The organism is Paraburkholderia sp. IMGN_8, assembly GCF_038050405.1.
Taxonomy (GTDB): Bacteria; Pseudomonadota; Gammaproteobacteria; order Burkholderiales; family Burkholderiaceae; genus Paraburkholderia.
In genome coordinates, this window is the sequence record NZ_CP150900.1 from 4,192,664 (window position 1) to 4,308,006 (window position 115,343).

Consider the following 115,343-nt stretch of genomic DNA (forward strand, 5'->3'; position numbering starts at 1 on the left):
TGACGGTTTTGCCGGCCACCTTGGGCATGAACGGATGACTCACGTACAGGCCGACGTTGGGCGAGTCGCGCTGAACTTTGAAGTAATCGCGGTCCGCCAGGTTTATCCGGCGCGGCGGACTCGCTTGCGAGTCGAACACGATGTCGCCCGCTTCGTTGGTGACGAGAAGCGAGCCCATGTCTTTCGCGCTGGCCGAGCCGTCGAACAGAACCATCTGGCGGATCTCCGGCGGCAGATCCAGGACGCCGGGATATTTCAGGCCCGCGAGCACCGCGCGCAACGACAGATCGTAAATTTCCAGATTGCGCGACACATCGCGCTCGACCAGCAGCGAGACGTTGAAGACCGAATCCTGGGCGCGCCGCAACGCGTCATCGCGCATCTGCGCCAGCACCCATACCGCGATCGCGAGTATCGCGCTGGCCAGCACGATACTGATAGCAATCAAGATGTTCGGTCGACGCGTCACCATTGTTTCTTCGTTCGGGCATGCGCTGACCCACGCGCGTGAGGAAGTTGGCCGCGTCTGGAGGCGCGTCCCGTGCAAACGGTAGCCTACCAGACGCTACAACACATCGAATGATCGAAAAGACGGGGGTTTTCGCGGATGATGCGGGCGTTGGATGACGGCCGGGCCAAAACCAGATGGCGCGTGACCGCGGCGGTGCCTTGTTATGGAGGCGGAATGCGGCGCGAGGGCGCCGCTTTCTCGCCCTCGCTGCGCGCATCGTCAGCCGATATGCGGATTGAGCGTGGGTTCGGACGCCCTGCGACTCAGCGAGCGGATATCGGCCACTTCGAGCACCGCTTTGCCGGCGCCGTGGCGCGCGACCGCCAGCATCGCCTGGCCGACATCTTCCGTGCTCAGGATCTGGTTGGGGAACAGCGCGCGCAGCGTCGACAGAAGAGGCTTGGCGGCGGCATAGAACAGCCGGTACGAACGGGTCTTCGAACGCGCGCCGTTAAGCGGCTGGATCACGCCGGGACGGAACAGATAGACGGCCTTGAACGGCAAGCGCTGCAACGCATTCTCGGTCTTGCCCTTGACGCGCGCCCACATGCTGCGGCCGTGCTCGGTGCTGTCGGTGCCCGCGCCGGACACGTAGACGAAGGTCATCTGCGGATTGAGACGGGCGAGCGTTTGCGCGGCCGCCAGCGTCAGGTCGTAGGTGAGGCGCGCATAGTCCGCCTCCCGCATGCCCGCCGACGACACGCCCAAGCAAAAGAAGCATGCATCAAAGCCCTTCAGCGACGCTTCGACCGCGCGATAGTCCATCAGGTCCGGTTGAATCAGTTCGTGCAGGCGCGGATCGAGCTGATCCGTGCGGGTGCGGCCAACCGTCTGGATCGCTTCGACGTCGGGCGCGCGCAGGCATTCGCGCAGCACGCCCTGGCCCACCATGCCCGTCGCGCCAAATATCAGAACCTTCATGATGCGTGCTCCATGGACGCGCCCGGCCAGCGCGCGCTGGTCAGTGCTTCGGATACCTCCCACAACCGCGCGGCAACCGCCTTGTCTTGCGCATGCCTCGCGATCCGTGCTTCGCCCGGCGGTCCCTTCATCTCGAACAGACCGCTCGGTCCGTAATAGCCACCGGGTTTGGCCTCGGGCGCGGTGGCAGCGAACAGTGTCGGCAACGCGCCGTCGGCAGCCGAATGGCTCGCCAGCGGCTCGATCGTCATGCGGTTGAGCATTTGCAGCAGACCGCTATCGCCAGGGCCGTTGGCGATCAGATCGGTGCGGGCGTAGCCGGGATGCGCCGCGTTGCTCAGCACTCCCCAGCCGTTCGCGTCGCTGCGGCGTTGCAATTCCAGCGCGAACATCAGCATGGCCAGCTTCGATTGCGCATACGCGGGCCAGGGTTTGTAGCTGCGTTGCCATTGCAGATCGTCGAAATGAATCGCTGCGCCGACCTTGTGCGCGCCGCTGCTCACGTTGACAACACGTGGCTGCCGGCCCGCGCGCAGCAGCGGCAGCAGCCGCTCGGTCAACGCAAAGTGACCCAGATAGTTGGTGCCGAATTGCAGCTCGAAACCGTCCGAAGTGGTTTGCCGCTTCGGCGGCATCATCACGCCGGCGTTGTTGATCAGCAGATCGAGCGCGCCATGCTCGTCTGCAAACTGCTCGGCGAACTGGCGCACCGAAGCAAGGCTCGCGAGATCGAGATGCGCGTAGCGGATCGACGCGCCCGGATGCTGCGCGCGGATCTTGTCGAGCGCCGTCTGGCCCTTTTCCGCGTTGCGTCCGGTCAGCACGACGTCCGCACCCGCTCCGGCAAGACCGAGCGCCGTCTCGAAACCCAGCCCGCCGGTCGCGCCGGTGATGACCGCGAGGCGGCCGGTCTGACGCGGGATGTCGTCGATGGTCCAATTCGCCATGTCGTTCGTCCTCAGGTTTGCGCCGCTGCCACGGGAAACCCGGGCAGTGGCGTCGGCGCGGTGAAATCCGTCGCGACGCTGACTGCTCGCCACGCTTCGGCGTTCGCCGCACGCGCTTTGTCGCCTTCACCGCAATAATGCAACGCATCGCTGCCCAACAGCAGGTGCGCCGGCAATTGATCGTGATAGGCGAGCTTCAGCACCACTTGCGCGACTTTCGCCGGATCACTGGTTTCGCGCCCGAGGTATTGGGACAGCATATCCGCTACCGCGCCGACCGATGCCACATAATCCGGCAGCAACGCGGGCGTCGCGCTGCCCGCCTCGGTGCCCCAGTCCGTTTTCATGCCGCCCGGCTCAAGCGCCGTCACGTGGACGCCGAACGGCGCGAGTTCCTGGCTGATCACCTCGGTAAAGCCGCCGACTGCCCACTTCGCCGCCTGATAAGCACTCAGGCCAGCAATCCCGACCCGCCCACCCACCGACGAAATCTGAATGATGTGCCCCGATCGCTGCTGCCGCAGCACAGGCAACGCCGCGCGCGTCACATTGACGACACCGTAGAAGTTGGTGTCGATCTGCGCACGGAAGTCGTCTTCGGGGGTTTGCTCGAACGGCGCCAGATGACCGAAGCCCGCGTTGTTGACGACCACATCGAGCCGGCCGAAAGCATCGATGGCGGCCTGCACAGCGTTGCGCGCCGCCGCCGGATCAGTGACGTCCAGCGCCACCGCACGAACCTGCCCGCCATAGCGCGCCAGCACATCCGCCAACTGTCGCGGATCACGCGCCGTTGCAACGACGCTCTCGCCGGCGCGCAACGCCGCTTCCACAATCTCGCGCCCGAGTCCTCGGGCACTGCCAGTAACCAGCCAGACCTTAGCCATATTGCGCTCCTTCGACAGTAAATGAGCAAGCAATCACTCATTAAATGGACAAAAAAATTAGCTTTGGGCGATGGCGTGCCAGAACGCCTCAAAGCCGGCCTTGCGATAGCGCTCGGCGTCGGCCGGTTCGCGAGCGATGAAATCCATGGTGGTCTCCGCCAGCGCCGCCATGATCGCCGACAGGAAGGCCGGCGGATGATCGCGCAACACGCCGCTCGCCACGCTCGCCTGAATCATTGCGTTGATGTCGGCGAACGACTGCATGCCGGTTGCGCGCGCACAATCGGTCAAACGTTCGGACACGGCCAATTGGGCCATTGCCCGGCGTTTCTGCGGCTGCGCCACGCCCCAATCGACAAACCTGTTCCAGACATGCTGCACGCGGTCGCGCACGCTGGCGTGCTTCGGGTACGTCGTCATCATGACTTCGCGCAGTTCCGCCTTGATGTCCAGGTAGAGCTGGTTCAGCAAATCGTCCTTATTGTCGAAGTAGGTGAACAGCGTTCCTTCGGCCACGCCCGCGACCTTTGCGATGCGCGCGGTCGGCGCGCCCAGGCCCTGCTCGGCAATCACCTCGGTGGCGGCGGCAAGGATAGCGTTGCGTTTGTCTTCGCTTTTGGGTCGGGCCATGCGGGTTCGCTTCGACTGCGCTGAATAAATGAGTGATTGCTCAATCATATCTTGCGAGGTGGCTCTGTTCAAGCCGTTTCTGCTGCAGGCACCTTGTCTTGTTGCCTATGGCGTTGGACTTTTATTTAGTTTTTTGCCTTCGCGGCGCTATGGGTTGTACGCGTGCGGCGGTGGATTTTTCTCTTCTTTTTGGTTTATTTAGCGTTCCCGCTGTGCTGTTTGCCTACTCGGCGCTTTGGGCTGTACGCCTGCGGTGGTGGCCTTTCCTTGATTTCTTAGTGGTCTATTAGCGTCGCCCCTGTGCGGGGCAGGCACTTACTTTCTTTGCCCACCAAGTGGACTTCCTTCGGGGCGCCGCCGCAAAGAAAGTAAGCAAAGAAAGCGGCTTCACACTGCTAATGCTTAAGCGGGTCTCCTGGCTTGGAGGAGGCAGTGGAGCATCTGGAATCGGTGTTCTCGCGCACTTTGCGCTGGTGACAAGGCGAAGGGGTCAGTGGAAGAAGAGTTCCCGCATGCCGAAGGTGTGATGCGCTTCGGCAGCCATCAGCACCAGCAGCACCAGCAGGCACAGGGGCGGTATCAGAATGGCGTACACCAGCGCCAGCCGCTCCCACATCATGTGCATGAAAATCGACACGATCAGCCCGGCCTTGGCGATCATGAGCACGACGATCAGCGCCCAGCGCAGCAGGCCCTGCACGTGGAAGTAATCCACCATGTACGACATCGTGCTCAGTACGAACAGCAGGCCCCAGATCTTCAGGTAGATGCCGATCGGATGCTGCTGGCCGTGCGCGGCGTCGGGTCGATGGGCGGGATCGGTGTGGTCCATGGTCTGCCTCACCACAAATAGAACAGCGCAAAGATGAACACCCACACCAGGTCGACGAAGTGCCAGTACAAGCCGGCAATCTCCACGATCTGGAAGTTGCCGTGCTCGGTGAACCCCGGCTGCAGGATTTTGCGTGCGATCAGCAGCAGGTAGATCACACCGCAGCTCACGTGAAAGCCGTGGAACCCGGTGATCATGAAGAAGCACGCGCCAAACTGCGCCGCGCCCATCGGGTTGCCCCAGGGGCGGATACCTTCATGGACGATCAGCTTGGTCCATTCGAAGGCCTGCATCGACACGAAGGTCGCGCCCAGCAGCGCGGTCGCCAGCAACAGTGCGGCGGCGCGCTTTGCGTTGCGCCGGTAGCCAAAGTTGACAGCCATCGCCATGGTGCCGCTGCTGCTGATCAAGATGAACGTCATGATGGCGATCAGCAGCAAGGGCACATCCACGCCGCCCACAGTGAGCGCGAACACCTTGGAAGGGTCAGGCCACGGCACCGTGGTCGACATGCGCACCGTCATGTAGCCGATCAGGAAGCTGCTGAAGATGAAGGTGTCCGACAGCAGGAAGATCCACATCATCGCCTTGCCCCACGGCACCTTGAAGGCTTGGCGGTCGGCCGACCAGTCCGTGACGATGCCGCGCCAGCCGTCAGGCCCGGCATCGGTGGGCGTGGTGGCAGCGGATTCGGTCGGGAGCGTGGGCGTGGTCATGGCGCGGCTCCATACAGCGGCCCGCAGATGGCGGCGACGAACCCAGGGGTGATCCACCACATCGCCGCCAGCAGCACGAGCCAGACAGCCAGCAGGAAATGCCAGTAGATGGCGCACAGCGCGATGGCGCGCTGGGCTCGGAAGGGATCCCCGCGCTGGAGACGCGCGATCGTCACCGCCCAGGCCACCAGCCCGCCCAGCACATGCAACCCGTGCAGGCCGGTGAGCAGGTAGAGGAAGCTATTGGAAGGATTGACGGTGACGGTCTGCCCGGCCGCCGACAGCATGCGCCAGACGGTCAGTTGTCCGATCACGAACACGGCCGCCAGCACACCGCCGGACACCAGCCACGCCGCGCGGTGTAAGGTTATCTGCCGGGCACGCTGCATGGCAATGCTTGCCAGCACCAGCGCGCCGGTGTTCCACCACAGCAGCGCCGGATGCGGGATCGGCTGCCAGTCGGGCTCGCGCATGCGCATTGCATAGGCGAGCAGCAGCAGTGAAAACAATGTCGTTGCCACCGCCATGAAGACGATCAGGCCGATGCGGCTCGCATTCGGCAAGACAGGTGGCGCGTCAGGAACGAAGGGGCGGGGCAGTGTGGTCATTCGCGTGCCTCGCCGGGTTGAAGCGTCGGGTGGGCCGGTTCAGGCGCCGTCGCAGGCGGCTGGTTTTGCGGGACGAAGTCTTCTTCGAGCCCCGGCGGCGGGCTGTATTCGTACGCCCAGCGGTAGACGACGGGCGGCGCGGCGCCCCAGTTGCCGTGCACCGGCGGCGTTTGCGGCGTCTGCCATTCCAGCGTGGTGGCCCGCCACGGGTTGCTGTCGGCACGCTTGCCGCGCACCAGGCTCCACGCCAGGTTGTACAGGAACAGCAACTGCGCCGCCCCAACGATCAGCGCAATGACGGTGATGAACGTGTTGAGCGTCTGCGCCGAAGGTGGAATGAAGCTGTAGCCCTCATACGCGTAATACCGCCGCGGCATGCCCAGGATGCCGAGATAGTGCATCGGGAAGTAGATCGCATAGGTGCCGAGGAAGGTGATCCAGAAGTGCAAGCGCCCGAGCGTGTCGTTGAGCATGCGGCCCGTCACCTTCGGATACCAGTGGTAGATGCCGCCAAACACCACCAGGATCGGCGACACGGCCATCACCATATGGAAGTGCGCCACCACGAAGTACGTGTTCGACAGCGGAATGTCCACGCTCACGTTGCCGAGGTAGAGCCCGGTCAGCCCACCCAGGACGAAGGTGCTGATAAAGCCGATGGCAAACAGCATCGGCACGGTCAGGTGGATATCGCCGCGCCACAGCGTCAGCACCCAGTTGTAGACCTTGAGGGCGGTCGGGATGGCAATGATGAGCGTGGTGGTGGCAAAGAAGAAGCCGAAGTACGGATTCATGCCGGCGATGAACATGTGGTGCGCCCAGACCACGAAGCTCAGCACACCGATGATGATGATGGCCCACACCATCATCTTGTAGCCGAAGATGCTCTTGCGCGCGTGCGTGCTGATGAGGTCCGACACGATGCCAAAGGCCGGCAGCGCGACGATGTAGACCTCCGGATGCCCGAAGAACCAGAACAGGTGCTGGAACAGCAGCGGGCTGCCGCCGGCATGCTTGAGCGTCTGCCCCATCGACACCACGGCCGGTATGAAGAAGCTGGTGCCGAGTGTCCTGTCGAGCAGCATCATCACCGCCGACACGAACAGCGCCGGAAACGCCAGCAGCGCCATGATGGTCGCCGCGAAGATGCCCCACACCGTGAGCGGCATGCGCATGAGCGTCATGCCGCGCGTGCGCGCCTGCAGCGTGGTGGTGACGTAATTCAAGCCGCCCATCGTTGTCGCGACGATGAAGATCGCCAGCGACACCAGCATCAACACGATGCCCCATTCCACGCCCGGCGTGCCCGGCAGGATGGCCTGGGGTGGATACAGCGTCCAGCCCGCGCCGGTCGGCCCGCCTGGCACGAAGAAGCTCGCCACCAGCACCAGCACGGCCAGCAGGTAGACCCAGTAGCTCAGCATGTTGAGAAACGGGAACACCATGTCGCGGGCGCCCAGCATCAGCGGGATCAGGTAGTTGCCGAAGCCGCCCAGAAACAGCGCCGTCAGCAGGTAGATCACCATGATCATCCCGTGCATGGTGACGAACTGGTAGTAGTGGTTGGCGTCGATGAAACTGAACTTGCCCGGAAAGCCGAGCTGCAACCGCATCAGGTCCGACAACACAAGGCCGACCAGGCCGATGGCGATGGCCGTCAACGAATACTGCACGGCGATGACCTTGTGGTCCTGGCTCCAGACATAGCGGGTCCAGAAGCTTTGCGGGACGTGGTCGGTGTGCGCGTAGGGCATTGCGTCTGCTCCGCTAGGGTTGGGCTGCGCTGCTGGCGGCCGGGCCGCCTTGCGATTCGATGTAGGTCACCAGCGCGGTCAGCTCCTGCTCGCTCAGGTCGAAGTTCGGCATGATGGGTGCGAAGCCCTTCACGACGCGGGCCTTCGGGTCGCGGATGAAGGCGCGCAGATAGGCTTCGTCCACCTTCGCGGTGCTGCCGTCGGCCATCGTTTCGGTCTTGCCGTACAGGCCCTTCCAGGTGGGGCCCACGCGCGGACTGCCGTCCACGGTATGGCAGGCGATGCAGCCCTTGGCCTCTGCGAGCGTCTTGCCCTGGTCAGCGAGCGCCTGGGCGCTGCCGCCTGCAGCGGCGGGTGCGGCCTGCACCTTGGCCTGCTGCCGCTGCGCGAACGTGCTCTGCTGCGCCAGCCAGCGCGAGAACGATGCTTCGTCTTCCACCACCACCACGCCGCGCATGTTGGCGTGCCCGATACCGCAAAGCTGCGCGCACAGGATGTCGTAACGCCCTGCCTTGGTCGGCGTGAACCAGAAGGTGGTCACCATGCCGGGCACTATGTTCATGCGCGCACGGAACGGCGGTACGTAGAAGTCGTGCAGCACGTCGCGCGACCGTGTCAGGACCTGGATCGGCCGGTTGAGCGGCAGGTGCACCTCGGGCGTCTCGATCAGGTAGTTGTCGCGGCCGTTGGGGTCGCCGGGGTTCAAGCCGAAGGGGTTGTCGTTGCTGATGTAGCGCACGTCCGTCGTGCCCAGCTTGCCACCGGGGCCGGCAAAGCGGAAGCGCCATTGCCATTGCTGGGCGAGCACTTCCATCTGCAGCACGTTGCGCGGCGGCCGTATGTAGTCCGCGTAGACGAAGAGCCCCGGTGCCAGCAATGCTGCCACGCCGACAGCGGTCAGGCCGATCAGCCACCATTCCAGCCGCTTGTTGTGCGGCTCGTAAGCAGCGCGATGCCCCCTGCGGTGGCGGTAGCGCACCAGTGCGACCACGATGAACAGGTTGATCGCGATGAAGAGCGCGCCGGTAATGACGATCGTGATCGTCAGCATGTCGTCCATGCGCACCCAGTTCGAGGCGATCGGCGTGATCCACCAGGGACTGGCAAAGTGAAACCCCACCGCCAATACGATGATCAGGATCAGGGCAATCGCAAGCGCCATAGCCCACCTCGCTGCGCGTCACTCGCTGGAGCCGCTAACAAAACGCTCCTGGCGTTGTTGTGCCGCCTTGCCGTACTTCGGTACTGTCTGCGCCGGCACGTCTCTAGAGCAAAGGTAGTCCTCTCCTCTGCATCGTGCAAGGCAGCGCAAGGGTGAAGCGCGCCCCATGAATACGGATCGCGCGAATGGAGGAGTCACTTGCTGCGATGCAATGCAAAACGGCCGCCTCCAGCATTGGTTGCCGAGGCGGCCGGCTCCCGAGGGCGCCGGGTGTTTAGGGTCTGTTCACGTGTGCAAGGTGCGTATGTCGCACACGTGAACAGACCCCATCGGCGCGGCGGGAAAAAACGGCGCGTCAGTGCATCGCGCCCTGCGTGCGCCGTTCCAGCATGCCGTAGACGATGGCGGTGACCACACCGAACAGCAGGTTTGCCAACAAGGGTCCGGAACCCCGCTCCGAGACGAACCATGGGAACACGGCCGTCATGACATAGAAGTTCCACACATACGCGACGATCCCGAAGGCCACCCCGATGACAGCCTCCATGCCCACGCTCGAATCGAAGCGGAAAGGCGCAATCACCGCTCCGAGAATCATCCCCATGATGGCGCCAAGCACGTAGTGCAGGACCAGCGCCGTCGCCACGATGCCAAAGCTGAAGAGCGACATCTGTTCGAGCGCACGCGGGCCCATCACCATCGCCGCGATCTTGTGGGTCGGTCGCCACGGGCTTTCATTGAGCACCATGGTCGACCAGAAGAATTCCAGCACGATCACCAAGGCACCACCCACAAGACCGGCCGCGGCAGCGGCGAGCCAGTCGGGCATGCGCCGTTCCCAATGGTGTGATTGAATGTCCAGTTCCATACGACCTCCTTGCTGACAGTTCAACTTCAGCACTCAGGTACCGAAAGCGCCACTCGCTTAGCTCCAGAATGGCAGATATGGGCGCCAACGCAAGGTACAAAAACCCTGCGCGTTGCATAGCACCACGGCGTTCTGCTCGAAGTTCAGCGTCAGCGTGTCGGCGATGGCGGGGTCGGCGATACGCGTCGATCAGTTCTGGCGAGCGCGCCGGCGGGTGTCGGTGCGACATGGAACGGAGATTGTTGCGCCGCGCGGTTGTGGGCGTCTGATTTGGCGCAACGCAAAAAGGCACAGGATGTCACGGCATAGCTCTTGTACCGGCGTGCCCGGGCAGCGGAGGTACCCCAACAACTCTCCTGCGAGGACTTATGCCAATATCACACTGGCCTAAAGCCAACGCGCTCAATGTAGAGACAGCCTCAGGTGTTGTGTATGCGGGTTTTCGAGAATGGCAGAACACTGTGATGCCTCGCTCTGCACGAGATGTGGCGATAACTCGAGCCGCGCCCGAAAATAACAGACGCATCGCTCCGCGCGCCTTTCTTTGCTTAATTTAGGTCACCTACGCCCTCTGATTGCCTGCGGCAGGCGTACGATAAACAGTATGGACCCGTTGGGGGAATGCTTGATTGATGGAGAGCCGACATGAGACGTCTTTATTTCCTCGTACCTGACACGGCGACGGCGAAGGCAATCGTAGACGACTTGCTGCGGGCGCGGATCACATGGCGACATCTCCATGTCCTCGCGAATCACAGTGTCGCACTCGAACAATTACCCGAGGCATCCTTGCTGCAAAGCAGCGACGTCGTGCACTCGCTCGAACGCGGCGTGGCGCTCGGCGGTGCGACCGGCGCGCTTCTCGGCCTCGTGGCACTGGTGTATCCTCCCGCGGAACTCGCAATTGCGGGCGGAGCCGTCGTCGCATTGACGTTGGCAGGTGCCGGCTTCGGGGCCTGGACGGCCGCGATGATCGGCGTCGACGAACCGAATGCACGACTCGAGCGCTTTCGTGACGCCATACGTGACGGCCAGCTCCTGATCATGGCCGACGTGCCTGGGTCGCGCGAACAAGAGATCGAGCAGATGGTCGCGCAGCATTTTCCGAAGGTCGATCTCGAAGGCGGGGAGCCCACGACACCGATCTTCCCCTGAGAAGCAGTCGAGACGAGGCCATCGGCGCCCCCTTCTGGTCGACTGCAGCCGATTGCAGAAACGCAGAGGCCGGCCAATCCATGCCGAACGCATGAGGCAGTGATCGGCCATGACGGGTCGTTCATCGCTGCCGGCAATCGGACATTTGAATGACCGTTGCGCCCCGAGACCAGCCGTTGTGCCAGCGACAGCGTGTAGAGCCGATTCAGGTGCATGAACCATAGTGCCAGGGACCGGAGATGCTGTTTTGGGACTGGCCCTGTTTAATCAGGTTGCTGAATGAGCTTGACGTCGACGCGACCAGGAAGCGCGTGTGGCCGCTCAATGGTCGCCGTTTTGATGCGCCGAAGGCGACGTTCGCCCTCTTGTCAGGCACGTCGTTGCTGGACCAGGTAGAAGGATGCATCGGTGCGTGCGCGGCGCCACTGACGGTATCGCGACGTCAATCGGCTCGTGCCTATCTGGTCGATGACGATTGTGCGCAGGCGGCGCTTGACGAGCGCCATCGTGGCAAGTCCGGCGGCTGCCTTGTCGTGGCTTATTATTTTTTCCGAGAGCCGATTTTTGAGGTCGACTCATGGGCGTTCAGACGCGTTTCGACATCGGCGGAAATGTCCGCCAACGTGACACCTTCAAATCGCTTGAGGATCAACTCACGCGCTTCGTTGAGCGTGTCGTTCAGGGTGTTGTTGACAGCGCCCACAACGAGGCATTGCTGATGTTCCTCGGCAAGTCCCATGGCAAACATCGCTGGCTCGCCTATAGCCTCATAGATATCAAGAAGCGTAAGTTGTTCGAGCGGCCGTGCCAGCGTCCAGCCACCCCCGTGCCCCTTTTCTGAACTGACGTAACCTCTGTCGCGCAGTCCCGCCATGGTTCGGCGCACGACGACGGGATTAGTGCCAAGCATTGTGCCGATTTCATCGGAAGTCATGCCGCGATCGCACTGATCGAAATGTATGAGGACATGCAGAATTCGTGACAGTCGATTGTCGCGCGCCATTCAATCAAACCCCTTTCTTGTCCGTTCTGGCGTCGTTGCTTGACGCTCGCCAGATTGTTCGACACGGCAATCATCAGATTATCTTGTAACAATCAGAGTTTCATGATGAGTGCTTCCGTGCCATCATGTAACTATCAATGATACAAGATAGTCGAAAGGTACACATCTGCCACAGCCTAGGGCAAACGGTCGCTCTCGTCGGTGTGGCCGTTACGCCTGTGCATTCAAAGGGTGTATTCCGGGCGGCCAGTCGGCCCCTCAACCTTCACTTGGAGCTTGTGCATGAAACTCTACAATTTTGGCTGGGGACCCTATCCTCGTCGAATAGCAACCTATCTCGCCGAGAAGGAAATTACCGACATTGAGCTGGTCGAAGTCGAATTCCCGCATCGACCCGAGCTGTGGCCGGATGGTTTCCTTCTGAAGCTCAACCCGGCACACTCCTTACCGGTGCTCGACAACGGGCGCGGATTGCTGATCGGACAATCGATAGCAATCCTTGAGTATCTCGAAGAACAATATCCGGCGCGCAACATGCTCGGAGCAACGCCAGAAGATCGCGCCGTCACGCGTGAGCTGGTTTCAATCTTTGACGAGGCGACCTCATTCTTCGGCCTATGGGCGCGCCAGGGCAGTCCCGTCAATGCTGATCGACACCGCCCGAACGCGGCGGCGGCGGCGTTCGGCGCGGAACGCTATGTGAACAAGCTCCGTGTCGCCGAAGCGAAACAGAACGGATCATTTCTATTTGGTTCGACTCCGACGATTGCAGATTGCGTCGCCGCTGCATTGATCGAATTCACAAGTCAGTTCTACGGCGTGCCGCTTCCGGCCGACTGTCCGAAGCTTTTGGCCTGGTTCGCTCGTATGGGCGAAAGACCATCAATGCATCCACCAAAATACCCAGCAGAAATGCTGGAGGTGTCTCGGCATCTACAAGAGCAGACGAATATCTTTGCCTAGGTGGCTTGCTCCGCGAATACGGACAACCCGTCGCTTACCAGCATCGCGCTGTACCGGCGCGTGGGCTGCTGTGCCATGCCGTTTCGGACGATCGAGTTTAGCTTCGATGGCAGAAGCAGCAGCCATGAGTTGCCGGGGCGACATAGGCGGAAGTGCGGGTCGCTCTATGGAGCGTCCCAGCGCTACGCGTGTCCAATGCCCCGTCGCAGGCACAGGTACCCGCGTCGCAGCATGGATCGAGATGGATCAAGGTTGACCGAATCCGGTTACACAGCGGTTACACGGACCACGAAAACAAAAAGGGTTACAGGCAAATCTGAGACAAGAACGATATTTTTGCAGTGACCCGGAACCATATTTTTGCACTGCGATAACGACGCGATAAGGCTCTCAGCCTCGCGACAAAACGCACCACGAAGCATATTTTTGCACTTTGTCGAAACGAGCCGTATTTCTTTGCAGTTTGTTCCGTCGGGGCCCGACAGGCATGTGCGGCCCTTGTTTATTGGGCAATTGAATGGGGCTATGATCAGCTGGTAACCGTTGACATTCGAGGCATTGGGCAATCCGGACGGATTCGACGCCAGTTCATGGTTGAATCGCTGGTTGCACACCCCAGCCCCTGCGCTCGGGTCGCGACCACCAATCGAACTGCTTGGCACACCGGAGGGCGTCGCGCTGGTTTCTTCGACAATTGCGCGAATGCAAAGCGGCGCATATATGTGAGGAATGCGTCCGTCCAACAAAACGGACGCGTACGTGACAATCCCGATGGTACGGCGCTCACTGGATCAGCGGGCTGAAGTCGGAGAGCGCGAAAGCGAAAGGAGGCGGCACATGGGCAAGGCGCTGAAATCACGTCCACGAGCAACGCCGAAGAAAGTTGACGGAGCAGATGATTGTCCGACACACCGGGGAGAGAGTCGGTCTGCTGCTCATCCCCGCGGAAACGTCATCGGCGCGTTCCTGGCGATGCCCCCCATCGAGCAGGCACAACAAATCAGACAGGGAATGGACGCCAACGTCGCCCGCAGCGTTTCCAAGGATCTGCTGAAAGTATCGCTGCCCGTTCTGTTGCGTAGCCTCCGTCTTTCGCCCAGCGTCGTGCGACGCAAAATTTCATCCTGCAAACCACTCAGCGCCAGCGAATCAGATCTAATAGCTCGAACCGTCCTGATTCATGAACTGGCAACAGATGTTCTCGAAAATCCAAAGCTAGCCAGCGAATGGATGCTCAAACGTAACATCCATTTGCGCGACGAAGCACCGCTCGACTTGCTCGATACGCAAACTGGCTACGACTGCGTTCGCAGCATCCTGCTGCGGCTCGCATACGGAGTTTGCGCCTGAACGAAAGCGGAAACGGGACACCCCGGCAGCCTGGCCTGGCGCAAATGGATCGTCGACGCACGATTCATCTGCACCGCGACTGAAAGCCCATCTGCAGAGCTGGCAACACACCAATTGCGAAGTACGTTCTCGATGACATCCGACTCCGACGAGGTGGAAAAGCTGCGCGCCGAAAACGCGCGACTTCTGGCGTTGCTCGACGCGCACGGGATCGATGCGCGACCGCCTTTGCCCAAGCCAGCTGCCTCGCCGCAACCTGAGCCTTCGCGCCTGAACACGGATGAGAAGGTCGTCCTGTTCCGTCGCCTGTTTCAGGGCCGCATCGACACGTACCCGATCAGATGGGAGAGTAAAGCAGGCAAGTCGGGCTACTCTCCGGCGTGCGCCAACGAATGGCGCCCGGGTGTCTGCGAGAAACCCCGGATCAAATGCTCTGATTGCGGAAACCGGCTCCTCATACCGCTGTCCGACCAGATCATCTATGACCATCTTGCCGGCAGACATACGATTGGCGTCTATCCCCTGCTGGCAAATGACACCTGTCGCTTTCTCGCAGTCGATTTCGACGACACCGACTGGCGGGAAGACGCACAAGCCTTCAGGTCCTCATGCCGTGAATTGGGTGTGCCGGCGGCGCTCGAGGTCTCGCGTTCCGGCAACGGAGCTCACGTATGGATTTTCTTCCAGTCCGCCGTACCCGCGCGCGATGCGAGACGCCTAGGTACCGCGATCATCAGTCACACGTGCGCAAGAACGCGGCAACTGAAACTGGCGTCCTACGACCGGCTGTTCCCAAACCAGGATACGGCACCCAAGGGCGGCTTCGGCAATCTGATTGCACTACCGTTACAAAAGACACCGCGCGAGAGCGGTTGCAGCGTTTTCGTGGACGAACAACTGCGACCTTATGCAGACCAATGGGCGTATCTGGCCTCACTCCAGCTTCTTGCCCCTGAGGCAATCGAATCGGCAATTTCAGGTGCTACAGGTGGGACGCACCCACTCGACGTCACGTTCATCACGAACGAGGACGAACAGGAACCGTGGAAGTCCAGCCCGATGTTGGGGAGCAAGCTACCCGGCCCAATGCCTGAATCGCTCGCTATCACCTTGGCAAACCTGGCCTACTTCGAGAAAACGACGCTTCCCCAGCCTCTGCTTAACCGGCTGATTCGTCTCGCGGCGTTTCCAAATCCCGAGTTCTTCAAAGCTCAGGCAATGCGCTTTCCAGTATGGGACAAACCGCGGGTAATCGGTTGCGCTGAAAACTACCCGAAGCACATTGCATTGCCGCGCGGGTGTCTTGAGGCAGCGCAGGATCTGCTTCGTGACAACAAGATCCGCTGCGACATCCATGATGAACGGTTCGCAGGGGAGCCGCTCGATGTCACATTCGCGGGCACACTGCGCCCGGACCAGGAAACCGCAGTAACCGCAATGTTGCGACATGACACCGGCGTGCTATGCGCGCCCACGGCGTTTGGGAAGACAGTAAGCGCCGCTGCTCTGATCGCCCGACGAAGTGTGAACACGCTGGTGCTTGTCCATCGGACCGAACTACTCAAGCAATGGCAAGAGCGGCTGCAGTCGTTTCTCGGTGTCGGCAAGGGCATCGTCGGCACGATCGGTGGCGGCAAGGCGAAGCGTAGTGGGAAAATTGATATTGCTGTCATGCAGTCACTGTCGCGACAGGGCGAGACGAGTGAGTTGGTCGAACACTACGGGCAAGTGATTGTGGACGAGTGTCACCACATATCGGCGGTTTCGTTCGAAGCACTGTTAAAGCGGGTCAAGGCGAGGTACGTTTTGGGATTAACGGCGACGCCGATCCGCCGGGACGGCCAGCATCCAATCATATTCATGCAGTGCGGCCCTATCCGGCATACCGCCTCCCGCGCGGAGTCGGCCCCTCACGATCTTGAGGTCATACCGAGGATCTGGCCGGGCAAAATCGATCTGCCGGCCGAGGCAGGCATTCAGGACGTGTTCCGACAGGTCGCCGCCGATGTTCAGCGGACAATCGCCATTGCAAACGAGGTCACAGATGCATTTTCCCGCGGGCGGAAGATTCTCGTTCTGACTGAGCGCACCGATCATATTGCGGCCATCCAGGAGGCTTTGGTGGGAAGAGTCGAAAAGATTTTCACATTGCATGGACGGATGTCGAAGAAGCAGCGCAATCTGGTAACTGAAGAGCTCGATGCGTTTGCCGCTGATGCGCCTCGCGTGCTCCTCGCGACGGGCAAGCTCGTCGGCGAGGGGTTTGATCATCCGCCACTCGACACGCTCGTTCTTGCGATGCCAATCTCGTGGAAAGGGACCCTGCAACAGTATGCCGGCCGCCTTCACAGAGAACATGCGACCAAGGTCGATGTGCGTGTCATCGACTTCGTAGACGCTGGACACCCAGGACTGCTGCGGATGTGGGACAAGCGCCAGACGGGTTATCGGGCCATGGGGTATAGGGTAGAAAGCGTGCGCTAGGCTGAGCAACTATTATGATCCGGGGTCTGGTCGTGCTAACGACAACGAGCATTTCTTGAGTTGTCGCCGTCCTCTTGACTGAATCGCGTAGCCATCAGCATAACTACTACGCAAAGTGCAGCACGGAATGTGACAAGGTTGTTCTAATGTGTTTTTTGCTAACCTGGTATCTTCGGCTAGGGGCTACATCATGACATTGTTCAAGTTATCTGACGAACTGATCGAACTAGCAAGGTCGCACGCCGCGGAAAAACATTGGTCTGTCACGAGATAGATCGAGTATTGGGCGCGCCTCGGAAAGGCCGTTGAAGATAATCCGGAATTGCCAGTGCAGTTCATTCAGGACACGCTCGTGGCCGTTGAAGAGGCCAACGCAAGTCAACTTTCTGACTATCGGTTCACTTCATAAACAGGGTATCCCGCGCACATCCATTGGCCGAAATGCAAGGCCCGGATGGTCCGGGTCAAGGAGTCGGATGCGCGCTCAGTGAGGCGGTTCAGCCCGTTTCTGCCCTGCGATGTCTACTCGGCCTAAGTGACCAGTCGAAGCAGAGGATGTGCGCCACTCTGCAGTCACAGCCAGCGCATCACTCGCTTCCCGTAGCTTGTTGCTCCGCGATCAACACCGCGCCACAGCTGAGCTTGTCGCCTTCGCGCGCGGCGGCCGCTCCGTCAAAGGTGACATTGGCGTCTCCCGAGACAATGACGACAGAACCGTGAACATTGCATACGGCCCGATCGCCAACACGAGCGATCGCTTTACCGTTAATGTCAGATTGGGACGCGCCAGTGACGACCCTGCCTCCGTGGCTATGCTTGTCTCCCAGACAAATGAACGGGCGGTTCATGACCTCATCCTTCTTTCGGAAAAGCACCGGGACGCCGTTCGTCCCGATACGTTACTCAAATGCGTATAGCGAAGTGAACATAACAAAAGCGCAATGACGTCAAACGCGGCAGAGCAGTGCCGGTTTTGCTGTACCACCATGCGTCGCGCCAAAGACCACGACAACATCTGAGTCATACGAGACATTCGTCTCCCTGTTCCGCTGAAACCAGCCTGGCGGCATCAACAAAAACACCGCAGTGCCCGGTACGATCAGAGTCTTCAGAGGCACGTCTTTTGACGGTCTGACGCCGTCAGGAACCGCCTTTGACTCTCGCGAAAGATAAGGGGTGCCCGCTATCTCCTTAAATTGCGAAGCCGGCGCCGCTTCATACGGGCCACCAGAAAACGGAAGCCACGGACCATTCGTCTCATTCTGGAGGGCAACTGCATACTTCCCCGCCTGTTCGTCGATCCGGATTCGCATGTCTCGCTTTTCTGCGTTCAAACTCTGCTCTATTTGCTGAGTGACACTGTTTAACCTCCTGGAACCAGATGAACGAAAGGATCGGCCGGTAGATTCCGGACCTGTGTATTGGCAGTTTTTTCCGCAGCATCCGGCGGTGTAACGAGCATGAAATGCAGGTCACCATCCGGCGTCACGTTGGCGGTAACACTGCCATGCCCCGCATCGTAGCTTGCCATCGTCGACAGCCCTATCCCAACCATTGGCCCCATGATGCCGAGGTTGCCAAGACGATGACCGACGTCGAAACCCTCCGCGAGATTTGTTGGATCAAGACGGTCGTCGGCGTCCAGGGTATGCAGCAGGGGGAGGACCGACGGCGTCGCGACACTGTCGAAGAACAGCCGTGCGACCTTATCGCCCTTCGGGAGTTGGGTCTGCACCTTCTGCCAACCTGCGCGCAATGCATCGGCCTGAGCCCCACCGCGAAGTGGATGGCCGTCAGCGTCTTTTAGACTCACTGCAACGGGGCGATGCAGGTACCCGAGCAGTGGTGCATCATCAAACTCCTTCAGTTGCCACCGGGCCCAACGCGCCGGAAACCAGTCATCCGGCTTGAACGAACCTGGCCCCTTGTTGCTTAGCGATTGCCACAACAGCGGCAACTTTGACTGCCAGTGCTCCACCGACGGCGGCGAGACGTCGAAGCCATCCTTGGGCTCGGAACTGACATTCCAGAAAAAATTCGCCAGCTTTATCGTGTCGTACTGCCTGTCGTCGGCGCCCGCACCTTCAGGATCGTCATTGACATAGGGACGCATGTAATGGTTCACCCGGTCCGATCGGGAAACCAACAGTCCTACCATCGCATCAAATTGCGAGGGTACATACTGTCCCGCAGGCACGTCGTTCTGTGTGAACCAGCTACGAACAGCCAGGCCGTCCATACCGTAGATCAGCACTTCGGGAACGGTCGGATTCCGGTCGAAGAAATCGAACAAATAGTCGATCTGGGCCTGCGGGTTGTCGACGTTGACCGCCTGTGCGGACAGGAGCATGTGCTGAGCCAGGCTTGCCTCCTGACGATTCGTCGTAATGAAACTGCCTATATTGGTTTTCCGGCCCGCACTCCTGGGCGGCCCGAAAATGATCACCGGGGTCGGCCAGCGCTCAACACCCTCGCCTGCGCTGTACTTGAAGGACGACCCAAGTGCTCCCGAGGCTTTGTCCTGGACAAAATCGCGATCGCTTGGGTAATCCTTGGGCTTATTCGAAAGCACGCTCCGATACGCGTCTTTCTGCCCTTTCAGGAATTGCCATAGATCGGTCTGCGCCCACACATCCACACGCACGCCAACGCCACGTAACTCCAACCGATCCGGGCGCGGCTCTGCGGCTCCAGCTGACGAAAGGGCACTCGCAGATGCAGGCACAGCACCCAGGGATGCACCGGCTGCGGTACCGGTTGCCGCCGTCGGAGATCCAGCACGAAGCCGCCATGCACCAAAGAACAAAATCGCCAAAAAAACCGCTCCTGCCAATATTCCCCACATGACATTTCTCGCCATCCCTGTTGCCTCGATTTGCGTATTCGACCAGACATCGTAATACCTGATCATGTTGTATCCCGTCCAGCCCGCCGACCAGGCGACAAACAACGCCAGATAAGCGCGCGACTGCGGACGCGTCACGGCTTTCATGCGGCAACCCCTGGGTCGTTCTTTCCGCTCGCGCGCTCATCATGGGTTTGGCTTTTGACGAGAGGCGGCCACGTCCGTGGCACATACTTTTCTTCGGGAAATTTCCCCGCGTAGTAGTACTGCTGGGTTGCGTGCGCGAGATCCTTGGCGTCATCGCTAAATTTTTCGAAGCAGGCACTGACTTTGGGCGAAACCTTTTCCCAATTCGTGCGCCAATCGGCAAACGCGATCAGGGTCGCCCGCCAATCCGGATCGTCTAGTGTCTTCGCCTGACCGATCGCCACGTCCATTGCCGCGATCTCGCGCACGTTCGCCGCATCGTTCAAGATGCTAGAGTGATAGTTGTTGTCTGTAGCGTCCTTCCCGGTCAGACGCGCCCGCACTTCGTAGGGCGTTTCGCGGCGCATGAAATTTACGCCGTCAAGCGACGACACATCGCTCGTCTGGTCGTTTTCGTCTTGCTGCTGGCTGTTGTACCACTGCTTCACCACTGCAGCCGAAGTCACCTGAGTCTTCTGTTGACCAGCCTGTGCCAAAACAGAAGACGGAATGTCCTTGATCAACTTCCAGTCGTACTCCGCATTCGGATTCCCGAGCGCTACATTCACACCCACAGCATCCACCGGAAGTTGGCCCGACGGGTTACCCCATTTGTCGCGCGTCTCGCTACCGAACAGATTGGGCGCATAGGGTGGATCAATCTGCTCACCATTGATCCAACGATCAAGACTTCCGTCCACGGGAGCACCCGACCAAGCTGTGCGGTAGGGGTGCTGTGTCACTGCTGCCGCCGACGTACTGGAGCCTCCCGGGAAGCGCGGCTCGTTCGACATGCGTGCAGTCATCGTTTGTGGTGCGAGGCCGACCGGAACCGGCTTTCCATCGCGCTTCAATTTGGTCCACAGGCGTTGATAGAACGCGAAGCGGCTTGGAGCCTTCTTGAACGCGTCCATCGCAGCCAACTGGACGTACTTTGCCCAGGCGCTGGCGGTCGACCCCAACGCCACGGCAGTCACACTGTTCGGAAGGCCATAGGTTCCAATGCCGCGGATATTGTTCAGGGCGACCACCGTATCGTCTGTACAGAAATACAAATAGGCCTTGCCGCGGTTATCGCGCTCGTTGAATTGAACGTCTGCGCCGCCGGCCCCGAGTGGACGCACGCCCTGCGCCGGTGACCACTTGGAACCCGTACGTCCCCTATGGCTCGGGTTCTGGTCAGTACACGCGAGTTCGGACAAGGCGGGTTGCTGATGCCGGGCGCCGGTAACAGCCTCAACGATATTCGCAAACGTCTTGAGCTTCGCCTGCGACGTCTGGTTCTCGTCGTCGTTCTCCCATAGCGCATACGGGCTGTCTACCATGATGATATTGTCAGCGAGACGCGCGCTCTCCTTGGCCAGGATCGCCTGAGCAAGCAGGGTGATGATGGTTCCCTGGCTATGGCCGATCACCGTTATCGTTTCGTCACTGGTCCCTTGCCCCGTGCTCGCTTCGCGAATTTGCCGGATCAGCATGGCAAGTCGATGCGCGGCCAGTACGAAATAGAGTCTCACCGGGCTTTCCCCAATGTACGTATATCGATCGGCAGCCTGTCTAGCAGCGTACTCTTTCGCGCCGAGCTCAAATCCCTTGCCGTACATATCTGGAATGTTGTTGGTCGCGTTGTCAAAGTAGCCCCCCTCCTTGGCGAAATGGGCATCCAGCCGATTGCCTTTGGCATCCTGATGCTGGCTGCGCAGCTTGATAGGATTTCCCTGGCGATCCTTGGAAATTTCACCGTTCGCAGCTCTGTACCCCCAATAAAACGGAATGAAGACGCTGTTGGTCTTTTCGGTATCTGTGCGTCTGTAAAGGTGCGTATCCGGGTCGTAAACGACGGCCTTATCTGCGTCCGTGAGCTTCGTATGGTTCTTGCTGGCCTCCGCCTGTTTTTGTTTGGCGTCACGCCATGCAGCACCGTACTCCCCGGCTGCAAGATCCGTACGATTCAATCGCCAGTTCAGTCCCTCGCAAATGCCGCGCTCGACGTTCTGATAGGTCGCCCCCGGGTCGTTCACGCCGTGAAGGAAAATTACGATCCCGGGACGATCTGGAGGGACCTCGACAAGTCGCGGCTGATTGTTGAAATTCGGATCAGTGACCGCTGTAGCGCTGGCGGTGACGTGTTGTTTGGTGTCCGTCATACCGGTACATCCTGTCAGAGACTCAGAGTTGAGGTTTCAAAACATCGATCTTGGCGATTCGCATCACGTCATCCTGCAAAAGATCGGTCAACCCTTTCGCGTCTGACGTGCCCTGAATTACACGCCCGTCACTCATGGTGATCTTGTAGGCCTGATTCGCGGCCAGCATCGGCGTATCCTCAGTGTGGCCTGGGTAATGCAGTTGGTAACGCTGCTTCGTGCCGTCCTTGCCGAAGTTCAGTGGCGTCGATTGTTGCGTCGAAGGGCCATTAAAGGAATGCCCTGCCGTCTTCACATTAAGGCGACCATCGGAGCCGATTTCGTGACCGCCGCCGATCGTGTAGTAACTGCCGTCCGATGCGACTATGTGAATCTTTTCTCCGCGGATATATACGTCCTTGGCGGCAGCCAGATGCAAATCCTTCTGCGCCTGAATTACTACGTCGCCCGCCTGGGCCTGGAGTTGAACATCGCCCTGATTCGCAATAGCGCTAATGCCATTAGCCATTGCAAACAACTGCATGCCCTGACCCGCATGGCCAACCCAACGCTGCCCGCTAACCAACTGAAGATGCTGCTGCGCAACCTGATCGATGTTTTCACCTGCATAGGTCACATGCGTCTTCGGCGTCACGTTTACCGACCCCGCCTGAGCGCCGAATGCCATCAGCGCTTGCGAGCCGGCTCCCGACGCCCCCGCACCCGACGCACTGCGCGGCGTCCACTCCTTGAACGCAGACGCCACCGCACTCTGCCCCGCCGTATCGGCAGCCTGCCCGCCATGCTGTCCGGCATAGTCGCCCAGCGACTTGAACAGTTCCGTGCACTCCGCAAGCAACTGCACCAGTTCATCACGATCCAACTGGTTTCCGCTTGCCTGCGTGCGGGCATAGGTCGTCAACAGAATGCCCTGCGCGGCACGCAATGCCGCGGCCGCATCCGTGCGCAGTTCCGCTCCCTCGCCACGATCCTGCCCTTGCCCGTTTTCACGAGGTTGCGTCAGATACCCCAGGTTCAATTGACTATAAGCATGCTCGCTCGCCAGTTGTCCGCTGACCTGCCCGGGAGTGTCATCGAATCTGAGCTGGTTATAGCGCGCCGCCTTGATTTCCTTCGTCTTGATCCCCGAGACATATCGGTTGCCCGGCAGTGAACCCGTGTGACTGAACGTTGCAGGCTTGTTGGGCCCGTTATGCAGTACCCCCGTCACGAACATCTTGTCGGGGTCGCCGTTCAGAAAGTCCAGTGAAACCTCCATCCCAACCCGCGGTAATGAGGTATGGCCAAAGCTTTGGCCGGCCAGGCTCGTGCTGACTCGCACATAGGCGCTATCCCGATCAGTACCGCTGGCCCCAACACCTTGGGCATGTGCATGGTCATCCGGATTAAGGCCCTGAATCTGCACCTTGATCCGTCCCAATTCGTCGCAATACACCTCCTCCCCCTCCGGGCCGACCACCAGAGCGGTGATCGGATAGACGCGCGGAAGATCAACACGCGGGTCGTACGCTGGGGTAAGTGCTATGCCGCGTCGCACGCAGGTGAACGTGTTGTCGTAGCGAGTCCCAACGGCATCGGATGAGCGCGCCTGCATCGACTGCGCGACAGTCGGCAACGAATCAAAGTGCCAGCGGTTGGCGTCGAACAGCGCCTGCGCCCGCTCATTCAGATCCTTCGGGAGATTGTTCTCGGCCCGATGATGCAAGCCAGTAACGACGAACTGCCGCTCACTTTCCGGACGCGTATCGACTTCCGGATGTCCGGTCAGCTCAAACCAGCGACCAACCGCCAGATCCCGCACACCGCTTGCCGCATCTACGCTCACGGCCCGCAATTCATGCGCGAGCATTCGCGCCTTGCTTAGGCGATCGTAGTCGTTCCACGAGTCGCCTGCGTGCGGCACGTCGATAACGCTATCCGACAGGAGCTGCGACAGATCGTTGCCCGCCGGGCCCTGATCGACGATATTGGACTCGGACGCCTGCGCCATGATGCCGGCCTTGTAGTCCCAGCTCGCGCGCTGCACGCTGCCTGGTACCAGTTGCTGCGAGGCGGACCATAACGTGACCGAATCGCGCTCCTCGGTCGCGGCATCGCGATGGTAGCGAATCGTACCCGCAGCCGATTCCGGCAGCTTCATGGGATCGTCGAACAGCACCAGCGTGTGCACCGGTATATCGCTGCCGCCGCTGTCGGACGGCGCCTGCCCGCGTTTGCCCGCCGCAGTAAACCACGCTATGCCGTCACGACGGCAGAGTCGCCGGATAAAATCGGCGTCAGATTCGTGAAACTGGAAAATCAGTTCGCGCACCGGGTACTGGCTGCGATTTATGCCAGCCAGATCGAAGTCAAATGCGCTCGCCAGTGCCGGGCTTTTCTTCTGCCATTCCCGAAGCAATATCTCAATGACATCGGGCACGTTCTTTGTGCGGAATATGCGGGTATTGACCCGCCGCTCCAGAACGGACAGGGCGTCGCGAATAATGAGCTGATACGTCGCCAGCGATCCATCGGATTGTCCTGCGCGTGCGTCTGTCACCAGTCCGCAAATCTGGTGTATCGCTCCGCGATCGGTTACAAGCTGGACGGAAACAGGTAATCCGATAAAGGCCTTAAGCGGCAGGTCGGCACGTGTTGACACGCATGTCAGGTGCCCTTCGATACCAGCGCACAAGCCTTCCCTGATGTCGATGCGCTGGATTACCAGCACCTGTTCGAGCGCTTTCTGAGCATGTCCCCACTGCAGGCGAATCGGACGATTGTTCTGGTCGAGGACACCGGAAGCGAATGCCCGCAGCAGATCGGCAGAATTCACAGTTGATCTCTTGGAGTTTTTGCTGACCGACCTTAACCGCCGTCCAGCCTTTGATTGATCGTCTACGTCACCGGGGTTCGTCAGTTGACCGACCAGAGAAACGCAATTCGTCTGATTTTAGCAAAATCGTTATTGCGCAACCTCTTCAATACAAAATTTATCAGCACACCCTCCAAACGATCGCTTGATTTTCAGCATTTAAACAAATTTGAAGAAACCATTTCCTCCACCGATCGTCACGAAAGCCCGACTGCAGTCAAAGGCTGATCAATTTATGCTGATTGGCTAAATTCAAAACTCCCCGTTAAAAATGACTGCTCTCGCTGAAGTGATAACACGCGGACTGCGCCTATACGCCGTCCGGTTGGGCCTGAAAACCTACGCGGCGGCAGGTGGGATCAAGATCGTCCGCAACCATCGTCGCCCGCTTGTGCCTGCTTATACGAGGAGGACTACAAAAACGTTGTAAAAACGCAAATCAGAGACGCTGACTTTTCTGCGACGGCTTTTCAGGGTGCCCCATTCGCTGCCCCCAACACCTCAATGCTGCAAATACCGCCGTCCTGTTGGACCAACGAAAAACGAACAAGCCTCAATCCTGACATTGCAAGAACGGCTCAATAACCACACGTTAGCTGGCCCCTGTCGGACGCGGGCTTGCCAAGATGGCGCGTGCATCACACAACGCGTGATGCTAATGCCCGTGCTCGGCGAAAAATTCATCTAGCCGCACCGAGTTTAGCTTAGTCCGGATGTTCTCGTGCCGCCATCCAGCAGGAAGCTCACCGCCCATCAAGCTTTCTAGCAACTGGAGGTCGCCATCGAAGTTGTAGCAGACAACGGGACGGCGGCAAGGCGAAGTACGTCCAAGCCGCTCTTGCACTTTCGCGCCGGAGTTCCAAGTTTGGCATGGACCGCCCTATCGGCGTCCGGATTCGTCCGTCAGAAAGCGGTCAGCCGCGTTGACGATGCTCCGGTTTCAGTCAGGTTGGGATGCTACGCAGCCCTTCTGTGCTGGTCGTCCTTTCCTTCGACGCTGACTTCGTCCGCAGCGGCAGTCGCCCTTATCTTCTCTGCATCCTCTACCAGGTCTACGGCGGGATTGCTCATCGCTAGCGCGAACCTGTATCCGATTGCGACCTCGTCTGGCGTCATGCCCACCCGGAAGGCCGTGATTTGGTTGGCGAGTTCCGGGTTCAGGTCGGTACGCAGTACTTCGTGGCCGCTCAGGTTACGATTCAGTCGTGCGCGACCTCCGTAAGTTTTTCTCTCGGACATCACTTTCCTCCTATGAAGGTTGGCCGGGCATAATGCTTCAACGCCCTACAGTACCTTGCGTCGCGGCGGTCCAAGGTTGCTTATCGCACGTAGGGAACGATAAGTAAGCGGCAGCAACGTGATAGTCCGGCAGCGGGCCGCCCTTTCTTTGGGCGACTCTGCTGCCCGGACGCGCACCACGGTTCCCCTGCTCGCGGAATTCGCCCTCTTTGATGAAGCCCAGATAGTGCGATACCGCGTATTTCTTCAGCGGATTTCGTGCTACTTTCGATTCGCCCGTAAGCGGGGATACGGCGACGAGAATGAAAAGAACGACTGCGGTCATCCTGCTGCTGGCTTGTGTCAGTACCTTAGCCAGCCCCCCGTCGATATATGAACACCAGCAGATTTCCAATCAGAGAAATTGCAAGGCACGGACTGCGCTCCTGCATTCAGTCTGGAGGCCTCATGCTACGGTTCGCGATGCCGATGCTTCGGTGCCGGGTCGTACCGTCAAGTTTGTGAAGATGACTTTCGCCGGGGTTTGCTAGCGCGCTGTCTCGCAAGTGCGTACCTAGTCATCATCTCAGGGTTGATGGTTGGAACAGGGGCAATCAGCTTGAGCCACGACTCCCGGCCCAAAGTTCGCACGACTTCGATAAGCGTATGCAAGGACGAGCCGTTCCCGCTCTCCAGATTCCGCAGCGAACGTACGCTAATGCCTGCTCGGGCCGCCAGCGTCGACTGGTCAAGATTTCGATGGAGGCGCAGCGTTCTCAAGCTGTCGCCTAGTTCTGCTTCCCACTCTTCGGCGGTTCTACTACGCCCCATTGCCTCTTCCCATCGTGACGTGCCTGCCGTATCGACAATGCCCTGCGATTATCGGCACTAGTATGCCGATTAAGTAGATAATCTTCAGACAAGAGGTAAAAATTTGCCTCTTGTTGCGAGCCAACTGACCGAGGCGCGGCTGGGGCGCTGGTCAGCACTGATTGCCCGTATCTTGGTCGCCGCCGATGGTCGAGTCTCAGTTTCTCGGCTCCGCATCCCTGCCCACGTCAAGCCAAACGCGAACGCGCAGCATGGGCCCGGTCGAAGATATCTTCCAGAACCGGATGAACGCCGCGCAACCCCTCGACCACTGCGCTAGCCCACTCAAAGTATTCCCGCTTACGCTCGACCGCCCAGTCTGCCGGCGGGTTGGCAGCAATGTCCCGCAGGTTGCAAATCTTGTCCGCTAGCTTGACTAATTTGGCCCTAGCGCTAACGTGCGGTGCGTGCTCGACCTGAAGGCGCTTTCGCTCCTCCTTCGGCAGCGACTTGTCGTCCGTTACTTCGGCGACGATGTCCGCGACATCTTCCCCGAACAACTCCGCCAGCTCGCGTAGCGATGTCTCCGTGTCTTCGATAGTGTCGTGAAGCACGGCGGCAACCAAAACGCTTTCGTCGTCGACGTTCCCTTCGTTTGCAAGCACATTTGCCACTGCGATTGGGTGGTTGATGTAGGGAGATGCCTCACCATCTTTACGCCGCTGATTACGGTGCTTGTCAGCAGCGAAAGCGATAGCTTTAATGAGATTGTTCAAGAAGTGACCTCTTGGTGCAGAAGGACACAGTGAGCCGCGCGTCCACAACGGCCCCTGTGCCCCCTTATATGTGGCATTGCTCTCGCGACATCCGAGCCCTAGTCCGCTTTGCCATAGGCCCAAAGCGGCCATCGGGTAACGCAAAGACGTGCAAGGTCAGCGGAGCGCGCGTCGATATCCGCACGAGTGAAAGCCGGCGCCTTGGCAGCTCCCGCGGCAGCCAGCGATTTAGTCATCTCATAGCCTGAAGAACGATAGAGCTTTACGTCCTTCATCTTGGTTTCTACCGCCTGATTGTTGCATGACGAATTCAGTGCGCTTTCGAGGAGCGTTAAGTTACCAAGTCGATGGATGTGGCCGAGATATGCCTCGGTTGTTGCAAATCCATGTGCACGCACCCCGAAGGAGGGCTCCTGCGGAAGGACGTGCTCTACAGTCTGCCCCGAGCGAACAAGACCCGCCAACTCCTGCAAATCGAACTCTCCACTGCCAATCGCGACGCGCTGCTCCTCTTCCGCGGCGTTAAGAATGCGTAGCACCCCGGGATTTCGATACATTTCTTCCATCGCTAAACGAGACTCGAACATCCCGTCATCCATGAATTTGGCCACAAACCAGCTCATGTAGTCTGCGATTTCCGTCAATGGCTTATCACCCGAATCACGGGTAAGGTAGAGGATATCCGCTTGCGGATTTGTGCCTCGCAACTTGAAAACACGGAGGTCCGCGACTTCAATCATTTGAAGCAACGACAGGTTAATATGCGCGTATGCGGACTCTCTCAAAACGCCTCGCATTGCGAGACGTGTCGTCAGCGGGTAGAGCGTTGCGGCGAGGTCACCTACGACAAACAGCATATAAAGCTCTTTGTCAACACGGGTCTGCTCAATTAGCCCACGCAACGCGGCAAAGAAGTCCGCCAAGTCTGCAACGTAATGCTTGATAAACGCACTGAGCTTCGCAGTGTCGCTCCGCAGAAGCTTCAGTGTCGGCTTCAGGAATGACTCAAGTACGGTTTCCGAAGACGCGTTGTAGTCGAATCCGACCGAGCTCGTGTGACCGTCGACGTTGAAAGCAAAGTAGTGGTATCGAAAAACATCGTCTTCCCGAAACGTATTCCGATTCACAACGCGAATTTGGTAGCCATCTTGCGCAGCCAGGCCCTTGATAAGGCTGTAGTCACGAAATGCGGCCCCGAAACGTTCGGCCACAAACTCGTCAAGCTCTCCGGCAAGAAATCGATTCGAATAGTAGATAAGGAGGCTTTTCGCAATGTCCATCTTCGACAGTGGCACTCCACGGTCATTCACTGACTGGAACATGCGGATTGCTTTACCCTCTTCGGCCTCGATGAACTCAAGCACCTCAAGCTGCCCGATATTCACTAACCACTTTTGTATGGTGCTCTCACCTCCGGCATCTTTGATAGCCTTGACGCGTTGCCGAATCCAGCCATGAGCCTCTTTCAGCCGGACCTGGCCCTCGGTGGCAGGAGCCGGATTTTCGTCTTCGAGCAGTCCGGAAAAGTAAGCCTGGTTGTTGCCGAGAACTGTAAATTTCGGCCCATGCACTGGATGGCGAAGAAACGTCGACCGATAGTAAGTCTTGACCTCTCCCTCGGGAAGAGCGCCAACCATGGCATCGAGCAACATCGTTAACGTAGTTAGCCGCTGCTGCCCATCCACCACCTTGAAACGGTCTTTGGCCGCGCCTGCCGACAAGATGAACGTCCCGAGGTAATGGCTCCCACCCATCTCCATCGCTTCCAGGATGTCGTCGAAGAGGTCGTCGACATTTGTGGTACTCCACGCGTAGTCTCGCTGATACGGAGGGATTTCCAAGCTCTTACCGGTAAAAAAATGCTCAATTGTTCTCGTACTCACAATAGCCTCAGGATTTTTGTTTGACGTTCACATTTACTCAGAGAAGCGAATTTTGGCAACGCCAGCCGTACGCTGCGTGCCGACTTATGCGGCGAAGTAGTGGTGCGCTATCGTTGATAAGGCCGTCGAGGCTGTAGTGGGGTTCTTTGAATAGCGCGTCGGTCACAGTTGTCGGAGCATTGATATTCTGGACATCAGACTACGTGTAACTGCGTGTGCAGGTGGATACCGCTAATGCGCTTTGACCACATTTCTGGAAACGCGACCTCACTGGTCCCATCGCCGTCGCAACGTTGCAATCCTGGCATCGGACCGGAGTGATTTACCATCGGGTCCACACAATGCCACTGAGCCCTCCGGGAGACCAAAAACGGACTCGATTTGCCGTTTGATGCTGCCAATACTGGCATCGGCACGTGCCGCACGGTAGCGCGCCGGAGATTCGATTCTGAACCCCTTGAGGTCCACGTCGTCGTCCCCTAGCAATTCCCGTTCGGCCGCTTCAACGACTGCATCTCCCACATCGGTATTGTCTTCATCGAAGGACTTGGGCGAGCGACCATCGTCTTCCGGTTGAGACTGCACAATCGACCAGGTAAGCGCGTCCTCCGGAACCCACAGGCTTCCGTGCTCAAGGTGATATGCCATCACCGACTCGCGGGTCGAAATATAGTCGCTCAATCGCGACCGCCCCCCAGGCAGGCGAGACAGTTCCGACTGAAGCTCCTGCAGAATGGACATCGGACCGACTACGCCGATGAAGTCCGAGTTAGTCATCTCATGGAAGTTGAAACTCACCGTCGCGTGAACGTAAATCGTGGCGCGCATGCCGGGGTCCTTGCTTGCTAGCGAGGATAGGGTGCGCCGTATGGTTCGCAGTCGTTCAAGGTCGGAAACGCTATCCGTGTCAATCTCGACAGTCGGAATAGCTTCCGAACTCTTTTTGAAATTTAGTTCACTGGCCGGTTTCGTCGTCATGGTCTCTCTCGCGATTTATGCCAACGGCGGACAAGCAAAAGGAAGGCGCATCCGTTGGCACTCTTTGATTTCTTTATTGCCTTTGGTATTACGGCACAACAGTCAATTCCTTTAGACTCATGGCATCATTGCCGCCGTCATCAAGAAAGGACCAATGCGAAATGTTCATCCCGCGACACCGACGGCTTGTCGCCCTCCTAACCGGGTCAACAAGGACTCTTCCCTCCGCTCTCTGGACATCGGCGACTTGTTCGACGAGTTCTGACGCTTCCTCATCACAATCCAATTCTCAATGCGCCAAGCGCACGTTGTGAAGTTCAAGCGCCCCTTAGCCGCTCCTGCTCTCTCCATCAACGCGAGCTAATCAGCCGAAGTCTCTGCAACAAGCCTCAACGCGCGACCAGCCACGGGCAGATACAGCCACTGCTCCCGGACCGACTTGCCCGTGCACTTTTCGATAGCTTCCGCGTACGCGGACAGCTGCGGTCCATACTCCCGGACAGTCGCGTCATCCCGGCTGGTACCCCCCGGATTGGCTTTGTGGTCGACGAGGACCCACCCGTTAGGTGTATCGACCAGCAGGTCTATGCGGCCTCTCATTCGCGTCCCATCTGACCGGTCAGCCTCGACAGGGACCTCTACACGGACCGCTCCGCCGGGCCAGCGCTGTTGTACCCAGCGGAAAAAGGCCTGTAGCTGGGCAACGACGGCCGCCTTGTCAACCGCATGTGCCGCTCCCCACGCGACAAGGATGCGTTCCACATCGGCGTCTTCAACTCTTCCCGCCACGCCGGCGCGGGCGATACACAGGTGCAATGCGTTTCCGAGTACGTCCATTTCAATACCGGCGGTAATTGCGACGCGCACGCCAATGGATTCGGACTCGGCGACAGCGAACATACCGCCTCCCGCGTCGCTCGGCCGATACCAGAGGGGCTGCGCATCTTTTGCTGGTGCGGCCACGTACCAGCTACATGCGCACTCTTTCTGTGCGGGCGGCGCAAGAGCACTATCTGTGGCCGTCCAGGTTCGGGCCTCGCGGAGAATGGTTCCTTCATCCGGAAGTACAACTTGACCGGTGTCCCCGAAAAGCAGGTCACCCGCTCCGACCTCATCAACCCAGTCACGGTTGACGCTTTTACTCCGCTGACACGTGACAAGCACATTTGCGTCGCGCGCACGTGTCATGCTGACATAAAGGAGGCGCTTATTCTCAGCGAGCGCATCCGCGGCCATCATCTGACCGATAGCACTTACCTCGGCATTGACGGCTGACTGCGGCTGAGTCCGCCTGCCCCAGGTCTTAGGCCAGAAGTGCACGAAGCGATTCTCCAGTGGGCGCTCGGGATTGAACTCGCCGTCGGTACGCGCGCGAACACCCCACAGGGCACTTCTTGTTGCTGTTCCCAAGGACGTAAGAATGACGACGGGCCACTCAAGCCCTTTCGCTCCATGGTGGGTCATCACGCTAACGGCATCGTCAGCGGTTGCTGACCGGTCGTCGGCTTGACTGTCGGCGAGCGTGTCGAGCCAGCGCAGAAGTCCACCGACGGTGGCTGGACGCCTGGCAGCGATACATTCGTCTTCGTAAGCCGCACCAAGGTCCATCAGGGCTTCAACGTTGGCGATTCGGGTCCTCGCCTCATGGGGCGAACTCGACCATTGGCTTGCAACACGGGCAACGTGTGATTCGGCCTTCGCGAGTCGCATTGCCTCCCGCGGTGTCAAAGCAGCGAGGTTCGGCCGCAACGTCTCCAGGCGGACAAGAAGCGGATGCGCTTCGTCACCCTCGGCTTTCCACTGCGAAGGGCTAGCGCCTTCCCTGGCGAGATACTCAAGCCGGTCGCCAAGCCACTCCTGCGCCGGAACGCCATCAGCGAGGGTCAATATCAGCGCAGTTGCGACGCTGTCCCCCGCATCAAGCAGGCGTCGAAGGCACGCAAGGACGAAGATGGCTTCTGGCGTGCCAAGAAGACCAGCTCTCGGGCTCGCGGACGGCACCCCCCATTGCGTCAGTGACGTAACTGCAAGTTCAACCTGGTCGTTCTTGCGACACAGGACCGCTATATCTCCTGGACGAACGGCACGCTCCTGTTGAGTTTGCCGGTCCACGACCCTCAGCTCCGATTGAAGCAGCCCGCTGACTGCCTGCCCCAAGGCAAGGTAGTCGGACTCGTTGTTTTTGCTTTCGAAGTTCCAGTGAAATAGTGCCGGTTGCCCTGCGATGTCATCCCGGGATGGTTGCAGGCGCACATGTTGTGGCTGCAGTTCAGGAAGGAACGCAGAGCCGAAGACGGCATTCGTCAGGGACACAAGCGCTGGTGTCGAGCGCCGGGAAGTGGTTAGCGGCTCCCCCAGCTTGCCACCCCAACTCTCAACAGCCGCAAGAATGCCTGCGATGAGCCGGGCGTCCGTACCACGGAACCCGTAGATGGCCTGCTTCGGGTCGCCAACCCAGACGGAGCGCTTGGCCAGTTTGGCGAGCTCCACAAAGAGCGCCAACTGTAGCGGACTCGTGTCCTGAAATTCGTCGACCATCACGAGGTCGAGTTCGTCGGCCAATGCGTTCCGGACGTCCTCGTTCTTGCGGATGACTTCGAGGAGCAACACTTCCTGGTCGCTGAAGTCCACTGCGCCCATCATGCGCTTGGCTTCGGCATAGGTGTCGAGCGTCCCGGCCGCCAGGTCAAACACCTGTTCAAGATAGGAGCGCACATCTTCGTGGAACTCGGGATGCGATTCGTGCGCCTGTGCAGCTTCCGAAACGGGTGTTATGGCCGCGCGGACCGCAGCGCCGGCATTCAGACTACAAGCCGCAATCCAGTCCGGCCAGCACCAGCGCCCCTCACGAAAACACCGCTCGAGACGCTCCAGGTCCCGGTGACCGTTCCTGAGGTTTTGGGCGACATTGCCACCCGCGGCCTCAGTCGTTGCTATATGTAGCGATACGTCAGCCAACGCCTTCGTCAATGCGCCAGAGAGTGCGTTCGTCGGGTCGCCGTTTGTCGAAGGAGCCGGCCAGTTCGCCAGCATCAGGTCGGCGTTCCGACGACCCATCGCTCGTACCTCGTTCGCGGAAATGTCGTTATTCCTCGCGGCATTGACCACGTCTTCAATCTGTCCAGACCAGTCTGCATGCTCGATACCAAACTTCGAGGTAAGCGCAACGAGCTTTGCACGACCCGATTCGTCGAGCGTCTCCGCAAGTGAAGTCGCCAGCAGGCGTCTGGCCTGCCCCTCGCTCAGGACCGTCTGGTCCGGGGATAGCCCTATCTCAAAACAGAAGCGCTTCAGCAACTGGCCGCACACACTATTGACTGTACCGAGCTTCGCTTGCCCGATGGCAGTAGCGAGTTCGATTTCGCCCTTGTTCAAGAGCCACGAGCGGGCGCGCTCGCGCAGCTCCGTTGCTGCCTTGACCGTGAACGTAGTCGCGAGGACGCCGTGCGGCCGCGCCTCACCTGATTCGAGTGCCTCGGCGAGCGTCGATGTGAGCTTGTAGGTTTTGCCGCTTCCGGCGCCCGCACTAATGAATTCGATATTATTCATTGCTCCCAGCCCCCGAGCAGCACCATATAGTCCTTTTCCCATGTGTTGGGCCCGTTCACCTGCAGCGTGCCCTCCGGTCCCTGGAAATCTTCCCCGCCGCCAAACGGAACGACATCGATGTGGCCTGCGGCCCATTGATTGGTTCGCCAGTCCCAGCTAGCCTTTGCCTGCTGAATGAGACCGGTGCTTGCAGCCAGAGGTGGCGTCCGAACCTGAGCGGTCGGGATGACGTCCGGTGCGCTCACGTACATCGCGCCCGACTCAAGAATGAAATACCCCAGTGCCGCGGGCGTTACACCGGTTTGCTGCTGGTAAAGCAACGAGTAGAGTGCCAGTTGGAGATGCTGTCCATCGAGCAGCGTGGCAGCGTAATAGTTGTCGCTGCGCCACTTCATATCCAACGCTACGGCCTTGCCTCCCGGCAGTTCAACGAGCAGGTCGATTTTGCCAATAAGCGGCACGTCGCCGAGCTGGCCTGCGACAGGCAGCTCCGTGTGAACGCGGGTAGTGCCCGCCGCGCGCAGATGGCGCATCATCGAGCGGATTGCGTGCTCGCATACGCTCCTGAATCGTTGCTGACCGACCCCGGCACCGTGCATCAGCAAGACTGCCCCCTCTGTCCGAAGGAGGAAATCGACGTTGTCCCGGAACCACGTCACTGCCTGCTCATCGGTCCAGTTGAGGCAGTCCGCCTGCTGAAAGAACTTTTCGAAAACCCGATGCGCGAGCGTTCCAAGGAGATTGTTGCCGTCCCTTGCCTCAAGTATCGAGGCCGGACGCATACGTGCGATGCGCTTGAACGCATAGAGCGCGGGCGCATTGAACAGTTCGGACATGGACGTGTACGACTGGTCCGTCGTCGGAAGCGTAATCGGCCCCCCCAGGTCAAGCGAATCAGGCGTTTGGGGCAAAGCCATGTGCTCGACGTGCTCGGCGAGTGTACCGACGAATTCACTTCCAGCTTGTGCGTCAAGGTCGACACAGTGCTTCATCAGGTCTGGCCACAGTTTCAGTAGCAGTTGCCGAACGGGATGCTCCTCAGCGCCCGGAGGCGGCAGGACCATGATGAACCTCCGCCTGGCGGCCAGCAGCGGACGCAGCCACTGCCGCGCCAATAGCTCCAGTTCACGCTGCGGATTTCGTATCTCGACACCCAGGTTACTGAGTGCCTCAAGTTCCGCCTTGGTCCAGTGAAGCGGTAGCGGCAACTGCGGCGTCGAAGGCATCCACCAGATGACCTCGTCGGCTGGCTCGATGCAGGCAGCGGTATCCGACTCGGCTCGAAGGCAACCCACCTGCGCCGGCGCAAACGGATTTCCTGAACCCGCTGGCGTTGCGTGTTCCAGAAGCTGTTCGACCACGCGCGGCGTGATGTTGGGAGCGCCCTGGTTCTTCAACTCGACCAGCCCATCCCGGACGGCCGAGCATTGCTCTATCGCGGCGTCGAGCGTGGCGTTCAGCAGGCCATCGTCCGCCAGACGTTTGCGCAACGCGCTAGCCAGCTTCTCGACCCGCGCCAGCAGCGCATCCACCGGTGCGCCAGCATCACGATTCCAGCGCTCGCCCTCGAGCCAGAAAGCGACGTCCTCGAGGATGGCATCGCCGTTCTCTTCAGCCAGGATTTCCTGTTTCGCTGCCTCCCAGGCTTCACCGCCGATACCAGGCTGCTCTGCGACAGCTTTTGCGAGGCGGACTCGCGCCGTTCGGCGGAAAGGCCCGATGGGATGGGACAGAAACTCCACGAGGTGTCCGATGTCGACTGGGTCCCAGCACATTTCGAGAGCGAGCCCCAAGGCTTGCAAGGCGGGGCGCAAGCTGCTGGTATGGCGAAAGCCGCTGCTGGCACCACCCGTCGCCATCATCGTCGTGTCTACGGAGTCACCGTTCGACTCGCAGACGAGAAGCCGGTCGGTTGGGGTTTGGCGGCAATATGCACTGAGCCAGTGCTCAGCGGCTTCACGGGTCGACGCCTGGACAAGCACGACACTGCCGTCAGCACTCGTGACCGCGAGAGGACGAAGGTCGCCTTGCGTGACTGCGTCAAGCGCGTGTTGTTGAAGTTCGCGAAGCAGTCCATCGCCCTGAGGCTCGGGCTTCCACTCCCTGACGGCCGGCAGGCGCGCGAGGACCTCGCGCCACGCACGCGGAAAGCTGCCCAGTGGGTCGACGAGCAGTACCGATTCGATTGGAGTCCGCTCGGTCTCGAGCGCCGCGAGTATGGCAGCGAGGCGCTCCGCTTGGCCGGGTGGGATGTTGCCACTCGCAATCTGCTCGACCTCCGCCATGTCCTGTAGCCTTCGAGGGCTTCCCGTAAGTGCGGTCCCATCCCAACCTCCCCGGCGCCATTCGTCGCGCCAGGAAAGGAGTTTGGCGCTCGTACCGACGCCATCCGCTTCGAGCGAACGACTGTAGAACCGTTCATGCCCTGTTTGACTGCGCAGATGCCCGAGATAACTTGTGACGCGCCCCGCCGCGCTCACCTCGGGACGGCTCAGCCCCAGCCAGGTTTCGAGAAGCCCGAGCAGGCCCGTGGGTCCGACGACAGGCTGGTCCAGGGCGTCCTTGCGGGAGGGGCCTAGTCGACTGTCCAGGTTCAGTCCAAGAGTGATGTGCATGAGTGGTCTCGAGTAAGACAAGCTTTGAATGCAACGTTCTTTATCGCACCATCATCAAGGTATTGACGCGACTTTCGATACTGCGCAGGCCAACAGTTGCAAATTCCGGTTCGACGCATCCGAAAAACTCCGTTCGACGCGGTTCCGGGTCAACCAGGAAATTCCTCTTATGATGATGCCATCGCTCGCGAGGCAACACGCTTTCCGGCGAAACAACCTGGAACGCAGTCCCAATCGCGATGAACAGGTCGTCGTCGGTCATTTCGAGTTGCATGCGATGCAGCTTCAGATATTCTGGCGCGGCTTCGTGAAAGAACACCACGCCCGGTTTGACCGCTTCAACCTCTCCACACCTTGGACAGGCTGTGTCGAGACGATAAACCTCCCCTTCCTTTGGGAATCTGAGGTCGCACGATGTACAAAGCATCGAATGCATGTCGCCGTGAAGATGTGAGACGTGCAGAGCGCCAGCCCGCTCAAGCAAATCGTCGATGTTCTGTGTGATAAGCCGGACTCGCTCTGTTCCCCACTTGCGCTGCCATGCAGCGAGAATCTGGTGTGCTTCGTTCGGGAGTGCATCCCGTTTCTCCAGGATTCTCTCGTTGTAGAAGTGGAAAACCGCATCCCGGTTCTGGCGCCAGGTCAGGAAGTTGCAGACCTTATCAATACTCTCCTGGCTCCAGATGCCGTTTCCGGTTCGGAACGTCGAAATCCCGCTTTCGGCCGACAGGCCTGCTCCCGAAAATACATACAGGCGCGGGCCTCGAGCATGCTGTGCAGATGACACCTTTCATCCTCCGATGGGCAAACAGGCCGGTGCGGGACGCGACCGCGAGTACGTCGACTCAGATACGACCGTTACGAGCCCGTCCGCGGGGCATCCACCGCAGCGTCCGGGCGTACGCACCACTGTCGTCATTTGTGTCCATTCCAAACCGGGTCCGGGTCGTCGTCCCAGGAGGGGGCAAATTCCACGTTCGTCCATTTCGGATGGCTTCTGTCGAACGGGGTGCCAGGACCTTGTCGCGGTCGGTCATGGCGGTATATCCATCCCGGCAGGTTGGAGTTGTGTATCTCCTCGTAGCGAGCCATGAATTCAGCAGTGGACATGCGCTTTGCATAACCCAGGAATTCGCGCCCCTCAAGCTCGCAGTCTGGTGTCCATATCTGCCAGGTGTATTTATAGAACCTCGGTGGCGTGGTCGGCAGGTACCCGAGACAGAACCACAGCGCATCGGGGCGGTCGCGCTCCCAGCTTTCACGGGTAGGTAGTCGCATGGTGGGCAGTTTCCAGACTAAGAGATTACCGCACAAGAAGGCTACGGAGAGAAGACGTCAATCGTCATCGCCATCCCGCACAAGGGCCATCAGCTGATTGCCGTGTCCGTACGCACGCAAATTGGCATCGAACGTCTTGTTGAGCTGTGGATTGTAGATTCCAACCATTCTCCCGCGCACGTAGGCGAACTGCTTCCCATGGCTGTCAGCCCTGATGAGGCCGACAATTCTTGACGAACCGTCACGAATATATAGTGTGGTCATTGCGCCTCCAGTCTGTCGTCCGGGTGATTAGAAGTTGTCAGCCCAGCGCTCCCAGAAGCCAGGCTCATCGTGGTGGGCGTTCTTCATGGCAAGCTGCAGTTCGACGACGTAGAACCTGACGTCTTCAAAGCGCATCGTGCCGTCTGGATGCTCGAGAAACGCCTGAACCTTGCGGTACCGGTTGTCGGTCTCGTCGAACGGCACATTGATGAAAATTTCACCGGCGTACGAACGCATCACCGTCTCGGACGCGAGCTGTCCGCACTCACGCCACTCGATGCCTTCGCTGTCGAGCCATTGCACGATGAGCATGCGTGTCTCCAGACTCTTGTAGTCCGCACGGTGGGGGCGCGGCGCTTTCAGGAATTCGAGATAGAGCACGTCCCGATTCAGCTCTCGCGCAATTGCGTCGATATGTTCCAGGAGTTGTGGCATGAGATGTCATCCGAATGTTGAGAACAATTGACTTCTGTTCTGACCTTGTCATTCCCGGACATAGTCCAGTGCCGCTGCGCAGGTTGGGCAGAGTGTGCGTACCCGGCCATCCTCGTGCCCACGCAGCATCGCAGGCTGACCGCACCGCCCGCATGTGCGTTGACTCAGACGCTGAGCCTCAGCAATCCAGCTCGCCATCCTGCTCGTCACTTCGCCCTCGAGCCGGAAGCGCAACGTGCCGAGCTGGTCTCTGACTTCGATGACGCGCAACCCGGGCAGGCCGCCCGCGGACTCGAGCTTGCCAGAGAGCTCGTCGATGATTGGGTACCAGCCATCATCGCAATCGAACCGGCTGCCACCGGAGAAGCGCGGCCGCAGTTTCCAATAGGTGGCCGGATAGGTCGTAATCAGGGCATGTTCGAGTTCTCGATTCATCGTTGGTTGACCGTTTAATGAAGGACTGGCCGGAATTCATTGTTGATGCCGTACGGAACGTGGCCAGTGGCCACGACCTGCGAGGCTGACTCACAGTTGCGTACGTGGTCATCGAAGAAGATGTCGGGCCTGAACTCGGCGAGGAAACGTGCCTTGTCCTTGCCTCCGAGAAACATAGCCTCGTCCACCGTGACACCCCATGCCATCAACGTGCGAATCGCCCGCTCATGCGCCGGCGAGCTACGGGCAGTCACCAGAGCCGTCCGTACCCGGCCCTGTGACCCGCGACGGCCCCGCAGCGCGCATAGAGCCGCGAGAAACGCCTTCAATGGACCGGGAGACAGCGGGGAGTGCGCATGACGCGCCTCGTGGTCGTTGAACTCCTGTAGCTGCCGCTGTCTGAAAACGCGCTCGGCTTCGTCGCTGAACAGGACCGAATCTCCGTCGAATGCAATGCGCAGCTCCCCGTCGTCCTGCGTGGAAGGTATGCCCGGAGCCGGGTAGACCCGGGCAGCCGGGAATCCGGCCGCCATCGCATCCTTGACATCTAGTGCATGGGCCGAAAGAAACAGGTTGGCCTCAAGTGGTGCAAGGTACCCGTGGGGCTTTGCGCCGCCCGTGAAAATCGCCCGGCAGATAGCCAGTCCGTGGTGTCGAGCCGACGAAAACACCCTGAGCCCGGTGACCGGGTCATTGCGCGACAGGATGGCGACCTCGACGTCGTTGCTGTCGCCGCTATTGAAGTCCAGGAGCTTGCGCACCAGCGGAAAGGCGACGCCAGGGCTCGCGGGGATATCCAGGCGCGCGGCCTGAAGCGCGCAATACGTCGAGGGGTCATCCTCCCGGAATACCTGGTTTTCTGCCTCAAAGTCGAAGAGCGCCCGTGCGGACACAGCGATGGTGATTTTTGTGCTCGAAGTCATGGGTCTCTCCTGTGGCTGAGCACCATGATGCAATGCAACTGGGACAAAAAGTGTCCGCATCGCCGGGTAGAATCATCGCTACCGAGAAGCCGGCTAACTCACCCTCGACCGACGCCCAGAATGACGACCTCAAGCCTTGATGAAGCGATTCTTCGCATCCTGCCAACAGACAGGGACCTGGAACCGTGGATGTCCACGTCCAGGGTTCTTCAGCTGCTGAAGGACCGGGGTCACCGCGTCGACTATCCGAGACTGTTGCGACGACGCCTTTCCACGCTGGAGCGGGACCTGTTTGTCCTGTCGACCGTGTCTGGCCGGAACACCCTCTGGCAACGCAAACCCTGGCTGCAGGGCGCCAGCCAGGTGGCGAATTTGATGAGTGCTTCCGAGGCTGTGGCATTTCATGCACTCAGGCGTTTTGTGGGAGACAAACTGCCTGCGGCAGTGACCGGCGACATCGAGCCGCTATTCAAAGCGGCCGACACGCGACTTTCGCAAGACCGGGAAGACAGTCGGCTATATCGGGCGTGGGTCAACAAGATTGACTCGGTGGCGGCTACCTACGCGCTGACCCGCCCTCCCGTCAATCCGGAGGTCTTTCAGACCGTCATGACCGCGACATTCTTTGAGCGCGAACTGCTTGTCGGCTATTCACAGGCTTACCGGGAAAGCAGGCCCGACGACATCAAGCCGAAGCGGCTCTGGCCGCTCGCGCTCGTCGAGTCAGCCGGATTGATGTACATGGTCGCCCAGAGTCCGGACCATCCACCAAGACCTGAAAAGGGAAGGCCTGATTGGCTCCGGAATCTGTATCGCCTGGACCGAATCGTGTCGGTGGTTGAGTCTGGGGATACGTTCGCGTACCCACGGGACTTCCGCTTGCAGAACACGATTGAGAAAGAACAGGCTTTCGACTTCCTTCCCGAAACGCCAGTTGTACTGGAACTCGCGGTTGAACTGGCGGAGGCGAAGCGACTGAAGGAGCGAGGAATGTCGGACGACCAGCAGTTTGAGAAGTTACCCGACGGGCGCACAAAGTTCATTGGAACGGTGGTGCCCAGCGTCAAGCTGCGGTGGTGGCTTCGGTCGCTCGGCGCTGCGGTGGAAATCCTGGCGCCATCCTCGCTTCGGGCCGAGTTTGCGCGCGACGCTGCAGCGTTAGCGAGGCGCTACGACACGGCAGCGTGAATCGCGGAAATGATGCTTTTACCCTGCAGGGGCCAAACAACACAATCGAGGTGGCAGGTGGATAACGACAAGGCAATCAGACAGGCGGCTGCCTGGATTCGCGATGCGGACGGTCTGCTCATCACTGCGGGCGCCGGCATGGGCGTGGATTCCGGGCTGCCTGATTTCCGGGGAAAGGAGGGTTTCTGGCGTGCCTACCCAGCGCTGCGCCACTATGGATTTTCGTTTGAGGACATTGCCAACTCTGCCGGCTTTGCGAGCAATCCGCGCCTGAGCTGGGGGTTTTATGGGCACCGTCTAGCACTCTATCGCGCAACCGTACCTCATGCGGGTTTCGACCTTCTGCTCAGGTGGGCATCGACGATGAAGCACGGCGCTTTCGTGTTTACCAGTAACGTTGATGGTCAATTCCAGAAAGCGGGGTTTGATACAGAACGCATTGTGGAATGCCACGGTACCATCCACCGGCTTCAATGCGTCGAGGCTTGTACCAATGAGACCTGGCCAGCTGACGACTTCACGCCCACTGTCAACGAAACGACCTGTCTGCTCGAAAACGAAATGCCGACGTGTCCGCATTGCAATGGTCTCGCGCGGCCGAACATTCTGATGTTCGGGGACTGGCAATGGGTGGAGGAGCACGCGGACAGGCAGGGGAAACGACTTGCAACCTGGCTTGAGTCCGTTGAGCGACTTGTCGTTGTGGAAATGGGGGCCGGTCGGGCGTTACCGACCGTCAGGCGCTTCAGCGAGCGCCACGGACCCCGCGTCATCCGCATCAATCCGCGAGACTACACGATAGCGTCAGCCATTGGCTTGGGAATCCCCGGGACTGCGTCAGATACCCTTCAACTACTTGAAAAGTCCTTGGTAGTGGCGCGTGGACCAGACGCGTAAAGAAACGGGTGAGTTGGTCGTTAATAACGGCCGTGATAGAAGCGATGGAATGCGTTGAGAGTACGTCGAGAACCGCAAAACTACCGTACAGGCGTCGGCAACATTCAGGCTTTCATGCAAGACATCAACAGGCGGCAGTCAGGAAAAAGGAGAAGAAATGCCACAGCTTAATACGGCGACCGGGAAAGCACAGTTCGAATACAGTGGGAACAGGGAGGCAGGCATCGAACTGCACTTCGGTAATGGACAGCAGACATTTCGTGTACGCGTTAGCGCCGAGACTATCAATGCACTCCTGGCCGAATTCGCCTCCAGGCCAGCCCCTGTCGTTGTTGGAACCCACTTCTCAGACCCGCCCCTAGGTAGTATCGGTGATTGGCTGAAAGCGCAGGGGCTCCAAAATGTTGCATGCTATCTCGTTCCCGCGCTGGAGCATCTGCGCTTGGGAACATATGACGCCAGCCGTCGTCGCTTCTCGTTTGCGAAGTTGAATGGCGAAGGCAACTTGAATGCGTCGAACTCGCAAGCCCCTTCCTTGCCGACGCAGGGTTTCGACGGTGGGTCGCTGGCGATGGAGGCAGGAAAAATGATGTCACGCATTGCCGAAGACGTGTCAACGCTTTCCCTGTCTCCCGTCCGACGCATTGAATGCACGGTGTCCGGATTTCCCAGTGCTGAAGCGTTTCGCAGTTGGCTGGACGAACTGAGTCTTCCTGAGGAAGGCGAATTCGTTGTGTACCGTTTGCAGACCGATGCACCAGGAAAATTTCACGCCGCTTTTCCCGAGAGTTCGGCTTGCACGTACAAGCTTAGCCGCAAGAACGAACTGACGGACGATGGCGACACGCTCTATGTCGGAAGTTCAAGAGACTTCGCGAGTAGGCTGCGGCAGCATTTCGGCTTCGGATTCGAGGGGACATATGCACTTCATCTGAAGCGCTGGGTTCCGGAATCGCTGTGCGATACGCCACTGGTGCTTGACTATTGGACAGTGCAGGATAGCAAACAGGTGCGCCCCATCGTGCTCCAGACTCTGGAGGACTACCTGTGGGACCATAGTCGGCCTGTATTTGGACGGCGCGGCTCTAAATAGCGGCGCTGGATAACTGGATAGCGCCGCGTGAGCTGCCTCCGTAATGGCCAACTGGCTCTGCCAGGAATTGATAGCGCCGTCGCCAGGCCTCTTGACTGTGGCACGGCATCAGCAGAACAGCTCCGCGGGAACCCGTAGCGCTGTTCTGCTGGGCGTCGCCGTCCGAGGATGCGGCCCGGCAAGCGGGACTGCATCCACGAGGCACGCCTCGCCCCAAAGAACGAGTAGTGTCTTCGCTCCGGAACCGCAGCGACCTGACTGAAGGGCACTCATTCGAATGCTGCGCAAGTCAGTTCCGTCAGTCGCTCCACCCTTTCGCGACTCTGACGTACGCACTTGCGATGAGGACCGTCACCGCACCCGCTACAAAAGCAATAGCATGTGACTTAAGATATTCCATCGGGCCAGGAAACATATCACGCTCCTTGAAATGCTTGCCCGCACTCAGCGCAAAACCGGGACGCGCGTTCATTCCGCGCGCCGCAGGATGTGCATGCCTTCGTGTGAGCCTCGACGATGGCCTTCTGGCGCATGTAGGCAATTTGAATGACACATGGCAAGGTGACCCGATAGGCCGGACTGGCCATGTCTGCCAGCGTCCATACGCCAGTCACGACCCAGCCAATGGGGCCGAGCAGCAATCCGATGGTACGCGAGAGCGTTGCATTCACGGCAAGGGGAAGTCCCCGGCCAAGCAATGCCTTCGATACGGCATTGGCCACAATGAGCGACAACGTGTAGGTGGCAAACCCACCCATGCGGCCTGCGGCAATGAACGCAGCGCCCGCCGCGGGCTTAAGCATTGAAAGGTCGGATACGTTCAGTTCTTTCAACACCGTCGCCCGTTCCTCCGGGGACATTTTCTCGAATGAATCGCGGAGAAATTTGCGAAGAATGCTGTCTTCGACAAGGAGGAGGTCATCCTTCTTGTCGAACGCGACCTTTAGGTGTGCGGCCACATCCTTGACCACTTCGTCGTAGGTGATGGTCGTGCCCACTTCCGGAAGAACCTTGTCCAGGAGATTGCCCAACGGAATACTGTTGCGAACGTCGCGGTAAACGTTGGTCAGCGTGTTGCCACCAAACGCGCAAATCTCGTGACCGATGAGACCTCGGTCGAACTCCGAATAGACTCTGCGCTCCTTGCACTTGACCAGTCTCGCGCAAACATCGTCACTCAAGGAAATGCGGCCGGTGCCGCTCTTAGTGATGTAGTCGACAAGAATGTCTAGGTCGGCAATGTCCGACTGGGCGAGCAACAGGGAGAGGTTGCCGGGGTTCTTGATGAAGTTGTCGCTCATTGTGTCTGCCTGGCGTTGGTCGTTCCGAGAATGCTGCAGATGGTCAGCAGCGCTGGTAAATGAGAGGTGCTGACGCCGTCAATTCGGAATGGAATCGATGCGGCGGTCGTCGATATCGACATTTTCGTCGCGTGCCGGAAATCCCTCACCTCCTGTGAAACCTTGGAGTCCCGTTCATCTTCGACGGTATTGAGCAGTCTGCCAATGCGCAAGGCGGCTTCGGCAACGCGCTGAGAAGTAGTCGAATCCATGCCTTGGAGCTCCGCTGCCAACGTGGTAAACGTCGAATCCCTCAGAGCCTGCTGAAACGTCAACATTCCACTTCCCAGGCTGGCCCAGTCCTGTGGTCTCATCAGCAAGATTGCTGGTGGAACTCCGACCGCGTCCGCGAGGCGGCAGATAATGTCCAGGTCGGGATTCGCAGGCGTTTCGTCAGCTCGACCGCCAAGGTACTTTGCCAGGGTTGACCTACCCATTCCGGCGCGCCCGGCCAACTGCGTTTGCGACATTGCATCGAGGGCGCCGTCTTCATCTTCAGACGCAACCCGCATGCTACGTCGCAGAGCTTCCACAAAGCATCGCGAGACGTCGCGGAAGGTAGTGCTTTCTTCTATTTCTTCGCTCACAGCGTCCTCCGTCTTGTTGGATGCGAGTCTAGGGGAATGAGGTCTCCTTCTTCAACAAAACTTGTCTGCGACGGTGAACACCAATTGGTTGCGTAACGCCAAGCGGAGTGGTAGTGCGGGTGCAAACGCAGCGTGACCAGATACGCCGCGGGTGTGGACTACACATGTCTACGCAGGTAGACAAGCTCTCAGAATCGGGGGGATGAGCGGAAGGTTGCCGTGGCATAGTACGCGGGCTATCCGATGGCGAGCCTGCTCGATTCCTAGCAAGCGCACTGTCGATGAGCATCCGTTTGCATGGGGCACGCGAGAGAGCAAATCGCGGCATCGCGTGGCTTGTAGTTCTGGCGGGCTGAGGTACGGCGCTTTTCGACGGAAGTTCGCGACGCAGGCTTTGTCACACGCGCTCGACTATTCTTCGTTTCAAGGACAAGTTCATGATTCAAGACTCGCATAGCAACCTGGCTGAAGCAAAACCGTCGCTAACGCACACCATCGTGCTTGGTGATGATGCGCTGCGGCCCGGTGTTCGTGTCGCCCCCCTTTCGGACGAGGAGCGTTATCGTGCGGCGAAGCCAATGCCGGTCGATTCAATGCTGACTTCCAGGTTGAGCACGAGTCTTCAGGCCGTACCCTCGTTGCTTGTCGAGGAGGGGCATCGAGGAAAGCGCCTGATGGAAGTTGTCATCGACGGCGAACTCGTCCGGGCCAAAGACGGTGTCGGTCTCCGGGCATGGACGGTCGACACGAACGGCAAAATCTCGGAACACGCAAAGCTTTTCGAAGCTGACAAGCTACAGTCGATGGTCAATGCTGCTGCGGTCTGGCAAGTGGCCTCGGTCGTCGTCGCTCAGAAGCACCTGGCTGACATCTCCGCCAAGCTGGACGAGATTCGCAAGGGTGTCCAGGACGTTTCGGATTTCCTCAATGAGGAGCGCCGCGCCAAGGTCACTGGAACTTACGAATATCTTGCTCAGGCCGCCTCAACCATCAGCAAGGGCGAGCTTTCATCAGCAATTCGTACAGAGCTCGAGAGTTGCGACCGTGAGCTGACGCAGGTCCAGCACCATCTGCAGCAGGAATTGTTGCGGCGGTGCGACGAGCCCATCGAGCACAAGGAGTGGTTCGGGACCGAGGACCTCCAGAAGGACGCGGTCACCAAATATGAGCGGCTCAAAGACCTTGCGAGGGACCTGCGCCTCACCCTGAAGACGCGTGCGCTGGCTTGGTATGTGATGTCGCTTTACCCTGGGGAGCCGGCGCTGAAGCAGGCTCGCATGGAGCGTCTGCTGCACACTGCTGAAGAGTTCGAAGCTCACCTGCGAACCATCGACGCAAGTGCTGAACGCGATTGCCAGAACTTCTCCTCTCTCTGGAATAGAAGCACCACGTTGGAAATTCGCAAGACCGAGGTACGCGAAGCCGCCCAGGCGCTGTCTGCCGACCTGGTTGCCGGTGCACACGAGACAAAGAAGGACGTTCAAGCGTCAGAAGCTCTCCTTCTGACCCACGATGCGCCGACATACCTTGTATTCGAAGTAGAGGATGGGCGCATCGGCGAGCTTCGGATGTGCGCGAGCTAGCGAGGAAGCGAACGACCAGAGCTGACTCCGCTTGGTTGATGCACGTCGAGGAGAAGTCGCCGGACGGAGAGAACGGCTGGAGCCTGTCATCGACGAGCGGTATCTCGTCGGGTCGGGCTATCGTTTGCGCGGCGCTGGCAACCGGACTTTCGGCGGAGTCTGTGTGCTGGCCGGGTATCCTGCGTTCGCGGTCATCGTTGATGCGAACTGCCGATTCACATTGAGGCTCACCGGCGCACCGGAGACGGCCTTGTCAAGGCGCCTTGGGGCATTCACCGGAACGCGGAAGTTGCGTCGCGCGCCCGGAAACGTGGTGAGGGTGGGACGGTCGGAGGCTTATTCAGAAAGACGAGGTGACACGCCCATCGGGCGGTAGCGGGACTCAAGACACGCGGTGTAGTACCGCCGCCCTGGTCAGCAAGACGTCGACCAAGGATTCCATTCCGGTTCGGGTAGCAGATGGCGTTTGCGATGACTGTCCGGTTGCCATCGAATGGAAGCGTGACAAGAGACTCGCGTGAGGCACGCCTTGCTGACCAGGGCGGGTGACTGTCGCTTGCATTCACGAGGAGGCGCGTCGCATCGCCGTTTTCCTCGAACATCGTTCGATGTCGCGCGACTAAACAATGCAGGCCGACTCGGCTGGAGGCATCCGCGCCGCTCCGGAGCACCGGAAGTCAGTTGACGAAGAAGCTCGCCAGCCCTAGGCTGCACTCGCCCGGCTATCTCGATTACAGAGTCTACAGATATTAGGCCATGCTGCGGGCCGCGATAATTTCCTGACTTCAGTGGTTGTTCTTCGCGTCGGCCACGCGGAACGCGATGCAGAGTACAAGTTGCGGTGATGTGGAGTACGCGTGCCGGCGATGCAGGGTACAAGCCGCGCCGATGCGGAGTACAAGTCGCACAATGCGCGTCCGAAGCGAATAACTGCCCTGATTTTTTGGGATATTTGGGAAGGTAATGCTGCAAGGCTCATTTTCGTGATGCCATGGTCGTCCGGCGCGCGTATACACAGATATCACCAATCTGCACGTCTTCGTCATGAACGGACCCGATTCACGTTGCCAGCTTCAACCGGCTTGCTGTTCGAGCGGCCTGCGCGTTTCGCGGCGCGCACCCCCCGAAATATTCCAATCCCGAGTCGCTGATGCCGCGATGCCACAGAAAACGAAAGCCACTGTCCAGCTCCCGGAGCAGCAAAATGACTAGGTCGCAAATGACAAAGTATCCAGGAGGCAAAGTCGCTGAACTGCGCGTTCTGGCAAACCTCACGGCCGACGCGGCACTTACCGCCGCCCCAGACCGGCAGATAACTGTACTCGAAGCGGCGAAGCGGCTCCAGGACATCGCCGACGGACTCGAACGCCGGAAAAAGAAAGCGCTCGAGCAACCGGTGGTCGCAGAGCTTCCCGCAAATGCCACGGCAGACGAGATTCACCATTCGCGGCGACGACAGGCGACCCGCGTGGGCTCTGAAGTGTATCTGCCGGGCTGGTCCGCAACAGCGCGGGCGCTGCCGAACGCGTTTCTCCGTTCAGCCCTATTTGCGGCGGCCCGAGGCGTGCAGGCCGACAACGCAAACCTGCTCGCGGGTGGCTCGGCCTGTTTGGTGTCTGAAGAGAAAATTGGCACGTTCCAGAACATGACCCTGACATTCAGTGGCCACGGTCTTTGTCAGTTCGACAGACTCGTCTATTCGACCTGCCTCGAATACTACCGCGAGACTCCTCTTTGCCCTGAAGAGCGTCCCCGTTATGAGCGAACCACGTTTTACGAGTTCGCACGTCGAATGGGAAACAAATATAGCGCAAAGGCGCACAGCGCTATTCGGGCGAGCTTGCTTCGACTTAGCTTTGCCCAAGTACACATTCGCCAGGAGCGAATGGACATCGAGGTGCCGAAGCTGATGTCGGTGAAATTCGAGGGCGCCGACTCTGCCGAGAATTTCAAAGGCAGTGATGTGCTGTTGCTTCGGGTCACCACGCCCGTGGCGGAACTGTTCGGGGCGGGCGCGTGGACAGCCGTCGACAATGAAGCAGCGGGATATGACGGACTGAAAGGCTGGGTAGCAAACTTCTATGCCGGACACGCTCATCCGAAGCCGCTGCCTGTTGAGCTGCTGCATAAGATATCTGGATACGCGTCCAACAAGTGGAACTTCAAGGCCAGTCTCATTCGTGCCCTGGAAAAGCTCAAGGACCTAAGCACACCTGCTTGCAGCCGGGTAGCGAGCTTTCATTTCTGCGAAGACGATAACAAGATTTACGTCGTCCGTTCCGCATGGGTGGCATGACCCACGAATTGGCGACGTAAAGCTAATTGCACTCGGCACCCCTTTCCTCAGGCCTTCAAGATGCGTTGGCCTGGACGACGTACGCGAGAAACGCCGCAGGCCTATCCGAGGATAGCGCAACTGCAGCGGGCTCGGAGCATAACGACTTCCGATAAGCTACCAGCCGGTCATACGGGACGGCGTTGTCGTGGTTTAAAACCGTTTGCCAAGTCGGCTGTGGAGCCCTCGCGCAGAACTCGAATTCATTCCGTTGGTGGACGACAACGCAACCGTTATTCGCCGGCGGTCCTCCTACAAAAGGAGTCCGCCAGCTAATCATCATTGTTGGGCGCGCTTCGTCCCTTTCAGAAACGGGTCGTTCGGCAGAATTGGCGCTGCGAGCGTCACTCCCCTCTGTTCAACGCCTTGGTAGGAAATCCTGACGTTGGCGCTGGTTACACCCATAAAGCAACCGTCGGTCGAAAATACCGCACCTCCAGAGTCGCCCTCGTTGGCAGACTCCCCTAAAACAATAACAGGGTCGCCCGTTCTCCAATTCCAATGTGGTACGTCAGGCTGAACTTCCAGCTTGGGCAACGACGTGACGTCAAGGACGGAACTGTATTTCACCGGGGCCCAGTGAAACTCAATAGAACTATCATTACCCGTCGAAGAAACTGCTAGTCCTCCCAACGCGTATTGGCTGCCTGCGGGAACTCTCGAAGAGCAGATTCGAGCTGGCGAGCGGTCCAGAACGGGCGCACCCGCGACAAGATTGTATCGCCCCGGATTTTGTGCAATCGGGACGAGCGTATACGTGTTGACGTACAGCATTGCCAAGTCGCGCCTATAGTCGACACGCTCGACTGTCGCCGTGGTCAGATAGTTTCCATTCGCGCCGGCACCAACCTGCACGATAACGGGCTCATTCCGCTCTTGAGCCTCACGAATGACATGAGCAGCAGTGATTGCATGCTTCCCATCTAGCAAGAAACCAGAACCATCTGTCACCCTATCCACGGCGCCAGATTTATCTGTCGATGCGTAGTGAATATGCACTATACGCTGTGCGTTATCCAATACGACCGCCTCGTTCAGTATGAGGGAGTTTTCTTCAGCAGCAGCAATCTGTGCAATACATAGCAGGCCAACAGCCATTAGGATTTGATGCTTTGCGAAACGACTCTTGAAGGAAATATCTGTCATATTTAACGTTGTTATTTTAACTAGCGACCGCAAACCGCTCGCTGAGGCATTCTTGACTACACGAATATCGGCACTTGAAGCAAAAACTTTAGCTTCGTCAGCGGTGAGTGTGCCGACGCTGGAAAAAAGCGACCCCGCGCATGCGGCAGCCATTGGCAATCGAGCGAATCAACACGTCGCGGTGCTCAAACTCGATGAGGTAATCGTGGCTTTGCCGTTAAGGCCGAATTCATGACGTATTTCCCATCGCCCAGTTGGCGATTAAGTCCACGCAGCGACTGACGCCTTGCCCGCCAGGCGAGAAATGACTAATTGTGCCCACGCCATGCTCGAGAAGGAACGCGTCTGCTTCCAAGTGCGGAACGTCCGCCCTTGACGGTAGTAGAAGCACACAGAAGTTCGGCTTCTGCTGTCTCATCCGCAATGAGTCATGGTAAATGTGAGCCGACTCCATGGCCTCAAGTACGTTGTCCCTCTTACTTCGAAATTTTGCATCGAGCACGAGAAAATCCAATCTCGTCGCACTTCGGACGACGATGACGATGTCCGGAATGCGAAAGCGCGATAGGCTCCAACCGACACGATTGAAGGGTGGGCCGCCAGCGTTGAAGTTTGCCTGGAAGTGCGCTTCGATTCGAATCCCACCACCCAACTCCAGCTCATAGGATTCGGCAGCACTTAAAGCACCGTGCCTGATGGCTTTCCAGTCGAAATGGTCAAACCTCTCGGCAAGCTTCGTGAGTATATGGACGAAACACCACGTCTCGTAGACACCCCACGTCGGACTGACGCGCAAATGGTCTCGGGAACGTGCGCCCTCCACGCCACGAAGCAATGCCAATGTGCCGTGCCTGAAGGCGCTACTGTAAGCCGGTTGTGTGGAAATCTGCGTCAGGCTGGCCGCCGACGTCTCCAGTCGGGACACGCTGCTGAACGGTTCTCTGGTTAATAGAGCCTTCGCCTCCGCCAGAAGATTGCGAAGGAAGCGCTCTCGCCTCGGACGTCGAGAATTCTGCTCCTCTAGGTCTCCGCCGAGTCGACTTTGCGCCACCGCGTCGAGCAAAGCGGACGCCTGCGCCGCCAATCTCGTCACCAGTGCCTTTAGCGCACGATTGGAGGGCGTGTCAAAGGTCGGCATTGCCGTCGGCGTCCCGACGTGGAGTAAATCAAGTGACATGGACTCCGCCGTGCGTCCGGCGACAGCGGCGGCTATCAGCGGCTCACGCAGAGCGAGTGGATGGAGGCGCTTAACGCGCGCGAGTGAAACTCGGCGTTCTGCCTGGAGAAGAGACTTGTGCGGTGCGCTGCATATTTTCCGGACTTCGCGCACGAACTCCGGGGCATAAAGCTTTAGCCTGGCCAGCCTGACGAGAGTTTCAAGCGTGTTGCTTCCCGCATCGTCGCCAAACTCCATAGCTGCGCTAGAACTTCCTAGAAGGAGAGACGCGCGAAATTTCTGAATCTCACCCACCATAGTGTCAAACTGCTCGTCCGCGACCTTTTCAGTTGATGGTCCAACGAATGCGAAATACATGGCTTCGCTTGCGGCAGACGATGCCACGACAATCTGGACGCGGCCGGCAATGAAGTCTGCGGTCCACTCATATCGACCATCGTCGCCCTGTCGAACTTCCACGTCGTCGACAAATATGCGAGCATTATCGACATCTTCAATCTCGAAGATGCACTTCTCGCTTTCCCGCAATCCATAGATAGTGTCGCCCGGTCGGTACATTGCGGTCGTGTTGCCGCCGCAAAGTGAGTGCACCACTAAGTTTGGCCCGGTATCGCCTTGCTTGACGAACATCATCGCCAGAATCTCGCGGCTCCGGTTTCCTTCAGGTCCACAATTAGTGTCGATACTTTTTCTGCAGAACGCGTGAGCTCACGTTTGAGCAGGACTGCCTGCGCAGAACTGAGGGCGAGATGAAACCGCTCGGTGCTCTCGCCGCGCAGCTTGGGAAGTATTTTCGCGTAGACAACCGCGTCGAGCGCATTGGTTTCTGTGTCGCCCGCGTCGATGGCCAGTCGCAGGTATCTCAACACATCTTCTATAGTTCGCCACCCGAAGTGAAGCCTGACTGGTGCGAGCGCCTTACTCAAGTCCCCGAGCAGTTTTTTCACGGATGTCTGCAGTTCGGCCGGTAGCTCGAATTTGTCCCAACCAGGGAAATCGTCGACGCTTACATTCCAGAATTCCAGCGTAAAGGCACGGTCGAGTACCTTGTCAGATAGCCCATGCGTAGTCTCATCCATATTGAGTGTTCCGATGATGGCGAGATTAGATGGGTATTGGAGTCGGCGCGGAACATCTGTTACGTCCTCTGGCAGTTCGTGCAGGTCAATCCATCCGCGGGTTTCCATTGCCGACAACAGCGGGGCCAGATATTGCTCCGGATGTGACAGGTTCATTTCGTCGAGGATGATGACGTATGGGCGCTCTGGGTCGCGCGCCGCTCGCAGCAACAGTTCGAGAAACGGGGCTGAGCAGTATTGCTGGCTTAACGGACTGACGTACCCGAAAAGCGGCGTAGGGTCGAACCAGCCCGGTTGTACAGGAACGATGCGCACACGTTCGGTTTGACCATCTATGGCTCCGCAAGCAGCGAGGCCATAGTTCCAGGCGAGTTGCGTCTTTCCGGACCCTGAAATGCCCGTCAGTACCGCGAAGTGGCGCACGGGGTGTGACCACAATCCAACATGCAGTTGCCGAACCAAATCCGTCGGCAAAAGCAGTTTGCCTTGATTTATGAGTTCGAGTCTATGTAAGACCTCGACAAAATTAGGCACTTCGGCCGTTGCGCTAACCGCGTCGAGCGTCGGCTGTGCTGGCGCATCGACGATTTTCAGTGCTTCAGGCTGCCATGTGATTTTGTTCCACCACGTTCTTCCACGGTCCGTAAGAGAGCATTTGCGTGTTTGACTCTGCTGTATGACTTCGAAACTCGTCAACCACGCGATTATCGAGCGCGGCATGAAGTCCGACGTCCAACCGGGGTTCACTCGCTTCAGATTCTCTGTTAGGTCCACCAGTGCGAGAGGCCCACCTTCGAGAGCCTTTATGACATGGTCGACACCGAGAATCTTGGTTAGCAAGTGGTCGGCAAATTCGTCTGGGTCCCTGGTCTCCAGGAGATTAAGGCCGCGAGCGTTCAGGCGATACACGTCACCGTCTCGAACGCATAAGTCGAACTCCCTAGCGACCGTATTGATAACCGTACCGAGGCTATTTTCTGACAGGTCGGGGTTACTTCGTCGAACCTCGTCGGCGAACTCCTCTCGGGTCAGACCGTTCTGTAGTACCTGCACAAGCTCCAAGAGCGTTCCGAAGTTGCCCTTGATTGCCGTCAGCCCTTTCCGTCTTAGAGATGCTGGTAACGGGTGCAGTCCGTCAGTAGAGGGAGCTACCTCGCTTGTAGATGAAGGCTCGGCAACTGAGGCAGGCTCGTCGGCGATGTGGTCATAGAGAAACCACGGCAACGAAAGTCTGTCCAGTTCACCGTTTGGACTGTCGGGAGCGACAGGTCCGAGAAGTGCGTCGAGGCGGCGCTTAATCGCGATGTGTGCATGCACAGGATGGTCGCTTGAGGCGCCTCCCAACGCTCGATGGAGGAACTTGAGCTTACCAACATCCGCCAGGGTCGTGAAATATTGAGGGAATCTTGCGCACATCACTCGATTAAGTTTCAGGCGTGCGACGCGTCCGCACTTTTCCCCCAATCGATGCACAAGTTCTTTATAGAGTAGCGTTAGCTTCGCCTCAGCCTGCACTGCGTCCTCAGGCAAAGGCTCGGAAAATGCTGCGCTAAACCACTTCCTGAACTCTAGGTCATCGAGTGCCGGACCGACTTTCACACTACCCATTCCCGTAGAAGACACTGACTCGTCGCTCCACAACGCTTCCAGAAACTCGCGGTTCTCAAATTCGGCGCGCGTCGCTGTCTTCACACGCTCCAGGTGAGCCTCGAGTCCGGGATACCATGACTTTGCCGCAGCGGGTGCGGCAGCCATAGATGCTGTAACTGCTTCGGTCAATGCGATGTCGGAAGTCAGGTCGCGATTTTTGTCTTTCACTTGAGTGTGATTCCGTTTTAGTGAGCAATCGGTTGTCGCCGGAAGTCTGTGGTATTTGAAGATGTACTGGTGGGGCCTACTCGCAGCGCCGGTCTGGCTGAGCGGCGGGCCAAAAGGCTTTTATTTCACTGCCGATTTTTTGACCAAGGTATGTGCAAGTCGAATTCCTTCACCCTCGCATCCTCGTTCTCAAATCAGCACAAGACCAGAATCGCCCCACGCTTCGCTCGCGTTAGCGCCACGTAGAGCAACTGTCTTCTGTTGCTGTCTTCGCCCTGCTCCCCAACGTACGAACTAGGCGCCACGACGGCAACATAGTCGAACTCGAGGCCCTTCGCGCGGTGCATCGTCGCCATGTGCACCACCCCTTGTTCTTCGGTGTGGTTGCTCTGCGCGGTAATCGTGACGGTCCGTTCGCCGGCCTTTTGCAGCAGGAGCGCAAGGGTGCCGCGGTCCTTCTCGCTGGAGGCCACCACGCAATAGCTGCGAGGGGGCTGACCATCATCCTCCTTAGGCCACTGATGCAGGAACTCCCGGACTTGCTCGCCTGCCTCCTCCATTCCGACAGCATGAACTTCGGCCGGCGCCGGGCCGTGTGTGAGAGAGCGATAGCGGCTCGATTCGTCCTGGCCATCGTCGAGGTCATCGACCTCCACGCCTTCAAGAAGTGCGACTGCTTTACGACGAATTTCGTCAGTCGTCCGGTAGTTGATGTACAGCTTTCTGGAACGCCCGCGAATGTCGATGCCACATTTGCTCATCGCCGCCCGGTGACGGCTGTAGATGCGCTGGTGGCCATCGCCAACAAAGAACAGGTCGTTCGGCCCTTCGGCAATCATCGCTCTCAGCAATCTCAGCGCCTGTGGGCCAAAATCCTGCGTCTCATCGACGACGATGGAACTGTAAAGTGGGGCGAGCGACTTGTCCGCGTCAAGCATTGACGCCACCTCACGGTATGCGTCGTCCACTTCCTTGAGCTTGCGGGAGGCGAGCTGGCCTCGGTACTCGTCGAAGACGGGCCAAACGGCATCACGCTTCGCGCGGCTGAGCAGCACCCCACGACCAGTGCGGCGCGCTTTGCGGTACTCGTCAATGGTCGTAATCCCCTGAGCAAGGATGACCTTTTCAAGCTCCTGCTCATAAAAGTTTTCCGGCAGGTCGAGGCTGCTGTCTTTCACGGCGAGAGCTGCTTCCCATGCCTGCCGCGGGCCGTCCTGCTGTCGCTCATACACGATACGGTGTTCGAGTTTGTTGCTTCTCATGAAGCCATGCACCCAGGCATCGAGGTTTCGTATTTCCAGTTTTTCGAGCGTAGCGGCGCTGCACAGCGTGCGCAGGTTTTGCTCGATATCGGTCGCAAGGTTACGCGTAAACGTGGTGAAGAGGACCTTCTGCGCATCGCCGTTGCGGTTTTCGGCAAGCCATCGTGCGCGATGCATTGCAAGTACCGTCTTGCCTGTGCCTGCGCCGCCCAGTACACGAACCGGGCCGCTGCGGTATCCTTCGGCAAGCTTGCGCTGCGACGGATGCAGGAAGATACGCCACTGCACGAGCGGCGCGTTCAGAATGGCCGCGAGGTTCTCGTCGTCGACGACGACGAACCGCGACTGCGACTCGGGCGTGTTCAACGCAGTCGCAAAGTCCTCGGTATCGACAACCTTGTCGACGCGGCTTTCCCGCGCCGTCAGGACCTGGGAGACCGTGTCGCCCGCCGCAACGAGGAACAGTCCCTCGTACGCCTCGACAGGCAGACGGTCTTGCATTGCATCGAGTTCGGCGTCGCTGGCAATCGAACGCACTGCTCCCAGCAGCTCCAGAGGAACGCCAAGACTCATCAACTCTCGGTCGTCGAGTGTGGTAAAGAGCGGCGACGCAGTCGGCACCACGTTTGTTGGTGCCAGCTCGGCCGATTCAAAACGTTCAATCGCCGGTGCCTTTTGCTCGACTTGTTCAAGGGTTATCAGCTGCATCGCACCGGTAATCGGGTTGATGGTGAGCTTGCGGTTTTCTGCCCAGCGGTACGCTTCGTCATGGGGGCCAACGTAGAGCAACACGTAGACATCACCGGACGACGGCTTGAAGACGATGCCGCGCCAGTCACCGTCCACGCGAACGGACTTCAAGTTGGGGTCACGCGCACCCTTGATGTTCTCGTAGTTGGTACCAGAACTCGTCGGGTTGGTCTGAAACCCGATGGCCCATTTCAGGACCTTCGTATGGATGCTGGACGGCAGCTTCGCCAGCTGAGCTAGGAATTCGCTGCTCAGGGCAACCTTCGGCTTAAGACTCACTGTGATTCCTCGTTCGGCATGTTGAGGTCTAGCTTAACTGCAACGGCGGACACCCAGTCGTTCCCATCAATGCTGGCCATTGATTCATCGAGGACCAGCACCGTCCACCCCACCGCTGCCCACTCTTGGGCCAGGTCAGACTGGTCATCACGCAACACTGCAAGCTTCCGTTTGCCCCAGCAGAGTTCCGCATCCGCGACGACCTTACCCTTCTCGTCAGTGAGTTCGAGGCCTAGTTCCGGTATCTGCGCACCCGCCTGAGCCAGCTTCTGCAGCCCGGCCTTCATCTCGTCGAGAGCTTGTCCAAGCGCTTCCTGCCATGCTCCGCCCAGCGCAGTCGCGACAGACGGCTGGGCCGGTGCGACGCCTTCCGACGCGAACGGGCTCAGCACGGCGTAGTCATGTGCATCCAGACCGGAAGTCGTCACGAGCCACACGGCCGGCAATGTCTGGGTTGTGTTGAACACGTGCAACCATTGGCGCCAGGCCGTATGCAAGGCGTCCTTGCTCTCGACACTGAGGTCCTCCAGAACGAGTGCACCGGGTGCAGACCAAGTAGATGCACGTTCAAGCCCAGTTTTGGCAAGGACCAGCGGCCAATTGCCGAAATAACTACAGAGGGCATCCCGTGATTTCGACACGCTCGGCGCAAATCCGCTGCCGGCCTCCCGTACATGCTCCGGCAGGCGGTGTACCCATTGGGCTTTGGCACGCTCACACGCTGCACTGTCTTCCCGGTTATTCGGCACCATCAGGAAACCCAGCCACAGCGCATTGCGCTGCAACTGTTTGAGTCCGAGGTCGTCGTCCTGCGATGCGGGCGAGGCAAGCCATGCAAGAAGACGGGCCAGCGCATGGTGGGTGAACGCCTTTTCCTGCGCCCGGGGAACGTTCGCAGGAGCCCCAGTGCCGTCATGGCGGCCCATCGAGACCAGCGCCGAATCGAGGTCAGTGTCGAGTTCGCCTTTGAGTGCAGCGGCCACGTCATTGTGCGTCACTGACCAAACCCAGTAGCGACCGCCCGCCACGATTGCGCTACGTTTTGCGGCGTCATCGCGCAAACAGTTCTGGTGGTCCGTCCAGCCATCGCAGAACACGGCAATGGGCCGGCGTTTGGTCGAAGCGGCCCACGGCCAGATGACGAAGTCGGGCTTGCTGGCTATCGCCACGCCATCTTCGCTACCCAGATTGCACTGCGGTTCAATCCGGTAGCGCTGGCTGCCGACCTCGAGCACATAACCCGCCTTGCCGTTTACCACGTCCTGAACCAGCTTGATAATCGGCAGGCCTCCGACACCACTGAGGCGTTTCAGCCCTTCCAGAAAGCGGGCCTCCAGTACCGAATCGAAGTTTGGGTTGATATATATATCGGAGATGGTTTCGACGGACTGAAGCTTGTCGAGCGCCCCCACCAGCTCACCCAGAACTGCCTTCGCTGTGTCGCGGGAGACCAGGTCCATGCTCCGGCCAAGGCGGTACTGGTAGACGCAACGGTAGCAGCCATCCTTTTCCGGGTCGTTGTTGCACGGGCAGGATGTGACGGCCTGCAACGCCATGCGCAACACGTCACCTAGCGTCTTCGCACCTTGCTCAAGCAATTCCTGCAGGTACCCCGTCCCGCCCGGGACCGAGTCGTACAGCATGACATAGTAGCGACGCGGTCCGCCGTCCTTGCCGGGTTCGTCCTGAAGCACCATGCGCAGGTGGTCAACCTTGCCGCCATAGCGCTTTTTCAGGCCCAGCTGAACCGCGGCCATAAAGGACTGGACCACCCGCTCATCGACACCGTTCTTCGTGTACGGCACCAGGATACGAAGTGCCTCGGATTCGAACTCGCGATACAGATACAGGCACTCGAGCAGGTCCACCGGGTCGTTACTTTCCCGCTTCGGGCAATCGAAGCTGTGATTCTGCTCCGCCGCATCGCCATTACGCCGCGGTGGCTTCTGCACTTTGCCGCAATGTCGGCATAGCTTAAAGCCGGGGCGCATTGTGGCCTTGTCAGCTACCTTGAAGGTTTCGCCGTTTTTGGCCAGCTCGCCGAAATTGACATCGCGAAAGGTCACCCGGTCGATGAACTCGAAACCGAATGGCAACTGGCCGGTACTGATTTTCCAGGCCTTGCGCACATTCTCTGGCGCGAAGTCCGCCATCAGTTGCCGGACATAAAACTTCGGCTCACGGTCCTCGACACTGTCGTCGATACGGACCTTGAGGTCGTTGCTGTTCGCGATAGCCTGCTTGAAGCGCAACAGCGTGCGCTTCTGAGCGGCATCGGCCCACATTGCATCGCTGCAGCGTGGACAAACCATATGGGCGTCCGGTTCGATGTCCAGATTCTGCATGTGATGGCACGACGGGCAGAAGCGCCACGATTCTGTCCTCGCCAGACTCATGTTTATCTGGTCGACCTCAACTCGACGCTGGTTCGCGTAAAAGCGGTTTTCCGGGGCGAACTCGGACAGTGCCGATTGGGCCGGGCGCTCGTACTTGAGCGTATTCAGGGTTACGTATCCCCCCTGACCGGGTTCGTCCGAGCCGCGCCTGCGCCACAGCACCGACTTCAGCTCGATGCCAGATTCAGGGAACGCGTAGTTTGGAATCAGCCCCGCATCGGTCAGCGTGTTAAGCAGGTCGCGCCCGTTGATTTCCTTGATAAGTTCCAGCAGCTTGTCGCGCTCGCGCAGCAGCAGGTCGATTTCTTCGCGCGTGGCCTCATCCTGAGGGCGCTGCTGGAGCTTGGTTTTGAGCTTGTCGAGTTCGTCCTTACGTTTCTTGTACGTACGACGCTCTTCCAGCAGTTCGGTCAGGGATTTCAGCAACCTGATTTTCAATCCATCAGAATCACCCTCTCCCTGCATGAAGTCAGTTAACCGCGCGCAGACTGCTTCATTGTTCCTGATAGCTGCCGGAAGCAGGCTGATAAAACCTTCGAGCAATCGCTGCTCGTGCTGCAGAACGTAATCGCGCAACACGTACGGAAAGCGGTCAAGCTTTACCTGTTCCATCGCATCAAGTGCCTGCGAGGTTCTCTCTGGCAGGGCATTGGCATTGGTCAGGCTGGCAACCCAGTCGTCCATACAGAAGGCGAACAACTGGCGGCGAAGAACCTCCGCAGCTCCCAGGAACACGCCGGGCGGCGCGACCTCACCACTAAGCATCTCGCCGGTTTCGGCAAAAAAATACAGGTCGTGCGGGCTAGCGCCATCGGCCAACGTCGTCGCCATCGCATTACCGTCGCGGCGCCCCGCGCGACCAATACGCTGCAGGAAGCTTGCCTGGTTCGGCGGCACCGAGCACAGCATCACGGACGAGAGGTCACCGATGTCCACCCCCATTTCGAGCGTCGGCGTGGCCGAAAGCAGGTTTTCGTACCACGGCTTCGGCTGCTTGCTCTTGAACCGACTTTCTAGGTCCTCGCGCTCGCTGCGTTCGAGCAGGCCGGTGTGCTCAGCAGCAATGACCCGACGCAAATTCGCCTGACTGAAGCGCTTTGCCCACCAGCTGGCGGCATCCGGCACCTGCAGCTCGTAGATGAATTCCGGAGCGTCGAGACACGGCATGCCGAGAAGGCGCTCCACGCAGGCGCTGGGTACGGACAGCCGCCGCTTGCTGCCGTCGGTCGCGATAAATGCGACGTCCTGGTACAAGCAGAGGCGGTCTGGATTTAGCGCAAAGGTGTCGCCCTGGTGATTTTGTGTCATCACCAGCAGGCCTGTATCGCGCAGAACAGCAAGAGCAATCTTGTACAGGTCCGGCGCGATGCCGTTTGGCAGAAGCGTGTCGCGCCCCAGCACCACGTAGGCCCAGCGGTCGTACCAAGTGGGCCGTCGCGGATTGGTCAGTTTGTCAAACCCGCTCTGTGTCCCAAGGGTCAGGAATATCGGCCGCGCGGTGTAATCGCCAATTCCCGGCATCCATTCAGAGCGCCCCCCAAGATTGACCAACGCCCATGTCTTGCCATCACCCGCATAAGCGGCAAATTCAGGGTGCATGACACCGCCACGCCGGCGCATGTGCGTGAGCATACCCCACAGCCACTGGCTCACAGTGTGTACCGTCAGGTCGCGAAGACCGTACTGCTCGATAAAGGCTGAGGTCAGCGCGGCGGCTACTGCCTCGACATCCTCCCAAGGCACCGACAGCACAGCCTTGCCAGTCCGCTCGAGCGTACGCCCGCGCTGGCTGTAGTACGTCATCTCGCTGTAGGCCTGCCAGAGAAAGCGCTTTTTCACGCGCTCGGGCAGTTTGCTCTCGGCCGGCAGCCGCTGACGCTGTAGCAGCTCCACCGCCCAATCCCGCTGCCAAGTCATGTTCGGCGCGATGAATTCCGAAACCAGCCTCTCCGGTGGCATGCAGAGCTCTGAATCTTTCGTTCCGAAACGCTGCTCTACCTGAACCAGGAATTGGCTCCAAGGCATAACAGATGTCTGCAGTTCATCCATCACATGGGCCAAGGCCGTGCGAATGTTGTTCATGAACGTCCGGGCGCCGAAGAACCCGGCGCGGTGTGCGGCATCCTGCACCGAATCCGAAAACGCGATGAGCTTCTTGTCGTCGTTGTATACGCTGGCCCAGCTGGATTCCACAATCTGCGAGCCAAGCGTCGCGCTCCTGGCACCGAGCAGAAGTAGCCTGTCGTCTTCGCCGCATGCCGGGCAGGTAGTGTCATGCAGCGTGAACTGGGTCTCACCTCGCATCTGGGTGCGCTGAGCCATCACCTGGAAGACTTCGAGCATCTCTTGGTAACCACAAGCGACACAGGCTTCGCTGGACGACTGCATGGTCCCGCAGGACACGCATACACACCTATGCGTGCCATCAACACGGTTGTTCTGCCCGATACTCTTGGAGGCATATAGTCGCGTGGCCTCGGGTCGGCGCCCAAACCATGTGTTGTAAATCTCGTCGAGCTTGATGGACAAGCGTGAGCTGCCCTGGACCAGACGAGACAGCCATCCGGTCGTGCGGCACTGGCTGCACTGCACCATCGGAAGATAGACGCCGTCGCGCTCGCCCGGCAAGTCACGCTCGCTGCGTAGCTTGACCTCTTCCGGAACGGTACTGAGCTTGCCGACCATGCGGCGCAGTTCCCGTATCCAGAGCTGGATGCGGAGGGTAACTAGCGGTAAGTCATGTTCCCGGCGTGCCCAAGCAACGAGCACCAAGAGTGCGTCCGCCACCTTGCTAACTTCATCGGTAGTTGCCGCCGGCATGCTGCGCGCGAAGGCATCGGTCAGGTCCGGGTAGCTGACAGTTCCGTCTTTGGCGAGCCTGAGCAGGTTGACGAACAGCTGGTGGCGCTTGAGGAGTGTCCCGAGTTTCCGACGCCATTCGACGTTGCGCACATCTGGCGGCTCAGCTGCGCCCAGGAAAAAAAGCGGAAACCAAGCTGCGACGGCGTCCTCGGGTGAGGCATAGTGAGTTGGGTCGAGATGCTCCATCACTTCCGGGTGATAGGCAAACATGTAATCGACCGTCGAATCGCCGAGGTAATCGTCCATCGACTGGCGGCTTTCGGTGATAACCGAGTCTTCCGGAAAAGCCGCGCCAAATACCTCTTCTGCGTATTGCCGCAATGGACCAGCATCTGACGCGCCGCCGAGCGTCGCTGACGTTCCCGCACAGATAAGATAATTCTCCGGTATCCGGAGGCGCGCGCGCAGGCGGCGCAGCAACAGCGCGAGGTCCGTGCCTTGGGCGCCGTCGAAGGTGTGCAGTTCATCGACCACCACGTAGCGCAATGTGGTCGCCGAATTGGACGCCCATAGCTGCTGGTCCTTCGGGCGCAGCATCAGGTAATCGAGCATCTTGTAGTTGGTCAACAAGATGTCCGGCGGGTTCTTGCGTAACGTCTCGCGGTCGGTGATGACGCTATCGGGCATCATCACAGTCCCCTGACCGGGAGATGCTATCTGGCCGCCGACATACAGGCCAACACGCAGTCCTGCGAAGGTGGACATCTTAGCCACCAGTTCAGCGATACGCCGCGCTTGGTCGGACGCCAGCGCGTTCATTGGGTAGATGACCAACGCCTTGATACCCGTTTCGCCGGCCTGGCGCGCACGGGCACAGTGGTCGAGCACCGGGTACAAGAAACACTCTGTCTTACCACTGCCGGTACCGGTAGCAACTAGCGCGCTCAGCGCCTTGCGGTCACTAGAGAGGCGCTCCCAGGCATTTTCCTGGTGGCTGAATCCCTCGTATTGCGTGTCGAAGGTGCTGAAGAACTTACGGCTGGCCGTACCGGTGCTGAACGGCAGGCCAATCTGCACATACGGGCCCTTGAGCCAGTCGTCCTTCCCTTCAACAAATCGGCTCATCAAGCCATGGGTGAACGAGTCGGCCGGTTCATACGCCGATATGAGGAACTGCTTCAGGCCAGTCTGAATATCTCTTGCAAGCAGCGAAGGCAGCATTTTTTACTTCTTCCTGTTGGGCGCCTCTACTGGCGCGTTAGTTTGCGCCGAAACGATTACCCATGCTCGTTCATCGACGCCGGCGCAAACACAGCCCATGCGGTGCGATAGTCGTCCTCGCGATTGGCTCGGGCGAAGGGCGCCACATAGATACGCTCAACGGTGCGCGGGCCGCCTGGAAGCGTGTCATCGGTTACCCATTGCGTAAAGACAGTTCCATCAGGAACCTTCGGTTTGCCTCCTACCTTGACAACATCCTCGCTGTCGTCCGCGGCTGTAGCGACATAGGCCCAGAGGTCTTCCCAGCCGAAGTTGCCATCCCGTGACTTGCCGTCCGGGGTCACGATGCGCGTCTTCGGTGTGCTGCGGCTCCCGCTGCGTGGTAGACCAACACCTATCAGGCCCCTGCTATTGGTAAAGACGATTCGACCGTTCGCGTCGTACCAGGTGTCCCGCTCGTAGCCCTGCATTACTGGAAATTGCACGTGATAGATGAGCAGGAGTTCATCAAGCGTCAACCCCAGGGCTTGTGCCACCAGTACGTCGATTTCCACAAGAGCCATTCGGCGAGCGTAGTCGCTACGTAACGCAGAGTGACGAGTCCAAGTACCGGTGAGGTTTTGCCAGAAATCCTGCGGCAGGCGCGGGTTGCCTGGATGACTCCAGACTTGGTCGGCAAATGCTACGTCGTACACTTCCTCCCACAGAGGCGCATAGTGGGCCGTGAGGCAGTTGAGTGCTAGGGCGCGAGCAGCAAGACCGCTCGAATGGACGAGTGGAACTCGCGACAATGTCGAAGCATAAAGGTCCCCGAGCCCCGTCGATTTAACGAAAAAATCCGCAACAACGGAAGACATCGTGGCAACTGTGTCAACCAGATTCTGGGGGAAACGAAACGTCAGCGACAGAACCGTGTGAACGTGAGCTGTCCCCGGCGGGACAATCGCACAACTGAGGGTCCTTTCAGAGGAGGAGCCGATTCGGCGCCGATGCACGTAGCGGAAAAAATCACTCGCAGGCCTTCCTTCAGCCTCGCCATCACACACCCAACTCACGCGTGGCATGCGGCGCAAATATTCTGCACGGTCGGTCATCGGCCGATAATTGGTGCGCGGCAGGTAGTCATCTTGCAAGGTAGTAAGGTCTAGCTGAGCGTAGGCCTTGTTGGAAGTGCATGCTTTGAATGGCGTTTTGTTGAAAGGATTCGCTACGAAAAAATGCGGTCCAGACAAGACCAAATCTTCAGGCGCTGCTGCGAAACCATTGTCGCCAGCAAGCCGGCGCGTAATAGTGCCGTCATGCTGCTGCATCGTTTCGTGCCACATTTCTGTAGAAAGATAATCCTCTCGCAAATCCGCGAGTCGGCGCGGATAAGCGGCGAGCCTTTTTAGCACGCTGCTCAAGGCGGTGGCGTGTAACGCGGGCAGACGCGCGCGGCATGCGGGTGTGCCCGGTTCGTCGTAGAGTTGGGCAAACGTAGCAAGCGCCTCCTCGTCTACGCGTACGATGCGGTCACTGTGGCCATGAATGTTCCACTGACCGGCCTCGTTCTTGTAGCCGCCAACCGCACCTTGGCCGTCGTGCTGGTAGCACGCGTCCACCGTGGCCGGCACGAACAGATTAGCTAGCTGGTCAAAGCCAAGCTGCGTCGACACAGCACCATAAATGTTAATGCTGTACTTGGTGAGGTTGTGGACTTCAGCAAACAAATGCGCTTCGTTTATAAACTGGAAATGTCGACGCAATCGTGCATAGACTGCCTCGCGCAGCGCACCTGCTTTCGGGTCGTCATAAGGCCCTTCGGGATGGAGCAGTCCAGTCACACCATTCACACTATTCAAACTCCACGCCATTGGCATGAAGCATTTGTACAGATTGGTCTGCACGCCTTTGAGTAGCGGGTAGTTCTGCGTAGCGTTCAGGAAATTCTGCGTCCCCTCTGATTCCTGCAGTTCGCCAAGCCATTCCGCTTGTAGACCGGTGAAGCGGGCAAATGCTTCCGCCCGGAGTTTGGCCAAGTCACTCGCACTAATTTTTCGAATCGCGAAAATAGGATTGCGCTCGCCCAGAATGCCCGCCTCGTTCCATTCGACTTTAATCCAAGGTGGATTCCCAAGTATCAGGTCAAAGCCACCGTTGTAAAGCAGCACGTCCGCGAAGCAAAGTTCCCAGTGCATAAAACGGCGCGCGTCGGCAATGGCCTCTATTGTCGCCACGCGCGGGAAATGCTGGCGCAGCTTGCTGATGCGCAACTGGCCAAACTTGTCATGCAACCTCGGTTGCGCTGCCGACTCAGTCAGAGGCAACTGAGTCTCGAACCCAATCAGACTGCTCTGAACCTCCGGAATCACCGCTTGGGGTTGGTCGGGTTCGGCAGCTTGCAGGTCCAAGCCGAATTGTGGGAACACGTCAATTACGTTGCCTTCGAGGATGGCACCAATCTCAATCCACCATTGCTCGCGGCTCGGCGGTTGCACTGACTCGGTAATGGGCCAGAACCACAACGCACACCAGTAATCCATTACCAGCTTCAGACGTCGATACGGTGTTGCGAGGTCGCCGTCTTCGTTAAGCAGGCCTTCGCGGCGGATGGTGTCCTTCTGGGCGCGACTGATGCGACCGACGCCGGCTCCTTTTGCATCCTCTTTGTGAGGCCATACATTCAGTACGTCTTCCGTGCGACTGCGGTCACGTGCAAGCGCTTCGGCATGCTCCAACCACAATTCGTCCACTTGTGCACTGAGCTGCTGCAGGCGCGCAATCTCAAATTCTGCCAGCGGTGCGGTGAAGGTTTTGCGCCAAGTTTTCAGGCGCTCAAAATCTTGCGGGTACAGCTTCTTTGCGTCCTTGTCGGCGTAGTCCGCCATGCCTGGGTCCGGCAGCAGGAAGTGCCATATTTCATTTGGCTGACGCGGGGACTCCGCAGTCACTCGCCGCGGTCGCTCTTCATGCCACGCAGGCTTGGCGCCCTTGACCAGCGCGGTGGCTCTGAACACCTGATGGCGGGCGCCGATGAGACTGTTGCCGGTGAAAAGCTGGTAACCGAACCAAGGCACACGTGCCGGCAACGGCCTGCCTTGCTCGTCCTCGCCGCCATAAATGGCGTTCAGCCAGATGGACACCTCGGCTAGCTCTACGGCAACGGGGTTCAGGTCCACGCCGAACGCGTTCCGGTCAGCCAAATACATGCGCACCTTCTGCAGTTCCTGCGGGTACGAATCGTGTGGAATGCGTTGCTTTAGTTCAGCCTGTTTACGCTCCAGGTAGGCTTCTGCCAGCTGGTTGACCGCTTCGTTCAGGAACGCCGCGCTGCCCATTGCGGGCTCGCATATCGTGAGCGTCAGAATATCATCGGCGCATTTCACGCGCTCGCTGGCCAGCAACTCCTTGAGCGAGTATTTTACAAGGCACTGCGTGAGCACCTGGGGCGTGTAGTAGCTTGCGCTCTTCTGCCGGTCTCTGCCCGCTAGGCGGTAGATGAATGAGCCCTTCGGATACATGCGCAGCTTGCGACGGCCGCTCTCGTTGACGTCGTAGACCTTTTCGTCGTCGCGGTATTCTTCGATGCGGCTGCGTGGCACGAACCATGCATTTTCGAGCTTGTCGGCGTCGGAATCGTTGGCACGCACGCGGCGGTCGGTAGTAGTGTCGTCGCCATAGTCGCTATCATCGCCGTTGTCGTCGTCACTGGTGCTCGCTGCACTCGCTTTCTTCGGCGCGGGTTTGACCTCGTACAGGTCTTCTTCGGCGAAAAAGCCGCGGTAGCTGAGCAGAGCCTCGTAGACTGCACCCAGCTGGTTAATTGAAAGCATCTGATAGCTCACGCGACCAAGGCGACGCCCTTTCCCCTGCGCCTTGCTAAGCGACAGCAGGCGGATGACTCGCTGCCACACTTCGTTCGGGAAACGGACCTTGTCAAGCAACGGCATGGTACTGTCGTCGAACAGGCGACTGTCAAGCGGTGCCAGCGCAAAGATGTCCATTGCACCTTCAACTACCTCATGCAAGTTTTGCTGATTCGCCGTGCCGCAGCCATGGGCGACCAGTCTGAACAGTCGCCGCAGCGTCACGTCGAAGTATCTGCCCTCTCGCGCGTGCTGGGTGGTGAGCGGCTGCGTCTCTAAGTCGCGCAGGCTTTCGAGGCTGTAGCCCTTGAGGTAGACCTCGCTCTTTTGGATTGGCACATACCCCAGCTCCGGTCGCGCTTCGATGTAAAACATGAAGAGCAGCCGGTACACGAGACGCAGGCATTCGAGACTCAACGTACCGGCATCGAGCTTGTAGGCGCCGGAGTAGATGCTCTTCTTGCTACCCGTGGCAAGTTCATCGAGCTGGCGCGCAGCCTCGTTTCCAAGGATTTCGATGGCCTCGCGCAGTGCATATTTGAGGTCTTCGCTGACGCCAAACGCATGCTTGTGCGCGTTGCTATCCAGGCTCTCAAGCAAGCTGATGCCCTCGCCGGGGGCGAGGCACGTCTGATGCAGCAGCGCTGCGCATGCCTTGAGCGTGTCGGCGTGCTTGCGGTCCAGTATATCGGCCCAGTTGAAGCGCAGTGCGCGGTTATTCGGCCACTTGTAGCGGTCAAGCAGCAGCCACTCGTCAAGACCGGCCAGCAATACATAGCGTGGCGGGCTGTCAGCGCCGAACACGGCGTCGGACAACATCGCTGCCCATGTCTCATTGCGCAACTCGGCGGGCACTGGCTCACCCTCATAATGGAACGCAGCGAGCTCGTGGTCGAGGAGCTCGTCGTTTTCCGCGCCCGGGTGGTAGGCAGGAATGATGGCAAGGCGCGCACCCTGCACATCCCAGACCGGCACTGGTAGCCCCGTGACGAACTCGCGCAGCGTTAGCGTGCGCGGCGGCTGGCGAAAGCCAAGAGCATGCAACAGGCCGGTCTGCATCTGCACGAAGAGCTGCCAGCGCTCATGTTCATCACGGGCGCGCGCAACCTGACCACGAAGCGCAAACCAGCGCTGTGCCCACCCCTGCAGGCGCTTATATGGCGCGCGGTGCGATTCATCGCCAAGGTGCTGGGACTCCTCGGCATCCCACTCGGTCAGACGCTCCCTGATGTCGCCCTTGAAGACTTCGGCGAGGTAGGTGTGGCTGTAGAACTCGTTTTCGTTGGTGATGCCAGCAAAGGTCTGTACGGCGTCGAGGACGGGCATGGTCAGGCTCCAGCAGCTTGCGGATGGCACACACCGGCCAGTACCTGAATCCAGGGCTGCGGTTCAGTGGTTAAGGTGTCCGCCACCCAGCGGCGGTATTCATCAAATACTTTGTGGATTTGCTGGCTGCGCCGTTCGAAGCGGCCTTGCTTTACCGTTTCGAGCTGTTTGTCCAGGTCTAGCGCGAGCTGCTCCATCTGGCGCTCCTGCAGGCGCTCCAGTTCGGCAAGAGTGTCCTTCAGCCTTGCCTGCATGTCGGCGGAGAAGGTCTGCTGGCGTTCTACCATGAATTCGTGCATGTATTTCACTGCCCGTGGCAGTGCCCGCTGCATCTGCGTCCGGAGCGTGGGCGTTTCCCCACGGTTCGGCAGACCACCTGCCCGGATACCCGCGCGTTCCATAAAGGCATCGAACGATTCCAGCGCGAACGCGCCGTCGCCCTTGCGGCAGGCGACCTGCCATTCGACCAGAAGCGGCTGGCCCTTGCGGTTCGGAATCAGGCTCATCAGGATGAACGCCTGTTCATCGGGTGCGAGCTTGTGGCTTTGCAACAGCGGCGCCTTGTGGCGACCGAACTGCGTGAGCACCCGGTCACCAAGCCACTCCATAATGGGATGCTGTGGCCATAGGTAGTGCTGCTGTGGCCACGCTTCTTCCTCGGAGCGCGCCTGACGGGCGATTTCAATTGCGTCCATCATCCGCTTTGGACTCGCGCACAGTGTGTAATGGTCGTTGTCGTCCTGCACTTCGTGGGGGAGCTGACGCAGGCGTTCCTGCAGGTCGCGCGGAGCGGTCAACGCGATGACCTGTTCCTCGTCATGCGAGGTCCAGTCACACAATGTCTCGCCCTGATTGAGCTGTGTGAGAGCGGTCTTCGCGTAGTGGTGGTCACTCTGAAACAGCGATGAGCGTTCGTCAATCTGTTCGAGACTGCTACCGACAGGCGTAGCGGTTGGGTGGTCCGTGTGACCATCCGCGCTGTCTGTGCCACCGCCAAACAGCTGCATCAGCCAATCGCCACTGCCTTCGTCGGTACTGTCGTTCGCGGCATTTTGGTCGAGTTGGGCCTCAACTTCTGCCGGTTGCATTCCGTCTGCCATGAAATCGGCGACCTTTGCCTCCTCCTTGTCCGGGTCGAACACGTTGAGAAACGCTGATGGGTCACCGAGATTTCGGTACGCCTGTTCGTCCTTGGCCTGCAGAATTTCGAGGATACGCAGGTCACCACGAATCTTTTGGTTCACCGTTTCGGTAAACAAATAGAGGATGTTCGGCTTGTGCTTCTGCCCGTACCGGTCCACCCGGCCATTGCGCTGCTGGAACACCATTAGCGACCAGGGCAGGTCGAAGTGCACGAGGCGATGGCAGAAGTAATGCAGGTTCAGACCTTCGCTGGCGACGTCGGAGCACAGCAACACACGCAGCGAGTCCTCCTTGCGACCAAAGCGCTCGACCAGTGTCTGCTGGTCGGTGTCGGGCATGCCGCCATGCAATACGGCCAACTGATTCGACTTGAATTTGAGGTCAACGGTAAGCTGTCTTTGCAGCCACTCCAGCGTTTCGATACGCTCGGAGAAGATGACCAGACGGTCATCTGCGCTGTGCGGCTGCCAGCCGAACTCGTCTGAGGACAGCTGTTCGAGTAGGCGCTGGTACTTGCTGAAGCCACGCGCAGTGGAGTCGTTGACGAGTATCTTGAGTGCATCAGCCAGCACTTCAAGACCCTCGACCTCACACAATTCTTCAGGCGTCGGACCGGACTTGTTCTGTAACGCCGCAATGCGCCTATTGGTCGACTTGAGGGCGGCCGCCGGACTCGAGAACAGCGCCTTCTGCATGCCCACGCGCTGCAGCTCCTGCTGGTAAGCGCCGTTTCTCTGACCGCCCTGTGTGAAGGGTACTTCGAGCAACGCACGGTACGCGGCCTCCTCCTCTGCACTGGCGTCCTGCCGCAGGCAAAGCGTCTCGCGCTCCTGGAAGTCCGACTGCACCTGGTCCTTGATGTCCTTCTTGAACCGACGAATAACCAGACCCTTGCTGCGGAAATCTTCTGGCGTGTAGTCGTCCGGGTCAGGGATGGCCGTTGGGTCTAGTAGGCTCATCAGCGACGCAAAGCTGCGCGCGGAGCCATCATGAGGCGTCGCAGACAGGAGGATAAGCGTGTCAGAGCGGCTGGACAGCAGCCGTGCCAAGCGTGCACGACGCGACAGGCCGCCTTCGCCAGCCCTCGCGGCGACGTTATGGCACTCGTCGATAACGATGATGTCCCACCACGCGTTCTCGAGATAATTCCGATACTCGAGATTGCTTTTCAGCGTATCGATGGAGATTATGCTGCGGTCGAAGTAGTTGAACGGGTTATGGTTCGCCGGAATCCGGTTGCGTACCCGCGCGAGCCCAACGGAATCGAGACGGACCAACGGAATCGTGAAGCGACTCCACCATTCCTTCTGAAATTGCGTGAGCATGGCCTTCTGAGTGACAATGAGGATGCGCTTGCCGCGCCCGCGCTGGATTAGCTCTGTGGCCAGAATTCCCGCTTCCAGTGTCTTACCAAGACCGACTGCATCGGCAATCAAAATGCGCGGGCGTGGTTGATGCAGTGCCTGCAGTGCCGGGTCTATCTGGTACGGTACAACGTTCATCACCCCGCGGTGACCGAGATGGATGCGGGTGTCGCTCGCCACGCCACGGCGGCGAAGGCTTTCGAGGTACAGGACCGTCGCGTTGTATGTTGGGCTTACGTCAGGCACCAGCTCTGTCTCTGCCGGGTCAAGAATCTCGATTGCATCTTCCAGTTCCGTCAGAAACAGGGCCGACTGCCCTCGGACCAGCTCTGAAATACCATCGCAGCTTAGTAGCCAGCCGCCGTCGGCTGTAGGGTCAACACGGCGAATGAGCCATTCTTCATCGCGGATGACGGCACGCGAGCCAGGTGCGAAGGGAAGCATATGTTTTGAGTTTCCGGAATCTTTATTGTCGCGGCCACAGGGACCGCCAGTCCAGTTCGCGACCGACGTGACGCCGTGTCGTACGCAAGGCCTGCCAAACCGGTGAATATTAAAGAAAAGAAGACACTTTCACCAATGCAAAAAGGCGAAGACAAGCCGTGCAGTATCTCCTTTCCATCTGCAGTGACCACTCTCTCCGGTGCCTCAGGACGATGGGCAAGCATACCCTCACTGACTTCGCCAGATTCCGCACTTTGTCAATATTGATTCAAAACGCATGTCGCCTATAAGGCTCAGCCCTAGGCATCCCCGTGGGTTTGAGTCGGTGGGTGGTGAGGCTGAGCCCAGCCCTCCCTACGGCATCGATGCCCGGGAAAGCCTTCCACTCAGCCTCTCCACCCGTATTGTCGCCGGTATGGAGCCGCCTCGCCCGCCAGCCTGTACGCGCCCTCCGGGACGCAAGCTGCGCCATCCCATTCCCGTTATCTCAGACGCTATTCCCCTCAGTGTCGGCTATCCCTTGCACGCTGCCGGTGGATTCAGCCCCGTTCGCGCAAGCGCGCATTGCATCGTGCCACCGAAGCCAACCATCGGGTTGGGTGGCCCTGCTGACTGGCGGCTCGATGGCGCGGTGGGCAGGCACGAATGCACTGCAGAACGGTATAGGGTTGGTGGGCAGCAGCGCTATTCATTAAGTCGATTATCGTATTTTTCAACCACATCTCAGCATTGAATAGATTGCGTCGCATCACTTGCTGACAAGCCGGATGCTCGGAACTGGGAGACTCAGGTCATACCCGACGGGACATCGACGGCCCCACCTGTAATCGCGCCACGGATTCGTAGCTTGTGAAAGCCTCGCCATCGAGCCATCCCCCTTTCAGGCGCGACTCGGGCGAGTTGTAGTAGTCCTGTCTCGCCCCGAACCGGCTTTCGAACTCTGAGAACTATGCCTCCCTCCGACAGCAGCGTCATGTCGGAGCTAAAGCCAGTCCAGCAGTTGCATGCCAATCAGCAATACTGCGGGCACACGCTGCAGGTTACTGGGAGAGTGGCCTGTAGCCAACCGCAACGGAGCGCTGCGTTAACTGCGATTCTTTCTCCCGCGTACTCCCCGATGCATCACGGACACGCTGATGCCGCAAGTCCTTGTTCCTGACGGGGCAGACCGGAATCCCCCGCTCGAAATCGACGCGAACACACGGGAAAATGGGTCATCCGGGGTAGCTGGCCCGGTCGGAAAGTAAGCCCTAGTCGCTTGTGGCGGCGACCGTGTAAATGTGCTCATCCGCGCCCGTGCAATCTGCTACATGCGCCGGTTCTATGCGCGACGAACGTGGTCGTCAATGGATGCCGGAGGTTTTCTTTGGTTTGAATCCTTTGATTATTGCTCGCAGCATATAGTACTTTTTGAGTTGTTTACTGCGGTATTAGTGGCATAGCCATTATCAGAACTATACCGGGTGCGAGGCTCATTGCCCGACTCTGGCTTTTCGGTATGAAGAAGGAAAAAATAATGAACGATAGCGCATATCTCTTATCAAGCGAGTGCCTGATAGAATCTGCACATAATCCTTTCTCGTCAATGACTTACGACGATGGATAATTTGCTCATACCGGTCACTCTTAATATCTCGCAGAGGCGACCAATCCGGACGGTTCGGGCAGGCAAACGGAAGAATCCTATGTCTGCAGTTTCAACTCTAACTTTCCGCGAACTCTCGGAAAAAATGGACCAACGTGTGGCCGACGGGGAGATTTCGGCTTCCATGCTACCCAACTTGAAATCTGCCCTTCGGGCATTCTTGGCCAGCTTCCGAGTTTCCGAAGATAGCATTGTTGGCTCGTTGTTGCGCAGTTCATACTATCGAAATCTTCGCCTTCATGTCGACAAATTACAAGCAGAAGGGCGCGAAAAAGCCTACATCGCCAATCGCAAGAGCTTGATGGGAAAGTGGTGCTCACTCGTAACGCATCTCGACCGGATTGAGGCAGCAACGTCGAACTGTATGTCCCCGTTTCAGTCGGCACTGGACGAGCTGCTGACGCGAAGCCAGACGACGGTGGCTGGACTGGCGCGAGCGGCAGGCGTCTCTAAGGCAACCCTTCGCCGTTGGGTCAAGGGAGCATTGCCGAATCCCCGCGCGGTTCCTTCGTTGAAACGGCTTGAGCGGTTCTTCGCTCTGGAGCCAGATGCGCTCGTCAATCTCGCACTTGAGCGCCAGCATTCCAGACCAGTCGAAACCGCGCCGGCTGTGAGAATCCCATATCGGGAAAGAATGGCCAGTGTTACGAAAGACACGTACCGTCTGAAGACGGTCTCCGATTTTTTGGCACAAGAATGGTCGGATTTCGTCATACACAAAACGGAGAGACTGCCGGAACTAGAGCGGTATTCGCGTGGAGCTTGGGTCACGACGGACCTAGTCACGGAGAGGGAAACCGACCGCAACTGGTACTGTTTCACAGGAGGTAAATTCGTTCCCACGGCGAAGATTGTCTGGGGGCACGTAACGTCTTTCCTTGGATGGCTCACCCGCACGCGAGAACTGGGTGGAGCCGGGCTCAGCAGCGCCGACGTCCAGACGCTCGCTTGGCTCTCGAGCAAGCGGATGGTTCATCGCTACATGAAATGGCTGATTGAGCGCGCTGACGGCAAAGTGCATGATGGCGTGCTCGACGTCGCAAGTTTGATTGCGTCGCTCAACCATCCCAAGCACGGCTACCTCACCCAGATGCCCGAACTCCGGGAGCGGCTGCCGGAGCTTCACCGCCCCGAAGTTTGGCAAGACGCGTGTCTTGAAGCCTATAAGTGGGCCTCCGAGAGGAAGAGACATCTGTTGGCGAACGGTATTGAGCATTCGAGGGAGCCGATGGCACCTATCAAGCGAGTGCTGGAGCTGGATGACCCGCTGGCGGCGGTCGCAGACATGATTTCACGGATGAAGAGCTGCCGCCCGACCACTGGCGGCATTAGCGAGGCAGTTTGGGCGCGAGACCTGCTCCTGGTCAAACTGATGACATCGAATCCGTTGCGCGCCAAGAACATGAAGTTGCTCACCTATCGCGCGGACAACACCGGCAACCTCTATCGTCGCCCAGATGGGAGTTGGTTCATCCGAATTGAGAAACGCGCGTTCAAGAATGCCAAGGGAGCCGCAAAGAACCGGGACTATGACATGCCCGTCAACCACGTGGTTTGGGGCGACATTGAGCGCTATCTGAGTGTCTATCGACCGAGGTTGCCGGATGCCGACAAGGTGGACTATGTGTTCTTGTCTTCAACGGAAGAAAAGCCAGATGGCTATGTCGGTGCATGGAAATCTCTTAACCGACGGGTTTTCTACCTGACTCACCGTTACTTGTGGCAATGTCCGGGCATCGGACCACACGGCTTTCGTTACATCATTGGCACGGCCACGCTGAAAAAAGCACCGGGGGCCTGGGATGCAGCGGCAGCCGTTCTCCACGACGAGGTCGCCACGGTAAAGGCCCATTACGCTCATCTGCGTCCCTCCGATGGCGGCAACTTTGTGCACACGTTACTGGACTCCGCCTTCGCGCGGATGTGAGCGAGTAGATAACCGGGTGTCGTGCTTGACACCCGGTCGTCGTCAGATTGTCTTCTTCAGCGGTGAGAGGCAGCTTTAACTCTGCGCGTGCTGAGATGCCTCGGCTACTGGCGAACTGGTGCGCCGCAAGCTGAGAGACAACCAGGACACCGCGGCTCCTCGCCTGACGTGTGGGCTGGACGGAAGCACCTTAGTCGAACACATCATCGTCGCGGAGCTGGGCCACGATAATCTGGAGCTGGTCACCGTTGCGCCGTAGCTGCCGACGAGGCGTGTCCGCACCTCAAGATTCGCGACACGGATGCCGTTATCCAATCGCGATGACCGCATTTGTCGGACGCTCTTCACAACCTGCAGCGGCATCGCATACCCGCAAAGCTATCGGTCGCAACTCGACGGCGCGGCGGTAGCCTTGTTGTTGAGGATTGAAACGCGCAAGCTAACGTTGTTGGAAGGTACTTATTATGTTGGAACCCGAAAAGCTAGCTGACCCGAGCTGGCCGTTTCTGCAATCGCTGATGAGCCTCTACCTCAGCGAAGAGGTAACACCGCACGCCGGCAAGGACGCTGTCGAATCCCTGCCCCCGATGGAGGCGCTCGTTCTTGGCGTTATGTGTTTGACCAAGACATATAACAGCCGGAGCTTCCAGAACCTTCTCTACCGGAAATACAGGATTTTCGATAACAAGGAATGCGGCGTCATGACCGAGACCGCTATCCTCCGCCTAGTCGACCGCGGTTATTTGAAGCCTGCTTCGGAGCAGGCCGAGGAAGCGCTCGACATGAGAGATGACGCAGTTTGGGGCCTCGGGGATGTGCCTTTCGTCGTCACTGCAGCAGGAGCAAAACGCATCGGATATCTCGTGGCAAATCTGCGGCAGGAAAACGTCGAGGACGTGGTGAAGCGGCTGCAAGTTGAGTCGAAGGAAGCGGCGAGTAACTGGGTTCCTAACTGACCGGCGCGGCCCGGCCGCCGTCTAGGCTTTGCCGCTACGTCTACATGCTCCCGCGGCGCTCTGATGATGTACAGCGTTGAGCGCGAGACACCGAAGTGTCGACTGGACAGGCCCACCGGTATCGATGGGCTCGTTCAACGTTTTGACCTTCACACCGCGCTATTCGAGTTCGTTGTCGATACAGACGACGTCCCGGAGATTTCGACATAGCCGGTCCCGTCTCCACGGGGCGAGGGTGTCGCCTTCTCGGAGTGCGCGCGGTGCGCGAGTGCCGTCAAGCCGCTCGCTTTGTCCTCCTGGATGGGGCTGGCTTCCGCTCCTGCCGCGCGTCGCTACGCAGGTCGAGAATCTGCTCGAAAGTGCTCACGCGGACGTATCCCAATCACCGCGGCGGGCCGCGATTGGCCACAAGCAAGCTGATGAAGGGAGCGCGGCGGCGCAAGGCCGTGGGTGCGTGCCGCTTGGCATCTCCATGCACTACCGCCACAATCGACGGGTTCAATTTTCCCCGCCCACACCATGCCCCTGTCCTCCACACAAATCGGCGCCATTGGCGAAAACCTGCTGGTTAACGCGGTCATGAAGGGGAGCGGCGGTCGGTTATCACCGTTTCAACCCTTCGCCGATGACGACGGCATTGACTGCTTATTCTGGGACAAAACCACCGGCCAATCCGTCGCCATCCAACTGAAGTGCCGGACCGTCACCCTGTATAAGCCCGGCACCAAGGAGCGCGGAAATCAGGCTCACTTTGAGGTCCGGAAAGCGACATTCAACGAGGCGCGTCGCGCGCATCTGGTCGCCGGACTCTGCAATGAGGAGCTGACAGGGTTTGTGGCGACCTGGTTCGTTCCCATGTCGGCGTTGCCGGAACTCGCGCGCAATAGCGCAAGCAAGTGGGTCATCCGGCCAAACAAGTCGAAAAGCAGCGCGGACCGCTTTGCGCCTTACCGGTGCAGTTCAGTCGATGAACTGGCCCAGCGCATCATCGCTATATGCGAGATGCATGAAAATGTCGAGACTCTATAGTTATACTAACTAATACAGGCTATCCGATGTTAGCGCGCAGGCCCGGTTGCGCTACGGCGGTCGTCGGTGTCGCGTGTGTACGCACTCGCGGTGAATCGTCGGCGCGTTCAATATCTTCAAGGTTTTTCAATCATTCTTCGCATCTGCGGGGCTGCCCTTTGCTGCCCCGCGCTGTGGTCGGGGCCGGGGCGCCTCACATCTGACGGTGTGCCCCGTCCGCTGCCCCCCCAATGGGCGCAGTCCGGCGTGGGCGCAGGACTGCGCCTCCCGCCGTGGGGCTCCGTCGCCCTCGGTGCAAACCATCCAAGCGCCCGGTTGCATAGACGGGGCCTGGACGGCCCCGTCTATGCAACCGGGCGCCTGTAACGGACTCAGGGACGGCAAATGTTTCGTTGTAGCGCTCTCAGTCGCGGCTTGCTGGCGAGCGGCGTCTGGCAAATGCACCTGAACTCGAGGGACGTTGAGCCAACATCAACAGTCAGCCCCATTTCAGCGCGAAGAAGAAATCCTTAGCGTGTCGTTGTTGATTACGAACAACTGAACTTTCCAGAGAATGATTTGAACAGAGCCTACTTTTGCCGTGCGACGGCCCCAGCAGGGACTCGCCATGGCGAAAATCTACCCGCCTGCGGGGGTTTCCGTTCTTCTCTTCTGGCCGACATGAAGCGGCATTGGCTCTTCGTCTCGCTCCATCACCAAGTCGATTTCATCGACGCAGAGCCCCGCGGCCAGCGATACAAGTGTGTCCAAGGGACCTTAGCGTTCGGTGTCGACGAGAACAAGAAAGTAGCTATCGGGACTCCAATTAGCAAAGTTCAGCACAGCATGCATTCGCCCGCGTTCAATGTCCCGGTGGACGCTCGCCATCAACGCCTATTCGTCAGCGGGTCGCACCACCTTCCTCGGGCGGCCTCGATTAGGCTCCTTCGGCTCCTCTCCACTATCAGTCAATAATTCGATTTCAGTGACGTCGAGTGCTGCGGCCAGCGAGATAAGGGTCTCCAGCTTCATGTTTCGGCGCCCGCGTTCGATTACGCTGAGCTGCGTGCGATGCAAGCCAGCACGGTCCGCAAGTGTCTCTTGGGACATGCCTCGTTTGTCACGAAGGAGTCTAAGGTTCTTCGCGATAAGCCCCTGAAGTTCCAGGAGGCGCGCGGAAACGTTCTCTGCCATATGGGGCAGGAGCATCCCGCATTGTAGTGTTGAAATCTACATCGCACAGAATGTCATTTTTAAAAATGGCATTCTTTACACTACATATATTTGCCGCTACACTGCGCTCGCGTCGGGCTAACGCCCGTTGATATGTCGCGTAAAACGCGAAAGTCAACGCGCCGACACTCGCGTCCGTAACTAACTTCACTTTCACAATCGCCCACCGCGAGGGACTTGCTCGTCCCGGCCGCAGGTAGGTGACGGAGAATTCTTGGTGACTGTTCCTCAAGCACAGCGTCGCGCACGGTCGATTGATAACTCGCCAGCGGTTCGCCGACAGGTCAAGTTAGTTGAACCCGTGGACACTGAACTGCATCCACGGCCCCGCTTGTGGATGATGAACGGCGGACAGAAAGACCTGTTTTCGCGCTTCCCGCTCTTCTTCCGCGCGGTGCATCATCCCGAGTCCTACCCGGCGAACATCTCGCACTTCGGAATTCAGTGCGGCGTTGGTTGGTATCCAATCATCGAAGTGCTGGCGCGCGACGTTGAGTTTGAGCTACGCGCACTGTGGCGCGAGCAACTCCAGTCTCCCGAGAAAATCGCGGATATGGATAGAGCACTCCTGTCCGGCCGCGTCCCCTATCCGGCGCTCCCCGTTTGCACTGACATCTCGCAGGTCGCAGGTGAACTCAAACTCAAAATCCTGAATGGATACATGTGTCCGCCCGATGTTTGGACGCGCATTTCCGCGAGCGTCGAAATCGCTGTGGCGACTGCTCGGTGCATATGTGAGAGCTGCGGCAACCCAGGCACGCTTCGGGATGTTGATTGGCATCACGTCTATTGCGACAAGTGTATCGACCTGGCCCTCGACTCAGAATGTGCAAAACCGAGCGCTTCGGTGAGCCAAGGCTGACGCTCGACACCCGTTGCTTCGACCGCCAATGCAGACCACAATCCAGCCGACTAAGGTTCCCGATGACTTCCCACGTGACGACACATCCGGCATCGTCACTGGCGCGCAACCAAAAATCTGTGTCGTCCTGTCTGAAGGCAAGTACGTCGCTGGGCAGACGGCCGCCGAACGCGAAGAGCGGTGGAACATCTGCGAGGACCTCGCACATCAGCTTGTGCCGAAGGCTCTGAAGGATGCATCAGCTCATCCGGAACAAAGCCACGATGTCATCCTCGAGCGCGTGCGCGCGGCAGTCGCACGCAAGAGATGGGTCTCAGAAGATGAATTGCGTTGGCTCATCGTTCGCCTCCGCGCGTTACTGGATTGGTAACCGTTTGTGGAATTGCTACATCTCTCCAACCTCGCAACCCGCCACCATGAACCTCGCCTCATCCCCGCCGCCTTCTTCATTCAGCCCGCTGGCGTCAGACCTACAGACGCTTGGCCGCCTGATTCGCAGTTGCCGGCAACAATGCGAACTCAACCTCCTCGACGCAGCCGACTATCTCTACGTCGATGTCGCTGAATTGAGCCGCATCGAAGATGGATTGTCCGCCGGTACCGAAGCCCTGTTCAAGGTTCTCGCTGGGTTCGGCCGGGAGATGCTCATCATGCAGCGCGATGACGCCAGCGACGCTCTCGCGGCGGTCGGGCATACCGTCAACTGGTACAAAGTGATGGAGCGGCGCCATCCTTCCAGAGAACGACCCGCACCGGCCCCCTTCGTTCTTGACTGCACCACTCCGACGCTTTTCGTCGACTTCGACGGGACGCTCCACGTCGGCAACGCGTACATCGGCGAGGACGGGGAAATAACGCTCGACACCGGCCGGCCGCTACTGGAATTCGCATCCCTGCTCACCGAGCTTCTCGAGCCCTATCCCGATGTGGAAATTGTGCTCACGACGTCATGGGCGCGACGCTTGCCAGTGGAGCGCGTCGTCGAGTACCTGCCACCGGAACTACGCCGACGCATCGTCGGGACCACCCGGGATATCAAACCCCGGCTCAGCTATGTGCTGGACGGCACCGAGCGCACCGACATCATCCGCAGCTACGCGTATGGAAAGCGCCTGAAACACTGGCTTGCTATTGACGACGCGGTGTTTGGTGCTGAGCGGTTCGGCCGTGAACCCGGAGAACTCGTGGAGCACTTTCTTTTACTCGACTCGCGCAGCGGAATCAGCAACAGCAATGCGCTCTCGCGTATCGCGAAGTGGCTGACCGAAGTACACGCCGCGCGAGGCAGCTGACCGAACGGGACAATTGCCCGTTCCCCTGCAGATACGTGCTTTCTCGGGCACTGCCGATGCCGACCTGTGAGCGACCACATGAATTACTACCGCCGTCTTGGCGAATGGCTCTACCGCTTTGCTTCATCTCAAGAGAATATCGACCGCGTAGCGAAGTGGCTCTGCTGGACCGTTGTCGTCGTCGTTGCGTTTGTGCTTGCTATTGTGCTCTTCGTCACCTTAGCGCGAAGATGGTAGAGCGCAAATCCAGGTGGCAACGGTGGCTGCGTCGGCGTCGGTGGGTCGCCGAAATCCAAGAAACAGCGAACTGAGGTCGCCGCCGATGACACAGCATACGAGCGCACCAAAGCAGTCATCGAGGCGCGCGAGCTTTTGCAACTGCTCGCCACCGGCACTGGCGCGCGCAGAGCCGTTCGAGAAGCTGCACGGCAACTCCTCAAGCGCTATCCGCTCGATGTCGACCTGGAGGTATCGGCTGCAGCTCTTCCGGGAATATGGGCATCCCGAAAAATGATAGCCATCAGCGATGCAGAATGCAGGCTGCTGAAATGATGCGCACCGTGAACGAAATCTTGACCTTCGCTCTTGAAAATCCAGCGCTGTTGTACGGACCGGCATGCGGGTTCGTACTCGCCTTGGTTGTGTTGCGCATCAAGAAGCGATATTTGAACGAAGGGGGTCTTGTTCAGCCGCTCGCCTGCTTTGCCGCGCGACCATCGCACTTCAATTACAGTGGAAAAGGATGAGATGCCTTCAGAAAACCACATCGAGCTTGAGATTGCTCTTCGAAAAATTCACGAACTGGCTATGGTAGACGGTGACTTGGGCTATGCGTACTGGTACAAAGTCGGTCAGCTTCTACAAAGAGCAGCTGGCATGCAAGCGGAAATAGATTCGCTAAATAGAGAGTTGGAACGGTGTCGCGCAATGCGCGCCAAGACCGAATGAGGCGAAAGCGACACCATGGCAACCAGCGCGCAGGCTTGCGAATCGGCCAGCGTCCCATCGTCGCTGCTCGACCACTTGATGGCCGCGGGCGTAATTCGGTCCGACGTGAACCGGCGTCAGGACATCTCCCAAAAGTGGTCGAGCAGCACACAATACTTGAGCTGTACGAGCGCGTTTGTCACCGTAGCTAAGGGGCTGGCCGAGGAAGGCTTTGGCTCTGGCCGCCGGCTTTAACGGACACCCGCTCGTTCAGAAGGCGCCTCACTTCGCAGGTGCAATGCGTTTGGCGGCGTCCGGAGGCGGCGCATCGCACGCGAAACTCTGCGCGGTCAACGCGTCGGAATACACGGTCCAGCCCGCCGCATCGGTCGCGCGCACGCGGATTGGCCGTTCGACCGTCGGCCGGTCGTCGCGGCGGTAGAGACACGGTGGCGCGTAGTTGAAATCGAGGAAGCCGTACGGGTCCGCCGGCGGCGTGCCCGGGATGGTGAAGGCAATGTCCTGCGTGTCGCCCGGGAGATGCTCAACGCGGAGCGCCACAGGCTTGCTGGCCGTGAAGCCCACCCCGAAGAACTCGACCCTGTCGGTGACGTCATGGCCTTGTGCCGTGCCGAAATATTCCCGCGTGGAAAGCCGGGCGCCGGGTGGTGGGTGCGGGGTCGTGCAGCCTGCGCAGAGCGCCGACAGCAGGAACGCGGTGCCAGTCGCGCGCAATTTCCGGACAATGCTCGTGTCTTCATTCATAGGCGGCTACCGCGAGCGCTAGCGCGTGCGTTTGGCCGCAGCGGCCGCGAACATGGACCGCAGAATGTTCTTGTGCTCTTTAGTGAGGTTGTGTGCGCCCCCTCGGGCAGGTCGAGCGCGATTCGCGATTTGAGGTCGCCTTGTTCGCCGGTAGCCGGATGGATGAGTCCTTGGGCAGGAACGGTAACAAGCCGCCCAGCACGAGGCCCTGGCGGTCCGAGGCCCGACGCTTTAGTTCTTGACTCCCTGCCTCGGCAGTAGGGGACATCTTCTGCCGAGGCAAGCCCCTTCGCTTCCTGGGGGTTCTCTCGTGGCGGCGGCATTGCCCCGACCTTTGTTGCAACTGCCAATCTGGCGTTCTCCTGAGGAAGTCAAGTATCTCTGCCTTCGGGGTCGAAAATATCGGAGGTCTCTTTATCATGGACTTCTCCGGAACCGTAACATCGTGGGCAGAGCTGCCATCGCGCTCCGTCGCATTTTGGGCACGTGATGGTTTCCAAATTGGACGACATGTCTGAAACAGTCTCGAGGTCGGTTATCTGCACCTTTCCCGTCCCGCCACATTTTTCGCACTTTATTTTTCCTTGGCCACCACATTGCGGACAAGTATTCATGGCCTCCTCCTAGTGTCCGGTGGTTAGGTGTACATCACCATACTACTCGGAGCGCCTGAGAACTTCTGCTTCCCAGGACGACCGAGGCGAAGGCCTGCCCGAAGGAGGCAGGCTCTTCCGGCGTACGTCCGGACCGGGTGACAGTGACAACATAAATGTGCGGCTGCACGACAACGGCTGGGTTGGGTAACTCGAAGATTCCGCCAGGCAAAGGCGCCGTAACTGAGAGGGAGGTGCTGGTTGCACCTGAAGAACTGCCGGAGGGCCCGTAAGCCCGGTACACGAAAAGAAGGCGCAGGACTTAACGATATGTCGCCTTCCTGAAAAGATACTAAGCCTTTCGCACATAAGAAAGGTTTGTAAGGCATTGCTCCTCGCCGTCGGGCACGCGGCTTGCGTGCCTCGGTGTTTTCAACATCAGGAGCACATGATGACTACGCCCGACCCGCGAATGCACCCGTCCGGTACCGGCGCGAAAATCGTTGGCAGCGCCGGTGGCGCGGGGCCCGGACCGGAGGTGATGGCAGCGACCACGCTCAATGGCGACAAGGTCATGTCATCCGACGGCGAACACGTGGGCAAGATAGCTGACATCATGCTGGACGTGCGAAGCGGACGGATTGCCTATGCCGTCCTCTCGACCGGGGGATTCCTCGGCATCGGCGATACGCTGCACGCCATCCCGTGGAGCGCGCTGACACTGGATGCAATCGACCGGTGTTTCGTCGTGGACATCCCGGCCCAGCGACTCAAGGATGAGCCCGGGTTCGACAAGGACCACTGGCCTTCGATGGCGGACGAAAAGTGGGGCACCACGGTCCATCACTATTACAACCGCGAACCCTACTGGACCGCTACCCGTGACATCAGCGAAGGACGCGAGACCGACATCTAGAAATCCCGGAGGCGGTCGAATTCTGTTGCAGTTCGGCAGCGCGGTGCGCCCGTCACGTACGTACACCGCCTGCTTTGCTATCGAGCAATGCCGCTCCATCCGTCGCTTGACCGTTGCGGGGCTGCCGCACGGGTCTGAATCTTGGGGCGCTGATTTTGGGCAAAGGCCTGCAGGCTCTCCTGTTGCTCCTGATTGCCGCGCTACCTTCGATTGAACTCATCCCACTGCCTGGACGACGGCCAGGTCGAGGCCGGCGGCAGCAGCTCGAGCATGGTCGCCCGGACATGCTCGGCAACTTCGGACTTCCCTCGCCCGCATCACACCTCGCTCACGGCACCCTGGCGTCGAGTTCCGGACGCATGACCACGCATTCCCGCTCCGTCGGCTCATTGCGGGCGACGACGAAGACGGCGGGGGTCGGGCTGCGGTTGACGGCGACATGGACCACGCCCGCCGGGGTGAAGATGTAATCACCGGGGCGCACCACCTGCCGGTCTTCCAGTTCCTCGCCCGTATAGAACTCGATTTCGTCGCCGCTTAGCATGTAATGCGCGGTGTCATGGTGTTCGTGAATGTGAGCGCTGGTTCTGCCTCCGGGCGGCACGGACACCACGCCCATGTAGAGGACCTCGGACCCCACCGTCTCCTTGCTGATACCGGGCGCATGCACGGAGCCCTGCTGGGACATGTAGCTGGCACTACCACGAACAACACGACCCACTTTCGCCCTCGGTGAGGTTGTTTCCATTGCGCACCTCCGGTCATCAACCCGCGTATCCGTCACGCCCATGGCAATCACTATAGGCGACGGAAGAAAGGGTAAGGCCGGGATTTTGGCTCTCAGTTTCCTGGACGCTTCAGTCGCTGCGCGGCGTCCGGCGGCGGCGCATCGCACGCGAAACTCTGGGCGGTGAGCGCGTCCGAATACACGGTCGGGCCGGCCACATCGGTCGCGCGCACGCGGATGGTCCGGTCGACCGTGGACTGGTCCCCGACTCGGTAGAACCACGGTGGGTTGTAGTACAAATCGACGAAGCCGTACGGGTCCGCCGGCGGCGTGCCCGGGACCGTGAAGACGGCGTCCTGTGTGTCGCCCGGGAGATGGCCAACGCGGACAACCACACGCTTCTTGGCCGTAAAACCCACCCCGAACAACTTGACCCTGTCGGTGACGTCGTGGTGCTGCGCCGTGCCGACATGTTCCCGCACGTAAAGCCTGGCGCACGGCGGTGGGTTCGCGCAGGCTGCGCAGAGCGCGGACAGGAGGAACACGGTACCGGTCGCGCGCAATGTCCGAACCATGGAGACGGCCACCGCTTTCACGAACTGTCTCACTGGCGGCCTATCAGCCGGCGCAGCCATGAACCGCGCGGTGTGCGGGTGGCGTTCTTGTAAGCCTCCCACAGCCTGGGCGACGGCCAGGTTGAGGCCGCCGGCAGCAACTCGAGCATGGTCGCCCGGACATGGGGTGTGTCGTTGAGCACCCATTGCCCTCCGAAATCACCGAACCATTCGTCCATCGTGTAGGTGCCGTCGTATCCGCGCAGGTTGACGGTTCCGGTGTAGCCGTCGCGGACCAGGTCCTGGACGTCCGGCAGTTCGTTGAGCGTCTGCTGATAGGCACTCTCCAGGTCGAGGACCGGCCAGCGCTCCTGGATGGGATAGCTTGCGCACCGCGTACGCACGCACGCGTCGACGCTCGCCCTCACCGCCGGCGTGTCGACGAGCGGACTGATTTTCTGCGCCCGAAGTGCTTCGAAGAACTCCTGAACCGTCAGCCGGTCGGCCATCGGTTGCCTCTACAGGAATGCGGTATCAAAACCGATGATACTGCGCGATACCGGCACCTCGACAGGTGCGCGCGGCGGTTCTTCCCATCACGATGAAATACACACATGACTATTGCCGTCGATGTACCGACACGCGGGAACATTTCGCGTAGCAAGACACGGTGATGTCAAACGCTGACGATATGTTCGCAGAACCAGTCGTTGAACGCATCGAAACCCTGCACGGTGAGTCCGAGCCGGTGCGCATTCTCGCAGGCCCGTACCAGCATCCAGCACGCGGCTTCCTCGAGGTCGGCCTCGAAGGCTGGCGCATTGGTTCTGTCAAAGTGCCGCAGCGCGTTGGCCACACAGTTCTCCGCGTCATTGAAGGTCTTGCGGTCCAGCCGCCTTCCGTGCAGCTTCGTGTGCACCAGGTCGGCCGCATCGAACTTCCAGTCCACACCCGGCTGTTTGCCGGCGTGCCGCAAGGCCTGACCCAGTACCCGTTCGGCCGCGCTGGCCAGGGTGATGGCCGAGGCGAAGCGGTGGCGCTCCAGGAACGCGTCGAGCGCCATCTCCAGCTGCTCGTGCGCGAGGTCGATGCGGTTGCAGGTTTGCGAGGTCATGCCCTGGCTCCGGGGACCGATGGAGAGGTTCCAGTCTATCGCCGCTGCGGCGCGCGCAAGAGAAATACTTCTGCGTCCATTGCCGCGCCGTAAAGTTTCAGCGCCCCGGAGCCAATAAACAATCTCATAGGGCAGCAAGGCGTCTTGTTCGACGCGGCTTCGAAGTGTGCCGCTGCACGAGACTCTTCCGCCCGGAAGGTTGCACTAGCAAATAACCAGATAACTGAGAGAAAAATGGAGAATCCGGCTGCTCACCGCTCGCCCAGATTGCGAGCAGCCTCACAGTCATCGAGCATCGCCGCAGGTCTCGCTGATGTCTGGCACCTGCTGCTTGCGCTCAGTCGTACGGTCCAGACCCAAGGCGGACTTCTCCTTCTTCGGGTTCCCCCAAAACCGGAGCGCCTTGGGCTGGTAGGACGTATAGGCGTCGAGGAGTGTCTGGTCGACGTAGGCGCGCAGGTCGAAAAGCTGTTCGTCTTTCATGGTTTGGTGCGTCAGAACATCCCGGAGTGGCGGCCGACTTCGCGCGTGAGATTCGACGAAAACTCTGAAAGCGGAAACGCTTGGATGAACCGTGTGCCGCTCATCGGAAGAGCTGCGTTCACGTGACCGTCGCGCAGCGTCAGCGCTTGGCGCATCGCCGCGGACCCGAACTCGCCAAATTCGTTGACCGCCATGTTCGAGCTGACGTAGTTCGCCAGCTTGGCCCGGGTCGTGCGGTCCAGGACTCGCAGAAACATCGTCCACAGCTCAACGTTGGTCCCCTTGGGCGTCTCGTAAAAGGTGCTCAGCTTGCCCTCGCCATCAACCGACCCAAGAAAGAGCTCGCGCAAGGTGTATCCCACCGGTTCCATGGTCTCCGGAAACCGACCCTGATGGTCAAGGCGGTAGTGAAAGATGCTGTAGGCCTGAGCCAGCAGGTCGTCGAGGCTCGCGCCGACCACCGACAGAAGCTCCTCGACAAGCGCCCGCGGGGTATTGGGCACGGCCACCGGCGGCGGGTCCATGAACCAGCCGTCGACGCGCGGGCCCGGAGCCCAGGTGCGCACGAGCTCATACTTCACGTCGTCGTCCCGAAGCTTGGGGTCCTGGCCAGGAATCGGTCGGGCCAGCAGCCGATAGACGTTGCCCTTGAACGCAACCTCATAAAATGGCAACTCGGCGCCAAGCCGCATGTGCGCGCGGCAGGTTATGCTCAGGTTCTCGAAGGTCGTCCCGTCATAGGCGGCGGTCCGCAGAGCCCGCTCCGCCAGAATCACTCCAGACTTGAGCCCGGTATTTTGCCGGAAGGTATGCAGCAACACGGCAGTATGGGGAGTGGCGTTACGCTCATTTTCATCTTTGTCGGTAGCGGGCTCTGCAGGAACGAAACTCACAGTTCAACTCCTTGGCTGATGCCTGATGGCGAGGCAAAGAAAATAAGCGCGGCGCACAGGAAATGCAATGGTCTTTTGAGCACAGCCCGTCGGGTAGCGCACGTCCACTGGCGGGACCGAATTGTGGGATGACGGGAACCCAGCGATACAATGCGGCAACAGCGATAAGAAGACGGGGGATAGCCAAACCTCGTTCCAGATTTCGTGCGCGGGGTACCCGAACATCTTGGGGGGGAAGTTCATGGCTGAATCGCGACTGACAACCAAAGGCCGCACCACCGTGCCGGCAGAGGTCAGGAAAGCGCTAGGCGCGAAGCCGGGCACCCCGCTGGTGTGGCATGTCATGTCCGATGGAAAAGTCCTGGTACGAGCAAAATCGAAGTCGATTCTGGAGCTGGCGGGAACTGTGGAATCTCCGGTCCAGGGGGTGACCATCGAGGACATGAAAGCGTGGCGACGTTAACGGCCGCGCCTGATACCCACATCCGTTCTTATCCGCAGAATTTTTTGGCGACGGCCGGTCCGCGCTCAGGGTCCCTGCCAAGGACATGCTCGAACGGGTTGTGTGGTCAGCAACAAGTCTCGACCTTGACTCGAGCGCGGTCATGTTGCGCCGAGTGCAGAACTATATTCTCCAACACCTACACGGTGCATGTAGGCGCGGTCTCGCATGTCGCTCGTGATGTCCGACGGCCGCTCGCTCCTTCGGCATTGGCAGGGGGCTCACTGGCCGCCCGTGAATGTCCCTCACCATTCCGTAGCGAACCGGGTTAGTCTGCGGTGGACTTAATTAAATACTCGGCCTCTTGCTGCACGACCGGCCATCCTTCGCGCAGAAGCCGCACGACTTCCTCGACCACCTCATAGCTCAGTCCGCAGCTATCGATGTCCGTGACGCTCATTTGCGCGAGGTCGGAGGCCGAGGCCTCTCCATTGGAAATTCTGAAGAACAGGGTATCAGCCATAGCGCCGGCATCATCCGTCTCGCCGCTCAGGATGTCCTCGGCCAACAGGCCAGCCATGCCGACGAGTATCTTCCAGTTTGCGGGTAGCTCGGGAGCGGTAAACCCATGGTCCAACGCCGTCTTGCGCATCACCTCAGGGCAGGTGCGGGGACGGAACTGGCCGAACCACGCCGTCTCCTCTGGATTCCCACTCTCGTTTTTCCACACGACCGCGTCGCCAGCGCCGCCGAAGCGCTCATAAAGCATCTTGTGACCCGCTTCGTGGTAAGCGGCGTTGCGGAGTTCTCTGGCAGCTATCTGTTCGTCCGTAAAATCAATCATGTTCGTCGAATGTGGTCGGTGTCGTTAGACCACGGTATAGCTCAGCGAACGCGCTGCGGTGCCGAATGTGACCGGAAGCTAGAAAGGGCTCTCGTCAATGTGTTAGCGCGGGAAGGTGCGACTCGCATGAATCGACGTGGATTGACGACTGCAAGGCACTATCCGTGGGTATCGACCCAGGCGCGTGCCCAGCCTAGTCCCGCGAGCTGCGCTTCTTCCTCGGTATCAAAAACACCGAGTACCCCGGAGGCTTCAACCATCTTTGTGTCGCGGGTGATGGTCCCGCTGCCTGCGTATCGCTCAGGTGAAAGGATGTCCTCTTGCTGAAGAATGGCGTGGCCGAAGATGCGGTATCCCTTGTAGCTTCCCGATTCCATCAGCGCACGACCTCAACATACGAATCGCGAGCATCAACGCGCAGCACATTCCCCTCGGGCGTTATCAGACGGGGAATTTCCGACACGTCAGGAGTAACGCGTCGCGGACCTGCGCCGACGGCTCCCTCTTTCACGTCCAGCTTCGTGGCGGTGGTCGGCGTGCGATGCGCCTGTGTTTTTACCAAGTGGGGCACACGCCGCTTATGCGTAAGCGACTTCGGCGTGCCTGCTCCCTGATGCAATCCACCCCGAGCTTCGGGCGGATTCCAGATTTCAATGTAGTGCTCACCTGCTAACGCGGACGAAGTACACGCCAGTAAAAGCAACCCGCATCCAACCAGTTTCACTATCTTCTCTCCTTGGCGATGCGATTGAATCTTTCGCTGCAGGATACATCCCCTCCGACGCACGACCCGTCGCAACCGTCACAGTAGTGGCGGTCGCGCACGGCGCCGTCAACACGCCAGACATCCGTTCCCACCGGACTAGCGGTACCCACGGAGCGGCCATTTTCGCACGTAAAGAACGTCGGCTCCGCGGCTCGGCCGCGCCGAATGGCTTCATCGATTTCCTGCTCGCCAAACGCAGATTTCATGTCGAAGACAAACGCCGCAATCTCGGGCGTTGGATGGCTGACCGGCTTGCGAAGGCGCATAGGTGCGTTCAATTACGAAACCCGATATCTCGGGAGCGCCTTCAACTCGTCCAGCCTGTGCCTTCATCAGGTCCTGCCTGCGACACGACGCGTTGGCCGCTCGTCTTTCAACCCATGCAGCGTGCCTATTTCGGCGCCAGGGCAATCGCCTAGTTGACAGCTTGAATTTTGTCTTCCTACTATGCATACAACGCTGCACACAATGAAACACACAGACTTGTGTGGCGTAAGTATGTTTTTGTCTACGGGATTACCCTTATTTAAGAGGTCATCATGGTTCGGCTGTCTCGCTTTACCCGTCAGGCTCTTGTATGTTTGGCTGCCGCGAGCTGTGTCATCAGCGCGCCGTCCCGCGCTGATGACACCAGCGCCTGGCAAAATGTGAAAAAGGCTGGAGTTCTCCGTTGTGGGGCAGCGGTAGCCCCCCCGTACGTGATGCGTGACCCGAAGACGGGTGAATACAGCGGCTTCTTCTCAGAGCTCTGCCGTGAGTTTGGACAGAACGTGCTGAAGGTGAAGGTCGAATTCGTCGATACCACCTGGGACAATATCGTCGCCGGCCTTCAGTCCGACAAATGGGACCTGTCGCTCGCACTTAACGACACCCCGGAACGTGAAAAGGCGATTTCCTTCTCGGCTCCTGCCACTGACTACAACGTCTCGCTGGTCTACAACAAGAACAATCCCAAGATTCCGAAGGGCGCGCATACCATCGCCGAAATTGACAAACCGGGCGTGACCATCGCCGTCATGTCGGGGACCGCGCAAGACAAGGCGATTTCCGGTGTTATCAAGCAGGCTCAAATTATGCGTTTGCCTGGCAACGATGAAACGCGTCTGTCTCTCATGTCAAAGCGCGCCGACCTCCTCGCCGACGCCAATATCACCAACATGTTGCTCACAGAAGCGCACCCTGAGTGGGCAGTCGCCATCCAGCCCAATCCACCTCTTGCGCAGCAGGAAGTCGCCTTTGGTGTCAGAAAAGAGACGTCTGCAGCCGATATCGCCGTGCTCAACAAGTATGTGAACGAGCAAGTGAAATCCGGGGCAGTCAACCGGCTCATCAAGACCTCGGTCCAGGCCATGCTTGTCACTAACAAGTAATACGACGCGCTGCGAGGGCTTCGTCACCCTCGCGCCTTCGTTTGCTTCCGGACGCGTTCGCGCTGGCTCATGCCGGGGCGCGTCCTTGCTGTAACACAATCAGAAATTAATAAAGCAATCGTTTCAATCGACAATAAGGTTTGGATAACTAATGAAGAAATCAATTTTGGTTGCAGTCATTGCAGCGGCCAGCGTTCCAGCGTTCGCGCAAAGCACGGTCACGCTCTATGGTCTCATCGACGAAGGGTTTGACTACACCAACAATGTGAAGGGCAGCAAAGTCTATGAACTTCAGAGCGGCTATGCGCAAGGCAGCCGCTGGGGCCTGAAAGGTACAGAGGACCTGGGCGGCGGCCTCAAGGCCGTCTTCCAGATTGAAAGCGGCTTCGACGTGAACAATGGAAAGCTGGCGCAGGGGGGCCTTGGCTTTGGACGTCAGGCGTATGTAGGCCTCGCCACCGACAGGTTCGGTACGGTCACACTAGGGCGGCAGTATGACTCGCTGGTCGACTATCTCGCCCAGACCACTGCGAACGGCAACTGGGGTGGCTATCTTTTCTCGCACCCATACGATAACGACAACACGGACAACACTTTCCGGGTCAACAACACGGTTAAGTACACCAGCCCGAGTTTCGCCGGTCTGCAGTTCGGCGGCACATACAGTTTCAGCAACGACACCAATTTCGCAAACAACCGGCAGTACAGCGTCGGCGCGCAATACGCGACAGGTGGGTTGCTCGTAGCGGCGGCATACCTTCAGGCCAACAACCCGTCAGCCACGGCCGGCGGTGCAATCAACAACGGTGGGGATGAAAACTTCGTTGCGAAACGGCTCAGAGTGTTTGGCGCAGGAATCAACTACACGTTCGGCAGCGCGACCTTGGGCTTTGCCTACACGAACACCAATGTCGACCAACCGCTCAGTTCGGGATATGTAGGCGCAATAACGCCGGTTGGCGGAGCAACGCTCTCATCACTTCGATTCAACAACTTTGAAGTGAACGGCAAGTACCAGTTCACGCCTGCGTTCTACGTTGGTGCGGCCTACACGTACACGCGAACGAGCTTCAATGCGACCAGCGGGAAACTTCATCCCAACTTTCAGTCGGCGGGGTTGATGGCTGACTACAACCTGTCCAAACGAACTGATGTCTACGTGCAGGGTGGCTACCAGCACGCAGGCGGCGACAAGACAGGGACCGTCCTTGATGTCGCATACGTGCCAGGCGCCGACGCCGTCTCGTCTACGTCGAATCAATTTGTCCTGCGCGCCGCTATTCGTCACAAGTTTTAGCCCGCCACCGCATTGGCTCGCGGCAGGAAGCTCGGGCTGGGGCTTCTTGTCGCCCAGAAATCCTCCTGTCCCGTTCCGCAGCCGTATCCAGCGGCTGGAAAGCGGCGCGCCTCCGCATCCTTGGTGATTTCCCTGAAATGGCAAATCAGCCGTTGACGAGATGGTTTTCGCTCGTCTACTATGAATACAACGCTGCACACATCTCAACACACACAATTGTGTGTTGCCGAGCCGGCGGCACCACGAGGCGGCAGCAACGATGGAGGGCTCGCAACCAGGCTGGCTCTCGATAGCAAAGATGTCCTGGCTGATTCCGGATGCGGTTCGGCCCAATCGAGGAAAGCCAGATTCGATTCACACATCACGTGCCTGAGGGCGCGCCCCGCTGGAGAGATTTCATGTTGTCACCCCAAACCATGATTGCCCAACCCCACACTTCGCCGTCAGTTTTTGACTTCTTGTCCTCGACCGCCGGCGACTTTGTGCAGTTCCGGGACGTCTATAAGTCCTACGGCGAAAACTTGGTGGTCATGGACCACATGAGTCTGGATATGCGCGCCGACGACCGGCTCGTCATCATCGGTCCTAGCGGCAGCGGCAAGAGCTCGCTTCTGCGCGTCATGATGGGCCTGGAAGGGATTCAGGGCGGACAGATTGGATTCCAGGGAAAGCCGTACATCCACGGCGCGGATTCGGCCCGGTTGAAACGCATCGACGCCAAGTTGCAAAAGCAGATTGGCATGGTGTTCCAGCACTACACACTTTTTCCCCACCTTTCCGTGCTGGGCAATCTGATTCTTGCTCCGGTCAAGGTCGGCGGTATTTCAAAAGCAGAGGCGACAGAACGGGCGCGCATGTACCTTGCGCGTCTTGGTCTCGAGAGCAAGCTACACGCATATCCCAGCCAGCTTTCCGGAGGTCAGAAGCAACGGGTTGCCATTGCGCGTGCCCTCATGCTCGAGCCGAAGCTGATGCTGTTCGACGAAGTCACTTCGGCGCTTGACCCAGAGATGGTCATCGAAGTGCAGAACGTGATGCTGAAGCTGGCCGAACAGAAGATGGCGATGATTATCGTGACCCACGACATGCATTTCGCGCGCGATATTGCGACCCGAGTTGTCTTCTGCGCCAGCGCGAAAATCGTCGAACAGGGCGCACCCGCGGAAATGTTCAAGTGCCCGAAGGAAGCCCGCACCCGCGAGTTTCTCGAGAAAGTTCTGCATCTCGATTGAGGCTGACCATGAACTACCACTTCGACTTCAGCTTCCTCGAAGGAAGCTTCGGGGCACTGCTCTCAGGACTGAAGGTCACTATTGAGCTTTCAGTGGCTTCCAACGTCATGGGCCTTGTGCTTGGTTTTCTGCTTTGCCTTCTGGCCATGAGCCGTTGGGAAGTCGTTCGGTGGCCGGCGCAGCTGTTCATCGAGTTTTTCCGTTGTACGCCCGCTCTGCTCCAAATCGTCTGGTTTTACTACTGCATTCCGATGATGGTTGACGTATTTATCGACCCCATCGTGATGGGCGTCCTGGCACTCGGCTTGAATCTGACAGCATTTAACGCCGAAGCTTATCGGGCTGGCGTCCAGGCGGTCCCGAAGGAACACCTCGACGCCTGCGTGGCTCTTGGCTTAAAGCCGTGGCAGCGCACCGTCTACGTCGTGCTCCCTCAGGCGCTCCGGACCGCGATGCCGGTCCTGATGACCAACGGCATCGGAAGCCTGCAACAAAGTGCGCTCGTTGCCATCGTCGCGGTGGCGGACCTGATGTATGTCGGAAAGAGCCTCGCAACTGAAGCGTATCGTCCTCTCGAAACATATACGGTGGTCGCGCTCATTTACTTCGCGCTTTCGCTACCAATTGCGAAACTCGTGCATGTAATCGAGCGTCGTCAGGACCTGGCTGTTCAGCGTTGAGGAGAAGACCATGCATCTCGACTTTTCGGCTGTATTGCCCTATTGGCTGGTCTTGCTCAAAGGCCTGGGACTTACGATTGCATTTACGAGCAGTTGCGCCGTCATCGGAAGCCTTGCGGGATTTGTTCTGAGCCTGCTGCGGATGTCCCCGTCGCGGTGGTTGAAAGCGACGACGACGCTCTACGTCGAATTCTTCCGCGGCACGCCGTTGCTTATCCAGCTATTCTGGGTCTACTTCTGCTTTCCGGTTGTCTTCCGGATTCCGATTCCACCTTACGTGTCAGTGGTTATTTCACTGACGCTGTACATGGCGGCTATCACCAGCGAAACCTTCCGCGGGGCATTGAAATCCATTTCGGCCGAGCAGCACGACGCGTGCACCGCATTGAGCCTTTCGCCTCAGGCCAAGATTCTTTACGTGATTTTCCCGCAGGCATTGCTGCGCGCAGTTCCTCCATTGTTGTCGAACATTGTCAGCCTGTTCAAGGAGAGTGCGCTCATCTCGTCGGTTGGTGTCGCGGACCTGATGTTTGTTGGCCAGAACATCTCGAACAGCACGGCACGTCCGGTCGAGTTCCTGACTACCGTCGCGATGATTTACTTCCTCGTCGCTTTCCCGCTGACGCGTCTGGTCGGCGTGGTCGAGACGCGGATGTTGAGGCGCTATGCCTATTAACTCACCCAGTCACCCGTTAGTTTGGAGAACACACATGGAAATGAAGGGAATTTTGCCCGCTCTCGTTACGCCGTTCGACACCAAAGGGGCCGTCGACCACGACACGCTGGCTTCCATCATCGAATATCAACTGAAAGCAGGCGTCAAGGGCTTCGTACCGTTGGGCTCGACGGGTGAATACTATGCGCTGAACAATGAGGAGCGCCGTGCGATTCTGAAAACCGTACGTGAAGTCGTCGGTGACCGCGGAATCCTGATTGCGGGCGCGAATGGTTCGTCCACGCGTGAAGTCATCGAGCAGGTCAGACAAACGCGCGACGCGGGCTACACCAACCTGCTCATCGCCCCGCCGTACTATGCGCTGCCGTCACAGGAAGAACTCATCGGCCACTATGAGGCTATCCTCGAAGCTGCACCGGATATCAACCTCATTGTTTACAACTATCCCGTCCGCACGAACGTTGAAGTCGGCTATGAGGTGCTCGAGGCCTTCCGTAACAATCCGCGAGTTATCGGCATCAAGGAAAGCAGCGGCAACCTGCTGCGCGCCATCGAGATTGGGTCGAAGTACAAGGACGACTACCAACTGTCCTGCGGTTCGGACGACCAGGCGCTTGACTTCTTGCTTTGGGGCGCAACAAGCTGGATTTGTGGACCGGCTAACTGCTTCGCTAAGCAAACGGTCGATATCTACAACAAGTTCGCCGCCGGCGACATTTTCGGCGCTCAGGCCGTGATGCGCTCGCTCTTCCCGGTAATGGCGACTATGGAAGCAGGCAAGTTCGTGCAGAAGGTGAAGTACGGTTGCGAGCTGGCTGGATTCAAGGTTGGCAATGCACGCATGCCGCTGAAGCCGCTGACCGACGAAGAGAAGGCGGAATTCCGCAAGGTCTTCGAAGCAACGCAGAGTTGATTACGTAACCCACCGCCCTTGCCGGGGCGGTGGAACCGCATAGAGACAAAGAAAATGTCCAGACATAGCTTTACTTGCATCGAAGGTCATACTGAGGGTATGCCCGTCCGTATGGTCATCAAAGGCGGCCCCGAGCTCCAGGGGGCGACAATGAATGACCGACGCAAGTATTTCGTTGAGCATTACGACGGGGTTCGACGCGCGCTGATGCTGGAACCGCGTGGTCATTCTCACATGTCCGGGACGATTTTCTACCTGCCGCTGAGCGCGAACGCGGATTTCAGCCTGCTCTTCATTGAGACGTCGGGATGCCTGCCCATGTGCGGCCACGCGACAATTGGCTCAATTTCGTTCGCTCTTGAGGCGGGTCTAATTGTGCCGATGCAACCTGGCACGGTAGTTGTGGATGTGCCGGCTGGTCAGGTGACCGCACGCTACGAAATGGATGGCGAGCGTGTCGCCTCAGTTCGCTTTACAAATGTCCCAAGCTTCCTTCTGCATCGTGACGTCGAAATCACGTTGCCTCAACTTGGCAAGCTCTCGGTCGACATCGCCTACGGCGGAAACTTCTATCCCATTGTCGAAGTCCAGGAGAACTATCCGGGCTGCGAACACTTTGCTCCAGAGGTCCTGCTTGAGTGGGGACGGGACATGCAGCGGCTTGTCAACGAAGCGATTGACGTAATTCACCCGGACTACCCTCAAATCCGCGGCGTGAAGCATTGCATGTGGACTGGGCGGCCTGTCGCTGAAGACGCGGACGGACGCTCGGTTGTCATCGCTGGTGAAAGCCTCATCGACCGTTCACCCTGCGGAACGGGAAGCTCTGCCCGTGTTGCGCAACGATACGCTCGCGGCCTTCTGGCCGAGGGCGAGTCGTTCACGCATGAAAGCCTTATCTGTAGTCGTTTCATTGGTCGCGTCGAGGCGACGACCAGGCTTGAAAGCGGGCTGGAAGCTGTGTACCCGAGCATTGAGGGGCGTGCGTGGATTACAGGGCGCGGTGAACATTACGTTGATGACTCACAGCCATATGCACAGGGATTCAGTTTGCAGGAGTTCGTAAAGTGAACGCGGTTCCTCGTGAACAAATTTCCGGGGCGCCTCAATCAGCTCCGCACGAAGCAGCTGTGGTAATCGGCGGCGGCATTGTGGGCGTCTGTTGCGCGTTGTATCTGCAACGCGGCGGCTACGAGGTCACGCTCGTAGACCCTGAGGCACCGGGAAACAGCACGGCAAAATGGAGTTGTGGACAGATGGCGGTGAGCGAAGTCATTCCGCTGTCGAAGCCGGGCATCCTCATGAAAGTTCCGGGTTGGCTCATGGACCAGAAGGGTCCATTGGCGTTGCGCCCTGGAGCGTTGCCGGGGATTTTGCCGTGGTTACTCCGCTTCATGGCATCGGCGCGTCATTCAAAGATTGTCGACATTGCGCAATCGATGGCGACACTCACGCATGACGTGTACACAGACTACGCGCCGTTGCTCGAGATATGCGAAGACAAAGCACTCCTTGGCCAACGGCCCGTGCTCGAGCTATTCGACAATCCGAACGCGATAGAGCGCGACAAGGCACATCTCGAGCTGCGCCAGTCACTTGGCTTCTCGTATCAGAGGCTCAACGCCACGGAGATTGCCGACCTGGAGCCTGCTCTGGCCGGACGTTTCTCTCACGGTCTGCTTTTTCCTGACTGGCGCTTCGTAAGCGACACCGAAGGCTTCATCGCGGCCTTGACCGGGAGCTTCGTCTCCAGAGGCGGCCGTCGGGTACGTTCGACTGCCGCGCGTATTGATGAATCGTCCGGCCGCGCAACCGGAGTCACTTTGGAAAACGGTGAGCGAATTGCGGCCAGTCACGTAGTCGTCGCCGCGGGCACGGGGTCGCGGAGGTTCTTCGGCCAACTGGGTGTGAATGTGCCGCTCGAAGGCGTCGCGGGCTATCAGGCGCTGCTGCGTAATCCGGGAGTGGAAATCCGGCATTCAATCATTTATGCCGACGGCGGCTTCTGCTTCACGCCCATGACGCGCGGATTGCAGATAGGCGGCACCATCGAATTTGCGGGGCGCGATGCGAAGCCCAACTTCAAGCGCGCAGAAATCATCGTTGAAAAAGCCAAACGGATTCTGCCTGAGCTTCGGACCGACGGCATCGAATTTGGCGTTGGCTATCGGCCGTTCTTGCCAGACACCAAGCCGGTCATCGACCGCTCACAAAGGCTGCAGAATGTCTTTATGGCTTTCGGTCACGGGCAGCTCGGTCTCACGCTTGGTGCGACCACCGGAAAGTTGATTGGCGACATGGTGGCTGGCCGCGCAACGAAACAGAATCTGGCGCCCTTTAGCGCTTACCGCTTTGCCTGAAAGAGGACGCTCATGAAATCGTATGACCAGCTTTTTATCAATGGCCGTTGGGTATCTCCGGTCAAGGGTGGGACCTTCGATACTGTCGACCCATTCACCGAAACGGTAATCGCGAAAGTCGCGGCGGCGACTGCTGAAGATGTGGACCTTGCGGTAAAAGCAGCGCGGGACGCCTTCGACAACGGCCCGTGGCCACGAATGAGTGGTGCCGAACGGGGTGCGGCATTGCGCAGAATCGCGAGTGGCATCCGCGCTCGACTCCCTGAATTGGCTGAACTTGAAGTGCGCGACAATGGCAAGCCTTTGCCCGAAGCACTATGGGACTTGGGCGACGCAGCAGGTTGCTTCGAATTCTATGCCGGGCTTGCAGAGCAACTCGACGAGAAGACAGAGCATCCCGTCACGTTGCCGGACGACCGCTTCAGTTCCATCGCAAGGAAAGAGCCAATCGGTGTGGCCGGTGCGATTATCCCGTGGAACTTCCCGATGTTGATGGCGGCATGGAAGGTCGCGCCAGCGCTTGCTGCGGGTTGCACGATGGTTCTGAAACCCTCGGAGTTGACGCCCCTGACAGCAATTGAACTTGGCGAGATTGCCGCTGCAGCGGAACTGCCTGCTGGCGTACTGAACATCGTTACTGGTTTCGGCAAAGACGCTGGCGCCCCGCTGAGCGAGCATCCGGGCATCGATAAACTGGCGTTCACCGGAAGCGTCCCAACGGGCAGCCGCATCATGCAGACTGCGGCGCGCGACATCAAAAACGTCAGTCTCGAGCTAGGCGGAAAATCACCGTTCATTGTCTTTGATGACAGCGACATCGAGGCAGCCGTTGAGTGGATTATGTTCGGTATTTTCTGGAATCAGGGGCAGGTGTGTTCGGCGACGTCCCGGGTTCTGGTTCAACGCGGCATCTATGAGCGTCTACTTGAGCGACTCAAGGACGAAGCCCGCAAAATCCGTATCGGCAACGGTCTGGAGGACGGCGTCCTGCTGGGCCCAATCGTTAGCAGTGGACAGTACCAGAAGGTTCAGGAAGCAGTCGCGCGTGGGAAGGACGAAGGTGCACGTCTTGTGACGGGCGGCGACCGCCCTGCGCATCTCAAGACAGGCTACTTCATGGAACCCGTCGTGTTTGCAGACGTTCCCGAAAGCAGCTGGATTTGGCAGGAAGAGATTTTCGGCCCCGTCGTGTGCATCCGGCCATTTGATGACGAAGCTGAAGCACTGCGCTCCGCAAACGATTCGCGCTTCGGTCTTGCCGCCGCAGTCATGTCAAAGGACCTTGCACGGTGCGACCGCGTCGCGCGGGCTCTGCGGGCTGGTATCGTCTGGATTAACTGTTCGCAGCCCACTTTCACCGAAGCACCTTGGGGCGGTTACAAGCAGAGCGGCATCGGGCGCGAACTCGGGGAATGGGGTCTCAACAACTATCTCGAGACGAAGCAGATTACCCGATACGACAGCGACAAACCTTGGGCGTGGTACATCAAGTAAGGTAGGTGGGTCATGCGCTGGAATAGAACGCTACAGCTGGTTGATGTTCATTGTGAAGGCGAAATCGGCAAGGTCATCACCGGAGGGGTCCTCGACATTCCCGGCAAGACCATGCTCGATAAGATGAACTACATCAACGAGGTCGACGATAGTCTTCGCAGGCTGGTCACTCTTGAACCACGAGGTTGCTTGCAGATGTCGGTCAATCTGCTGTTGCCGCCGACACGTGCAGATGCGGATGCCGGGTTCATCGTCCTGCAAGCTGACAAGGCCCATCCGATGTCCGGCAGCAATGCCATCTGCGTGGTGACAGCTTTGCTCGAACTGGGAATGGTGCGAATGAGTGAGCCCGAAACCCTTGTCAGGCTGGACACGCCTGCGGGGCTCGTGACGGCTCACGCGACCTGCAAGGACGGTCGCTGTGTTGGCGTGTCTCTTGATATGGTTCCGGCGTTCGTCGAGCAGCTGGACATGAACGTTCAAACCCCCGATTTTGGGAACATCAGGGCGGACGTCGCATTCGGTGGCGTCTACTACGCTCTCGTCGACGTTGACCAGATTGGCCTTGAAATCGCTCCAGAAAACGCGCGTCAGCTCGCGGAAATTGGGGTCAAGCTGAAGGGGCTAATCAACGCGCAGGTTCAAGTTCAACATCCGCTGTTTCCGCAAATTAACGAAGTGGCGTATGTGATGTTCCGCAACCGCATCAACGACGATTTGTATCAGACTTGCACTACGTTGCCCCCAGGTCGCGTCGACAGGTCGCCGTGCGGAACTGGAAGTTCGGCTAATCTCGCGACGTTGGCCGCCCGAGGTCTTGTGAATGTCGGCAGTCGACTGAAGTCACGTTCGACCATCGGGGGGGAGTTCAACGTCGAATTGCTGGGGAAAACCGAGGTTGGTGGAAGACCCGCAGTGTTGCCGCGCGTTCAGGGGCGAGCATGGGTCTACGGGATTCAACAACTTGGGGTGGACCCCGATGACCCGCTGGCCGCTGGGTTTATGCTAAGCGATACGTGGGGCTCGGGTTTCCCGACGCCCTGAGAAGGAGTGCGCGCGATGATAAACTTGAATGCGCGCCCGTCTTTCCGGGCCCATTACGAAGGCGGTGAGACGATGAGCAAAGGTACGGCGGAGACAGAGGTCAATGCGCGCCGGCACGGCGGACGCTACATTTATGAAGAGTTGCGAAAGCAGATTCTGACGCTGCAACTCAAGCCAGGCGCTCCGCTCGACGAAGTTTCGCTCGCTGCGCAGTTCGGCCTTTCACGCTCGCCTGTACGCGATGCGCTTGCGCGGTTGATAAGCGAAGGTTTGGTGACGATTCTGCCGAATCGAACGACCCTTGTTACGCCGTTCGAAATCGAAGAATTCCCGAAGTATGTGTCGGCACTGGACCTCATTCAGCGTGCAGTTACCCGCCTGGCAGCGTTGCATCGAACGGAAGCTGACCTCGCGCGCATCCGGAAAGCGGATGACGTTTACATGCAAGCGGTAGAGAGTGGCGACTTTAGCGCGATGTCCGAAACGAACAAGGGTCTGCACATAGCAATCGCGCATGCTGCAAATAATCCCTACTTTGTCGGATATTACGAGCGCCTTCTGGGCGAAGGACAGCGGCTCATGCATCTACACTTTGATTTTACGGTAACGTCGCCAACGGCGACGCCGCTGGGACGCGACCACGCCGAGATGATTGATGCCATTGCGCGCAAGGACGGTGATGCCGCGGAGAGACTCGCGCACGAGCATACGATGCTCTTCCAGAAGCGATTCCTTGACTACATGCGGCAGAACATGACGGAATCGATGGCGATTCTGTGACCTGATGCAGGCAGCTTTGGTCTCTCCAAGGCTGCCTTTTTCACAACGCTACATGGCCCAGTCGGTCACCCTCTTCAAGAACGTCCACCCTCTGGGGCGCCGCACGCTGTGACACTGCGTCTGACGCACCCAGATATAGCCTCCCCAGGCAGATGGTTGAGACTGCGGCAAGTCATCTTGCCTCGCTCAGGGCGTCATTTGCGACTGCGATACTGTCTTCCAGACTACTGGGCGACATTGCCCACGAAGGCAATCCGGCAATACTTCAAATCCAGCTCTGACCATTGTCGTACAGACCTTTGTCGAGGACATTGCAACCGGGGCGTCGCAGCTTGTCGGCGGCGCAGAAGCGTTGGTCGTGGCCGAAATCATTGAGCACGCATACGCGCAAGGACAATGACTCCTTGCGCAAATCCAAGAGTGCAACCGCAAACTGTTCCGCACAAAGAGCTATGGTGCTGAAAACAAAAAGCGCCGTGCGGGATGTTGTCGCACGGCGCTTAAATTCGCTCATCCGTTGGAGGTAGAGAGCGAGAGGAGACAAAAACCAGTTTAGTTCATCCGGGCAAAAAGCAAAGCGCCGGAAAACTGCGGGTCATGGCCTCATTTTGTAGAATTGACCGCGCTCTCCAAGAACGCCGAATTTGAGCGAAGGACGCGAAAATTGAATGACGCAAAATCGCTCTTTGAATTGGCGCAGTTTTCTGTTGAAGTAACCTATTCTAAAAAATACCCAGCCGACCCCGTAGACGAGACGTTTTCCAGGGTGATATACATTACCTGTCACGCGTCGCTGAGCACGAGCCGACCGACGTTTAGGGCCGCCTCTTCTAGTGAAGAGCTTCGGTGAGTGACCGCTAGCGCGGACGAGGAGTGACCGGTGGCGCGCTAGGGATATTCGTACCACGGGGATGGGTCCTGAGATAACGAACGCGCTGGCGAAGCTAGAGGCGCGGGACCCGAAATAGTCTGGCGGAGCCGTATCGGCGGAAGGTCTCGAGGCGGCACGCCCCTCTGGGGACCCGACGCAAACATATAGATTTTCAAACAAGCAACTCTAAAGGAAAGATATCCTCCCTTTAGAGTGGTTTTGATATTCCGATGTGTGCATCATCAGGTTATTCCCTTTTGCTTTGCTCACGCGATGAGCTGCTCTTTGGAATAACCGGTACATCTTCTCCGGTTGCATATTCGCGTTTGAAGCCGCTGCGCGGCCTGCTCCCCAGGGAAGAGTGCAGGTGCGCAATCAACGTAGCCCCCTTTCCGACGCATCAAGCCCATCGCATTCATTGCTGGCCAGCAGGTCGGTGCATCGCTGCCGCGATGCCATGTCCCGCGCGACGGTGTCTTCTATGACGACCCCGCAGCGACCTACAACGCGGTGACCTCATACCTTTGAATGGCCAGTCAACCGTTGTGCCGGGCACGTTGCGTCATTTCTCGCTTGATTGGCGACTCTGGTTTCGTTCTTCGCAGAAGCGCAGCGAGCTTGGCTTGCACCTGCAAAAACACCCGGGTTGAAACTCCGCCTAGCTGGTCATCGTGCAACTTCAGAACCCTTCGCAGGAGCAGTGATTCGGCGTCATCGAGCCTCCACAGCGCTTCGTCTTGTGCCCGCATTACTGCGACGTCGAGAACGGACTCCGCTTGGCAGCTCTGCTTCGCCACGGTATGACAGCACCGCCAGTTCCTGTGCCCAGTGCGCCACCCATTGCCAGCAATCCAGTCTGTGTCCCGCGAAGGCTCGGCGCAAACCATCGTGCGAGCACCGGATTCAGGGGAACCCATAGACGCGTGGCTCAATCCAAATGCGTCGGACTTGGCGGCCTTGTACGCGATACTTGATGACAGGGACCGGCCGTACTACGAGCATCGACTTGCGGCATAGGGATTGGCCGGGCGAACATCGGTGGTGGCGGGGACGGTGCGCACATTGGTGGTCGTTGCATTGGCGGCAGCGTCGTTGTGATTGTTGCGTACTGACTTGCTGACGCACCCCGACGAACCAATGCGCCTGCTCTCTCAGGCACTTTGCATTTCAGCGCCAGGTCGCGGCGCCTCACTTGCGCTAGACTGGCTTGAGCAACCGGAAGGAGACCTGGATGATACGCAAGACGCTCAATGCTTCGCAGCTACAGCAGGAGGTCGACCGGCGAATCCATCGACTGCAGGAAATCGTCGAGGATGGAGTGAAGATTCGTGTGCCGCGGCCGCAGTTGCAGGAGGCTGACAAGACAGGCTGTAACTGGAACATGACTCACTTAGGCAACGCGGTCGGCTTCGAGCGCGACATCGAGGGCGTGCTCAAGGCCGTGCGTGCGGAATACAGCCTCAATACCGAAGTGAAAGAAACCGGCAACCCGTTTGGGGACTAACCGCGAAAGACATCGATTCGTTGTTCGTTTTTGATGGCGTGGGCACTAATGATGCGCTTACCTCGAATGGTCTACCTTGCGACGCCCCGTCGCAGATATTCCTCGCTTTGAAATCTATGCTTTCTACCAGCATCGACATGGCCGCATGTCGCTCAAAATTGCCCACAACTGCCGAATGGACCTCTGGATTCAACCCTGCGCGCCGTGCGCTGACCTGTACGGTAAGCCGGCGGAAGAGCTTCCGCACCAGGACCTCACGCTTAACGGTACCGGCGCGGTCAAAGACGCGCGAGTAGAAGAGCACTACACCTGCGTTCGATGCCGCGCGGTGTTTGCGCGGATTCTTGCCGGGCCGCCGACGCGGCAGATTTGGATGCTGCTAAACGCTGGCCAGCACTAGCGCAACGCTTGCTCAATCTCGAAAGAGCACGAGTGTCTTCGCTTGGATTTCACCGAGTCGGAAGGATACTGCGTTGGGTTCAGCGTAGAAAAAACTGCGTGACGGCGCCCATGCTGTTCAACGATGAGACTGCAGTAGTCCATTTTGCGTTCCTCCCATGCGAACGCTGGGACTTATTAATAAGGGCAATTAAATTATGAGCTCAGGACGAGCTGTAGCTGGGATTGATATCGGCGGAGAGCGGAAGGGAAATCATCTAGTTATCCTGCGCGGCACCCAGATTGTGTGCAACCTCAGCCAGGAGGCGCCGGAGAATATGCTCGAAAAGTGCCTCCAATTTGACGTTGCAGCGGTAGGAATTGATGCACCCTGCCGGTGGCGGATTGGCCAATCCGGAAGACAAGCTGAGAAGGCGCTTGCACAGCAGCGAATCTTTTCGTTTGCCACCCCGACTCGTGAACTGGCCATGGCGAGTAAAAGCGGATTCTACGGATGGATGTTCAACGGCGAGCGGGTATATGACACATTCAGCCCACGCCTGTTCAGCGCAGGTCGCGCGCGCTCACTTTGATTCGACAATTGGTTGGTTTTGGCGGCTGGTCCGCCAAAACCAACTTTCAAAGCTAAGGTGGTGACAAGTCTGTTAGCCTCGAAACGCGTGGTCGAAAAGTGCTCATTTCTCCCCCAACGGCGGGGGCGCTTTCCACTTTTGAATCACAGTCGGAAGCAGTAGCGCGGCAATATCATTTTCCGAACACTCTGTCGCCAAGAACGATTTTATGCATATTCGAGGGGTAAACCCACTGAAGCGCTTGGCATTCGACAAGCTTCATGAACGCAGGCGGTCCGCTGCAGATTACATGTGAGCTCGCGTGGGTGGGGCTCAAGGCGTGAGCCGTAGCGTTCGCAATCTGCTCCTCGCTTAGACCGATTCGGTGGTTAACCTGAGCATGGTCGCGAAGTTCGTCCAAATCCGTTCGAAAGACAGCTCGCTCGGGTGTTCGAGCGAAATTGTGAATTTCCAGGCAGCATCCCGCCACTGATGCGATATGCCTTGCGACACCTGCGATAGCTTTGACTCCAACGCCAGCTGAGAACAGGATATAGCGCGCGCTTCGGTCTATGACAACAGCAGTGTCTCGCGGAACTCCCATATGAATTTCGTCCCCTCTATTCCAAGAAAAACCCGAACTTACTTGCTTTGTTTCTCTATCGGCCTCTTGCCGGACTCCCAGGACAAACGCGTCACAGCGCGATGGAATGCGCCACAGAGGGTGCGACCGCACGGTTCGGCTACCATTGTCTCGAACGAGGTCTACTATTGCTCCGTCTTCGAACGGTGGTAGTTCCATCTGATGCTTCGTCTCCAATTCGACGGCGTGATATCCCTGAGCGAGCGGCCACTTCCGCGTCACAATTGCTGCAATCATCTTCTCGTCCATGTTTTCTCCACTATAGGCCTGCAAAAAGGAGGGGAAGGTGCTCGGTGTGACAACGCAGAATTGCGGCCGACCCGAAGCTTTATGTTCGATAGCCGGATTCAGGGTAGGACGCGTCTATGTTGACCGCAAGATGCGATAGTTGAATGCCGTTTATATGACATCCTTGATAATCATTCGTGTGGCTGCTACTGCTTGCAGTCTCCGGCGCCCTTCTCGCACAAGGGGCAGCCGCCGCCGGCGGGGGAACGCATCGCGTCGATGTTTGACTGCAAGTGAAGTTCATCGGCGAAGCGTCGACGCTACGCGGCTACCCTCGGTGGTCCGCTTCAGTGTGGGATTTGATTGCGCGGAGCATCGCGGCGGCGCTCAATGACGGCGATGAACAAGTGCCAGCAAGGCCGACGCTTCCCGAAGTCCCCATGCACGAAAGGGATGGTCTGCGATATGTGCGCCTGCGCGAAATACCTGAACCGACTAGAACGTTTTTCCGTAAGAACTTAGCTTACTCAACGCGCCCTGTCATCGAAGACGACCCCGAGCCCATGGACTGTGCATACGCCTGGGACTGGCAGGATTTTTTGGTGGGAGCACGATAGTGCCGCAAGCGATACCCGGCGTACCTGCACAGTTCCTACTCCACGGAGCGCGAGCATCTTCGTTTTCATCTCGACCTCAGTGTTCTGTACCCCCTGTACATTTACATTTTGCCCAACGCGTGGCCGTAGTCCGATGTATGGAGTGTAACCGTGACAATTCGGTATGAACGCACGCAAGCAGTGCTTCGCACGCGCGACATGCTCAAAGCGCTAGCTTCCGGGGAGCAAATCGATACAGACTTGCTGCAGCGGTGCGCCGCGTCGTTGCTAAAGCACTTTCCAGGGGCTGCCGACATTGACTTGTCGGCTGCTGCCCTGCCTGCAGTATGGGCGCGAGTGAGTGCAAAATGGCATGAGGGGTGACCCTGAACGACTACCCACGCTTCGCCTCGACCATATGGGACCTGGTAGCACGTGCTGTTGCGGTCGCGCTGACTGGGAAGGAGGAACTACTTCCACGCCCACAACAACTTGATGTTCCTATTCACGCCGCCGGTAACACCACGTATGTCCGGCTTCGGGAGATACCGGAGCCTGCGCGAAGCCTGTTCAAAAACCGTATTGCCTTTTCGACCCGCCCGTTAATTGAAGAGGACCCGCAGCCAATGGATTGTGCTTATTCGTGGGACTGGCGCGATTTTTTGGCTGGAGGCAGATAGTGCCATCGATGATGTCCAAGTCTCGTTGGGCTTGCGGCATAGTCGCCATTAGGCGAGGCCATGCTCATGAAAGCACGGCGTGTGTCCAGGCAGCGAGAAAATCACGCAGAAGTGACTATCGTGACCATTGAAGAAGCAGCGAAATTTCTCTTCGTCAGCCAGGCGCACATTCGCCATCTTCTTGAGCGTGGAGAATTGGTCGAGGTCACACGAGAGTATTCGGGCGGTCACGTCGATATCGATATGACTTCGATTCAAGCGTATCGGGAAAAGCGCAGGGCAGCTCAGCGAGCCTATATGGATTCGCAGACCGAAGACAACGACCCGGTTGGGCTTTAGTACCCTCCATGAGCCCGCGATGGTCGTTCTGATAGAAACCGCAACCATAGCTGACTACTCGCGTTTCAGCACAAGCGTGTGGGACCTCGTAGCTCAAGGGGTCGCCACGGCGTTGAGGACATCAGCGTGAGGGGATTGTTGCGCAATGCAGAGCATCACGTCGTTTCTGAACGGCTGAAATCAGTAGGCCGTGCTGTCAAATTCGACCTCGATGACCTGTAGCTGCGCGAACTGACGATGATATTTCGCTGCACAGCTAGTCACCTTCGCAAAACGAAGCAGTTGTGGAATGCGTGGCGGGTAGGCTTGCGGGAAGCGCTTGCGCCGTGACCGCAGGCATCCCGCTCCGGATGTCGGTCCGCGACAGCGCGTAACCCGCGGCGAGTTCTAACCTTATATCGACAGGTCCGCTCACACCTGCGACGGGGATGGATAGTCGTTCACCGTCAGGCACTTGGGCTACGTGTGCTCATGTTATCCACAATCTTGCCAACAAAATGTGGGGATAAGCTCGGGAGTCGCGATGCACGCGAGCGTCGTCAACGGCTACGGCGAGACGGTGCTCAGACCTAAAGCCGGCGACTGTTGCGTTTACAACTTGGGTCTTCGACTCCGTGATGCTTCTACCGCGCCTCTTTCAACTTCCTATTGCCACCGCTGCCTGCTGATTGAACTGCAACTGCTCGGGCTTCTGTCACGGCACGGTTCAACCCAGCGCGGCCGGAAACCGCACCGATGGGCCTCAACACCACTTGGCTCCATGAAAACAGGTTTAGCGATGAGGTACGCAATGTGATTCGGCGAGTCGAGGCCGATTTGCGCTGCAGTTCAACGAATTGCGTTCCGGTGGTCGCTCGCTCGAGGCGCAGACGTGCACCCCTACCCAACTTCAGCTGCCGTGTCCGTATCAATCGACGAGAAGCCAAGTGTCCCATTTCCGGCCGTCTCCGAGAGCAAGTTCGATGTTTTGTCATGGAAACGCTGCTTGACCCGCTGGGGCGAACGAAGGCAGTATCAGAGACGCGGCGCATTGCCATACCGGCGAACTGGCAGTGGACATGTGCCTGCCGGAACCCAACTCCATCGGTGAGGAGACGTCCATGATAGAGGTGACGAATACGTACGACCTGCAGCCAGGCGTGAATCTGGAGTCTTACGCCGAATGGGCCAGGAAGGCGGCGGAAACGATTGTGCAGCAGCCAGGCCTGGTCGAACTTCGCGCGAACCGGAATATGCTCGGCGCCCCGCAGATTCGAACGACCACCTGCTGGAGGTCTACAATCGACTGGGCGACGTTCGCAGACGGGCCATGGCGCGCGCTGGAGCAGGAATTACGGACCTTCGCGACCAATTTCAAGGTTGAGATGTGGGGACCGTCGCCGCTCCTGCCGACGCCACTCCGTCCGGACCCAACCGGCGGTGCTGGTGCATGAGCAGACCCACGCGCGTCGTCAGCATCGAAACCGGTCGCGGCAGTCCGTCCGAAAGAGGCTGGAATTGGACATTTCCCGAAGTAGGCGGGCGTGTTCGGGTTTGCGCCAGCATGCTGGCTGTTGGCAAGCCCGCGAGCGCCGTCGTCAAGGCATCCAGCGTCATAATCGCGGTCGAGTAGTATCGTTGCCCGGGCTCGTCTGCGCCGCGCGACCGCCCTTTTAAGTCGTTACTCTGCAGGGTCGAAGAAGCTGGCGATACCGGCGTAGGTCGCTGCGTCCATTTCCGCGCATCCCAATTTTTTGAGTGCGTTGAAGTGACGGTCATTTAACCACCAGTCCGAGCCGGCGTCGCGCAGAATGAGCCGGAAGGACCGCACATCCTCTATGCTTGCAAACAGTTGGGTGTGATGAAGCGGTCCCCATCCAGTATGCCCGCTTCGGCCGCTGCAGTGAGGCTGTCCATCGCCCACGCCAAACCGGGATTGCCGGGCATTGTAAGCAAGGCCGACAGCCGGATTGGCGTCAGTGTCTTGTCGCGATGATGCCAGCCTCCGAACTCGATACATGCGCCGGCCACTTTTTGTCCCTCTTCGGTCTCGAACATCAGTTGGGACGGTTGCGGTAGGTACGCGTTAATCACTGCCATCTGCTTCCTCGATTTTGATTGGTTGATTTCGGCGAGTCGAGCGACTCGCTGATGGCAATTACGACATAACTGACACGGTTCTTGAACTGCCGCGGAGATGGTGTACGAAGCCGATGGCGCCAATGTGGAGCCGACGCCTTCCTTATTCTTCGGTCGACATGCTCATCAAAATTTTTCTACCCAAGGGCGCAGTTCGACTTCCCACGTCCAGGCGCTGCGGTGCTGACGATGAATATGGAGATACTCCTGTGCTATCGCATCAGGGTCCAACCATTTGTCGTCAGTGCTGCCGTCATCCGGTTGCGCCCGACTACTGGCGATGCCGCCGTCGATGACAAAATGCGCCACATGAATATTTTTCGGGGCGAGCTCTCGCGCCATGCATTGGGCCATTCCTCGCAAGGCGAATTTGCCCATCGCAAATGGCGTCGAACCGGGTAGACCTTTCACGCTCGCCGTAGCGCCGGTCAGGAGGATGGTGCCGTTGCCGCGCGCCAGCATTCGAACGGCTGCGGCCTGGGCTACGAGAAAGCCACCGACGGCGGTCACTTTAAGCGCATCCTCAAGTTTCTCTGCGTCGATGTCTTCGACCGCCGCGCGATAGCGGCCACTCGCGTTGTAGACAACGAGGTCAGGAACGCCGAACGAGTCCTCTACGCGGTCAAAGAGTGCCTTGACATCGTCCGGCCGACTGGCGTCGCAATTCAAGGCGAGAGCGCCCGTCTCGTCGACGAGGTCCGTCAGCTTGCTGGTATCGCGGGCTGCGAGCGCGACGTGCATACCCTCTGCCGCAAACAGCCGCGCGAGCGAAGCACTCAATCCCTTTCCCGCACCCACAATCAAAGCAGTCTCAGTTCGACCCATGATGCCTCCGGATTCAGCAGGGACTGGCGCAGCGGCGCATGCTGTGCGTTTGTCCCTGTTCGGGCTGTGTACCTCGCTGATTGTAGACGGTCGACCGGCATTCTTCAGCGCTCACCGCGATAGCAACCGCTCTTCGAAAGGATACCGACTCAAGAGCTCGCTACCTGATTCCGTGATAAGAAGTTGCTCCTCCAGCTTTATGCATTCACTCCCGTCATTCCGTGCCACCAAAGCCTCGACGCAGAATATCATCCCGGGCTCGACGGAACTGTAGCGGTCATACACGAGACCAGCTGAGCTGGGACGCTTGAAAGGAGTGCTGTGCTCCTGACCACTGTCTGGCATCGACGTCGTGGTAGCTCGCACGGAATGGACGGCGCATGTCTCCGGCGTTCTCGCCTGTTTTGTGGCTGACAGTTCAATGCATGGTTGCGACACGCTTCACATAAGCGTCAACTTGCATGTCAATTAACGGTGTCACAGTCACTGCGGCGGCTACGTCACCCGACGCGGGCAGTAACCCAACAAATGCTGCGATGCCAGTCCCGCAGACCACCGCAACAGAGATAGCAGCGACGGCGACAAGTGAAGACCCACGCGTTGGCATGGAATTAACGAACCCCTGCACGAAGCTCATGATGGCAACCTCCGGTTGGCGCAGCCATAGTTGCAACGACCATGCCGACGGAGATAGTAGTTTCTGGGCTGCCATTCGAACCGGGCTGCCAGCCTTGTTGACGCCCGGCGTGAGCGGGCGGAAGGACGACTCGATGTTGGGTTCTGACAAACGTTTCGGCTTTATATGTTGCCTCCAAAGCCGACACTTACAACCCGCGCGTTGGGAAATGCCGCTGGCAGGTAAAATCGAGACAGTTCGCACGCGTGCGAGCCAAATAGGGTCGGCGTCGCTTGCCGTAACTTCTATGGTCAGACCTGGCAAACCACTGGACGGCGACATCGTCTTGAAAATAAAGAGCCGCATCACTTCAGTCCCAACCCGGACGCAGTCCTGCTTTCCAGCATTCTTTCTTGTTTGACACCCCGCGGAGACCTATCTTTAAGTTGCTTCTCATTCAGGAGACGGCCATGGACTGCGGGGTGGTCAGTGTGCATTTCGACAGCCGGCACCTGTTTCTCGACCTGGCTGACGGTCGGGCTGTCCAGTTTCCACTGGACCGGTTCCCTGTCCTGCGGGCAGCTACAACAGCGGAGCGCGGGCATTTTGCAATCTCTTTGGACCGCCAGCAGTTGTACTGGCCGGAACTGGACGAAGAGATGAACATCACCGCTTTGTTTCAGTCCTCGCGAGACAGCACGCAACACTAGCGGCCTTACCTGCAGAGTATCCGACGCTATCCGTCGAACGCGACGCCGCGATTTCTCCGGTGTCGGCTTGTCAGCTTGTTTCTTCCGGCCAAGCGATGTCCGCATCCAGCTTCTGCTCCCTCAACGCTTAATATTGGGCGAGAGCGACGACCGCCATTCAGGTTTTGTTGAAAATACTGCCGTCTCGCCAGTACGATATAAGCCGATACGTCGAAACAATCTGTCGAGCATCTATCGTGGAAGCCCTTGAACTTGAACCCAGTGTTTCCACAGACGGTGTCGTTTTTGCGCTATCACTCTGTGGTCGCGACGTCGCGTGCATCGTCACGCGCGAGACACTCGAGCAGCATTTCTGGGTGCAACCTGACGCAACTGATGCGCGCGTTCTCAAGGCATTCTCCGAAGGCCGCAGGCGCATCGTGGCTTTGGCGGAACGAAAGGCCCGCGCACGACCAGGCGAGCGTATCGTGCTGACCGTCGATGACTTCGACCCGAGGAAATAGCGCGCCCGGGTAGCCGGAGTGTGCGCAAGCGGAAGGAAGTCGGGCAACGGTGAGGTCCAATCAACCGTGACTTTGCGGCACTAGCCGCGTGCGAGACCAGGACATGGCGGCAGAAATCAAGGCGTCGCCGGAGGCCGTAGCACTTGAGCGCATCGCTGGCGCCGCACGGGAAGTGCAGGCAGCGTCGGCTGCGCTGGAAAAGCATTTTGATGGCAATGGAGCCGCGCAACCGTCGACGCTTGAACTCGCGCGGTTTGCCGCCGCCATGCAGGAACTGCGCGATGCGCGTGAGGAATTCGACCGACTGCTTTCGCATAAGCGGCAGCAATGATTCATCCCGTCCGCGTCGTCCCGGTTGGTGTTCGACGACCTGTCTGAGGCGACTATTCCCTGCCAGCTTGTGGCAAGCCGGTGTGGAGCCTCGCTGCGAGTCACTCGCCAATCCAAATCACCGCCGATGCCGCAGTCAGGCTCATGCCGCGTTCGTTGACGAAGCAGCCGGCGTCGCCGAATAACCCGAGTTCACTTCTCGAAAACTGGGACGCATAGTAACGCAGGCTCGCGTCCGCCGACCTTCGTGCCGGTTCCGGCGCCTCCAGTGTTCACTTCGGGTGGCGCCTGGCCTCCGATTCGAATCGTTCGTGCATGCGGACAAGTAGTCTGACGTAGTCGGCCCCACGAGCAGTGCCGATGAGGCGTACCGCCGCACGGTCGACCTCGTCCCAAAGGACCTCGAACGTGCTCCCGCACACTCCTCTCCGGAAGTCGTGCCGAGAGAAGCCTGACGAAGTCGCCCTCAATCTGCTCGATGGTCCGGTGGCGCTTGAAGGAAGTTCCAACAAACACATACGATGTCGCTAATACACGGGGCTACGGCGAGCGCGCCGGTTTGAGCGTCGCGGTAACAAACTCCGCAACCGCCTTTCGGGCTTCCGTTGCCGCCCTCTCGTCATAAGCGATGGTTACTCCGCGTTCGACGCATGGGTCGCTGTATGAGTAAGGCTGCTTTGTTTTGGCGTTGAAAAGTTGTCCGCCGTCCCCTTCTTCCCACTCGCAGTTCCGTACCGTCTGCGCCTGCGGAAGCGACACCGGTGGTTTATTTGCTCGCCCGTCGAAGACGTGGCTCGCTCCGGGATATTCTGTAATCTGAATGTCTTTGCCCTTGGCTCTCAACCTCTCGACGTAGGCACGGCACGGCGCAATGGGGTCATAGTTGTCAGCGCTTCCATGAAATATGCGCACGGGCGCAGCCAGGTCTTCGTCGTCGCGATACGTGTAGCTGCAGTCTGGATAGAAAGCAATATGAGCGGCGAAGTGGGCCCCGGACGCGGAAAGATGCATTCGTTGAAACCTCGTCAGGCTCGAATAGAGTGCATTTTGACCACCCCTGGAGAATCCCATTAGCATCACCCGCGCCGGGTCGATTCTGGGATGCTTTGCTAACACTGCAAGCGCACGGTACGCATCCTCCGTCTGCGCTAGCCGACCAAGCTGGGTCTGGTCATTGTTTGTGTTGACGATGCCCCGGCTTGTGAAGCTGTCAATGACAAAGGTGGCGACGCCCATCGTGAGAAATTCCTGCTCCCAGTCCACCACATACCCGGATATGCCGCCCGAGCCGTGAAGCAGGATGACGAGCGGGAGTCGCTCGGTACCGGCGCGCGGCAGACGGAGTTCGCCGGCCACTGTCACAGGTTTGCCATCCTCGCGGCCGGCGAGAAATTCCTGGTCTGTCAGCGTTACTGACTCGAAATGGATGACCTCCATCCGCGCGACCTGCGCGTAGGCAACACGCGAGAGGCCGGCGACGAGGATGAAGAACAAGACGGGAGCGACGTGACGGAAATATGTGCAATATCTTTCACGTGTAAGCATGGCGATGTCCTTTTCATCACGTGTTATTTGGCGACATGATTGAAGTAGATTAGTCCATCCTCTGGCAATTTCCATTCGGCGCTTCCTCAAAAGTGAATCCGGACGCGCATTAGTCCCTTACCTGAACAAACCAACCAATGCTTGAAGTGCTGGGTGAACGGCCGAATGGTTCGAAAACTGCTAGAACCGGCGGTTTTCCCATCCTTGGACTATGCGTTGTTCAAGGGACTCGATGCACATCCACTACGGTTCTTCCCCGCACGCGACCAGCGAGGATATGCTCAGCGCTCGCAAAGACGTCGCCCAGGCCGATGACTGTCGTTATCGCTCCAAGCTTGCGGGCGTCGAAATCGCTGGCGAGTGCATCCCAGGCGGCCTTACGCCGCTCCATCGGACACATCACAGAATCGATGCCGACGAGCTTCACGCCCCGCAAAATGAAAGGCGCCACGCTGGCCGGGAAATCCATACCCTGAGCCAGACCGCAGGCGGTCACGACACCGCCGTATCGCGTTTGAGCACAGGCATTTGCCAGTGTATGTGAGCCAACCGAGTCGACAACTGCCGCCCACCGCTCCTTTTGCAGCGGCTTGCCGGGTGTGGCGAGACCCGCCCGGTCCAGAACCTCCGCTGCACCTAGCGAGAGAAGGTAGTCCGCCTCGTGCAGCTTTCCTGTTGCCGCCACGACCCGATAGCCCCACGCGCTCAAGATGGCGACGGCGACGCTGCCCACACCCCCGCTGGCGCCGGTGACGAGGACATCGCCACTCGCCGGCTTGACGCCTTCGTCGCGGACAGCCAGGCAGCAGAGCATGGCCGTAAAGCCGGCCGTTCCGAGTGACATTGCATCGGAAGTGCTGAAAGCGTTCGGTAGCTCGATGAGCCAGTCGGCTTTGAGCCGAGCACGTTGGGCGAGACAACCCCAGTGCGTTTCACCAAGGCCCCAGCCCGTGACTACGACGCGGTCGCCCGCTTTCCATCTGGGGTCGGCCGATGACTCGACCATCCCGGCGCCGTCAACGCCGGCCACCATCGGCCACACGCGCACGACCGGACTGCTATTGGTAATGGCAAGCCCGTCTTTGTAATTGATGCCAGAGTGTTTAACGCGCACCACAACCTCGCCCTCGGATAGCGGGTTGCTCTCAAGGACGTCGTCCCTGAGATGCTTCAGTTCTGCGGAGAAATGGTCACCATCTTTGTTCAGGTAGACGGCAGTAAAGGACATGTCGGCCTCCAGATAGAAGCAGCTACGGATGCGCCTGACTGGGCACCCGGGAGCACGATGCTTGCAGGGTAGGTACTTCGGTTTTTGTTCTGAAAGTTGTGAAGTCTTCAATCAATTGCTTGACGCGTCGCGAAGCGGTTCGGCCTCATCGTCAATGATAGTCCGACACGCTCGCCCGTCATTGCTTCGCTCGCGGAAACGACGTCGGGCGAGTGTGGCAATGATGAAGCCGCCCGTGGCACGGTGCGACCAATTCATCTATAAGGAAACACAGATGCCCACGCTCGAACAAATCCAGAACCGCTTGAAGAAAATTCAGGCTCGAGCCGAAGTGCTCATTGCGAAGCGTGCACAATCCGTCCTTAACGGCATTCGAGCGCTCATGGAAAAACACGGCCTGACGATGGCAGACATCGGAGCCCACGCCGGCACAGCGAAGGGCGGTGCAAAGCGTGGACCGAAACCCGGTGTGAAGCGTTCCGGCAAGGCGGCAGTTGCTGCACCATCCGAACGTTGCCCGCCATCGTGTGCGCTCCTGTAAGCGATTACGACGCGACCCCGGGGCCGCTCCGGGTTTGCCACTTCGCGTTATCCTGTTAATCACTGCCTCAGCGGCCTATAACAGAACTGCAGCATGGTTCTTATTGGCTAGCGGATTTACAACGTCCAGTCACCAGCGTACTTATTGCGCACCGTTCTGCTCCGCCCGGTACCAGCCTCGCGTTATTGCCCACATTGTCATCTTATAAGTTCGGTATCCTGCACAGGGCGTGCCAGAAACCGGCTTTGGATTCGCTCGCCC

At 58.7% G+C, this 115,343-nt stretch carries 102 protein-coding genes and 1 pseudogene (1 of these 103 cut by a window edge); 44 read left to right on the forward strand and 59 right to left on the reverse strand.

Annotation, left to right across the window (positions count from 1 at the left end; all coding sequences use genetic code 11):
• The 12 genes and pseudogenes from WN982_RS19045 to WN982_RS19100 form a co-directional block, all read right to left on the reverse strand.
• Window positions 1-472 carry the 5' end (the start) of a sensor domain-containing diguanylate cyclase gene (locus WN982_RS19045; RefSeq protein WP_341313454.1) on the reverse strand. It extends 1,040 nt beyond the left edge of the window, so 472 of the gene's 1,512 nt are visible here — the first part of the coding sequence; it begins with the start codon at window positions 470-472; its stop codon lies beyond the left edge, outside the window.
• Window positions 473-730: 258 nt separating this feature from the next.
• A complete protein-coding gene (locus WN982_RS19050) occupies window positions 731-1,432 on the reverse strand; it encodes an NAD(P)H-binding protein (protein WP_341313455.1) in 702 nt (233 codons plus the stop codon).
• Window positions 1,429-2,379: an oxidoreductase gene (locus WN982_RS19055; protein ID WP_341313456.1), complete on the reverse strand. Its 951-nt coding sequence runs from the start codon at window positions 2,377-2,379 to the stop codon at window positions 1,429-1,431. The genes WN982_RS19050 and WN982_RS19055 overlap by 4 nt, the downstream gene beginning before the upstream one ends.
• Before the next feature lie 11 nt (window positions 2,380-2,390).
• Window positions 2,391-3,266 (reverse strand): SDR family NAD(P)-dependent oxidoreductase, encoded by an 876-nt coding sequence (locus tag WN982_RS19060; RefSeq protein ID WP_341313457.1) that lies wholly within the window; start codon window positions 3,264-3,266, stop codon window positions 2,391-2,393.
• A gap of 57 nt (window positions 3,267-3,323) precedes the next feature.
• Complete coding sequence (locus WN982_RS19065) at window positions 3,324-3,896, reverse strand: TetR/AcrR family transcriptional regulator (RefSeq protein WP_341313458.1); 573 nt, start codon at window positions 3,894-3,896, stop codon at window positions 3,324-3,326.
• Window positions 3,897-4,386: 490 nt separating this feature from the next.
• Window positions 4,387-4,728, reverse strand: coding sequence for a cytochrome C oxidase subunit IV family protein (locus WN982_RS19070; protein WP_172167237.1), 342 nt, complete (start codon window positions 4,726-4,728; stop codon window positions 4,387-4,389).
• Between the two features lie 8 nt (window positions 4,729-4,736).
• On the reverse strand, window positions 4,737-5,444 hold the full coding sequence (locus WN982_RS19075; protein ID WP_341313459.1) for a heme-copper oxidase subunit III family protein: 708 nt from the start codon (window positions 5,442-5,444) through the stop codon (window positions 4,737-4,739).
• Entirely contained in the window at window positions 5,441-6,052 is a 612-nt protein-coding gene (locus WN982_RS19080) for a cytochrome c oxidase subunit 3 (protein WP_341313460.1), read from the reverse strand. The genes WN982_RS19075 and WN982_RS19080 overlap by 4 nt, the downstream gene beginning before the upstream one ends.
• Window positions 6,049-7,806, reverse strand: a complete 1,758-nt coding sequence (gene ctaD, locus WN982_RS19085; protein ID WP_341313461.1) for a cytochrome c oxidase subunit I — start codon at window positions 7,804-7,806, stop codon at window positions 6,049-6,051. The genes WN982_RS19080 and ctaD overlap by 4 nt, the downstream gene beginning before the upstream one ends.
• Window positions 7,807-7,819: 13 nt before the next feature.
• Window positions 7,820-8,968: a c-type cytochrome gene (locus WN982_RS19090; RefSeq protein WP_341313462.1), complete on the reverse strand. Its 1,149-nt coding sequence runs from the start codon at window positions 8,966-8,968 to the stop codon at window positions 7,820-7,822.
• A gap of 355 nt (window positions 8,969-9,323) precedes the next feature.
• On the reverse strand, window positions 9,324-9,836 hold the full coding sequence (locus WN982_RS19095; protein WP_341313463.1) for a hypothetical protein: 513 nt from the start codon (window positions 9,834-9,836) through the stop codon (window positions 9,324-9,326).
• Window positions 9,837-9,893: 57 nt separating this feature from the next.
• Window positions 9,894-10,016: pseudogene (locus WN982_RS19100) on the reverse strand (DUF3293 domain-containing protein); the annotation flags it as partial.
• 465 nt (window positions 10,017-10,481) lie between these two features.
• On the opposite strand from WN982_RS19100, the gene WN982_RS19105 reads away from it, so the two are divergent.
• Entirely contained in the window at window positions 10,482-10,991 is a 510-nt protein-coding gene (locus WN982_RS19105) for a DUF1269 domain-containing protein (RefSeq protein ID WP_341313464.1), read from the forward strand.
• Between the two features lie 541 nt (window positions 10,992-11,532).
• Here WN982_RS19105 and WN982_RS19110 read toward each other — a convergent pair.
• Window positions 11,533-11,994: an Rrf2 family transcriptional regulator gene (locus WN982_RS19110; protein ID WP_341313465.1), complete on the reverse strand. Its 462-nt coding sequence runs from the start codon at window positions 11,992-11,994 to the stop codon at window positions 11,533-11,535.
• A gap of 282 nt (window positions 11,995-12,276) precedes the next feature.
• Between WN982_RS19110 and WN982_RS19115 the strand changes: the two genes are divergently transcribed.
• From WN982_RS19115 to WN982_RS19135, 5 genes are all read left to right on the forward strand, one after another.
• The gene (locus WN982_RS19115) at window positions 12,277-12,957 is read left to right on the forward strand and encodes a glutathione S-transferase family protein (RefSeq protein WP_341313466.1); all 681 of its coding nucleotides are present in this window, start codon (window positions 12,277-12,279) and stop codon (window positions 12,955-12,957) included.
• Between the two features lie 606 nt (window positions 12,958-13,563).
• Window positions 13,564-13,683: an MbcA/ParS/Xre antitoxin family protein gene (locus WN982_RS19120; protein WP_341315842.1), complete on the forward strand. Its 120-nt coding sequence runs from the start codon at window positions 13,564-13,566 to the stop codon at window positions 13,681-13,683.
• A gap of 111 nt (window positions 13,684-13,794) precedes the next feature.
• Window positions 13,795-14,307 carry an antitoxin Xre/MbcA/ParS toxin-binding domain-containing protein gene (locus WN982_RS19125; protein ID WP_341313467.1) on the forward strand — a complete coding sequence of 171 codons (513 nt, stop codon included), beginning with the start codon at window positions 13,795-13,797 and terminating at the stop codon, window positions 14,305-14,307.
• A 132-nt stretch (window positions 14,308-14,439) separates the two neighbouring features.
• Window positions 14,440-16,791, forward strand: coding sequence for a DEAD/DEAH box helicase family protein (locus tag WN982_RS19130; protein ID WP_341313468.1), 2,352 nt, complete (start codon window positions 14,440-14,442; stop codon window positions 16,789-16,791).
• A gap of 322 nt (window positions 16,792-17,113) precedes the next feature.
• Window positions 17,114-17,200 carry a hypothetical protein gene (locus WN982_RS19135; protein WP_341315843.1) on the forward strand — a complete coding sequence of 29 codons (87 nt, stop codon included), beginning with the start codon at window positions 17,114-17,116 and terminating at the stop codon, window positions 17,198-17,200.
• 178 nt (window positions 17,201-17,378) lie between these two features.
• Here the strand turns inward: WN982_RS19135 and WN982_RS19140 are convergent, their stop codons facing one another.
• The 5 genes from WN982_RS19140 to WN982_RS19160 form a co-directional block, all read right to left on the reverse strand.
• On the reverse strand, window positions 17,379-17,639 hold the full coding sequence (locus WN982_RS19140; RefSeq protein WP_341313469.1) for a PAAR domain-containing protein: 261 nt from the start codon (window positions 17,637-17,639) through the stop codon (window positions 17,379-17,381).
• 99 nt (window positions 17,640-17,738) lie between these two features.
• Complete coding sequence (locus WN982_RS19145) at window positions 17,739-18,125, reverse strand: hypothetical protein (RefSeq protein WP_341313470.1); 387 nt, start codon at window positions 18,123-18,125, stop codon at window positions 17,739-17,741.
• Between the two features lie 29 nt (window positions 18,126-18,154).
• The gene (locus WN982_RS19150; RefSeq protein ID WP_341313471.1) at window positions 18,155-19,783 is read right to left on the reverse strand and encodes a DUF2875 family protein; all 1,629 of its coding nucleotides are present in this window, start codon (window positions 19,781-19,783) and stop codon (window positions 18,155-18,157) included.
• Window positions 19,780-21,969: a DUF3274 domain-containing protein gene (locus WN982_RS19155; RefSeq protein WP_341313472.1), complete on the reverse strand. Its 2,190-nt coding sequence runs from the start codon at window positions 21,967-21,969 to the stop codon at window positions 19,780-19,782. The genes WN982_RS19150 and WN982_RS19155 overlap by 4 nt, the downstream gene beginning before the upstream one ends.
• A 22-nt stretch (window positions 21,970-21,991) precedes the next feature.
• Window positions 21,992-24,784 carry a type VI secretion system Vgr family protein gene (locus WN982_RS19160; protein ID WP_341313473.1) on the reverse strand — a complete coding sequence of 931 codons (2,793 nt, stop codon included), beginning with the start codon at window positions 24,782-24,784 and terminating at the stop codon, window positions 21,992-21,994.
• Between the two features lie 54 nt (window positions 24,785-24,838).
• Between WN982_RS19160 and WN982_RS19165 the strand changes: the two genes are divergently transcribed.
• Window positions 24,839-25,051, forward strand: coding sequence for a hypothetical protein (locus WN982_RS19165; RefSeq protein ID WP_341313474.1), 213 nt, complete (start codon window positions 24,839-24,841; stop codon window positions 25,049-25,051).
• Window positions 25,052-25,780: 729 nt separating this feature from the next.
• Here the strand turns inward: WN982_RS19165 and WN982_RS19170 are convergent.
• From WN982_RS19170 to WN982_RS19235, 14 genes are all read right to left on the reverse strand, one after another.
• Window positions 25,781-26,062: a hypothetical protein gene (locus WN982_RS19170; protein ID WP_341313475.1), complete on the reverse strand. Its 282-nt coding sequence runs from the start codon at window positions 26,060-26,062 to the stop codon at window positions 25,781-25,783.
• Window positions 26,063-26,099: 37 nt separating this feature from the next.
• Window positions 26,100-26,387: a hypothetical protein gene (locus tag WN982_RS19175; protein WP_341313476.1), complete on the reverse strand. Its 288-nt coding sequence runs from the start codon at window positions 26,385-26,387 to the stop codon at window positions 26,100-26,102.
• Window positions 26,388-26,554: 167 nt separating this feature from the next.
• A complete protein-coding gene (locus WN982_RS19180) occupies window positions 26,555-26,872 on the reverse strand; it encodes a helix-turn-helix transcriptional regulator (RefSeq protein ID WP_341313477.1) in 318 nt (105 codons plus the stop codon).
• Between the two features lie 227 nt (window positions 26,873-27,099).
• Complete coding sequence (locus WN982_RS19185) at window positions 27,100-27,627, reverse strand: HD domain-containing protein (RefSeq protein WP_341313478.1); 528 nt, start codon at window positions 27,625-27,627, stop codon at window positions 27,100-27,102.
• A 98-nt stretch (window positions 27,628-27,725) separates the two neighbouring features.
• Entirely contained in the window at window positions 27,726-29,510 is a 1,785-nt protein-coding gene (locus WN982_RS19190) for a DUF262 domain-containing protein (protein WP_341313479.1), read from the reverse strand.
• 267 nt (window positions 29,511-29,777) lie between these two features.
• Window positions 29,778-30,488: a hypothetical protein gene (locus WN982_RS19195; protein ID WP_341313480.1), complete on the reverse strand. Its 711-nt coding sequence runs from the start codon at window positions 30,486-30,488 to the stop codon at window positions 29,778-29,780.
• 360 nt (window positions 30,489-30,848) lie between these two features.
• Window positions 30,849-34,037, reverse strand: coding sequence for a UvrD-helicase domain-containing protein (locus WN982_RS19200; RefSeq protein WP_341313481.1), 3,189 nt, complete (start codon window positions 34,035-34,037; stop codon window positions 30,849-30,851).
• On the reverse strand, window positions 34,034-36,652 hold the full coding sequence (locus WN982_RS19205; RefSeq protein ID WP_341313482.1) for a PD-(D/E)XK nuclease family protein: 2,619 nt from the start codon (window positions 36,650-36,652) through the stop codon (window positions 34,034-34,036). Before WN982_RS19205 ends, WN982_RS19200 begins: the two co-directional genes overlap by 4 nt.
• A gap of 40 nt (window positions 36,653-36,692) precedes the next feature.
• The gene (locus tag WN982_RS19210) at window positions 36,693-37,439 is read right to left on the reverse strand and encodes a Sir2 family NAD-dependent protein deacetylase (RefSeq protein ID WP_341313483.1); all 747 of its coding nucleotides are present in this window, start codon (window positions 37,437-37,439) and stop codon (window positions 36,693-36,695) included.
• Window positions 37,440-37,567: 128 nt separating this feature from the next.
• Window positions 37,568-37,930, reverse strand: a complete 363-nt coding sequence (locus WN982_RS19215) for a hypothetical protein (RefSeq protein WP_341313484.1) — start codon at window positions 37,928-37,930, stop codon at window positions 37,568-37,570.
• 57 nt (window positions 37,931-37,987) lie between these two features.
• Window positions 37,988-38,194 carry a hypothetical protein gene (locus WN982_RS19220; protein WP_341313485.1) on the reverse strand — a complete coding sequence of 69 codons (207 nt, stop codon included), beginning with the start codon at window positions 38,192-38,194 and terminating at the stop codon, window positions 37,988-37,990.
• Between the two features lie 27 nt (window positions 38,195-38,221).
• Entirely contained in the window at window positions 38,222-38,629 is a 408-nt protein-coding gene (locus tag WN982_RS19225; RefSeq protein ID WP_341313486.1) for a hypothetical protein, read from the reverse strand.
• Window positions 38,630-38,677: 48 nt separating this feature from the next.
• On the reverse strand, window positions 38,678-39,064 hold the full coding sequence (locus tag WN982_RS19230; RefSeq protein WP_341313487.1) for a hypothetical protein: 387 nt from the start codon (window positions 39,062-39,064) through the stop codon (window positions 38,678-38,680).
• Window positions 39,065-39,078: 14 nt separating this feature from the next.
• Window positions 39,079-39,987 (reverse strand): 5'-nucleotidase, encoded by a 909-nt coding sequence (locus WN982_RS19235; RefSeq protein ID WP_341313488.1) that lies wholly within the window; start codon window positions 39,985-39,987, stop codon window positions 39,079-39,081.
• A gap of 120 nt (window positions 39,988-40,107) precedes the next feature.
• On the opposite strand from WN982_RS19235, the gene WN982_RS19240 reads away from it, so the two are divergent.
• The 3 genes from WN982_RS19240 to WN982_RS19250 all read left to right on the forward strand — a co-directional run bounded on the left by WN982_RS19240 (window position 40,108) and on the right by WN982_RS19250 (window position 43,165).
• On the forward strand, window positions 40,108-41,175 hold the full coding sequence (locus tag WN982_RS19240; protein WP_341313489.1) for a WYL domain-containing protein: 1,068 nt from the start codon (window positions 40,108-40,110) through the stop codon (window positions 41,173-41,175).
• A gap of 57 nt (window positions 41,176-41,232) precedes the next feature.
• Window positions 41,233-42,072, forward strand: coding sequence for a Sir2 family NAD-dependent protein deacetylase (locus WN982_RS19245; protein WP_341313490.1), 840 nt, complete (start codon window positions 41,233-41,235; stop codon window positions 42,070-42,072).
• Between the two features lie 157 nt (window positions 42,073-42,229).
• Entirely contained in the window at window positions 42,230-43,165 is a 936-nt protein-coding gene (locus WN982_RS19250) for a GIY-YIG nuclease family protein (protein ID WP_341313491.1), read from the forward strand.
• A 416-nt stretch (window positions 43,166-43,581) separates the two neighbouring features.
• On the opposite strand, the gene WN982_RS19255 is transcribed toward WN982_RS19250, so the two are convergent.
• Window positions 43,582-44,466, reverse strand: coding sequence for a ubiquinol-cytochrome C chaperone family protein (locus tag WN982_RS19255; protein WP_341313492.1), 885 nt, complete (start codon window positions 44,464-44,466; stop codon window positions 43,582-43,584).
• On the reverse strand, window positions 44,463-45,092 hold the full coding sequence (locus WN982_RS19260) for a helix-turn-helix transcriptional regulator (RefSeq protein ID WP_341313493.1): 630 nt from the start codon (window positions 45,090-45,092) through the stop codon (window positions 44,463-44,465). The genes WN982_RS19255 and WN982_RS19260 overlap by 4 nt, the downstream gene beginning before the upstream one ends.
• A gap of 437 nt (window positions 45,093-45,529) precedes the next feature.
• Here WN982_RS19260 and WN982_RS19265 point away from each other — a divergent pair, with 437 nt between their 5' ends.
• Window positions 45,530-46,675, forward strand: coding sequence for a hypothetical protein (locus WN982_RS19265; protein WP_341313494.1), 1,146 nt, complete (start codon window positions 45,530-45,532; stop codon window positions 46,673-46,675).
• Window positions 46,676-47,879: 1,204 nt separating this feature from the next.
• On the forward strand, window positions 47,880-48,971 hold the full coding sequence (gene trfA / locus WN982_RS19270; protein WP_341313495.1) for a plasmid replication initiator TrfA: 1,092 nt from the start codon (window positions 47,880-47,882) through the stop codon (window positions 48,969-48,971).
• A gap of 318 nt (window positions 48,972-49,289) precedes the next feature.
• On the opposite strand, the gene WN982_RS19275 is transcribed toward trfA, so the two are convergent.
• The 7 genes from WN982_RS19275 to WN982_RS19305 form a co-directional block, all read right to left on the reverse strand.
• Window positions 49,290-50,309 carry a serine protease gene (locus WN982_RS19275; RefSeq protein WP_341313496.1) on the reverse strand — a complete coding sequence of 340 codons (1,020 nt, stop codon included), beginning with the start codon at window positions 50,307-50,309 and terminating at the stop codon, window positions 49,290-49,292.
• 76 nt (window positions 50,310-50,385) lie between these two features.
• Window positions 50,386-51,966 (reverse strand): DUF2357 domain-containing protein, encoded by a 1,581-nt coding sequence (locus WN982_RS19280; protein ID WP_341313497.1) that lies wholly within the window; start codon window positions 51,964-51,966, stop codon window positions 50,386-50,388.
• On the reverse strand, window positions 51,963-54,230 hold the full coding sequence (locus WN982_RS19285) for a hypothetical protein (RefSeq protein WP_341313498.1): 2,268 nt from the start codon (window positions 54,228-54,230) through the stop codon (window positions 51,963-51,965). Before WN982_RS19285 ends, WN982_RS19280 begins: the two co-directional genes overlap by 4 nt.
• A 194-nt stretch (window positions 54,231-54,424) precedes the next feature.
• Entirely contained in the window at window positions 54,425-56,521 is a 2,097-nt protein-coding gene (locus WN982_RS19290) for a UvrD-helicase domain-containing protein (RefSeq protein ID WP_341313499.1), read from the reverse strand.
• Window positions 56,518-62,940, reverse strand: a complete 6,423-nt coding sequence (locus tag WN982_RS19295) for a DEAD/DEAH box helicase (protein ID WP_341313500.1) — start codon at window positions 62,938-62,940, stop codon at window positions 56,518-56,520. Before WN982_RS19295 ends, WN982_RS19290 begins: the two co-directional genes overlap by 4 nt.
• Before the next feature lie 56 nt (window positions 62,941-62,996).
• Entirely contained in the window at window positions 62,997-68,111 is a 5,115-nt protein-coding gene (locus tag WN982_RS19300) for a class I SAM-dependent DNA methyltransferase (RefSeq protein WP_341313501.1), read from the reverse strand.
• A gap of 2 nt (window positions 68,112-68,113) precedes the next feature.
• Window positions 68,114-71,062 carry a DEAD/DEAH box helicase gene (locus WN982_RS19305; RefSeq protein WP_341313502.1) on the reverse strand — a complete coding sequence of 983 codons (2,949 nt, stop codon included), beginning with the start codon at window positions 71,060-71,062 and terminating at the stop codon, window positions 68,114-68,116.
• A 1,685-nt stretch (window positions 71,063-72,747) separates the two neighbouring features.
• On the opposite strand from WN982_RS19305, the gene WN982_RS19310 reads away from it, so the two are divergent.
• The 3 genes from WN982_RS19310 to WN982_RS19320 all read left to right on the forward strand — a co-directional run bounded on the left by WN982_RS19310 (window position 72,748) and on the right by WN982_RS19320 (window position 76,619).
• Window positions 72,748-74,634 carry a helix-turn-helix transcriptional regulator gene (locus WN982_RS19310; protein WP_341313503.1) on the forward strand — a complete coding sequence of 629 codons (1,887 nt, stop codon included), beginning with the start codon at window positions 72,748-72,750 and terminating at the stop codon, window positions 74,632-74,634.
• Window positions 74,635-75,098: 464 nt separating this feature from the next.
• Entirely contained in the window at window positions 75,099-75,590 is a 492-nt protein-coding gene (locus WN982_RS19315; RefSeq protein ID WP_341313504.1) for a hypothetical protein, read from the forward strand.
• Window positions 75,591-76,109: 519 nt separating this feature from the next.
• A complete protein-coding gene (locus WN982_RS19320) occupies window positions 76,110-76,619 on the forward strand; it encodes a hypothetical protein (protein ID WP_341313505.1) in 510 nt (169 codons plus the stop codon).
• Window positions 76,620-77,492: 873 nt separating this feature from the next.
• Here the strand turns inward: WN982_RS19320 and WN982_RS19325 are convergent.
• Window positions 77,493-77,807 carry a helix-turn-helix transcriptional regulator gene (locus WN982_RS19325; RefSeq protein WP_341313506.1) on the reverse strand — a complete coding sequence of 105 codons (315 nt, stop codon included), beginning with the start codon at window positions 77,805-77,807 and terminating at the stop codon, window positions 77,493-77,495.
• Window positions 77,808-78,045: 238 nt separating this feature from the next.
• Here WN982_RS19325 and WN982_RS19330 point away from each other — a divergent pair, with 238 nt between their 5' ends.
• From WN982_RS19330 to WN982_RS19355, 6 genes are all read left to right on the forward strand, one after another.
• Window positions 78,046-78,693: a hypothetical protein gene (locus tag WN982_RS19330; protein ID WP_341313507.1), complete on the forward strand. Its 648-nt coding sequence runs from the start codon at window positions 78,046-78,048 to the stop codon at window positions 78,691-78,693.
• A gap of 28 nt (window positions 78,694-78,721) precedes the next feature.
• A complete protein-coding gene (locus tag WN982_RS19335; protein ID WP_341313508.1) occupies window positions 78,722-79,063 on the forward strand; it encodes a hypothetical protein in 342 nt (113 codons plus the stop codon).
• A gap of 46 nt (window positions 79,064-79,109) precedes the next feature.
• Window positions 79,110-79,985, forward strand: a complete 876-nt coding sequence (locus WN982_RS19340; protein WP_341313509.1) for an HAD domain-containing protein — start codon at window positions 79,110-79,112, stop codon at window positions 79,983-79,985.
• A 78-nt stretch (window positions 79,986-80,063) separates the two neighbouring features.
• Window positions 80,064-80,222: a hypothetical protein gene (locus WN982_RS19345; protein WP_341313510.1), complete on the forward strand. Its 159-nt coding sequence runs from the start codon at window positions 80,064-80,066 to the stop codon at window positions 80,220-80,222.
• A gap of 135 nt (window positions 80,223-80,357) precedes the next feature.
• The gene (locus tag WN982_RS19350) at window positions 80,358-80,537 is read left to right on the forward strand and encodes a hypothetical protein (RefSeq protein ID WP_341313511.1); all 180 of its coding nucleotides are present in this window, start codon (window positions 80,358-80,360) and stop codon (window positions 80,535-80,537) included.
• 129 nt (window positions 80,538-80,666) lie between these two features.
• Window positions 80,667-80,933: a hypothetical protein gene (locus WN982_RS19355; RefSeq protein ID WP_341313512.1), complete on the forward strand. Its 267-nt coding sequence runs from the start codon at window positions 80,667-80,669 to the stop codon at window positions 80,931-80,933.
• A 261-nt stretch (window positions 80,934-81,194) separates the two neighbouring features.
• On the opposite strand, the gene WN982_RS19360 is transcribed toward WN982_RS19355, so the two are convergent.
• Complete coding sequence (locus tag WN982_RS19360) at window positions 81,195-81,677, reverse strand: hypothetical protein (protein ID WP_341313513.1); 483 nt, start codon at window positions 81,675-81,677, stop codon at window positions 81,195-81,197.
• 1,044 nt (window positions 81,678-82,721) lie between these two features.
• On the opposite strand from WN982_RS19360, the gene WN982_RS19365 reads away from it, so the two are divergent.
• Window positions 82,722-83,186, forward strand: a complete 465-nt coding sequence (locus WN982_RS19365; protein WP_341313514.1) for a PRC-barrel domain-containing protein — start codon at window positions 82,722-82,724, stop codon at window positions 83,184-83,186.
• 328 nt (window positions 83,187-83,514) lie between these two features.
• Here the strand turns inward: WN982_RS19365 and WN982_RS19370 are convergent, their stop codons facing one another.
• From WN982_RS19370 to WN982_RS19395, 6 genes are all read right to left on the reverse strand, one after another.
• A complete protein-coding gene (locus WN982_RS19370; protein ID WP_341313515.1) occupies window positions 83,515-83,934 on the reverse strand; it encodes a cupin domain-containing protein in 420 nt (139 codons plus the stop codon).
• Window positions 83,935-84,026: 92 nt separating this feature from the next.
• Complete coding sequence (locus tag WN982_RS19375) at window positions 84,027-84,509, reverse strand: hypothetical protein (protein ID WP_341313516.1); 483 nt, start codon at window positions 84,507-84,509, stop codon at window positions 84,027-84,029.
• Window positions 84,510-84,517: 8 nt separating this feature from the next.
• Window positions 84,518-84,976, reverse strand: coding sequence for a hypothetical protein (locus WN982_RS19380; RefSeq protein ID WP_341313517.1), 459 nt, complete (start codon window positions 84,974-84,976; stop codon window positions 84,518-84,520).
• 167 nt (window positions 84,977-85,143) lie between these two features.
• Complete coding sequence (locus WN982_RS19385; protein WP_341313518.1) at window positions 85,144-85,581, reverse strand: hypothetical protein; 438 nt, start codon at window positions 85,579-85,581, stop codon at window positions 85,144-85,146.
• A 285-nt stretch (window positions 85,582-85,866) separates the two neighbouring features.
• Entirely contained in the window at window positions 85,867-86,064 is a 198-nt protein-coding gene (locus WN982_RS19390; protein ID WP_341313519.1) for a hypothetical protein, read from the reverse strand.
• Window positions 86,065-86,075: 11 nt separating this feature from the next.
• Window positions 86,076-86,957 carry a hypothetical protein gene (locus WN982_RS19395; protein ID WP_341313520.1) on the reverse strand — a complete coding sequence of 294 codons (882 nt, stop codon included), beginning with the start codon at window positions 86,955-86,957 and terminating at the stop codon, window positions 86,076-86,078.
• Between the two features lie 241 nt (window positions 86,958-87,198).
• On the opposite strand from WN982_RS19395, the gene WN982_RS19400 reads away from it, so the two are divergent.
• Complete coding sequence (locus WN982_RS19400; protein ID WP_341313521.1) at window positions 87,199-87,420, forward strand: AbrB/MazE/SpoVT family DNA-binding domain-containing protein; 222 nt, start codon at window positions 87,199-87,201, stop codon at window positions 87,418-87,420.
• Between the two features lie 307 nt (window positions 87,421-87,727).
• Here the strand turns inward: WN982_RS19400 and WN982_RS19405 are convergent, their stop codons facing one another.
• From WN982_RS19405 to WN982_RS19420, 4 genes are all read right to left on the reverse strand, one after another.
• Window positions 87,728-88,243: a hypothetical protein gene (locus tag WN982_RS19405; protein WP_341313522.1), complete on the reverse strand. Its 516-nt coding sequence runs from the start codon at window positions 88,241-88,243 to the stop codon at window positions 87,728-87,730.
• Window positions 88,244-88,401: 158 nt separating this feature from the next.
• The gene (locus WN982_RS19410; protein WP_115108001.1) at window positions 88,402-88,620 is read right to left on the reverse strand and encodes a hypothetical protein; all 219 of its coding nucleotides are present in this window, start codon (window positions 88,618-88,620) and stop codon (window positions 88,402-88,404) included.
• On the reverse strand, window positions 88,620-88,967 hold the full coding sequence (locus WN982_RS19415) for a hypothetical protein (protein ID WP_341313523.1): 348 nt from the start codon (window positions 88,965-88,967) through the stop codon (window positions 88,620-88,622). Before WN982_RS19415 ends, WN982_RS19410 begins: the two co-directional genes overlap by 1 nt.
• Window positions 88,967-89,275, reverse strand: coding sequence for a hypothetical protein (locus WN982_RS19420; RefSeq protein WP_341313524.1), 309 nt, complete (start codon window positions 89,273-89,275; stop codon window positions 88,967-88,969). The genes WN982_RS19415 and WN982_RS19420 overlap by 1 nt, the downstream gene beginning before the upstream one ends.
• A 273-nt stretch (window positions 89,276-89,548) precedes the next feature.
• Between WN982_RS19420 and WN982_RS19425 the strand changes: the two genes are divergently transcribed.
• The 11 genes from WN982_RS19425 to WN982_RS19475 all read left to right on the forward strand — a co-directional run bounded on the left by WN982_RS19425 (window position 89,549) and on the right by WN982_RS19475 (window position 100,855).
• The gene (locus WN982_RS19425; RefSeq protein WP_341313525.1) at window positions 89,549-90,379 is read left to right on the forward strand and encodes a transporter substrate-binding domain-containing protein; all 831 of its coding nucleotides are present in this window, start codon (window positions 89,549-89,551) and stop codon (window positions 90,377-90,379) included.
• A 151-nt stretch (window positions 90,380-90,530) separates the two neighbouring features.
• Window positions 90,531-91,676: a porin gene (locus WN982_RS19430; RefSeq protein ID WP_341313526.1), complete on the forward strand. Its 1,146-nt coding sequence runs from the start codon at window positions 90,531-90,533 to the stop codon at window positions 91,674-91,676.
• A 398-nt stretch (window positions 91,677-92,074) separates the two neighbouring features.
• Window positions 92,075-92,908 (forward strand): amino acid ABC transporter ATP-binding protein, encoded by an 834-nt coding sequence (locus tag WN982_RS19435; RefSeq protein ID WP_341313527.1) that lies wholly within the window; start codon window positions 92,075-92,077, stop codon window positions 92,906-92,908.
• A gap of 8 nt (window positions 92,909-92,916) precedes the next feature.
• On the forward strand, window positions 92,917-93,588 hold the full coding sequence (locus tag WN982_RS19440; RefSeq protein WP_341313528.1) for an amino acid ABC transporter permease: 672 nt from the start codon (window positions 92,917-92,919) through the stop codon (window positions 93,586-93,588).
• Between the two features lie 10 nt (window positions 93,589-93,598).
• Window positions 93,599-94,264, forward strand: coding sequence for an amino acid ABC transporter permease (locus tag WN982_RS19445; RefSeq protein WP_341313529.1), 666 nt, complete (start codon window positions 93,599-93,601; stop codon window positions 94,262-94,264).
• A gap of 34 nt (window positions 94,265-94,298) precedes the next feature.
• Window positions 94,299-95,177, forward strand: coding sequence for a 4-hydroxy-tetrahydrodipicolinate synthase (gene dapA, locus WN982_RS19450; RefSeq protein ID WP_341313530.1), 879 nt, complete (start codon window positions 94,299-94,301; stop codon window positions 95,175-95,177).
• Between the two features lie 111 nt (window positions 95,178-95,288).
• The gene (locus WN982_RS19455) at window positions 95,289-96,248 is read left to right on the forward strand and encodes a 4-hydroxyproline epimerase (protein ID WP_341313531.1); all 960 of its coding nucleotides are present in this window, start codon (window positions 95,289-95,291) and stop codon (window positions 96,246-96,248) included.
• On the forward strand, window positions 96,245-97,537 hold the full coding sequence (locus WN982_RS19460) for an FAD-dependent oxidoreductase (protein ID WP_341313532.1): 1,293 nt from the start codon (window positions 96,245-96,247) through the stop codon (window positions 97,535-97,537). The genes WN982_RS19455 and WN982_RS19460 overlap by 4 nt, the downstream gene beginning before the upstream one ends.
• 12 nt (window positions 97,538-97,549) lie before the next feature.
• Window positions 97,550-99,031 carry an aldehyde dehydrogenase family protein gene (locus WN982_RS19465; protein ID WP_341313533.1) on the forward strand — a complete coding sequence of 494 codons (1,482 nt, stop codon included), beginning with the start codon at window positions 97,550-97,552 and terminating at the stop codon, window positions 99,029-99,031.
• 12 nt (window positions 99,032-99,043) lie between these two features.
• The gene (locus tag WN982_RS19470) at window positions 99,044-100,075 is read left to right on the forward strand and encodes a proline racemase family protein (RefSeq protein ID WP_341313534.1); all 1,032 of its coding nucleotides are present in this window, start codon (window positions 99,044-99,046) and stop codon (window positions 100,073-100,075) included.
• A 15-nt stretch (window positions 100,076-100,090) separates the two neighbouring features.
• The gene (locus tag WN982_RS19475; protein WP_341313535.1) at window positions 100,091-100,855 is read left to right on the forward strand and encodes a GntR family transcriptional regulator; all 765 of its coding nucleotides are present in this window, start codon (window positions 100,091-100,093) and stop codon (window positions 100,853-100,855) included.
• A 265-nt stretch (window positions 100,856-101,120) separates the two neighbouring features.
• Here the strand turns inward: WN982_RS19475 and WN982_RS19480 are convergent, their stop codons facing one another.
• Window positions 101,121-101,369, reverse strand: coding sequence for a hypothetical protein (locus tag WN982_RS19480; protein WP_341313536.1), 249 nt, complete (start codon window positions 101,367-101,369; stop codon window positions 101,121-101,123).
• Between the two features lie 1,588 nt (window positions 101,370-102,957).
• On the opposite strand from WN982_RS19480, the gene WN982_RS19485 reads away from it, so the two are divergent.
• The 6 genes from WN982_RS19485 to WN982_RS19510 all read left to right on the forward strand — a co-directional run bounded on the left by WN982_RS19485 (window position 102,958) and on the right by WN982_RS19510 (window position 108,099).
• A complete protein-coding gene (locus tag WN982_RS19485; protein ID WP_341313537.1) occupies window positions 102,958-103,230 on the forward strand; it encodes a hypothetical protein in 273 nt (90 codons plus the stop codon).
• Window positions 103,231-103,375: 145 nt separating this feature from the next.
• Window positions 103,376-103,630 carry a hypothetical protein gene (locus WN982_RS19490; RefSeq protein ID WP_341313538.1) on the forward strand — a complete coding sequence of 85 codons (255 nt, stop codon included), beginning with the start codon at window positions 103,376-103,378 and terminating at the stop codon, window positions 103,628-103,630.
• A 196-nt stretch (window positions 103,631-103,826) separates the two neighbouring features.
• On the forward strand, window positions 103,827-104,201 hold the full coding sequence (locus WN982_RS19495) for a DUF429 domain-containing protein (protein WP_341313539.1): 375 nt from the start codon (window positions 103,827-103,829) through the stop codon (window positions 104,199-104,201).
• A 1,665-nt stretch (window positions 104,202-105,866) separates the two neighbouring features.
• Window positions 105,867-106,031 carry a hypothetical protein gene (locus WN982_RS19500; RefSeq protein ID WP_341313540.1) on the forward strand — a complete coding sequence of 55 codons (165 nt, stop codon included), beginning with the start codon at window positions 105,867-105,869 and terminating at the stop codon, window positions 106,029-106,031.
• Window positions 106,032-106,387: 356 nt separating this feature from the next.
• A complete protein-coding gene (locus WN982_RS19505) occupies window positions 106,388-106,666 on the forward strand; it encodes a hypothetical protein (protein WP_341313541.1) in 279 nt (92 codons plus the stop codon).
• A gap of 1,100 nt (window positions 106,667-107,766) precedes the next feature.
• The gene (locus tag WN982_RS19510) at window positions 107,767-108,099 is read left to right on the forward strand and encodes a hypothetical protein (protein ID WP_133300418.1); all 333 of its coding nucleotides are present in this window, start codon (window positions 107,767-107,769) and stop codon (window positions 108,097-108,099) included.
• Between the two features lie 382 nt (window positions 108,100-108,481).
• On the opposite strand, the gene WN982_RS19515 is transcribed toward WN982_RS19510, so the two are convergent.
• From WN982_RS19515 to WN982_RS19525, 3 genes are all read right to left on the reverse strand, one after another.
• Window positions 108,482-108,745 carry a hypothetical protein gene (locus WN982_RS19515; RefSeq protein WP_341313542.1) on the reverse strand — a complete coding sequence of 88 codons (264 nt, stop codon included), beginning with the start codon at window positions 108,743-108,745 and terminating at the stop codon, window positions 108,482-108,484.
• Between the two features lie 165 nt (window positions 108,746-108,910).
• On the reverse strand, window positions 108,911-109,609 hold the full coding sequence (locus WN982_RS19520) for an SDR family NAD(P)-dependent oxidoreductase (RefSeq protein ID WP_341313543.1): 699 nt from the start codon (window positions 109,607-109,609) through the stop codon (window positions 108,911-108,913).
• 418 nt (window positions 109,610-110,027) lie between these two features.
• Complete coding sequence (locus tag WN982_RS19525) at window positions 110,028-110,591, reverse strand: hypothetical protein (protein WP_341313544.1); 564 nt, start codon at window positions 110,589-110,591, stop codon at window positions 110,028-110,030.
• Between the two features lie 104 nt (window positions 110,592-110,695).
• Between WN982_RS19525 and WN982_RS19530 the strand changes: the two genes are divergently transcribed.
• The 3 genes from WN982_RS19530 (at window position 110,696) to WN982_RS19540 (ending at window position 111,769) form a co-directional block, all read left to right on the forward strand.
• Complete coding sequence (locus WN982_RS19530) at window positions 110,696-110,935, forward strand: DUF2442 domain-containing protein (RefSeq protein WP_115101319.1); 240 nt, start codon at window positions 110,696-110,698, stop codon at window positions 110,933-110,935.
• Between the two features lie 236 nt (window positions 110,936-111,171).
• Window positions 111,172-111,438, forward strand: coding sequence for a DUF1488 family protein (locus WN982_RS19535; protein ID WP_341313545.1), 267 nt, complete (start codon window positions 111,172-111,174; stop codon window positions 111,436-111,438).
• Window positions 111,439-111,541: 103 nt separating this feature from the next.
• Window positions 111,542-111,769, forward strand: coding sequence for a hypothetical protein (locus WN982_RS19540; protein WP_341313546.1), 228 nt, complete (start codon window positions 111,542-111,544; stop codon window positions 111,767-111,769).
• A gap of 539 nt (window positions 111,770-112,308) precedes the next feature.
• Here the strand turns inward: WN982_RS19540 and WN982_RS19545 are convergent.
• Both WN982_RS19545 and WN982_RS19550 read right to left on the reverse strand, forming a co-directional pair.
• Complete coding sequence (locus WN982_RS19545) at window positions 112,309-113,388, reverse strand: dienelactone hydrolase family protein (protein ID WP_341313547.1); 1,080 nt, start codon at window positions 113,386-113,388, stop codon at window positions 112,309-112,311.
• Between the two features lie 145 nt (window positions 113,389-113,533).
• The gene (locus tag WN982_RS19550) at window positions 113,534-114,541 is read right to left on the reverse strand and encodes an MDR family oxidoreductase (RefSeq protein WP_341313548.1); all 1,008 of its coding nucleotides are present in this window, start codon (window positions 114,539-114,541) and stop codon (window positions 113,534-113,536) included.
• A gap of 274 nt (window positions 114,542-114,815) precedes the next feature.
• Between WN982_RS19550 and WN982_RS19555 the strand changes: the two genes are divergently transcribed.
• The gene (locus tag WN982_RS19555) at window positions 114,816-115,082 is read left to right on the forward strand and encodes an H-NS family nucleoid-associated regulatory protein (protein WP_341313549.1); all 267 of its coding nucleotides are present in this window, start codon (window positions 114,816-114,818) and stop codon (window positions 115,080-115,082) included.
• Window positions 115,083-115,343: the final 261 nt, after the last annotated feature.

Excerpts from the sequence above, each read along its gene's own strand:
- WN982_RS19080 (WP_341313460.1), bottom strand. The coding sequence starts at position 6,052 with ATGACCACACTGCCCCGCCCCTTCGTTCCTGACGCGCCACCTGTCTTG.
- WN982_RS19425 (WP_341313525.1), top strand. The coding sequence starts at position 89,549 with ATGGTTCGGCTGTCTCGCTTTACCCGTCAGGCTCTTGTATGTTTGGCT.
- WN982_RS19295 (WP_341313500.1), bottom strand. The coding sequence starts at position 62,940 with ATGCTGCCTTCGCTGCTTGCAAGAGATATTCAGACTGGCCTGAAGCAG.
- WN982_RS19470 (WP_341313534.1), top strand. The coding sequence starts at position 99,044 with ATGCGCTGGAATAGAACGCTACAGCTGGTTGATGTTCATTGTGAAGGC.
- WN982_RS19405 (WP_341313522.1), bottom strand. The coding sequence starts at position 88,243 with ATGATTGATTTTACGGACGAACAGATAGCTGCCAGAGAACTCCGCAAC.
- WN982_RS19175 (WP_341313476.1), bottom strand. The coding sequence starts at position 26,387 with ATGACCGCAGTCGTTCTTTTCATTCTCGTCGCCGTATCCCCGCTTACG.
- WN982_RS19050 (WP_341313455.1), bottom strand. The coding sequence starts at position 1,432 with ATGAAGGTTCTGATATTTGGCGCGACGGGCATGGTGGGCCAGGGCGTG.
- WN982_RS19155 (WP_341313472.1), bottom strand. The coding sequence starts at position 21,969 with ATGACGGACACCAAACAACACGTCACCGCCAGCGCTACAGCGGTCACT.
- WN982_RS19250 (WP_341313491.1), top strand. The coding sequence starts at position 42,230 with ATGCCACAGCTTAATACGGCGACCGGGAAAGCACAGTTCGAATACAGT.
- WN982_RS19180 (WP_341313477.1), bottom strand. The coding sequence starts at position 26,872 with ATGGGGCGTAGTAGAACCGCCGAAGAGTGGGAAGCAGAACTAGGCGAC.
- WN982_RS19500 (WP_341313540.1), top strand. The coding sequence starts at position 105,867 with ATGCTCAAAGCGCTAGCTTCCGGGGAGCAAATCGATACAGACTTGCTG.
- WN982_RS19440 (WP_341313528.1), top strand. The coding sequence starts at position 92,917 with ATGAACTACCACTTCGACTTCAGCTTCCTCGAAGGAAGCTTCGGGGCA.
- WN982_RS19140 (WP_341313469.1), bottom strand. The coding sequence starts at position 17,639 with ATGAACCGCCCGTTCATTTGTCTGGGAGACAAGCATAGCCACGGAGGC.
- WN982_RS19280 (WP_341313497.1), bottom strand. The coding sequence starts at position 51,966 with ATGATGTTCGTCAAGCAAGGCGATACCGGGCCAAACTTAGTGGTGCAC.
- WN982_RS19505 (WP_341313541.1), top strand. The coding sequence starts at position 106,388 with ATGCTCATGAAAGCACGGCGTGTGTCCAGGCAGCGAGAAAATCACGCA.
- WN982_RS19275 (WP_341313496.1), bottom strand. The coding sequence starts at position 50,309 with ATGGCTGCCGCATGCGCGGGGTCGCTTTTTTCCAGCGTCGGCACACTC.
- WN982_RS19115 (WP_341313466.1), top strand. The coding sequence starts at position 12,277 with ATGAAACTCTACAATTTTGGCTGGGGACCCTATCCTCGTCGAATAGCA.
- ctaD (WP_341313461.1), bottom strand. The coding sequence starts at position 7,806 with ATGCCCTACGCGCACACCGACCACGTCCCGCAAAGCTTCTGGACCCGC.
- WN982_RS19490 (WP_341313538.1), top strand. The coding sequence starts at position 103,376 with ATGTCGCTCAAAATTGCCCACAACTGCCGAATGGACCTCTGGATTCAA.
- WN982_RS19170 (WP_341313475.1), bottom strand. The coding sequence starts at position 26,062 with ATGTCCGAGAGAAAAACTTACGGAGGTCGCGCACGACTGAATCGTAAC.
- WN982_RS19360 (WP_341313513.1), bottom strand. The coding sequence starts at position 81,677 with ATGAATGAAGACACGAGCATTGTCCGGAAATTGCGCGCGACTGGCACC.
- WN982_RS19255 (WP_341313492.1), bottom strand. The coding sequence starts at position 44,466 with ATGAGCGACAACTTCATCAAGAACCCCGGCAACCTCTCCCTGTTGCTC.
- WN982_RS19130 (WP_341313468.1), top strand. The coding sequence starts at position 14,440 with ATGACATCCGACTCCGACGAGGTGGAAAAGCTGCGCGCCGAAAACGCG.
- WN982_RS19410 (WP_115108001.1), bottom strand. The coding sequence starts at position 88,620 with ATGGAATCGGGAAGCTACAAGGGATACCGCATCTTCGGCCACGCCATT.
- WN982_RS19510 (WP_133300418.1), top strand. The coding sequence starts at position 107,767 with ATGATAGAGGTGACGAATACGTACGACCTGCAGCCAGGCGTGAATCTG.
- trfA (WP_341313495.1), top strand. The coding sequence starts at position 47,880 with ATGACTAGGTCGCAAATGACAAAGTATCCAGGAGGCAAAGTCGCTGAA.
- WN982_RS19520 (WP_341313543.1), bottom strand. The coding sequence starts at position 109,609 with ATGGGTCGAACTGAGACTGCTTTGATTGTGGGTGCGGGAAAGGGATTG.
- WN982_RS19370 (WP_341313515.1), bottom strand. The coding sequence starts at position 83,934 with ATGGAAACAACCTCACCGAGGGCGAAAGTGGGTCGTGTTGTTCGTGGT.
- WN982_RS19495 (WP_341313539.1), top strand. The coding sequence starts at position 103,827 with ATGAGCTCAGGACGAGCTGTAGCTGGGATTGATATCGGCGGAGAGCGG.
- WN982_RS19075 (WP_341313459.1), bottom strand. The coding sequence starts at position 5,444 with ATGACCACGCCCACGCTCCCGACCGAATCCGCTGCCACCACGCCCACC.
- WN982_RS19090 (WP_341313462.1), bottom strand. The coding sequence starts at position 8,968 with ATGGCGCTTGCGATTGCCCTGATCCTGATCATCGTATTGGCGGTGGGG.
- WN982_RS19150 (WP_341313471.1), bottom strand. The coding sequence starts at position 19,783 with ATGAAAGCCGTGACGCGTCCGCAGTCGCGCGCTTATCTGGCGTTGTTT.
- WN982_RS19300 (WP_341313501.1), bottom strand. The coding sequence starts at position 68,111 with ATGCCCGTCCTCGACGCCGTACAGACCTTTGCTGGCATCACCAACGAA.
- WN982_RS19125 (WP_341313467.1), top strand. The coding sequence starts at position 13,795 with ATGGGCAAGGCGCTGAAATCACGTCCACGAGCAACGCCGAAGAAAGTT.
- WN982_RS19455 (WP_341313531.1), top strand. The coding sequence starts at position 95,289 with ATGGTCATCAAAGGCGGCCCCGAGCTCCAGGGGGCGACAATGAATGAC.
- WN982_RS19315 (WP_341313504.1), top strand. The coding sequence starts at position 75,099 with ATGTTGGAACCCGAAAAGCTAGCTGACCCGAGCTGGCCGTTTCTGCAA.
- WN982_RS19545 (WP_341313547.1), bottom strand. The coding sequence starts at position 113,388 with ATGGAAATTGCCAGAGGATGGACTAATCTACTTCAATCATGTCGCCAA.
- WN982_RS19220 (WP_341313485.1), bottom strand. The coding sequence starts at position 38,194 with ATGACCACACTATATATTCGTGACGGTTCGTCAAGAATTGTCGGCCTC.
- WN982_RS19065 (WP_341313458.1), bottom strand. The coding sequence starts at position 3,896 with ATGGCCCGACCCAAAAGCGAAGACAAACGCAACGCTATCCTTGCCGCC.
- WN982_RS19475 (WP_341313535.1), top strand. The coding sequence starts at position 100,091 with ATGATAAACTTGAATGCGCGCCCGTCTTTCCGGGCCCATTACGAAGGC.
- WN982_RS19465 (WP_341313533.1), top strand. The coding sequence starts at position 97,550 with ATGAAATCGTATGACCAGCTTTTTATCAATGGCCGTTGGGTATCTCCG.
- WN982_RS19480 (WP_341313536.1), bottom strand. The coding sequence starts at position 101,369 with ATGAGCGAATTTAAGCGCCGTGCGACAACATCCCGCACGGCGCTTTTT.
- WN982_RS19325 (WP_341313506.1), bottom strand. The coding sequence starts at position 77,807 with ATGCTCCTGCCCCATATGGCAGAGAACGTTTCCGCGCGCCTCCTGGAA.
- WN982_RS19265 (WP_341313494.1), top strand. The coding sequence starts at position 45,530 with ATGATTCAAGACTCGCATAGCAACCTGGCTGAAGCAAAACCGTCGCTA.
- WN982_RS19345 (WP_341313510.1), top strand. The coding sequence starts at position 80,064 with ATGAATTACTACCGCCGTCTTGGCGAATGGCTCTACCGCTTTGCTTCA.
- dapA (WP_341313530.1), top strand. The coding sequence starts at position 94,299 with ATGGAAATGAAGGGAATTTTGCCCGCTCTCGTTACGCCGTTCGACACC.
- WN982_RS19225 (WP_341313486.1), bottom strand. The coding sequence starts at position 38,629 with ATGCCACAACTCCTGGAACATATCGACGCAATTGCGCGAGAGCTGAAT.
- WN982_RS19320 (WP_341313505.1), top strand. The coding sequence starts at position 76,110 with ATGCCCCTGTCCTCCACACAAATCGGCGCCATTGGCGAAAACCTGCTG.
- WN982_RS19385 (WP_341313518.1), bottom strand. The coding sequence starts at position 85,581 with ATGACCTCGCAAACCTGCAACCGCATCGACCTCGCGCACGAGCAGCTG.
- WN982_RS19420 (WP_341313524.1), bottom strand. The coding sequence starts at position 89,275 with ATGCGCCTTCGCAAGCCGGTCAGCCATCCAACGCCCGAGATTGCGGCG.
- WN982_RS19215 (WP_341313484.1), bottom strand. The coding sequence starts at position 37,930 with ATGCGACTACCTACCCGTGAAAGCTGGGAGCGCGACCGCCCCGATGCG.
- WN982_RS19400 (WP_341313521.1), top strand. The coding sequence starts at position 87,199 with ATGGCTGAATCGCGACTGACAACCAAAGGCCGCACCACCGTGCCGGCA.
- WN982_RS19095 (WP_341313463.1), bottom strand. The coding sequence starts at position 9,836 with ATGGAACTGGACATTCAATCACACCATTGGGAACGGCGCATGCCCGAC.
- WN982_RS19550 (WP_341313548.1), bottom strand. The coding sequence starts at position 114,541 with ATGTCCTTTACTGCCGTCTACCTGAACAAAGATGGTGACCATTTCTCC.
- WN982_RS19515 (WP_341313542.1), bottom strand. The coding sequence starts at position 108,745 with ATGGCAGTGATTAACGCGTACCTACCGCAACCGTCCCAACTGATGTTC.
- WN982_RS19055 (WP_341313456.1), bottom strand. The coding sequence starts at position 2,379 with ATGGCGAATTGGACCATCGACGACATCCCGCGTCAGACCGGCCGCCTC.
- WN982_RS19485 (WP_341313537.1), top strand. The coding sequence starts at position 102,958 with ATGATACGCAAGACGCTCAATGCTTCGCAGCTACAGCAGGAGGTCGAC.
- WN982_RS19070 (WP_172167237.1), bottom strand. The coding sequence starts at position 4,728 with ATGGACCACACCGATCCCGCCCATCGACCCGACGCCGCGCACGGCCAG.
- WN982_RS19340 (WP_341313509.1), top strand. The coding sequence starts at position 79,110 with ATGAACCTCGCCTCATCCCCGCCGCCTTCTTCATTCAGCCCGCTGGCG.
- WN982_RS19235 (WP_341313488.1), bottom strand. The coding sequence starts at position 39,987 with ATGACTTCGAGCACAAAAATCACCATCGCTGTGTCCGCACGGGCGCTC.
- WN982_RS19335 (WP_341313508.1), top strand. The coding sequence starts at position 78,722 with ATGCAGACCACAATCCAGCCGACTAAGGTTCCCGATGACTTCCCACGT.
- WN982_RS19110 (WP_341313465.1), bottom strand. The coding sequence starts at position 11,994 with ATGGCGCGCGACAATCGACTGTCACGAATTCTGCATGTCCTCATACAT.
- WN982_RS19105 (WP_341313464.1), top strand. The coding sequence starts at position 10,482 with ATGAGACGTCTTTATTTCCTCGTACCTGACACGGCGACGGCGAAGGCA.
- WN982_RS19200 (WP_341313481.1), bottom strand. The coding sequence starts at position 34,037 with ATGAATAATATCGAATTCATTAGTGCGGGCGCCGGAAGCGGCAAAACC.
- WN982_RS19445 (WP_341313529.1), top strand. The coding sequence starts at position 93,599 with ATGCATCTCGACTTTTCGGCTGTATTGCCCTATTGGCTGGTCTTGCTC.
- WN982_RS19305 (WP_341313502.1), bottom strand. The coding sequence starts at position 71,062 with ATGCTTCCCTTCGCACCTGGCTCGCGTGCCGTCATCCGCGATGAAGAA.
- WN982_RS19555 (WP_341313549.1), top strand. The coding sequence starts at position 114,816 with ATGCCCACGCTCGAACAAATCCAGAACCGCTTGAAGAAAATTCAGGCT.
- WN982_RS19540 (WP_341313546.1), top strand. The coding sequence starts at position 111,542 with ATGGCGGCAGAAATCAAGGCGTCGCCGGAGGCCGTAGCACTTGAGCGC.
- WN982_RS19365 (WP_341313514.1), top strand. The coding sequence starts at position 82,722 with ATGACTACGCCCGACCCGCGAATGCACCCGTCCGGTACCGGCGCGAAA.
- WN982_RS19530 (WP_115101319.1), top strand. The coding sequence starts at position 110,696 with ATGGACTGCGGGGTGGTCAGTGTGCATTTCGACAGCCGGCACCTGTTT.
- WN982_RS19390 (WP_341313519.1), bottom strand. The coding sequence starts at position 86,064 with ATGAAAGACGAACAGCTTTTCGACCTGCGCGCCTACGTCGACCAGACA.
- WN982_RS19205 (WP_341313482.1), bottom strand. The coding sequence starts at position 36,652 with ATGCACATCACTCTTGGACTGAACCTGGACAGTCGACTAGGCCCCTCC.
- WN982_RS19430 (WP_341313526.1), top strand. The coding sequence starts at position 90,531 with ATGAAGAAATCAATTTTGGTTGCAGTCATTGCAGCGGCCAGCGTTCCA.
- WN982_RS19525 (WP_341313544.1), bottom strand. The coding sequence starts at position 110,591 with ATGCGGCTCTTTATTTTCAAGACGATGTCGCCGTCCAGTGGTTTGCCA.
- WN982_RS19240 (WP_341313489.1), top strand. The coding sequence starts at position 40,108 with ATGACGACCTCAAGCCTTGATGAAGCGATTCTTCGCATCCTGCCAACA.
- WN982_RS19060 (WP_341313457.1), bottom strand. The coding sequence starts at position 3,266 with ATGGCTAAGGTCTGGCTGGTTACTGGCAGTGCCCGAGGACTCGGGCGC.
- WN982_RS19380 (WP_341313517.1), bottom strand. The coding sequence starts at position 84,976 with ATGGCCGACCGGCTGACGGTTCAGGAGTTCTTCGAAGCACTTCGGGCG.
- WN982_RS19310 (WP_341313503.1), top strand. The coding sequence starts at position 72,748 with ATGTCTGCAGTTTCAACTCTAACTTTCCGCGAACTCTCGGAAAAAATG.
- WN982_RS19195 (WP_341313480.1), bottom strand. The coding sequence starts at position 30,488 with ATGACGACGAAACCGGCCAGTGAACTAAATTTCAAAAAGAGTTCGGAA.
- WN982_RS19230 (WP_341313487.1), bottom strand. The coding sequence starts at position 39,064 with ATGAATCGAGAACTCGAACATGCCCTGATTACGACCTATCCGGCCACC.
- WN982_RS19435 (WP_341313527.1), top strand. The coding sequence starts at position 92,075 with ATGTTGTCACCCCAAACCATGATTGCCCAACCCCACACTTCGCCGTCA.